Annotated in this window: 108 protein-coding genes, 1 rRNA gene and 1 riboswitch (1 of these 110 running past the window's edge); of the genes, 39 read left to right on the top strand and 70 right to left on the bottom strand. The window is 49.2% G+C overall.

Going from position 1 to position 115,343, the window contains the following annotated elements; genetic code table 11:
* On the top strand, positions 1-195 hold the 3' end of the coding sequence (locus tag E4L36_RS04185) for a PEP-CTERM/exosortase system-associated acyltransferase (RefSeq protein WP_136679360.1). Its footprint begins 549 nt before the window's first position; the window shows 195 of its 744 coding nt (coding positions 550-744); its start codon lies beyond the left edge, outside the window; its stop codon occupies positions 193-195.
* Between the two features lie 23 nt (positions 196-218).
* On the opposite strand, the gene E4L36_RS04180 is transcribed toward E4L36_RS04185, so the two are convergent.
* The 4 genes from E4L36_RS04180 to E4L36_RS04165 all read right to left on the bottom strand — a co-directional run bounded on the left by E4L36_RS04180 (position 219) and on the right by E4L36_RS04165 (position 4,252).
* Positions 219-1,028 carry a DUF1338 domain-containing protein gene (locus tag E4L36_RS04180; protein WP_136679359.1) on the bottom strand — a complete coding sequence of 270 codons (810 nt, stop codon included), beginning with the start codon at positions 1,026-1,028 and terminating at the stop codon, positions 219-221.
* A 98-nt stretch (positions 1,029-1,126) separates the two neighbouring features.
* Positions 1,127-2,323, bottom strand: a complete 1,197-nt coding sequence (locus E4L36_RS04175; RefSeq protein WP_206064506.1) for a lipid-transfer protein — start codon at positions 2,321-2,323, stop codon at positions 1,127-1,129.
* A gap of 9 nt (positions 2,324-2,332) precedes the next feature.
* A complete protein-coding gene (locus E4L36_RS04170; RefSeq protein WP_136679357.1) occupies positions 2,333-3,475 on the bottom strand; it encodes an acyl-CoA dehydrogenase family protein in 1,143 nt (380 codons plus the stop codon).
* A 9-nt stretch (positions 3,476-3,484) separates the two neighbouring features.
* Positions 3,485-4,252: an SDR family NAD(P)-dependent oxidoreductase gene (locus tag E4L36_RS04165; RefSeq protein ID WP_136679356.1), complete on the bottom strand. Its 768-nt coding sequence runs from the start codon at positions 4,250-4,252 to the stop codon at positions 3,485-3,487.
* Between the two features lie 136 nt (positions 4,253-4,388).
* Between E4L36_RS04165 and E4L36_RS04160 the strand changes: the two genes are divergently transcribed.
* Positions 4,389-5,396 (top strand): AraC family transcriptional regulator, encoded by a 1,008-nt coding sequence (locus E4L36_RS04160; RefSeq protein WP_136679355.1) that lies wholly within the window; start codon positions 4,389-4,391, stop codon positions 5,394-5,396.
* 103 nt (positions 5,397-5,499) lie between these two features.
* Entirely contained in the window at positions 5,500-7,071 is a 1,572-nt protein-coding gene (locus E4L36_RS04155; RefSeq protein WP_136679354.1) for a fatty acyl-CoA synthetase, read from the top strand.
* A gap of 33 nt (positions 7,072-7,104) precedes the next feature.
* Here E4L36_RS04155 and E4L36_RS04150 read toward each other — a convergent pair whose 3' ends face one another.
* On the bottom strand, positions 7,105-8,016 hold the full coding sequence (locus tag E4L36_RS04150; RefSeq protein WP_169051469.1) for a LysR family transcriptional regulator: 912 nt from the start codon (positions 8,014-8,016) through the stop codon (positions 7,105-7,107).
* Between the two features lie 100 nt (positions 8,017-8,116).
* Here E4L36_RS04150 and E4L36_RS04145 point away from each other — a divergent pair, with 100 nt between their 5' ends.
* The 3 genes from E4L36_RS04145 to E4L36_RS04135 all read left to right on the top strand — a co-directional run bounded on the left by E4L36_RS04145 (position 8,117) and on the right by E4L36_RS04135 (position 11,213).
* Complete coding sequence (locus E4L36_RS04145) at positions 8,117-9,001, top strand: hypothetical protein (RefSeq protein WP_169051468.1); 885 nt, start codon at positions 8,117-8,119, stop codon at positions 8,999-9,001.
* Positions 9,002-9,699: 698 nt separating this feature from the next.
* On the top strand, positions 9,700-10,380 hold the full coding sequence (locus tag E4L36_RS04140) for a choice-of-anchor E domain-containing protein (RefSeq protein WP_169051467.1): 681 nt from the start codon (positions 9,700-9,702) through the stop codon (positions 10,378-10,380).
* Positions 10,381-10,526: 146 nt separating this feature from the next.
* Entirely contained in the window at positions 10,527-11,213 is a 687-nt protein-coding gene (locus E4L36_RS04135; RefSeq protein ID WP_169051466.1) for a choice-of-anchor E domain-containing protein, read from the top strand.
* Between the two features lie 134 nt (positions 11,214-11,347).
* On the opposite strand, the gene E4L36_RS04130 is transcribed toward E4L36_RS04135, so the two are convergent.
* From E4L36_RS04130 to E4L36_RS04110, 5 genes are all read right to left on the bottom strand, one after another.
* Positions 11,348-11,911 carry a cob(I)yrinic acid a,c-diamide adenosyltransferase gene (locus E4L36_RS04130; RefSeq protein WP_346763623.1) on the bottom strand — a complete coding sequence of 188 codons (564 nt, stop codon included), beginning with the start codon at positions 11,909-11,911 and terminating at the stop codon, positions 11,348-11,350.
* Between the two features lie 12 nt (positions 11,912-11,923).
* A complete protein-coding gene (locus E4L36_RS04125) occupies positions 11,924-13,717 on the bottom strand; it encodes a TonB-dependent receptor (protein WP_136679350.1) in 1,794 nt (597 codons plus the stop codon).
* Between the two features lie 29 nt (positions 13,718-13,746).
* Positions 13,747-13,941, bottom strand: a riboswitch (cobalamin riboswitch).
* Positions 13,942-14,010: 69 nt separating this feature from the next.
* Positions 14,011-14,238: a phosphatase gene (locus tag E4L36_RS04120; RefSeq protein WP_127694271.1), complete on the bottom strand. Its 228-nt coding sequence runs from the start codon at positions 14,236-14,238 to the stop codon at positions 14,011-14,013.
* Between the two features lie 14 nt (positions 14,239-14,252).
* Positions 14,253-15,140: a polyphosphate kinase 2 gene (ppk2, locus tag E4L36_RS04115; RefSeq protein ID WP_136679349.1), complete on the bottom strand. Its 888-nt coding sequence runs from the start codon at positions 15,138-15,140 to the stop codon at positions 14,253-14,255.
* Positions 15,141-15,169: 29 nt separating this feature from the next.
* Positions 15,170-16,102 carry a 2-dehydropantoate 2-reductase gene (locus E4L36_RS04110; RefSeq protein ID WP_169051465.1) on the bottom strand — a complete coding sequence of 311 codons (933 nt, stop codon included), beginning with the start codon at positions 16,100-16,102 and terminating at the stop codon, positions 15,170-15,172.
* Positions 16,103-16,200: 98 nt separating this feature from the next.
* Between E4L36_RS04110 and E4L36_RS04105 the strand changes: the two genes are divergently transcribed.
* Complete coding sequence (locus tag E4L36_RS04105; protein WP_127694273.1) at positions 16,201-16,683, top strand: YajQ family cyclic di-GMP-binding protein; 483 nt, start codon at positions 16,201-16,203, stop codon at positions 16,681-16,683.
* Positions 16,684-16,734: 51 nt separating this feature from the next.
* Here E4L36_RS04105 and E4L36_RS18055 read toward each other — a convergent pair whose 3' ends face one another.
* The 5 genes from E4L36_RS18055 to E4L36_RS04090 all read right to left on the bottom strand — a co-directional run bounded on the left by E4L36_RS18055 (position 16,735) and on the right by E4L36_RS04090 (position 19,182).
* Complete coding sequence (locus E4L36_RS18055) at positions 16,735-16,857, bottom strand: hypothetical protein (RefSeq protein WP_276317515.1); 123 nt, start codon at positions 16,855-16,857, stop codon at positions 16,735-16,737.
* 30 nt (positions 16,858-16,887) lie between these two features.
* A complete protein-coding gene (locus tag E4L36_RS17785; RefSeq protein ID WP_164847085.1) occupies positions 16,888-17,058 on the bottom strand; it encodes a hypothetical protein in 171 nt (56 codons plus the stop codon).
* A 158-nt stretch (positions 17,059-17,216) separates the two neighbouring features.
* Entirely contained in the window at positions 17,217-17,822 is a 606-nt protein-coding gene (locus E4L36_RS04100; protein WP_136679347.1) for a peptidoglycan-binding domain-containing protein, read from the bottom strand.
* A 34-nt stretch (positions 17,823-17,856) separates the two neighbouring features.
* The gene (locus E4L36_RS04095; protein ID WP_136679346.1) at positions 17,857-18,384 is read right to left on the bottom strand and encodes a low molecular weight protein-tyrosine-phosphatase; all 528 of its coding nucleotides are present in this window, start codon (positions 18,382-18,384) and stop codon (positions 17,857-17,859) included.
* Between the two features lie 9 nt (positions 18,385-18,393).
* Positions 18,394-19,182, bottom strand: coding sequence for a serine protease (locus tag E4L36_RS04090; RefSeq protein WP_136679345.1), 789 nt, complete (start codon positions 19,180-19,182; stop codon positions 18,394-18,396).
* A 111-nt stretch (positions 19,183-19,293) separates the two neighbouring features.
* Between E4L36_RS04090 and E4L36_RS04085 the strand changes: the two genes are divergently transcribed.
* On the top strand, positions 19,294-20,871 hold the full coding sequence (locus E4L36_RS04085; protein ID WP_136679344.1) for an acyl-CoA ligase (AMP-forming), exosortase A system-associated: 1,578 nt from the start codon (positions 19,294-19,296) through the stop codon (positions 20,869-20,871).
* Positions 20,868-22,103 carry a pyridoxal-dependent decarboxylase, exosortase A system-associated gene (locus E4L36_RS04080; RefSeq protein WP_240770670.1) on the top strand — a complete coding sequence of 412 codons (1,236 nt, stop codon included), beginning with the start codon at positions 20,868-20,870 and terminating at the stop codon, positions 22,101-22,103. The genes E4L36_RS04085 and E4L36_RS04080 overlap by 4 nt, the downstream gene beginning before the upstream one ends.
* Positions 22,104-22,154: 51 nt before the next feature.
* Here the strand turns inward: E4L36_RS04080 and E4L36_RS04075 are convergent, their stop codons facing one another.
* Complete coding sequence (locus E4L36_RS04075) at positions 22,155-25,127, bottom strand: hydrolase 1, exosortase A system-associated (RefSeq protein WP_136679343.1); 2,973 nt, start codon at positions 25,125-25,127, stop codon at positions 22,155-22,157.
* A gap of 24 nt (positions 25,128-25,151) precedes the next feature.
* Positions 25,152-25,403, bottom strand: coding sequence for a phosphopantetheine-binding protein (locus E4L36_RS04070; protein ID WP_127694279.1), 252 nt, complete (start codon positions 25,401-25,403; stop codon positions 25,152-25,154).
* Positions 25,404-25,607: 204 nt separating this feature from the next.
* On the opposite strand from E4L36_RS04070, the gene E4L36_RS04065 reads away from it, so the two are divergent.
* From E4L36_RS04065 to E4L36_RS04040, 6 genes are all read left to right on the top strand, one after another.
* Positions 25,608-27,491 (top strand): asparagine synthase-related protein, encoded by a 1,884-nt coding sequence (locus E4L36_RS04065; RefSeq protein ID WP_206064505.1) that lies wholly within the window; start codon positions 25,608-25,610, stop codon positions 27,489-27,491.
* A 25-nt stretch (positions 27,492-27,516) separates the two neighbouring features.
* Positions 27,517-28,701: a hypothetical protein gene (locus tag E4L36_RS04060; RefSeq protein WP_136679342.1), complete on the top strand. Its 1,185-nt coding sequence runs from the start codon at positions 27,517-27,519 to the stop codon at positions 28,699-28,701.
* Between the two features lie 28 nt (positions 28,702-28,729).
* Positions 28,730-29,923: an aminotransferase class I/II-fold pyridoxal phosphate-dependent enzyme gene (locus tag E4L36_RS04055; protein WP_136679341.1), complete on the top strand. Its 1,194-nt coding sequence runs from the start codon at positions 28,730-28,732 to the stop codon at positions 29,921-29,923.
* Positions 29,924-29,933: 10 nt separating this feature from the next.
* A complete protein-coding gene (locus E4L36_RS04050) occupies positions 29,934-30,944 on the top strand; it encodes a GNAT family N-acetyltransferase (protein WP_136679340.1) in 1,011 nt (336 codons plus the stop codon).
* 31 nt (positions 30,945-30,975) lie between these two features.
* A complete protein-coding gene (locus E4L36_RS04045) occupies positions 30,976-32,718 on the top strand; it encodes a hypothetical protein (protein ID WP_136679339.1) in 1,743 nt (580 codons plus the stop codon).
* Positions 32,719-32,805: 87 nt separating this feature from the next.
* Complete coding sequence (locus tag E4L36_RS04040) at positions 32,806-33,948, top strand: glycosyltransferase family 4 protein (RefSeq protein ID WP_136679338.1); 1,143 nt, start codon at positions 32,806-32,808, stop codon at positions 33,946-33,948.
* Here E4L36_RS04040 and E4L36_RS04035 read toward each other — a convergent pair.
* Positions 33,938-35,152, bottom strand: a complete 1,215-nt coding sequence (locus tag E4L36_RS04035) for a glycosyltransferase N-terminal domain-containing protein (RefSeq protein WP_206064504.1) — start codon at positions 35,150-35,152, stop codon at positions 33,938-33,940. The two genes, E4L36_RS04040 and E4L36_RS04035, sit on opposite strands and share 11 nt — an antisense overlap.
* Before the next feature lie 455 nt (positions 35,153-35,607).
* Here E4L36_RS04035 and E4L36_RS17780 point away from each other — a divergent pair, with 455 nt between their 5' ends.
* Positions 35,608-36,021, top strand: a complete 414-nt coding sequence (locus tag E4L36_RS17780; protein ID WP_169051463.1) for a tetratricopeptide repeat protein — start codon at positions 35,608-35,610, stop codon at positions 36,019-36,021.
* 2 nt (positions 36,022-36,023) lie between these two features.
* Here the strand turns inward: E4L36_RS17780 and E4L36_RS04025 are convergent, their stop codons facing one another.
* The 18 genes from E4L36_RS04025 to E4L36_RS03940 form a co-directional block, all read right to left on the bottom strand.
* Positions 36,024-36,983 (bottom strand): polysaccharide deacetylase family protein, encoded by a 960-nt coding sequence (locus E4L36_RS04025; protein WP_206064503.1) that lies wholly within the window; start codon positions 36,981-36,983, stop codon positions 36,024-36,026.
* Entirely contained in the window at positions 36,980-38,263 is a 1,284-nt protein-coding gene (locus E4L36_RS04020; RefSeq protein WP_136679335.1) for a putative O-glycosylation ligase, exosortase A system-associated, read from the bottom strand. The genes E4L36_RS04025 and E4L36_RS04020 overlap by 4 nt, the downstream gene beginning before the upstream one ends.
* Positions 38,256-39,428 (bottom strand): glycosyltransferase family 4 protein, encoded by a 1,173-nt coding sequence (locus E4L36_RS04015; protein WP_169051462.1) that lies wholly within the window; start codon positions 39,426-39,428, stop codon positions 38,256-38,258. The genes E4L36_RS04020 and E4L36_RS04015 overlap by 8 nt, the downstream gene beginning before the upstream one ends.
* Positions 39,429-39,433: 5 nt before the next feature.
* Positions 39,434-40,633 carry a TIGR04063 family PEP-CTERM/XrtA system glycosyltransferase gene (locus E4L36_RS04010; protein WP_136679333.1) on the bottom strand — a complete coding sequence of 400 codons (1,200 nt, stop codon included), beginning with the start codon at positions 40,631-40,633 and terminating at the stop codon, positions 39,434-39,436.
* Positions 40,634-40,645: 12 nt separating this feature from the next.
* Positions 40,646-42,550 carry an XrtA/PEP-CTERM system amidotransferase gene (locus E4L36_RS04005; protein ID WP_136679332.1) on the bottom strand — a complete coding sequence of 635 codons (1,905 nt, stop codon included), beginning with the start codon at positions 42,548-42,550 and terminating at the stop codon, positions 40,646-40,648.
* Between the two features lie 27 nt (positions 42,551-42,577).
* Entirely contained in the window at positions 42,578-43,735 is a 1,158-nt protein-coding gene (locus tag E4L36_RS04000; RefSeq protein ID WP_169051461.1) for a TIGR03088 family PEP-CTERM/XrtA system glycosyltransferase, read from the bottom strand.
* On the bottom strand, positions 43,716-45,266 hold the full coding sequence (gene xrtA, locus E4L36_RS03995; RefSeq protein ID WP_136679330.1) for an exosortase A: 1,551 nt from the start codon (positions 45,264-45,266) through the stop codon (positions 43,716-43,718). The genes E4L36_RS04000 and xrtA overlap by 20 nt, the downstream gene beginning before the upstream one ends.
* Positions 45,267-46,481, bottom strand: coding sequence for a TIGR03087 family PEP-CTERM/XrtA system glycosyltransferase (locus E4L36_RS03990; RefSeq protein ID WP_136679329.1), 1,215 nt, complete (start codon positions 46,479-46,481; stop codon positions 45,267-45,269).
* A complete protein-coding gene (locus E4L36_RS03985; RefSeq protein ID WP_136679328.1) occupies positions 46,481-47,509 on the bottom strand; it encodes a FemAB family XrtA/PEP-CTERM system-associated protein in 1,029 nt (342 codons plus the stop codon). Before E4L36_RS03985 ends, E4L36_RS03990 begins: the two co-directional genes overlap by 1 nt.
* A gap of 25 nt (positions 47,510-47,534) precedes the next feature.
* Complete coding sequence (locus E4L36_RS03980) at positions 47,535-48,410, bottom strand: XrtA system polysaccharide deacetylase (protein ID WP_240770669.1); 876 nt, start codon at positions 48,408-48,410, stop codon at positions 47,535-47,537.
* Positions 48,407-49,564 carry a UDP-N-acetylglucosamine 2-epimerase (non-hydrolyzing) gene (gene wecB / locus E4L36_RS03975; RefSeq protein ID WP_136679327.1) on the bottom strand — a complete coding sequence of 386 codons (1,158 nt, stop codon included), beginning with the start codon at positions 49,562-49,564 and terminating at the stop codon, positions 48,407-48,409. Before wecB ends, E4L36_RS03980 begins: the two co-directional genes overlap by 4 nt.
* Positions 49,565-49,577: 13 nt before the next feature.
* Positions 49,578-51,017, bottom strand: a complete 1,440-nt coding sequence (locus tag E4L36_RS03970) for a TIGR03016 family PEP-CTERM system-associated outer membrane protein (protein WP_169051460.1) — start codon at positions 51,015-51,017, stop codon at positions 49,578-49,580.
* Positions 50,989-51,897, bottom strand: a complete 909-nt coding sequence (locus tag E4L36_RS03965; RefSeq protein WP_136679325.1) for an XrtA-associated tyrosine autokinase — start codon at positions 51,895-51,897, stop codon at positions 50,989-50,991. The genes E4L36_RS03970 and E4L36_RS03965 overlap by 29 nt, the downstream gene beginning before the upstream one ends.
* On the bottom strand, positions 51,894-53,474 hold the full coding sequence (locus tag E4L36_RS03960; protein WP_136679324.1) for an XrtA system polysaccharide chain length determinant: 1,581 nt from the start codon (positions 53,472-53,474) through the stop codon (positions 51,894-51,896). The genes E4L36_RS03965 and E4L36_RS03960 overlap by 4 nt, the downstream gene beginning before the upstream one ends.
* Positions 53,475-53,504: 30 nt before the next feature.
* On the bottom strand, positions 53,505-54,188 hold the full coding sequence (locus tag E4L36_RS03955) for an XrtA/PEP-CTERM system exopolysaccharide export protein (RefSeq protein ID WP_206052663.1): 684 nt from the start codon (positions 54,186-54,188) through the stop codon (positions 53,505-53,507).
* 158 nt (positions 54,189-54,346) lie between these two features.
* Positions 54,347-54,949 (bottom strand): GNAT family N-acyltransferase, encoded by a 603-nt coding sequence (locus E4L36_RS03950; protein WP_136679323.1) that lies wholly within the window; start codon positions 54,947-54,949, stop codon positions 54,347-54,349.
* A gap of 424 nt (positions 54,950-55,373) precedes the next feature.
* Positions 55,374-56,132, bottom strand: coding sequence for a ParA family protein (locus E4L36_RS03945; RefSeq protein WP_127694301.1), 759 nt, complete (start codon positions 56,130-56,132; stop codon positions 55,374-55,376).
* Positions 56,133-56,150: 18 nt separating this feature from the next.
* Complete coding sequence (locus E4L36_RS03940; protein WP_136679322.1) at positions 56,151-57,161, bottom strand: DUF2333 family protein; 1,011 nt, start codon at positions 57,159-57,161, stop codon at positions 56,151-56,153.
* A 315-nt stretch (positions 57,162-57,476) separates the two neighbouring features.
* Between E4L36_RS03940 and aroQ the strand changes: the two genes are divergently transcribed.
* The 10 genes from aroQ to E4L36_RS03890 all read left to right on the top strand — a co-directional run bounded on the left by aroQ (position 57,477) and on the right by E4L36_RS03890 (position 67,438).
* Complete coding sequence (aroQ, locus tag E4L36_RS03935; protein ID WP_136679321.1) at positions 57,477-57,920, top strand: type II 3-dehydroquinate dehydratase; 444 nt, start codon at positions 57,477-57,479, stop codon at positions 57,918-57,920.
* Between the two features lie 33 nt (positions 57,921-57,953).
* Positions 57,954-58,409: an acetyl-CoA carboxylase biotin carboxyl carrier protein gene (gene accB, locus E4L36_RS03930; protein WP_127694304.1), complete on the top strand. Its 456-nt coding sequence runs from the start codon at positions 57,954-57,956 to the stop codon at positions 58,407-58,409.
* 35 nt (positions 58,410-58,444) lie between these two features.
* Complete coding sequence (accC, locus tag E4L36_RS03925; protein ID WP_136679320.1) at positions 58,445-59,785, top strand: acetyl-CoA carboxylase biotin carboxylase subunit; 1,341 nt, start codon at positions 58,445-58,447, stop codon at positions 59,783-59,785.
* Between the two features lie 116 nt (positions 59,786-59,901).
* Complete coding sequence (gene prmA / locus E4L36_RS03920) at positions 59,902-60,795, top strand: 50S ribosomal protein L11 methyltransferase (protein ID WP_127694306.1); 894 nt, start codon at positions 59,902-59,904, stop codon at positions 60,793-60,795.
* Positions 60,792-61,508 (top strand): zinc-ribbon and DUF3426 domain-containing protein, encoded by a 717-nt coding sequence (locus E4L36_RS03915; protein ID WP_136679319.1) that lies wholly within the window; start codon positions 60,792-60,794, stop codon positions 61,506-61,508. The genes prmA and E4L36_RS03915 overlap by 4 nt, the downstream gene beginning before the upstream one ends.
* A 137-nt stretch (positions 61,509-61,645) precedes the next feature.
* The gene (dusB, locus tag E4L36_RS03910; protein ID WP_136679318.1) at positions 61,646-62,632 is read left to right on the top strand and encodes a tRNA dihydrouridine synthase DusB; all 987 of its coding nucleotides are present in this window, start codon (positions 61,646-61,648) and stop codon (positions 62,630-62,632) included.
* 30 nt (positions 62,633-62,662) lie between these two features.
* On the top strand, positions 62,663-62,950 hold the full coding sequence (gene fis / locus E4L36_RS03905; protein ID WP_206052671.1) for a DNA-binding transcriptional regulator Fis: 288 nt from the start codon (positions 62,663-62,665) through the stop codon (positions 62,948-62,950).
* A gap of 29 nt (positions 62,951-62,979) precedes the next feature.
* Entirely contained in the window at positions 62,980-64,566 is a 1,587-nt protein-coding gene (gene purH, locus E4L36_RS03900) for a bifunctional phosphoribosylaminoimidazolecarboxamide formyltransferase/IMP cyclohydrolase (RefSeq protein ID WP_127694310.1), read from the top strand.
* Between the two features lie 65 nt (positions 64,567-64,631).
* The gene (gene purD / locus E4L36_RS03895) at positions 64,632-65,921 is read left to right on the top strand and encodes a phosphoribosylamine--glycine ligase (protein ID WP_136679317.1); all 1,290 of its coding nucleotides are present in this window, start codon (positions 64,632-64,634) and stop codon (positions 65,919-65,921) included.
* Between the two features lie 146 nt (positions 65,922-66,067).
* On the top strand, positions 66,068-67,438 hold the full coding sequence (locus tag E4L36_RS03890) for a tetratricopeptide repeat protein (RefSeq protein ID WP_136679316.1): 1,371 nt from the start codon (positions 66,068-66,070) through the stop codon (positions 67,436-67,438).
* Here E4L36_RS03890 and E4L36_RS03885 read toward each other — a convergent pair.
* Both E4L36_RS03885 and E4L36_RS03880 read right to left on the bottom strand, forming a co-directional pair.
* Positions 67,435-68,481, bottom strand: coding sequence for a hypothetical protein (locus tag E4L36_RS03885; protein ID WP_136679315.1), 1,047 nt, complete (start codon positions 68,479-68,481; stop codon positions 67,435-67,437). The genes E4L36_RS03890 and E4L36_RS03885 overlap by 4 nt on opposite strands.
* The gene (locus E4L36_RS03880; RefSeq protein WP_240770668.1) at positions 68,482-69,639 is read right to left on the bottom strand and encodes a L,D-transpeptidase family protein; all 1,158 of its coding nucleotides are present in this window, start codon (positions 69,637-69,639) and stop codon (positions 68,482-68,484) included.
* Between the two features lie 420 nt (positions 69,640-70,059).
* On the opposite strand from E4L36_RS03880, the gene E4L36_RS03875 reads away from it, so the two are divergent.
* The 8 genes from E4L36_RS03875 to E4L36_RS03840 all read left to right on the top strand — a co-directional run bounded on the left by E4L36_RS03875 (position 70,060) and on the right by E4L36_RS03840 (position 79,693).
* Positions 70,060-71,112, top strand: coding sequence for an amino acid dehydrogenase (locus E4L36_RS03875; RefSeq protein ID WP_136679313.1), 1,053 nt, complete (start codon positions 70,060-70,062; stop codon positions 71,110-71,112).
* On the top strand, positions 71,109-72,185 hold the full coding sequence (gene pdhA / locus E4L36_RS03870; RefSeq protein ID WP_136679312.1) for a pyruvate dehydrogenase (acetyl-transferring) E1 component subunit alpha: 1,077 nt from the start codon (positions 71,109-71,111) through the stop codon (positions 72,183-72,185). Before E4L36_RS03875 ends, pdhA begins: the two co-directional genes overlap by 4 nt.
* On the top strand, positions 72,182-73,192 hold the full coding sequence (locus tag E4L36_RS03865) for an alpha-ketoacid dehydrogenase subunit beta (protein ID WP_136679311.1): 1,011 nt from the start codon (positions 72,182-72,184) through the stop codon (positions 73,190-73,192). The genes pdhA and E4L36_RS03865 overlap by 4 nt, the downstream gene beginning before the upstream one ends.
* Position 73,193: 1 nt before the next feature.
* The gene (locus tag E4L36_RS03860; RefSeq protein ID WP_136679310.1) at positions 73,194-74,303 is read left to right on the top strand and encodes a dihydrolipoamide acetyltransferase family protein; all 1,110 of its coding nucleotides are present in this window, start codon (positions 73,194-73,196) and stop codon (positions 74,301-74,303) included.
* 180 nt (positions 74,304-74,483) lie between these two features.
* Entirely contained in the window at positions 74,484-76,406 is a 1,923-nt protein-coding gene (locus tag E4L36_RS03855; protein WP_127694319.1) for a PrkA family serine protein kinase, read from the top strand.
* A 28-nt stretch (positions 76,407-76,434) separates the two neighbouring features.
* Positions 76,435-77,724: a YeaH/YhbH family protein gene (locus E4L36_RS03850; protein ID WP_136679309.1), complete on the top strand. Its 1,290-nt coding sequence runs from the start codon at positions 76,435-76,437 to the stop codon at positions 77,722-77,724.
* The gene (locus tag E4L36_RS03845; protein ID WP_136679308.1) at positions 77,721-79,238 is read left to right on the top strand and encodes a SpoVR family protein; all 1,518 of its coding nucleotides are present in this window, start codon (positions 77,721-77,723) and stop codon (positions 79,236-79,238) included. The genes E4L36_RS03850 and E4L36_RS03845 overlap by 4 nt, the downstream gene beginning before the upstream one ends.
* Before the next feature lie 86 nt (positions 79,239-79,324).
* Positions 79,325-79,693 (top strand): histidine triad nucleotide-binding protein, encoded by a 369-nt coding sequence (locus E4L36_RS03840; RefSeq protein ID WP_136679307.1) that lies wholly within the window; start codon positions 79,325-79,327, stop codon positions 79,691-79,693.
* A gap of 242 nt (positions 79,694-79,935) precedes the next feature.
* On the opposite strand, the gene E4L36_RS03835 is transcribed toward E4L36_RS03840, so the two are convergent.
* Complete coding sequence (locus E4L36_RS03835; protein ID WP_127694323.1) at positions 79,936-80,535, bottom strand: LysE/ArgO family amino acid transporter; 600 nt, start codon at positions 80,533-80,535, stop codon at positions 79,936-79,938.
* Between the two features lie 86 nt (positions 80,536-80,621).
* Here E4L36_RS03835 and E4L36_RS03830 point away from each other — a divergent pair, with 86 nt between their 5' ends.
* The 3 genes from E4L36_RS03830 (at position 80,622) to E4L36_RS03820 (ending at position 83,803) form a co-directional block, all read left to right on the top strand.
* Complete coding sequence (locus E4L36_RS03830) at positions 80,622-81,515, top strand: LysR family transcriptional regulator ArgP (RefSeq protein WP_136679306.1); 894 nt, start codon at positions 80,622-80,624, stop codon at positions 81,513-81,515.
* A 146-nt stretch (positions 81,516-81,661) separates the two neighbouring features.
* The gene (locus tag E4L36_RS03825; RefSeq protein WP_136679305.1) at positions 81,662-82,597 is read left to right on the top strand and encodes a bifunctional enoyl-CoA hydratase/phosphate acetyltransferase; all 936 of its coding nucleotides are present in this window, start codon (positions 81,662-81,664) and stop codon (positions 82,595-82,597) included.
* A gap of 18 nt (positions 82,598-82,615) precedes the next feature.
* Complete coding sequence (locus E4L36_RS03820; protein WP_136679304.1) at positions 82,616-83,803, top strand: acetate/propionate family kinase; 1,188 nt, start codon at positions 82,616-82,618, stop codon at positions 83,801-83,803.
* 44 nt (positions 83,804-83,847) lie between these two features.
* On the opposite strand, the gene E4L36_RS03815 is transcribed toward E4L36_RS03820, so the two are convergent.
* The 17 genes from E4L36_RS03815 to E4L36_RS03730 all read right to left on the bottom strand — a co-directional run bounded on the left by E4L36_RS03815 (position 83,848) and on the right by E4L36_RS03730 (position 101,977).
* Positions 83,848-84,495 carry an SGNH/GDSL hydrolase family protein gene (locus E4L36_RS03815; RefSeq protein ID WP_136679303.1) on the bottom strand — a complete coding sequence of 216 codons (648 nt, stop codon included), beginning with the start codon at positions 84,493-84,495 and terminating at the stop codon, positions 83,848-83,850.
* 132 nt (positions 84,496-84,627) lie between these two features.
* The gene (locus E4L36_RS03810; RefSeq protein WP_136679302.1) at positions 84,628-85,668 is read right to left on the bottom strand and encodes a hypothetical protein; all 1,041 of its coding nucleotides are present in this window, start codon (positions 85,666-85,668) and stop codon (positions 84,628-84,630) included.
* 151 nt (positions 85,669-85,819) lie between these two features.
* The gene (rlmB, locus tag E4L36_RS03805) at positions 85,820-86,551 is read right to left on the bottom strand and encodes a 23S rRNA (guanosine(2251)-2'-O)-methyltransferase RlmB (RefSeq protein ID WP_136679301.1); all 732 of its coding nucleotides are present in this window, start codon (positions 86,549-86,551) and stop codon (positions 85,820-85,822) included.
* Entirely contained in the window at positions 86,551-87,573 is a 1,023-nt protein-coding gene (gene hemH, locus E4L36_RS03800) for a ferrochelatase (protein ID WP_136679300.1), read from the bottom strand. Before hemH ends, rlmB begins: the two co-directional genes overlap by 1 nt.
* 153 nt (positions 87,574-87,726) lie before the next feature.
* Positions 87,727-88,380 (bottom strand): adenylate kinase, encoded by a 654-nt coding sequence (adk, locus tag E4L36_RS03795; RefSeq protein ID WP_127694331.1) that lies wholly within the window; start codon positions 88,378-88,380, stop codon positions 87,727-87,729.
* Positions 88,381-88,682: 302 nt separating this feature from the next.
* Positions 88,683-91,289: a phosphoenolpyruvate carboxylase gene (gene ppc / locus E4L36_RS03790; protein ID WP_136679299.1), complete on the bottom strand. Its 2,607-nt coding sequence runs from the start codon at positions 91,287-91,289 to the stop codon at positions 88,683-88,685.
* Between the two features lie 132 nt (positions 91,290-91,421).
* Positions 91,422-91,799 (bottom strand): hypothetical protein, encoded by a 378-nt coding sequence (locus tag E4L36_RS03785; protein WP_127694333.1) that lies wholly within the window; start codon positions 91,797-91,799, stop codon positions 91,422-91,424.
* Positions 91,800-91,801: 2 nt separating this feature from the next.
* Complete coding sequence (gene mazG, locus E4L36_RS03780; RefSeq protein WP_136679298.1) at positions 91,802-92,614, bottom strand: nucleoside triphosphate pyrophosphohydrolase; 813 nt, start codon at positions 92,612-92,614, stop codon at positions 91,802-91,804.
* Positions 92,611-94,884, bottom strand: coding sequence for a GTP diphosphokinase (relA, locus tag E4L36_RS03775; protein ID WP_136679297.1), 2,274 nt, complete (start codon positions 94,882-94,884; stop codon positions 92,611-92,613). The genes mazG and relA overlap by 4 nt, the downstream gene beginning before the upstream one ends.
* Positions 94,885-95,125: 241 nt before the next feature.
* Positions 95,126-96,025: a cysteine synthase CysM gene (gene cysM / locus E4L36_RS03770; protein WP_136679296.1), complete on the bottom strand. Its 900-nt coding sequence runs from the start codon at positions 96,023-96,025 to the stop codon at positions 95,126-95,128.
* 681 nt (positions 96,026-96,706) lie between these two features.
* A complete protein-coding gene (locus E4L36_RS03760) occupies positions 96,707-97,090 on the bottom strand; it encodes a hypothetical protein (protein WP_136679295.1) in 384 nt (127 codons plus the stop codon).
* 125 nt (positions 97,091-97,215) lie between these two features.
* The gene (locus E4L36_RS03755; protein WP_206064502.1) at positions 97,216-97,905 is read right to left on the bottom strand and encodes a fused MFS/spermidine synthase; all 690 of its coding nucleotides are present in this window, start codon (positions 97,903-97,905) and stop codon (positions 97,216-97,218) included.
* 50 nt (positions 97,906-97,955) lie between these two features.
* Positions 97,956-98,312, bottom strand: a complete 357-nt coding sequence (locus E4L36_RS03750; RefSeq protein ID WP_136679294.1) for a 4a-hydroxytetrahydrobiopterin dehydratase — start codon at positions 98,310-98,312, stop codon at positions 97,956-97,958.
* A gap of 2 nt (positions 98,313-98,314) precedes the next feature.
* On the bottom strand, positions 98,315-98,797 hold the full coding sequence (locus E4L36_RS03745; protein WP_169051459.1) for a redoxin domain-containing protein: 483 nt from the start codon (positions 98,795-98,797) through the stop codon (positions 98,315-98,317).
* A 19-nt stretch (positions 98,798-98,816) separates the two neighbouring features.
* Positions 98,817-100,025: a glycine betaine/L-proline ABC transporter ATP-binding protein gene (locus E4L36_RS03740; RefSeq protein ID WP_136679292.1), complete on the bottom strand. Its 1,209-nt coding sequence runs from the start codon at positions 100,023-100,025 to the stop codon at positions 98,817-98,819.
* Positions 100,018-100,917, bottom strand: coding sequence for a proline/glycine betaine ABC transporter permease (locus E4L36_RS03735; RefSeq protein WP_136679291.1), 900 nt, complete (start codon positions 100,915-100,917; stop codon positions 100,018-100,020). The genes E4L36_RS03740 and E4L36_RS03735 overlap by 8 nt, the downstream gene beginning before the upstream one ends.
* A gap of 64 nt (positions 100,918-100,981) precedes the next feature.
* Positions 100,982-101,977: an ABC transporter substrate-binding protein gene (locus E4L36_RS03730; protein WP_136679290.1), complete on the bottom strand. Its 996-nt coding sequence runs from the start codon at positions 101,975-101,977 to the stop codon at positions 100,982-100,984.
* Between the two features lie 148 nt (positions 101,978-102,125).
* Between E4L36_RS03730 and E4L36_RS03725 the strand changes: the two genes are divergently transcribed.
* Positions 102,126-102,617: a MarR family transcriptional regulator gene (locus tag E4L36_RS03725; protein ID WP_136679289.1), complete on the top strand. Its 492-nt coding sequence runs from the start codon at positions 102,126-102,128 to the stop codon at positions 102,615-102,617.
* On the opposite strand, the gene acpS is transcribed toward E4L36_RS03725, so the two are convergent.
* The 12 genes from acpS to rpoE all read right to left on the bottom strand — a co-directional run bounded on the left by acpS (position 102,614) and on the right by rpoE (position 112,594).
* Positions 102,614-103,000 carry a holo-ACP synthase gene (gene acpS / locus E4L36_RS03720; protein WP_136679288.1) on the bottom strand — a complete coding sequence of 129 codons (387 nt, stop codon included), beginning with the start codon at positions 102,998-103,000 and terminating at the stop codon, positions 102,614-102,616. The two genes, E4L36_RS03725 and acpS, sit on opposite strands and share 4 nt — an antisense overlap.
* Complete coding sequence (gene pdxJ / locus E4L36_RS03715; protein WP_206064521.1) at positions 102,997-103,767, bottom strand: pyridoxine 5'-phosphate synthase; 771 nt, start codon at positions 103,765-103,767, stop codon at positions 102,997-102,999. The genes acpS and pdxJ overlap by 4 nt, the downstream gene beginning before the upstream one ends.
* 14 nt (positions 103,768-103,781) lie before the next feature.
* Positions 103,782-104,483 carry a DNA repair protein RecO gene (gene recO / locus E4L36_RS03710; RefSeq protein WP_136679286.1) on the bottom strand — a complete coding sequence of 234 codons (702 nt, stop codon included), beginning with the start codon at positions 104,481-104,483 and terminating at the stop codon, positions 103,782-103,784.
* On the bottom strand, positions 104,480-105,412 hold the full coding sequence (gene era / locus E4L36_RS03705) for a GTPase Era (protein WP_136679285.1): 933 nt from the start codon (positions 105,410-105,412) through the stop codon (positions 104,480-104,482). The genes recO and era overlap by 4 nt, the downstream gene beginning before the upstream one ends.
* Positions 105,409-106,089: a ribonuclease III gene (rnc, locus tag E4L36_RS03700; protein WP_136679284.1), complete on the bottom strand. Its 681-nt coding sequence runs from the start codon at positions 106,087-106,089 to the stop codon at positions 105,409-105,411. Before rnc ends, era begins: the two co-directional genes overlap by 4 nt.
* Positions 106,086-106,454 (bottom strand): DUF4845 domain-containing protein, encoded by a 369-nt coding sequence (locus E4L36_RS03695; protein ID WP_240656972.1) that lies wholly within the window; start codon positions 106,452-106,454, stop codon positions 106,086-106,088. The genes rnc and E4L36_RS03695 overlap by 4 nt, the downstream gene beginning before the upstream one ends.
* Before the next feature lie 15 nt (positions 106,455-106,469).
* Positions 106,470-107,282, bottom strand: coding sequence for a signal peptidase I (gene lepB / locus E4L36_RS03690; protein ID WP_136679283.1), 813 nt, complete (start codon positions 107,280-107,282; stop codon positions 106,470-106,472).
* Between the two features lie 9 nt (positions 107,283-107,291).
* Entirely contained in the window at positions 107,292-109,091 is a 1,800-nt protein-coding gene (gene lepA / locus E4L36_RS03685; protein WP_136679282.1) for a translation elongation factor 4, read from the bottom strand.
* A 132-nt stretch (positions 109,092-109,223) separates the two neighbouring features.
* Positions 109,224-110,633 (bottom strand): DegQ family serine endoprotease, encoded by a 1,410-nt coding sequence (locus E4L36_RS03680; protein ID WP_136679281.1) that lies wholly within the window; start codon positions 110,631-110,633, stop codon positions 109,224-109,226.
* A gap of 25 nt (positions 110,634-110,658) precedes the next feature.
* On the bottom strand, positions 110,659-111,105 hold the full coding sequence (locus E4L36_RS03675; protein ID WP_136679280.1) for a SoxR reducing system RseC family protein: 447 nt from the start codon (positions 111,103-111,105) through the stop codon (positions 110,659-110,661).
* Between the two features lies 1 nt (position 111,106).
* On the bottom strand, positions 111,107-111,967 hold the full coding sequence (locus E4L36_RS03670) for a MucB/RseB C-terminal domain-containing protein (RefSeq protein ID WP_136679279.1): 861 nt from the start codon (positions 111,965-111,967) through the stop codon (positions 111,107-111,109).
* Between the two features lie 39 nt (positions 111,968-112,006).
* Positions 112,007-112,594: an RNA polymerase sigma factor RpoE gene (gene rpoE / locus E4L36_RS03665; RefSeq protein ID WP_136679278.1), complete on the bottom strand. Its 588-nt coding sequence runs from the start codon at positions 112,592-112,594 to the stop codon at positions 112,007-112,009.
* Between the two features lie 221 nt (positions 112,595-112,815).
* On the opposite strand from rpoE, the gene nadB reads away from it, so the two are divergent.
* Positions 112,816-114,405 carry an L-aspartate oxidase gene (nadB, locus tag E4L36_RS03660; RefSeq protein ID WP_127694356.1) on the top strand — a complete coding sequence of 530 codons (1,590 nt, stop codon included), beginning with the start codon at positions 112,816-112,818 and terminating at the stop codon, positions 114,403-114,405.
* A 407-nt stretch (positions 114,406-114,812) separates the two neighbouring features.
* On the opposite strand, the gene E4L36_RS03655 is transcribed toward nadB, so the two are convergent.
* On the bottom strand, positions 114,813-115,067 hold the full coding sequence (locus tag E4L36_RS03655) for a succinate dehydrogenase assembly factor 2 (protein WP_136679277.1): 255 nt from the start codon (positions 115,065-115,067) through the stop codon (positions 114,813-114,815).
* 164 nt (positions 115,068-115,231) lie between these two features.
* A 5S ribosomal RNA gene (gene rrf / locus E4L36_RS03650) occupies positions 115,232-115,343 on the bottom strand; the annotation flags it as partial.

Genomic DNA, 115,343 nt, shown 5'->3' with positions numbered 1-115,343 from the left:
CCCTTTTTGCCTAAGTTACTCAAACGCTCAGGTATTAACTTCACTCGGGCGGGTGAAGATGTGGATTATCATGGCATTCGTGCGCCGTATTACATCACCGCGCAAGAAGCGATAGATAATATGAAGCCAGAACTGCGCTCCTTATACGACGATATTCACGCCATTCTGGTGGAGGAGTTCCAGCAGGCTCGGTAATGACCCAGCCTGCTGTTTAATGGCTAACGTGCGCTTGTGGACTCAAAAATTTTGTCCGCATTCGCTTCAACAAAGCCTTGATAGACCACCCCTTCAGCGTCCGCATAGCGTTTGGCGAACTCGTAAAAGCAGGTAGGTATCCGTTGCTCATTGCCACCAGCAAACGTAAATACCTCTTGATCAGCCATCGTTGAGCCTTGCTCCAGCAGAGCCTGCGGAGAGCCTTTCACCTCACCACCCACGCTATTTACAGCGTAACCTGCTGCTTTCACACGCGTAAGCACTGCTTCAATACTGTCCACCGACGTTAAGGCATTTACACTCACCGTGAAGTGGTTAACACGCACACCAATCGCTAGTAACCAAGCGCCATACTCTGATTCAGCCATCACCGCTTGGTAGTCTTCCCAACTGGGCATACCCCAATGACGTCCAGACCAAAATACAGACGGTGCCAGAGTCTCTGCTTGAATCTGTGCGGTGTAGCGCTGAATAATCGCCTGTACGTCACCGCTAAGTTCCTCCACTAAAAGCTCCGAGCAGAAGATCTTCGGTTGCTCAGGGTCAGGATGGATAAAACTATGCGCGCGTAAAGACTTCGATACAAAGCGGTAGCTATCTTGGCGCTCATAGCCCAACGACAAGATGATCGGTTCCAGGTTATCCAAACAGATGGGGGTACCCGCAAAGGTACGAAAAGCCACATGATCGTTGACCACAGTGCCATCGCTCTCTTTAAAGAGATCGTGAATCACCTGCGCTTGGGGTGTGATTTGGGTGTAGTCTTTCCAAAGCTGTGCGAAAAACTCGGTAACAGGTAGTGCGGTTGACATGAGTAATTGCTCCCATTTTTTTCGCTCAGTGTGCGTGAGTTAAATTTAGGGAGCAAACAATAATATTTACCTATTTAGGTAAATTTTTCTTAACTCATTTAAAGAGTCATTGATGCACTATCACGCTGATATAGCGTGACCACCGCGGCACCGCCTAACCCTAAGTTATGCTGCAGCGCCACTCGAGCACCGGCGACTTGCCGTGCCCCCGCATCACCACGTAAATGCCACACCAGCTCAGCACACTGAGCTAAACCCGTCGCACCGATAGGATGCCCTTTAGACATAAGCCCCCCTGAAGGGTTAACCACGAAACGGCCACCGTAGGTATGATCACCTGCACGAACGAAGCGCTCCGCCTCCCCAGCTTCGCATAGTCCTAAGCCCTCATAAGTGATCACTTCATTGGGGGTGAAGCAGTCGTGTAACTCAACAACATCCACATCCGCCAGATCAACGCCGGCTTCATTCAACGCTTGGTTGGTGGCTAGCTGTGTCATTTGAGCACCGATCAAGTCGATCGGATTATCCCAGCTATCAGCTGTATCGGTCGTCATACTCTGCCCAGCAATACAGACCGGCTTTCGAATACCATGTCGCTTGGCAAACGCATCACTGCAAATAATCGCCGCGGCAGCGCCACACGTTGGTGGGCACGCCATAAGACGTGTCATATAGCCATCGTAGATGGTTGGCGAGCTAAGCACCTCCTCTACCGTAAGTGGCTTATTAAAAAGAGAGCGAGGATTGTTCAGCGCATGGGCTCTGGTTTTTACAGCAACCTCAGCAAACAAGGAGGCGGGAGCGGAGTAACGCTCCATATAGGCACGTCCTGCTGCGCCAAACATCTGCAGCGCTAAAGGCCCTGCTGGTGTATGCGGAGCGATCTCCTTTAAACGCCCCAGCATCGGATCGAAAGGAGATTCACGGTCCTCCCAATGAGACGCCAACGCTCCGGGCTGCATCTCCTCAAAGCCAAATGCAAGTACACACTCGGCAGCCCCACTTGCCACCGCTTGGCGCGCAAGAAACAGCGCCGTGGAGCCGGAGGAGCAGTTGTTGTTCACATTGATAATCGGAATACCCGTCATGCCAACGGAATAGAGGGCATTTTGTCCACAGGTGCTATCACCATAGATATACGCACCAAAAGCTTGCTGAACCGCGCCGTATGGGACCCCAGCGTCTTGTAACGCAGTCTCAACAGCCTCTTTCACCATCACACGATAAGGTTGATGTTGGCCAGGTTTATAGAAGCGTGTCATACCAACGCCTGCAACATATGCAACAGTCATCACTCTCTCCTAGCGCTGCGATGGATTAATTAAGCTGCGAGCGATCATCTCTTTCATAATTTCAGAGGTGCCGGCATAAATGGTTTGAACACGCGCGTCCACATAGAAACGCGAGATAGGATACTCCAGCGTATAGCCGTAGCCGCCGAATAGCTGTAAGCATTGATCAGCAACCTTACACTGCATCTCGGTTGCCGTGAGCTTCAGAATAGAGGCCTCTTCGGTGGTCATCTGACCATCGTTATAGCGTTGTATGCACTGGCCAAGATACGCTTTGCATAGCTCGAGCTGAGCTTTGAGTTCGGCGAGTTTAAAGCGCGTATTCTGAAAGTCTGCAATCCGCTGGCCAAACGCTTGGCGCTGCTGCACATAATCTAGTGTCAGCGCTAATGCGCCCTGTGCAGAGCCCACGGCCTGTACCGCAACGCCAATGCGCTCACGCGGTAGCTCCTGCATCAAATAGGCAAAACCTTGGTTCTCCTCACCCAGTAAAGCACTAGCGGGTACGCGCAGGTCATCGAAAAAGAGTTCAGCCGTATCACTTGCGTGCTGGCCAATCTTTTTAATACCGGCACCACGAGAAAAACCGGCCAGCGTACTATCGACCAGAAAGAGCGAGACCCCTTTCGCACCGGCATTAAGGTCTGTTTTTGCACACACGATCACCAGATCGGCATGACAGCCGTTGGTAATAAAAATTTTTGCTCCGTTGATGACCCACTCCTCGCCATCGCGCACCGCTCGCGTACGCAGTGCGGCAAGGTCGGAGCCTGTGCTTGGCTCCGTCATTGCAATCGCGGCAACTTTATCGCCACGAATAAGCGCGGGTAGCCACTGCTCCTTTTGAGCACGGCTACCGTACGCCGCAATGTACGGAATCACGATATTGGCATGTATGTTGTAGCTGCTGGCCAGCCCGCCAAAGCCTTGTCGTGCGATCTCATTCACAACCAGTTGCGCGACCTCAAAGCTCGCACCTGCTGCGCCATACTCCTCTGGCATATCAACACCTAAGAGCCCTGCCGCCCCCAATGTTTGCCATAACGCTTTCGGCAAAGCTCCAGTGCGCTCCCAGTCGTCGTAAAAAGGCGCGACCTCAGCCTCTAAAGCACGTTTAACCATGTCCCGATAGATCGTTAGCTCTTCACTCATGCTCACCTCCTAACGCGGTTCCATGCGGATAGCCGCATCAAGACGGATCACTTCGCCATTGAGATAGCGGTTTTCGATAATATGCTGACATAGCGCCGCAAACTCAGCCGGATCACCAAACCGCTGCGGGGATTGCATCATCGTGATCAGCGGCTCACGTACACTCTCGGGTAAAGACTGCATCATGGGTGTATCGAATAGCCCCGGAGCAATCGTCATCACGCGGATGTTGCTCGCGGCTAGATCACGCGCTAACGGTAACGTCATGCCAACAATGCCCGCCTTACTTGCACTGTAGGCCGCTTGGCCGGTTTGCCCATCGAATGCTGCTACGGACGCGGTGTTGATGATGACACCACGATCATCATCTGTACGCTCATTAGTAGCCATCTTCTCAGCAGCAACACACAAAACATTGAACACACCCACCAGATTGATATCGATCGCTTTGCGAAAGGGTGCGAGGGGTGCAGCATGACCATCCCGATCCAACGCTTTCCCCGCTGCCACGATGCCCGCGCAGTTAACACAGATATCCAGCTGGCCAAATTGATCAACACCCGTTTCGATACTGCTGCGCACATTTGCCTCACAGGTGACATCAGTTGGTGCAAAAAAGGCCTGCTGTGGAAAACGTGTCGCTAATGCATCACCGGCAGCCTTATTTAGATCAAGCACAATAACCCGCGCGCCCAGTTTTAACAGATGCTCACAGGTTGCAAGCCCTAACCCCGATGCTCCACCGCTCACAACGGCAACTTTTCCTTCTACTTTCATCTCATATGCCCACTGATCGAAAAGCTTGAGTATTCCGCTGCTCGCGTATTGGGGCTATGATCGTTCCTGACGTTCTATTTAACCAAAACGTCCATATTCGTTTCGTGCCCACAATAAAATTCAACCCGTACGCAATATGAAGAAGAAACCGGTTTCCAATCACTACATCGAAGCGGCGATACGTGGCGCGGTGGCTCAAGGGGTCTCAGTGGAGCAGTTGCTCGCACAAGCGGAGATCCCTCTGCAGGCTTATCGCCAAGCGCAGGAGCGCATCTGTGAAGAGCAACTAGCAGGATTGATAAAGGCCGTTTGGCGTGAAACCGGCGACGAGTTTATGGGGCTTACCGCCTCACCTTGTAAGAATGGCGTGTTCGCACTGATGGCAGAATCGGTGCTCCATACACGAACACTTGGCGGGATGCTGCAACAAAGTGCGCGCTTTTACAGCTGTGTCCATTCCGACCTCGATCTGGCACTCACACAACGCGACGACCTTGCTGATTTCAAGCTCACCCTGAAAACAAAGGACCTCGATACCGATCACTTCTTCCAAGAGTTTTTGCTGCTCATGTGGCAGCGCTTTAGCTGCTGGCTAGTCAACGAGCAGTTAGCGTTCCAGTCCACCTATTTTAATTATCCGCAGCCCTCACATGTCGCAGAGTACCCTCCCATGTTTCCAGGAGCGCTCGTGTTTAACAGCACCGCCTCTGGCTTTACTCTGCCCGCGCGCCTACTGGCAGCTCCTATTGTACGTAAGCCCCATGAGCTTGCCGGTTTCCTGCGTTCATCGCCACTCGAAGTGCTGCGCCGTGTTGGTCAAGACACCTCTATTGCCACGCGTGTTAAGCGCCACCTAGTGCAGTGCGGGGTCGCGCAGCTGCCCACACTAGAAAGCGTGGCGCAGTCACTCAATATGACCTCTCGAACGTTGCGTAGAAAACTCAAGGAGGAGGATGTCAGCTTTCAGCGTTTAAAAGACCAGTTACGCCAAGATACCGCCATCCGCCTGCTGCTAGACGAGTCGCTCAGCATCGCCGATATCAGCCTACTCACCGGCTTTACCGAACAAGCAGCGTTCTGCCGCGCATTCAAAAGCTGGACCGGCGTTCCTCCAAGTAGTTATCACACAGCGCAAACCCGCTGACCGTTTCGGTTAAATGGTATGGACAGTTAGATCATTGCGTGCAGCCCACGACTCCAAGAGACTCAATAGCATCGCAAAAGAATAATAAAAGTGAGGACACGTCATGTCTGTCGAGATGCTACCTGAAGTTAGCTGTTCCACCGCCAATACCATTGGCAGCGGTCTAGACCGCGCCGTACGGCGCTACGCCACCCGCGAAGCGATTGTTTTTAATGAGCGCAGGTGGAGCTACCAAGCACTGAGTGATGCCGTTAACCGTGTTGCAAATGCGTTACTCGATCTTGGTCTGAGCAAGGGTGATCGCGTTGCCGCTTACGGCAAAAACTCCGATGCCTACCTCATCCTCTGGTTAGCCTGTGCACGCTCAGGCCTTGTGCATGTGCCGATTAACTTTGCCCTCGTCAGTGAAGAGCTGAGCTATCTTTTATCCCAGTCAGGCGCACGAGCACTATTTTGCGACGATGCTCTACTCGCCAATGCAGAAGCGATTCTAGACACCACCGATGTGAAGCTTTGCGGCACTTTGCGCAGCAGCGCCACTCAAGCTCTTGATATACTCGCTTACGCACAGAGCGAACAACCCACAACACCTCCTAAGGTCACAGTGCAAGACACTGACCTTGTTCAGATTCTCTATACCTCGGGCACCACTTCTCACCCCAAAGGCGCGATGCATACACATCGCTCCTTTATGACTGAATACATGAGCTGCATCCAGTTGCTGGAATTAAAAACATCCGACCGCTCGCTTGCGGCGCTGCCGCTCTATCATTCGGCACAAATGCACGTATTCACGATGCCCGCTCTGATGATCGGCGCATTAAGCTACATAATGGAAGCACCGGTTGCGCAGCATGTTTTTGAGGCGATCAGCCAAGAGAAGATCAATTCACTATTTGCGCCACCCACAGTATGGATCGGTTTGCTGCGCGACAGCGGCTTCGACGCACATGACCTGAGCACCTTAAAGAACATCTATTATGGTGCCTCGATTATGCCAGAGCCCATTGTGGTGGAGCTCGGCGAGCGCCTAACCGGGTCGCGACTCTTTAACTGCTATGGCCAGAGCGAGATGGCGCCGTTAGCGACCGTTTTGAGTCCAGATGATATTAATGGGCGGCTGGCATCGGTCGGTAAACCGGCTATGTCCGTGGAGACGCGTATCGTCAACCCCGTCACAATGGAGGATTGCCAACCCGGAGAGCGAGGTGAAATTATCCATCGCTCGCCCCATTTAATGGTGGGCTACTGGAACAAACCCGATGAAACAGCAGAAGCGTTTAGCGGCGGCTGGTTCCACTCAGGCGATCTTGGCTACGTCGATGACGACGGCTTTATCTACATTGTTGATCGCATTAAAGACGTGGTGAACACCGGCGGTGTCTTAGTTGCAAGCCGTGATGTGGAGGAAGCACTCTACCTACACCCGGCTGTTGCTGAGGTCGCGGTAATTGGTACGCCCCATGATAAGTGGATCGAGGCGATCACCGCTGTTGTGATTCTCAAAGAGGGAGCTGAGGTGGATGAAGCGGCCCTCATTGCCCACTGCCACAATCACTTAGCGCCCTTCAAGGTGCCTAAAGCGATCGCTTTCCAAGCTCAACTGCCGAAAAACACTGCGGGTAAGCTGCTTAAACGTGCACTACGCGACCAATACGCAGAACAGTTTTCATAAGTCCTTTATCACAATGGCGATACTCAGCTAGAGCTAGCTGGGTATCGCTAAGGTCTCAGTTAACCAGCTTTCAAACATGGCAGCGATCTCAAACTGGCGGCAGTGGGTCGGTATCACCAGCCAGTACCCCGGCACCAGCGACGGATTAATCTCACTCAGTGCCCGATCACCTAACGGCATCACCATCTCACCTGCAGCTACCCCCTGCTGCGCGACATTATCGCTGACAAGCGCAACACCTAGCCCCTGCTTTGTCGCTTCCACCTGACTGGCGATACTATCAACGATCAAGAACTGCCGTTCGCGCAACAGGTCAATGCCCAACGTTCTTGCATAACGCTGCCAAAGCTCAATCGACAGGGGCGTGCAGATAATACGCTGGTGCTGTAGGTCTTCCGGCTTCGATAGCACAGAGCGAGCTTTCAAAGCCGGGGCACAGACAAGGTACTTGTCATCGCGCTGTAAAAGGCGCTTGTGCTCGGCGGGCCATTCGCCAAAGCCCCACTGGATCGCAAGATCAATCGAGCGCCAGTCGCTATCGCTCATCGCAACCTGAGTACCAATAAACAGCTCAACATCGGATAACGTTGACTCAAATGTTTCCAACAGCGGTAATACCCGATGCACCGCAAACCAAGGCGATATATTGATGCGAAAGTGCGTTTTCTGTGTGCACTTTGCCAACGTGACGCCTTGATCCAGCAAAGCTAACCCGCGATCAACATACTCCGCTAACAGCTCGCCCGCTGGGGTTAGCACAACACCTGATGCGTGACGAGAGAACAGCGCTACTCCAAGTTGCTGCTCTAGCGCTTTCATTTGAATACTAATCGCCTGTGGGGTCACACATAGCTTATCTGCAGCGCGTTTAAAGCTTCCAACCTGAGCGACAACCGCAAAGTAAGACAGCGCTTTGAGCGGTAAAGACTGATGGTGTTCACTCAACAATAGCTCCTCCTGATAAATAGGATAAAGACCTATATACATTAACTTAATTAATAGTAGGCTAAGCGTCCTTTTGAGACATAAATTAAAGGAGTAATCTATGCGTCTCTGCGCTTCATTGCTATTGCTGGCAGCCAGCTCAAGTACATTTGCTACTGGCAGTTTGGAAAACCCGCAACCTAACGCCGTTGAATCAGGCATTGGTGTTATCTCTGGCTGGGATTGCTCCGCACAACAGGTAGAAGTATTTATCGATGGCCGCTCAATTGGTAACGCCGGCACCGGCACCTTACGTGGCGACACGACTAATATTTGCGGCCATGCAGAAACTGGATTCTCTTTGCTGCTTAACTACAGCGGCCTGACCGAGGGCGCCCACACGATTGAAGTTTATACGGACGGCCAACTGCTAACACGCCGAGACTTTCGGTCGGTCAAGTCCGGTGGGAGTGAGTATCTAGCTGGAAAAACGAAGGCAGTCACGGTTGAAAACTTCCCTAGCGCTGGAACAACCTCAATGCTGGAGTGGAGCCAATCTAAGCAATCGTTTGTCGTCACAGGAAAGGTGGATCAAAACCTTGCGGGGGCTTACACGCTAGCTCGCATGACCATTCATTTGCAAAACGATCTGGTACTAGACTCTGAGGGCGGTGAGTTCAGTGTGTCTGGTACGATGAACGTCACTCAAAGCCAAGTTGACTACAGTTTAGTCATGGTCGTTAACGGTGAAAGCACGCCTATAGCCGGCTCATATTCGTACCGAGATTATGGTTACTATCTCTACGATAGTAACCATCGAAAAAATATGGCTATCGTGGATAGGGGCTCAAAATTTGTGGCTTCGAGTTTAAACTACACAGCTGACTTGGGCTGGTTCAACACGATCGAGTATTGGGAAAAATCCAACTCCGTAACATCTAGTGGCTCAGTTGTTACAAGGTCCGATTTCAATAAACCAGAAATTTTTCAAGAAAAAACCAACTAGCACCTCACCTCTCAGTTAGGCAGCGACGCCCTCGTTGTTGCCTAACACTGTCCAACAACCAAACGTAGATCGCGCCCTCTCGTTTCTTGCCAACCCTATCTCGTCTTAAAGTAAAGCAGCCCAAATAGAGTCAAAAAGCGGCGTTGGCCCTTTAAAACAGGAAAAAACGCTTTTTGCCTTTGCTGAAATATTCCTAGACAGCGCGTACCCATATACTCACGCACACATTGAAATGTATTCACTTAGAGACGAATGTCAGCATTTTTTACAAACACTAGGTGAACACCCATACACAATGGGGCAGATAATTGACCTGAATCTTAATAAGCGTTCACTTAAGCAGTAAAAGTGCTTGAAACTAAACCGGAAGTGAACCAAACCGAACCGCTTAGTTTGATTTAACCGGATTCCTATTTTTGAACGTCAGCTAATTTTACAAGGCTCACTTTTTGTCCACACAGTGCAGAAAATTCATACTAAGACCGCGCACAAAACATCAGAAAACCTTAATAAATGTCTGCAATAAATCACAAAACCACCAACAAGGTTAAAAATAAGACACCAAAAAGCGACATAATAAATTTTTTTAAACTTTTTTATAACCAAGATAAAAAGTTGGCACACCACATGCTAAATACTTCGTGCTTACAAATTGAAACCCTTTGCACTGGCGCAAACGGAACACGGAGATTATGAAAATGGCATTCGCTAAAAAAGCTTTGGCAGCAGCAGTTCTTACAGTAGCAGCAACATCTGCATCAGCAGCACTTGAGTTGGTTCAAACTCAAACAGGTGGCTACGGTTACGAAGCTACTATTTGGAACCACACGCTAACATTTGACCTATTCAATCCAGCTAACTTCGATGGCCGTGCTCTGCAACGTGTTGAGCTTGAACTGTCTGGTGAATCTGCGACAACATTCAATTTCACACCAACAAACAGCGCTGTTCGAGAAGCAAGCGGTGACTTCGGCGCTAAAATCTACGCAGACGTTTCTGTAACCTCTGGTCTGATTGCTATCAATGTTAACCCAACAGCTAAAGGCGCTACTGATCGCGTAGAACAAAACGTTAAATACGATTTTGGTTTGCTAGAAGGCTCTGACGCTAAAGGTACAGAACACACAGATGCTGCAACTTTGGCTGGATTTACTGGTACTGACACGTTTAACGTGCAACTAGAAGCCCTTGCTAGCATCACATTCAATGCAGTAGGTGGTAACTACGTATCTGAGCAAGAAGCTCGAGCGCTAGGTAACTTCACAGTTAAGTACTACGTTGAAGAGCTGCCACCAGCAGCTTCTGTTCCTGCTCCAGCATCTTTGGCACTATTCGGCCTAGGCTTGCTAGCAATGTCTCGTAAGCGTAAAGCGGCGTAAGACAGATATTCTGCCCTCTTAACGGAGGGCAGTTTTCACAGTGTGGTGCTTCAAGTTGTTACCAAATCAGCAACACCTTGGAAGCAGTACACTAGGGATTCGATAGCAATGCGCAAATATCGATTAGGTTGAACATGGAGATTAAGATGACTTTCGCAAAACAACTGATAACAGCCGCTGCATTCAGTTTAATGGCTGGCACGGCATCCGCTGCACTCATTCAAGCAGGCCCAACACAGATCCAGACCGTTGAGCGTACCGCTACCACTTGGGATCGCACCTTTACTTTTAACCTGTACAATGCTGCTGACTTTGGTGGCCGTGAGTTACAGAAAGTCGAGCTAACACTAGAAGGGCTTTCATTCACGACCTTCGAGCTAACACCAACGACTTTCGTACGCAGTGCGGAAGGCACATTCGGCGCTGAAATTATTTCAAATATCAGTGTCGGTGGCCCTAAACTGGATATCGATGTATCCCCTTCGACAAAAGCTAGTGGAACTCGCCTCCCAGCCGGCCAAACATACTCGTTCGGCCGCCTAGAAGGTCAAGACTTTGACGCAGCAGAGGTTACTGTTGCAAGCGAACTAGCTAACTTTGCGGGTAATGGCACCTTTACTGTAGATTTAGAGGCAACCGCAAATATCATTCTAACAGTGGTCGGTGGCAACTACACGTCAGAGCAATCGTCTTTTGCTTCTGCAACCTACACTGTGAAATACTTCATTGAAGAAGCCGCTAACGATCCTGCACAGGTTCCTGCACCGGGTTCTCTAGCACTGCTAGGTGCTGGCTTACTCGCATTTTCTGCGCGCAAGAAAAAAGCGAAGTAACCAACAGCGAAAGTCCTCCTGCAAAAGCCCGCTTAATTGCGGGTTTTTGTCGTTGTTGATCTGCTGAAAGAGCCAAACACGAGAGATAAAAAAAACCAGCCGAGCAGCTGGTTTTTTATGCAGAGCACAAACGGTTAGCGGCTTTTTTGCCAGAACACTTCGCAAGCACCATCCTCGTTTGCAAGGCTGCGCGCATACACGAACAGGTAGTCAGACAAACGGTTTAGAAAGCGCATCGCCTCGGGATTAATTGCTTCGCTTTCTTGCAAAGCAACAAATAAGCGCTCAGCACGGCGGCAGATCGCTCGCGCCATATGACAATGCGCAGCGGCGATGTTCCCACCAGGAAGAATAAACTCTTTCAACGGCGGTAACTGCTCATTGAGCTGATCTAACTCGCACTCCAACGCCTCAACCATCGCCGCTTGGATAACTACATACTCGCTGTCGGCTACGGCAAGCTCACTACCAATATCAAATAAGCGATTCTGAATCTCACGCACAAACGGGTGTACAACCTTCCGTTCGTAACGCAAGTGCGCATCTAAAACGCCCAATGCGCTGTTAAGCTCATCGACAGCGCCGAGCACTTCTACCCGAAGACTGGCTTTAGAAACCCGGTTGCCATTCGCAAGCGAAGTTTCCCCTTTATCTCCACCGCGAGTGTAAATACGCGTTAGCCTGTTCGACACTATCATCACCTCTGAAAGTTAGTTGGGTCGGTATACGATCGAAACCAGCCCACCAAAGCCTTGCGTGTTGTAACCCGCAACCTGCTCGTAGTCGTTATCGAAGAGGTTGAGCACCTTACCCTCTACCACCCATGCAGGTGCTAGCTGATACCGTAGTGTCGCATTGACGATACCGTAACCTGCGATATCTGCGCCAAAGTCACGTTTATCGCTCTGTGCAATGAACTCAAAGCCATAACCCAGACGTCCTAAATCGTGATAGATACGACTCGTCAGTGAGCGCTGAGCTCGTCGCAGCAAGCGTGCGCCAGTATCGCGATTCTTGGCGCTTTGTAGTGCTACGGACGTTTGCCAGCTCACCGCACCCCAAGTAGCTTCGTGCGTTAACTCAACGCCTTGCGTACGAGCCCGCGCTACGTTGCGGCCCTGATAAACAAACGGCTCAACCTCAACGAATTCAACGAGATTGTCGATATCATTATGGAAGGCAGTTGCTGTCACTGCTTGATCTGAACCAATACGGTATTTAATACCTAGTTCGATGTTACGTGCATCTTCCGCTTTCAGATCTGGGTTACCGCCGTAGCCATAAAGATCTGGCGCACTGGGCGCCCGAAATGCTGTTGCTGCACTGGCAAAAACATTCAGGTGTTCATTAAACGTATACCCGTAACTCGCTTCCCAAGTTGCTTTTGTGCCAAAGTTCTCATGGTCCGTATAACGACCTGCGAAAAGCAGAGAGTGAGCACCGAACGCGATACTATCCTGCAGAAAGATGGCCTTAGTTGTAATTGACTCATCAAAACCACTGCCAAACGAAAGAGACTGAATGTTCTCTTCTTGAAGGGAAACGCCCGCTGTTAAAAGATGCGCATCAAGCTCGAAATCATTTTCCCAATCCAGTTGAAAACGCTCCGTCTCAACAAAGTCTGGAGATTGATTCTGTATTAGCTCATCAAAGAAGTACCCTGCCTGTAAACGCGTCACCCAACGCTCTGACACTTCATTCTCAGCACTCACACTGATCAAGTGCTGTGTAAAATCCTGATCCACCGGCTTCAATGCAACGTCAGGAAAGTTACTGTAATCTTGTGCAGAGTATTCAGTATTACCACGGCGTGACTGCACACTCAGGTTAACGTCAGTCTCGTTAAATGTATGACGTGCACCTAAGTGAAAGGACAAGTTATCGTGTCCGCTATCATGATCGGCGTCACGGTACGTCGGAAAGCCACCCGTTTCAGTTTTAACAGCACCCCATGAAACCTGTGTTCCTTGCTCAAGGGTTGTGTAACCGTTAACCGATACTTCTTGAAGACTATCGGTTCCCATCGTTACTGCACCTGAAAAAGCCGGCCCACTTTGGCGCGTAAAGATATGAATAACACCACCAATCGCCTCTGAGCCATACAACGCAGAGCGAGGCCCTTTGACCACCTCGATCTTCTCGATAATATCAGGGTGGATAACGCTCAAATTTGCTGAGCCCAATGTGCCCGGGTTAATTTTGACCCCATCAACAAGCACCAATGTATGATCGCTTTCAGTACCGCGTGTAAAAATAGAAGTAATCTGGCCAGCACCACCACTGCGCACCACTTCCACACCAGCAACGTGGCTGATCACTTCGGCTAAGTCTCGCGCCTGCATTTTTTCGATCTGTTCTCGTGTAATTACAGATACATTAGCAAGCGTTTGATCTACCCTTTCCGCTTGTCGAGTTGCTGTTACCGCCACTGCATCTAGCGTTGTAATGTCTGCTACCGCAGTCGATGCCACGAACGTAGCACCCAGAAAAGTCAGTGTTTTCATTTGATCACCTTGAAACGCGCCCACCGCGCAGGGGTTAAAGAACATCAGGCCGGTATCCGGGCTCATGACGCGTGCGAGCACAGCTTTTTTACCTTCCCGGCGTCAGCCAGTGGCCACTAAAAAGCATTAACATCAATTACCGTTGCGGGGGCAGCGCTGGATTTGCGAAAGCGCACCAGCTTCCCGTTTACCCCAAAAAGGGCACCTGAAGAGAGTGTGCGGGGAGTGTACAGGGTGTCGCGAGGTTGTTCAATTTGAACCCCTGGCTGATCGCCAGGGGGAGTCATGGCTGCTTATCTGTCGTAATGTTCAGCGAAACTACGAATGTCATGTGCGAGTACTTCCACCTTATCGGCGGCTTTTTCAAGCTCTTCCAATACTGCAGTGCTCATCGCTGATTCAACGATCAGCTCGAGCGCGCCGAAGTTTTCTTCACCGATCTGCGCCACAACGTCAGCTGATAGTTTGCTTTTAAACGAAGCAACAACTTGTTTTGAATGCTGATTTTGGTTCTGAGACATATAACAGCTCCTTATTAACTATTCGGCAACAAAATATGTTCGTCTTGTTCATGAATATCGCTGGCAGTACCGACGATCAGTGGGTCCGGTTCCAGCAGTATGTCGGCATTTTTATTGGGGTATGGCAGCGAATGAAGTACGTGACGCATCGCATTAATACGGGCGCGCTTTTTATCGTCAGACTTGATCACAGTCCAAGGCGCATCTGCCGTATCAGTGTAAAAGAACATCGCCTCCTTCGCTTCGGTGTATGCATCCCATTTGTCGAGAGAAGCAAGATCGATCGGCGATAGTTTCCATTGCTTAAGAGGATCGACTTTACGCGCTTGGAAGCGGCGGAACTGCTCATCACGGCTCACTGAAAACCAGAACTTGAATAGGCGAATACCACTGCGAACCAACATACGTTCAAAGTCCGGCGTTTGACGCATAAACTCAAGGTACTCAGCAGGTGAACAGAAGTTCATGACACGCTCTACGCCCGCCCGGTTGTACCATGAGCGGTCAAACATAACGATTTCACTTTGAGTTGGCAGATGCTGAATGTAGCGCTGATAATACCACTGCCCCTTTTCCACCTCGGTTGGCTTCTCCAATGCCACTACCTTAGCTTCCCGCGGGTTCATATGCTCCATAAAGCGCTTAATTGTGCCACCTTTGCCTGCCGCATCGCGGCCCTCAAACAAGATAACGATTCGCTCACCTGAATCGCGTACCCAGCTTTGCATCTTGAGTAGCTCAATTTGAAGCTCTTTTTTCATCGCTTCGTAATCTTTGCGAGACAGCTTCTCTTTATAGGGATATTCCTCAGGAAGACCGGTTGGCAACCCCATCATCGATGATGCGGTATCGTTCGTGCTAGCTTCATTCACCTCCATGGGTACTGCACTTGCCTGGTTCATGTTTGCCTCCTTTTAACAGTTGTTGTTTTCTATCTTCCTCCTCTTGTGAGCTGCACACCTTGACCTACGTCAGACGCGCTCTCTAAACATTTAATCTGTTGATATAAATACTGATTTACCGGCACTTCTAGGCCTAAGTCATCTGCTTTTCGACATAAGAAGCCAGTCATATATTCGATTTCGGTCTGACGCTTATGATGGATATCTTGATGCATCGATGAGTAGTTCTGAGCCGTTGCTTGAGCCACAGCACAAGCACGTGTAAACAGGCCCTCACGGAAAAGCGGCTGCGCTAAAGCCGCCGCTATTTTCTCAACCTCTTCGCAAACAGCTTCCATTTTTTGGCGTAGCTCCGCACACCGTATCAGGTCCCCGTTTCGGCAATCATGTAACGCGGTCAACGGGTTAATTGCCGCGTTAATCGCAACCTTGCACCACAGCTGTTGAAGAATATTATCAACGATGGCGACATCTGGAATATCTTCAAAGAGGCGCTCACCCGAAGCACCCGATAAACGCCCTATAAACGTTTCACCTACACCCGCCCACACCACGCGCACTGGTGTCTCTTTGAAAGCACCATCTGTGGTAAGTGCAGCGTAGACAGTCTGCTGCTTACACAGTTGCGCAACCTCCTCATGCTGCCCCATTCCGTTTTGTAACAACACAACATGCGCCCCCTCTTCGAGGCATGGCTGAATCTGCTGTATGGCAGCAACAGACTGATAAGACTTCGTTGCCACCAACAGATGGGATATTGCCTCAGTTTGGCTTGGCGCCACATATCGTAGCTGAGTTAGCATTTTTTTCGTCTTCGCACTAATAATGTGCAGCCCGTTTACACGTAACTGTTCACGTGCACTGTTATCCCTGACAATGACCGTCACCTGATGGCCCGCCTGAGACAACTTAAACGCCCATAGAAGCCCGATAGCTCCGCCACCTAAAATATGCCAGTTCATGAAAAACCTTCTGTAATTGTGCGCTTTGCCCATGGCTCACCGCTTAAAAGCCTCTTGACCTTGCGGTAAACTATCGGAAAAACAGGAGATTATCGACTATGCCATCATTCGACATCGTTTCGGAGCTAGATAAGCACGAAGTGACAAATGCGGTTGACCAAGCCAACCGTGAATTACAGACTCGCTATGACTTTAAGGGTGTAAGCGCCTCTTTTACGCAAAACGAAGACAGCGTTTCACTGGAAGCAGAAGTTGATTTTCAGCTGCGCCAAATGATCGAAGTCCTGCGTGCAAAGATGATCGCACGTAATATCGATATCAAGTGCATCGAAGAGAAGGACCCTGAGCTATCAGGCGTAAAAGCTCGACAAGAGCTTATTCTCAAGCAGGGCTTAGATCAGCCTATGTGCAAAAAAATCACCAAGACCATTAAAGAGAGTAAACTAAAAGTCCAGACACAGATTCAGGGCGAGAAGGTTCGCGTCACGGGTAAGAAGCGCGATGATCTCCAGCAGACCATTGCGTTACTCAAAGACGCTGATATTGAACTACCTTTGCAGTTCAACAACTTTAGAGACTAATGGTTGAGCAATAAAAAGGGCGATCTTAAATCGCCCTTTTTTGTATCTAGTTTACTTTGCTTTTTTGAGAAGCTTTTTCAACTTCTTCAGCTTACCTTCGTGCTTAGCAATTTTTGCTTCGCGCGCTTTGATGTTCTTTTTGATCGATTTCGCTGTTAGCTTCTTCTTAGCCATTGTTAACTCCATATAACGTTTCTATTGGATTCAGTCACCGCCCTTTTCAGACTGCTCTTTTAGGAACTGCCTAATAAAACGACGAATCTCACGCGCTGCGCTCGTATCCAGCTCATCACAAAGCTCAACAAATTCATCACGTTCAGCTTTGTTTATACGAATAACCAGTTGGCTATCTTTCGGCTTTTTCTTGGCTCCCATCGGAACCCCTCTAAGTTATCAGAATGATGCGAGCACACTGCATATATTTAGTATATACAAAGTAGTGCACTAGATATTTAAAGTAAAGTCCATATTATTATATTTTTATTAAATATAAAAAAAGCCGCATCAAGCGGCTTTTTTTTACTAAAGAAGGCTTATTGCCCTTGTGACTTTTGCGCTTTGAAAAGTTCAAACAACGTCCCTTGATCTGGAAGACGAGTCGCTACCAAACCTTTTGATTCTTGGAACTTGCCCAATGCGTCTTTTGTTCCATCACCGTAAACACCGTCAACACTGCCGCCCAAGAACCCAAGATCCGCTAACGCTTGCTGAATAATCTTGATCATCTGCGCTTGCAGAATAATAGGCTTCTCTTTTGTGCCTAAATTCTTAAACTCACCACCTGATGACAAACGGTCACTATCCAGTGTTTGGGTAATACTGCTGACTATTTGGTGGAACTGCATATCCGGGCGCTTAGCACAAAAAGACTCAGCGATTTTCAACATAAGAGCCGTACTCTGCCACGGTGCGATATCGAAAGTATCCGCTTGGTGACGATTCATTGCTGTCAGGTAGCCTTCTACCCAACCACCGTAAACGTAATACAAGTTATCCTGTGCTTTTACAGACTCCAAAAACTTCGCACAGCTACCTAAACCCGCTCCTTTAATCGCGTAGGAGCCATTGCTATCAGACGCCTGTACGTTGCTGCCCAATAGGCATGCAGCCATCGCTGTAGCCAGAATTTTTCCTTTCATGCTCTCTACCTCGTATCCTAATAAAATAACTAGTCTAACCTTTCGGTGTTAACTTTTCTTGAACGATGCGATCAACAATAGACGGCGCTGCGCCACCGATTAGATCCATGATTGTTTCAAAGCCAGCCCGCGTACCAAAGTACGGGTCTGGTAGGTCCGCGCGCTCATTGTTCCCAGCAAACGTCAGGAACAGAGACAGCACTGCATGCGCATTAGCAGGCTTTATAGCGATTAGCTTGTTTAAAACCGGCTGATCCGCTGCCAAGATGTAATCATAATCAAAAAAATCTTCTGTACTGATTTTTCTGGATCGAACCTTACGAATATCAATATTCCACGTCTGTGATACGCTCACTGCGCGGACATCAGGCAAGGAGCGCGGCGCCGATACAATAACGCCGGCGGACTCTACTTTAACCCGAGTACCAACCCCCGCCAGTTCAAGCTGCCTTTTAAGAGCACCTTCAGCCATCGGGGAACGACAAATGTTCTCCATGCAGACCACCAGCACTTTACTTTCTGGCTCGCTCTTAAGCACCTTTTCAAATATTCGGCGTAACATGCAAACTCCCTAGGGCGATATCGATGACAGCAATCGGCGCACATAGTTAACAGGTATCGCGTAGGTAATCCCAGTGGGTGAAGAGAGGGCCGACTCTTTCGTGCCTTTAACATACACACTATTGACCACACCAATCACCGTGCCCGACTCTGCCAAATACACGGCACTGCCACTATTGCCGGGGTAAGCAATTGCATCAAGCTGATAAACCTCGAACGGTGCGCGGATACGCTTAATCTGCTGGGCTGTGAGTTTTTTACTGTTGTAGGCAGGCGTTACAATCGGCGTGATGGCGGAAATGATCCCCTGATGAGTCACAGGATACAATCCCAACACCATACCCACAGGAAACCCCGTAAGTGCAATACTCTCGCCGCTACGACGCCACTCCGAGTTACCTAGTTTAACACTCGGCAACGCAGGGCCTTCAAATCTCAAAATTGCAAGGTCGTGCGCCTTATCAACTGCGACGATCTCAGCCAAACGCCCCTTGGCGCTCTTACCTCGGCCACTAAAAACAGCTAAACGCTCACCTTTGGCATCATCAAGCTTCTGCTCACCCACCACGTGATAATTAGTCACAGCAAGATTACCAGAGCCTACAACAAACCCCGTTCCGCCATAAATCGCAGCTGGGCGCCCCGTAGCAAGCCTCTTATTGGGTGTGACCGAACCCACGGCTACCACGCTTTTCTCAATGGCTGCGATAACATCAGGAAGAGGTGCGGCAATACTATTTGAGCACCATAAAAATAAGCCGATAAAACAGGCCAAGATCCGCTTGAAATTCAAAGACATTCAGCCTCCCTTTGGGTTCACTTTATTAAACTACATATACAGGTTTTCTCAAATCGCTATAATAGTTTTTTGACAGATTTTCCCCGTAATTTATGGCCTAAGGACGCGAACATGCCGGAATTAGTAGGCGATCTGATACATTACAAGGCAAGCCAAACCCCTGCAGCACCCGCACTACAATTTAAAGACACCACCTATACCTATGCTGAACTCGCTGAAGAGGTTAGCCGCTTCAGTGCGCAACTGCTCGAAGATGGCCTGCAAAAAGGGGAACGCATCGCGATCTACCTGCCTAAAATACCGCAGGCGGTCGTTGCCATGTTTGGTGCTTCGCGCGCGGGAGCCGTATTCGTTCCTATCAACCCACTTTTAAAACCTAACCAAGTCGCGTACATACTCAAAGACTGCAACGTCAGAGTCCTCATCACAGCGACAGATCGCTTCAAGCTGCTGCGTGAAGAGCTTGAGCATTGTCACGACCTACGCACAGTCACATTGACTGATGACAAACCACTGCCGGATGAAACACACCACCTTGCAGTGCAGCGTTTTGCACAAGAAATATCAACGCAGCAGAGCCTGCCTACCGTTATTGATGCCGATGTAGCCGCGATTATGTACACCTCTGGCAGCACCGGTAACCCAAAGGGCGTTGTACTCTCGCATCGCAATATGATTGCAGGCGCTAATAGCGTAGCGACGTATCTTGTTAACACACCCTCTGATAAGTTGCTTGCGGTACTCCCCTTTAGTTTTGACTATGGTTTGAGCCAACTAACAACCGCGTTCTCTGTTGGTGCGCAAGTTGTATTAATGGAGTATCTGTTACCACGTGATGTGATCAAAGCTGTTGCCCGCTATGGTATTACCGGCTTAGCTGCGGTACCGCCCCTTTGGAACCAGCTTGCTGACCTACCATGGCCAGATGAAGCAGCACAATGCCTGCGCTATATCACCAACAGCGGTGGAGCGATGCCCATTGCCACGACACAAAAGCTGCAAGCCTCATTACCAAACACTGACTTCTACTTAATGTATGGGCTTACTGAAGCGTTTCGCTCGACCTACTTACCGCCGGACCAAGTAAATATCCGTCCCGAATCGATGGGCAAAGCGATTCCCAATGCTGAAGTGATGGTTGTTCGCGAAGATGGCACCGAATGCGCTCCGGGCGAGGTTGGTGAACTCGTTCATCGCGGGTCTCTCGTTTCACTCGGCTATTGGAATGACCCCGCAAAAACGGCAGAGCGCTTTAAGCCAGCGCCAGCAAAAGCCGCAGAGCTCACACTTCCTGAACTTGCCGTTTGGTCGGGAGATCAAGTTAAACGGGATGAGGAGGGCTACCTCTACTTTGTTGGCCGAAAGGACGAGATGATCAAGACATCCGGCTACCGAGTTAGCCCAACGGAGATCGAGGAGGTGCTCTACAGCAGCGGGCTGATCAAAGAAGCTGTTGCGCTTGGCATTCCTCACCCTCAACTGGGGCAAGCAGTCGTCCTTGTGATGACGCATGAGCAGCCCGTAGAAGAGCGAGATATCCTTTCCGCCATGCAAAAAGAGCTGCCCAACTTCATGCTGCCAAAAGCGATCTACTTTGTAGAGGCACTGGCGCGTAACCAGAACGGAAAAATTGACCGTAAAACGCTATATACGACCTACGCTAATATTTTTGAGGAGTCAGAGCAGTGAAAAAGGAAGCCCCAAAGCATGTTGAAATGAAATACTTTTCAACGGCAGATAACCAGCTGCTCATTGGTGGTCAAACAGCGGAGCGGCTGGCTGCGCGTATTGGGCAAACCCCCTTTTACGCATATGACCGCAGTGTCATGACGCAAAAAGTGCAAGAGCTGCGCAATCTTTTCCCTGAGCAGCTTCATTTGCATTACGCCATGAAAGCCAACCCCATGCCCGCTGTTGTGCACCACATGGCAGGCTTGACCGATGGTATCGATGTCGCATCAATGGCCGAAATGCAAGTTGCGCTGGATACGGGTATCGCCCCAGACACGATTAGCTTCGCAGGCCCAGGAAAAACCGATAAAGAACTCACTGCGGCGATCGCAGCAGGCATCATGATCAACATGGAGTCTGAAGGCGAGATGGAGCGCATTGCCGTTCTTGCAAAGACTTTACAACTCACACCTATCGTTTCCATTCGTGTGAATCCAGACTTCGAGCTCAAGTCATCAGGTATGAAAATGGGCGGTGGTCCGAAAGCGTTCGGAGTTGATGCCGAACGCGTACCCGCGATGCTAGCACGCTGCGCAGAGTTAGAGCTGGACTTTAGAGGCTTCCATATATTCAGCGGCTCGCAAAACCTTAAAGCTGAGTCTCTTATTGAAGCTCACACCAAGACGTTTGAGCTGGCTTACCGCCTTGCGCAAACCGCTCCCGCACCTCTGCAGTGGCTCAATATCGGCGGCGGTTTAGGCATCCCCTACTTCCCTGGCGAGCAATACTTGCCTCTTGATGAAGTGGCTGCGAATCTACAGGTGCTCATGCAGGAAGCTGCCACGCGCCTACCGGGCGCTGAGATAGTGATGGAGCTTGGGCGCTTTTTCGTCGGAGAGTCCGGGGTTTATATCTGCCGAATTACCGACATCAAAGAGTCTCGCGGAGAAACATTCGCAGTAACAGACGGCGGCTTACACCACCACTTATCTGCATCGGGTAATTTTGGACAGATCATTCGCAAAAACTACCCGGTATGTGTTGCGAACCGCATGACAAGTGATATGCCAGAGAAAGTTAATATTGTTGGCCCACTCTGTACACCGCTCGACATTATTTCAGATAAGACGACCCTTCCGCCTGTGAACATTGGTGATTACATCGCCGTATTTCAGTCAGGAGCTTATGGGTTTACAGCAAGCCCACGCGACTTTTTAAGCCACCCAGAGCCAAAACAAATCCTGCTTTAACAGCTAAACCCCAGAGATCAGCCTCTGGGGTTTACTTTTCGCTTAATACCACTATTTCATACAACGGCTGAAGAGTGCCGCTAAGTCACCAGTGAGCGATTGGCGCGAGTATTGGCCAACGACTTCAGGGTTCGCAATATACGCCTGCTTACACTCCACTTCATTGAAGAACTTTGCTAGACCTGTATATATTTCGTCTTCATCATCCAACGGATAAATCGCCTGGTAGCCTGCTTCTTTTAGCAAGGTTGCGGTATCGCCTGCTGGATCAGTCAGCGCGCAGATAGGACGTCGCGCTCTAAAGTACTCGTATACCTTTGCAGGAATTTGATGATTACAGTTAGCTGCTTGGAAAATAAGCAAACCATCAGCCTCCATCATTTCAGCCAACGCCAGTCGATAGTCAACCGATGGCGCTAAGGTGATGATGTCATCGATATCGAGTGATTCAATCATCGGCGCAAACAGCTCATCATGCCCCGTCGCACGCAGCACAATCTCAGTATCATCGGCGCTGATAACCTGCGCGCGTTTCAGTCTAGCAACCGCTTTGAAAAAGCACTGCGGGTCACGCTCAGAAGGATATAGAACACCACTGTGTACGTAACGGCGTTTTGATGAAGTACCAGCAGAGCTCGATAGCTGCTCTTCTACTTGTTTAATGATGGCTTCATTATAGCCATTCGGTAGCAACACAAACTGCTCTGCCGGAAGGTGCGGATAGCGCTCTTGGTACATCTTCACAGCGCTAGGTGTTGTGAACACAGCGTATGTACAACGGTTAATAACCCACTGTTCAATACGCAAAAACCAGCGACGTTTCGGTCCAGGAGCTGGGTAAGTTTCTTCAGTCATTGAGTCACGGAAGTCAGCAACCCAAGGTAAACCCGTTAACTTGCTGAGAGCCAAACCTATTAGGTGAGCTGTCGCTATTGGGTAAGTTGACCAAATAACACTTGGCTTATCACGCCAAATACGCCAAAGCCCGGCAACCACTGCAAACGGCAGCCAACTAATCCAACGATCAGGCAGCGCCATGACTTCAAGGTATCGTCCCTTAAACGACAAGTGACGTCGCGTATCAAAACCAAGTGCTCGAGTCACTTTCAAAGACGCTGGGATATCTTTTAATTGATCCGAACTGGTTTGCTCATATGCACAAGGCGCAGCGCTCAGGACAGAGCAGTCCCATCCGTGGTCAGACAAATAGGTTGAGAATGCAAGTGAACGCTGTAAGCCACTGCTCACTTTGACAGGAGGATAGTGATAGGCAACGAGTAAAGCTTTCCCAGCGGCAGGTTTTCTTTGCAAAAAGCCACTCGTCCAATTTTGAACCTGAGCACGCCAAGCTTGACTAGAAAATGTATGATCAGCACTGGCCAATTTTTGCCGCACAAACTGCGGTTTACTTAGCAGCGTTCGAAACGATCCAGATGAATCCACCGACGCTTCAAACTCTTTCGCGGTTAAGTCATTACCACTGCAAACGATCAAGGTGTTCTGTGTCGCCTGATCTAAAGCTTGCTCGAGGCGCACTGCCAATGGCGCCGCATCGGTCTGCACTTGCGACTCCTGATCAGAAGCGCCGCTAACGTCCGACCTTTTAGATACACTGCGAACCTTTTGCATTAGTGACTTGATCGAAGCGCCAACCCTCACATCGCCAGACAGCAGCTTTTGCCAAAAATCCTTCGATGTAAAGCGCTGAAGATAATAGTGTTTCAGGTAAGCTTGCGCTTCACCCGCTTCACTACGAACCCAAGGGTTCAGCATGATTAAGCCATCAACACGGTCATCTTTAGGTGCATAAAACGCAGCGGCCGTTGCGGCATCACATAGGCCCCAAAGTGCTACTTTCTTAAGCGCTGGGCACGCTTCCATGAAGCTATCGATCGCTGCGGCAATATCATCTTCGATGTATTCAAAACCGCGCAGCTCTCCCGCCGCATCCCCCATGCCGCGATAATCAAAACGCATCACAGGAATGCCAGCCGCAGCCAAATCTCGTGCCAGCAGCACAAATTGGCGATGACTCCCAACACGATATTGAGGTCCGCCTACCACAACGACGACACCCTGTTCAGCAGGTACCGAAGGCGTGTGGATAACCCCAACCAAACGCTGACCGGCACAATCAAACGTTAAAGGTCGCTCTTGCTCATTATTCGCCGCATTGACCGGCATAGCATCGAGAAGCGCACTTGCTGGTGTACCAAATTCTACACAGGTGCGTTCAATTAGTGCCTCGGCCGTTACTAACTCTTGTGCCGCCCAAAACGGTTCACCGACCACCACATCAGCCGTGACGCTCGCCTGTGTAGAGGTCCAGTTTTCAATCACTTTCTTTGAAGGTAATAACAAACCCTTTTCAGCGCTGGAAGCAACCTCAAACCAGCCAATACGAGTGCTGTGTGGCAGCTCCATTGTGCTCAGCTTCATCTCATCAAGCTGGCTCAAGAACGCTTTTGGTACACGATAGCCAGCTACCTCAACCTCTTTATCCTCGAGGATCGCGGCACGCAGCTCTTTTACTGTTTCTTTCTGATCACTCAACATATTCGCAGCAACGCGAATACGCAGAAATTGTGTCATCAGCTGTTCACCGGAAAGCGCCGGTTGCCAGAGGACAATGCGTTTTACAAGATCAGGAAAAGACATAGCCAGCGGTGGCGCTAACAGCGCTCCCATTCTGACAGCCAAGATGTCGACCTGCTTGACACCATTCACTTTCAGAGCGGTGATTAGCGCTTTCAGATCATCTTGCCACTGCTGAATTGAGCTATTCGAAAAGTCACCTACGCTGTCTCCTGTCCCCTGTAAATCAGGAATAAGCACGCTGTAGCCCTGCTGGGACAAACGTTCTGCTTGGTCGCGGATGATCTTGCGAGACTTGTTCATCTCTTCAGCAAATGGAGGCAAGCATATAACCCAATGGTCGGTGCATGTTGCCTGCTGGGGCGTGAAAATCGTTGCAAAGATCTGTCCGGAGGGAACATCTAGAAAAAGCGGTGTTTGGGTGACCATCGTCCGTGTACTCAATATAAAAAATTAACTATCGACTTTCTCAGATACGAACTGCTGTAACGCACCAACCGTTTCGAACACTTCCGCGCTGACTTCATCATCGTCGACAGTAATACCGTAGTTCTCTTCCAGTGCAGTAATAACCATGACTACCGCCATCGAGTCGAACTCAGGGACGCTACCCAATAGCATGGTGGATTCATCAAACTCATCCACTCGATCGCCTATTTGAAGAACTTCGCCAACAATTTGCTTAATCTCATCTAATGCAACCACGTTGCTTCCTCTTTACTCTAACTTCAGTACAAATGGGCTCGTATACTAACATTGAGCTTAGGGCCGACCAATGCTCTTATATGCCAATAATTGGCTAATCATCCCGCCATATAACGACAATGAAATGAAACAGCGATAAACTCTTCGTTAATCTCCGCTCCCATACAATTGTGGGTTTTAACCTTGCCATTATTGAGAACGAATATGCTAGGGAATGCCATCTGCACATCCGCTGAACGTAACACCCAAGATACAGCCTCCCCCCTGAAAACTCAGATGTTTGCTGGCCAGTGCGGTGCAAGCACTCCACTTAACGGGAGCGAGATTGCTGCTCAGCTGCGCAGCACCCTGCCCTTTAACCTAGCGGACACGAGCCAAAGCCAACTACTTGCTACAACAGACATTTTGCAAGACGGCCATATTCTGGCAACGGTTATCGGAGCACCGCGTTGGAAGTCGGACGATCTAAAACAGCAATCATCAGTAAAAGGGCATGCCAGCGCGCTGCTAGCAGCCTATCGCGCACACGGGGATAAACTGCACTCAGAGCTGAACGGTCACTATGCTTTTGCGATCATCGATGATGAATCGGGGCGAGTTTTACTCTCCACTGACCGCATCGCTAGCATTCCTGTTTTTTATCACATTGAAGATAAAACGGTGGTTTTTGGTACATCGGCACATGCAGTGTTAACGGCAAGCGACTCTTCCAGCACAGCGATGACACACCAAGGTATTTACGACTATACCTATTTTCATATGGTGCCGAGCCCGGTGTCAGTGTATTCCGGCATCAGAAAGCTCATGATGGCAGAATTAGTGGTTATCGAGCAGGGGAGTGTGAGCCGCACCCATCATTGGCTGCCACAGTTTAAAAACACCAATCGCAACAGCTTTGATGCCTGCACCCAGAAACTGCGCGATGAGCTTCGTGAATCCGTGCGCGATGCAGCGCGTAGCGATAAAAATGTTGCTTGTTTTTTGAGTGGCGGCTTAGACAGCTCAACCGTCGCAGGTATGCTGTCTGAGGTCTCTGATGGCAAAGCTCACGCCTACTCCATTGGCTTCTCTGCCGAAGGTTACGATGAGATGGCCTATGCGCGCATTACTGCACAGCATTTTGGTGTTGAGCTACACGAGTACTACGTCACACCTGAAGATGTTGTTGAAGCATTGCCTAAAGTTGCGACCAGCTACGACGAACCCTTTGGTAATTCTTCGGCGCTTCCCGCCTATTTTTGTGCCAAAGTGGCAAAGGAAAACGGCGTAGAGTTACTGCTCGCAGGTGATGGCGGCGATGAGTTATTTGCTGGAAACGAGCGCTACGCTAAGCAGAAAGTGTTCGAAGCTTACCAACGCGTACCAGAGTTACTGCGCTCCACCATCCTAGAGCCTGTTATCAACCGCATTCCCGGAGCAGTACCCTACAGCGACAAAGCACGCAGTTACGTCGCGCAAGCTAATGTTCCGCTACCTGACCGCCTACAAACATACAATTTCCTCAACCGCCACCAGCCTGAGGAGATATTCACCGACGCATTTATCGCACAAGTATCAACAAGCTACCCATCAGAGCTACAGCGCGAAATTTACGAACGCCCGCAAGATGCGAGCAGCCTCAGCCGTATGCTCTATCTAGATTGGCAGATTACCTTGGCCGACAACGACCTACGTAAAGTCAGCCAAATGTGCTCCTTAGCAGGGGTCGAGGTGGCGTATCCGATGCTAGATGATCGTCTTTTCGAGCTAGCCTGTGAGCTGCCCGATGATTGGAAGCTTAAAGGGCAAACGCTGCGCCATTTCTACAAGGAATCGCTGCGCGGCTGGCTACCTGATGCAACGATCAACAAGAGTAAACAAGGTTTTGGCCTGCCGTTCGGTGTCTGGATGCAAACCCATGCACCACTCAGAGAGATGGCATACGATTCACTATTAAAGATCAAAACACGCGGCTATTTCCGCCCAGAGTTTATCGAACATCTCGTGCAGCTTCACCGTGATGGCCATGCTGCGTACTACGGTGAGCTTATCTGGATTCTTACTGTGCTTGAACTATGGCTCGCGCACAATGACACGCCAGAGATTTAGTGCACAAGGAAGCGAGACGTAAGAGATGTATTGGCTCGGAAAACTCATCACAGGCTACCTCGTACTAGCCGGTATACTGCTACATGTCATTGTTGCGGCAGGTGCTGTTTATCGGCCAGACCTCGTCAAACAAGCCGAGCAGTTTGCCGATAAAGCCATGAACAAGATACGCCAGTCCCATACTGGCGTATCGAATAATCATGATTCACCACAGCCAAAATGGTCCATAAACGTAGAGATCCGTCACAACTTCGAGCCCTGGCAACCTCTTAAAAATATATATCCCAAAGCACGTCAGCCCTTTATCAACTCGCCTGATAATGTTTTTAAGACTCTGAACGACGCTATCTTCCACCTAAAACCAGGAGACAAACTTTATATTCCTCCCGGGATTTATCGCCAAGGGATTGCTATAACCCAACCGAACATCTCGTTAATTGGCCTTGGCCGTGTGATTATCGAAAACACAGCCATTCAAAACAAAGGCGCCATCATTACCCAAGCCGATAACACGCTGATTCGCAATATCGAGTGCCGTGGTATTTTTGTTGCCCACAAAAATGGGGCCTGCGTACGCCATGAAGCAAATAATTTAACGCTTGAACATGTGTACTTTCATTCCAGCCAAGAGGGCGTGCTTTCTGGCAACGTATCTGGCCATGTTAAGATCGTTGATAGCCGCTTTGAAAATCTGGATACGCCAGGGGCTAGGGCGCACGGCATCTATATCGGCAGCGGTACACTAGAGATCGATAACAGCATCTTTTTAGCCTCGCTTAGTCAAGGGCACGAGATCAAATCACGCGCAGCCAGCACCATTATTCGCAATAGTGTTATCGCATCTCTTTCAGCTAATGATAGCCGCCTCATTGACATCCCAAACGGTGGAAAGCTACTTATTGAGAACTCCGTTCTTCAACAAGGCGCGCGTTCAGCTAATCAAGATATGATCGGGTATGGTCTAGAGCTTCGCTCTTACCGAGAAAATCAGGTTGAGTTAATCAATAATACGATATTAATGGAGCGCCCCGGAGCTAATGTGCTTTTCAATGGCCACCATGCCCTGCCCGAGCCTATTATCGAGAATAATAGAATTTTAGCGAAGCGCATTACTAACCTTCCGGGTAAAAATACTCTTTTCAAGAGTCGAGAGGCTATGGGACTACCCCCGTATCCAGCTCTTCCAGCGCGGAATACCGCAATCCGGTAATAAGCCAAGTTATACCTTAGGAACTACCATGAACGCAGAAGCTCGTCACAATGCTCGTTACCCGAATGCCATCGTTCCGATGTCTCCTGTGCTGTCGTCAGCCACGTTAAGCTTGAGAAAAAATAAACGCCAGACATCGATTTTATCCTGTCAGTACTCGCGCGAGGTCACGAGTGGCCGAGCGGCGATCGCACTCGCGCTTGAAAATAGCGGCGTTCAAAAAGGCGATGAGGTACTCATCCCTGCCTTTCACTGTGAATCGATGATTTCACCGGCGCGTTGGCGCGAGGCGACACCCGTCTTTTTCCGTGTCACCTCTAAGGCAGAAATCGACCTTGACGACATTACACGCAAGATCACGCCGCGTACAAAAGCGATCATCGTCACTCACTACTTTGGATTTCTGCAGGACCTTTCTGGCATCCGCGCTCTATGTGATGAAAAAGGCATTGTGCTGATAGAGGATTGTGCGCACGCATTTTTCGGAACAAGAGACGGCAAACCTGTTGGCTCTATTGGCGATTACGCCATTGCAAGCAGCATGAAGTTCTTTCCCTGTTACGATGGCGGAATATTGGCCTCCAATTCAGTGCCTTTAAATACAATTAATTTGACCGGTTTCTCGACGCTATTTCACTTAAAGTCGTTCTTTAACATCATTGAGCGAGCCATCTCATTTGGTCGTTTAGGTTGGTTTGGCCGGGCACTAAAAGCACTAATCAGTTTTAAACAACTGATATGGGGTTATATTAAAAAGAAGCGGCCTCAACACGTCTCTCAAGGCCCCTCCGCTTCCGACGGTGGCTATGGATTTGAGAGTAGCTGGGTACATAGCAGCACATCTAAACCGTCGAGCTTTATCGTTAACAACGCTGATCAAAAACGTATTGTTGAGGCTCGCCGAAAAAACTACCTGCGCTATTTAGAGGCGTTAAAAGGCCTCCAAGGTGCCACTCCGCTGTTTGACAACCTTCCCGAGGGGTATGTCCCTTTGGTATTCCCGCTCTACGTAAAAAACCCTATTCAGCCGTTTGAATCACTCAAGCAGAAGGCAGTTCCTATTTGGCGCTTCGGTGAATATCTAGACCCAGCAGTAGACGAAACACTAGACCCCAATAGCGTCGACTTTTCCAATCATGTATTTCAGTTCCCGTGCCATCAGGAGCTAAAAGAGGAAGAGATTGATTGGATCATCCAGCAAATCAAAGAGACTATTCAGTAACGAGCAGATAATGAGCAAATCAATGTGGACTATACTACCGGCAACGGACTTCCCAAAATATAAATTACAATGGGATGAGCTAAATGAGCGCTCCTTCAACTCTATTTTGCTCAGCAGCTTATTCATTGCTCCTCTGCTAGAAGTATTCACGCAAGGCAACGAGAAGCTAGTCATTCACGGCAGCCCTGAGGCTCCCACAGCGATGGGCATTATGGCACCAACGAGCTTTGGTGTTTGGGAAACGTTTCAGCCCTCGCAGGCGCCATTAGGTTGCTGGTTGCAAGCCGAAGCAACACAAGCCGAAGCGCTAACCAAGTCGTTACTTAAAGCACTACCTGGCGTTGGCTTTGCGCTGGGCTTAACACAACAAGACCCACTGCTGGTATCACAGCCCGCGGATAGTAAGTCTCTGCAAACCCTCGCGTATATTCAAACGGCTCATGTACCTGTCGTTGGTACGTTCGATGAGTATTGGCAAAAGCGCGGTAAAAACCTGCGTCAAAACCTACGCAAGCAGCGTAACCGACTGGAGCGTGAAGGTGTCACAACTCGCCTAGAAAAGCTCACAAGCGCAGAGGCGATGAAAGGTGCAGTTACTGCCTATGGCCAACTGGAAAGCTCAGGCTGGAAATCCGAGCAAAATACTGCTGTTGATATTAACAACGACCAGGGCCAATTCTATTCCAAGATGCTTAGCGGGTTTGCCGAACAAGGTAAAGCGGTAGTCTATCAGTACTTCTACAACGATGACTTGGTCGCAACAGACCTGTGCATTTTCGATGCTCGCATGATTGTGATTTTAAAAACGACCTATGATGAGACAATCAAAATTTCGTCACCTGCAATGTTGATGCGCCAAGATGCATTCGAGGTGCTATTCGCTGAAAAGCCTGTCGAACGCATCGAGTTCTATGGAAAAGTGATGGAGTGGCACACGAAGTGGAGTGAAGATATTCGCACTCTATTCCATGCGACACATTACTCCGCACTTGGTAAGTTTGTAAAAGCCATCAAACCCTAACGTAAAATCCTAATTTGGGCGCCACTGTGCTATGAGTTTTTTTACCCTACGTAAAGCTGATCTTTCTATACGTACCGCCGACGAACTAGCTGACTATTTTCATCATGCTGGTATCAAACGCGTATCAACAGAACAGCTAAAAGGTTATGAGTTAACTATTTTTTCTGATCTGGCAGGCAACGCTCCAGAGCGTTATGTAGGTAACAATGGCGACTTCATCGTGCAATTTGGCAGCCTGATATATCGAAAAATGGTGGGCCACAAAGCGCTTCAAAGCGCGCTAGAATCGTTCGATCAGGAAACATTTGATTGGGCTGACATGCTGGGTAGCTATACGCTCCTGATCTATAAGTCGGGTGATTTTTATGTTGTGAATGATGGCTTGGGTACAGCCAAACTCTATTTCGATGATGCCGAACACGTAATAAGCAACTCCTTTTTGGCTTGCTGCCTTAGTACGCCCATCTCCCATCTCAACACCGCAGCATGCTATGAGTACGTTATCAATGGTGCCTTATTCGGGACCGACACTCTCGTAGAAGGTGTTAACAGCTACCCAGCTAATACCATCATCCGCGCAAGCACTGGCACCATTCACTCCATTGTAAAGCCCTCTCCTATTCAACAAAGTGACGAAGTCGCTGCTCTATCGTTAAATGAAGCCGCAACATTGCATTGCCAGCAGCTTCGCAACGTATTTGAGTCCATAGCTCATGGCTACGCGGACCGTCTGCGCGTGTCGTTTTCCGGAGGCTTTGATTCGCGCCTGATGCTCGCCATGTTACTTGAGCAAGACATAAAGCCAGCGCTCTTCGTCTATGGCTCTGATCATGACGCTGACGTTTTAATCGCTCGCCATGTTGCCAAGGCAGAAGGCTTGGAGCTGGTACATGTAAATAAAGCGGCGACTCCAATACCAAACCTAGATGAATTTGAGGCAATTAGCCGCCGCAATCTAATCGCATTTGATGGCTGGAAGGTTGAATATGGACTCCTAGATCATGGCGAAGATGTAACCGACCGGCTATCACGCCATGACCAGAATGCGGTGCCATTGAACGGTTCGCTTGGCGAAATCTATCGTAACTTTCACTACATTCCAGACGGGCGATCCTCAACAGGCGCTGTGACGTCAACATTTTATTCCCAATATGACACCCGGGCATTTTCAGCCCAGTTTTCTGAGAAGGATTATCGTCAGCGCTTTAGTAACAATATGCTCGCCGCGCTTCATAGTGAGCACGAAAGGCTAGAAAGATATCAAGTTGAAGAACTATACCCTCTCTTTAGGGGGCGATTTTGGACAGGACGAGATACGCAGCTGAATCAGCGTTTCGGAACCATGTTCTTCCCCTACATGGAACCCAAGGCTATCGATAATACGGCCAAAGTCGCTATCAAGCATAAGGATTTAGGTTACTTGCAGGGCAAGATGATTGCCCAAACGAATCCTCGACTCGCCAGCTACCCAAGCGACTACGGATTTCCATTTGATGGACCAAGACCGCTCGCTTACCGTGCAAAAACATGGTTAGGAACACAACGGCCAGCATGGTTGAGAAAGCAATCATTTAAGCTCACCAACCGGAATCCTTTTGACAAAGCCGGCGTATTTAGCGAAGCGTACTTACAGCAAGTAATCGACCCTACTTTCCCCCGCGTTGGCAGCCTATTCGAACTGACATCTGTATATTCCCAAAAGCAATTTGGGCTTATTGCAACGCTGGAGTTTTTGGCGACGGAGCTGGATCTATCCGTTAAGCTAAAGCTCTAGCTGTGCTGATTCGCACTCGCCCAACACGCTGACCGTGTTTGTGTAATACTTGGGTAGACAATGTAAAGCTACGAAAATACGATACTGATGACAGCCAAACGAGTGCCTCATGCCTATCTCATTTCAAACGTCACATTAGGCTACGGCTCGCCAAAATACGTCTACTTTCTGAAAGCGCTAGAGAGCCGTGGCTACCGTACACACACAATTGAGCCATTTGAGAGTATCCGCCCCAGTTACCCAATCGACGGGCTGAAGTCTGAAAGGCGCATTGTAGGCCGCTCGATTTTAGATTCTTGGCTAGGTAGAAAACTACAAAAAAGCTTCAAGCTGAATAAATATATCTTTTTGCCCCTTAGAACACTCCTTTTAGATGTGGCAACGCTCCATGCTGTATACGTATCGTATCGAAAGCAAATTGTGGTAGTTACAACCTACGATAACCCTCTTTTCGCTCTTTTCAGTCGCCAAACGGTTATCGTACAAAATTTCTCAGAGATTTGGCCAAAGCCAGTAAAAGGCCTCGCCCGTCGACGCTTGCAAAGCTATTGGGACAACGTTGAAATCTGTATCTCACCCCAAGTTGACCGCGTCGCGATTGCGAAGTCACGCTACCGAAACGCTGAACATTTTCTCGTACACAATACTCCTCCGCTCGGAAAACCTAGCTTCCAGCCAAGCAAGTACGAGCGCATAGAAGTTCTTTATCAGGGCCGCTTAGGGAGAGAAAACTACCCGCTGGAATTTATCGCACTGATAGAGAATTTAGCACCACATATTCACCTGCATATAGCTGGCATTATAGAGGAGCAATGGATTGAGCCGTTGAAAGCCTTAGAGGAAAAGAGCCACAACGTCACACTGCACGGCTACCTAAGCGCCCCGGCGTTAGCAACACTCCGTCACCGCTGTAATGTTGGCATTATTGCATGGGACAACAACTCTGATAACACCAAGTACGCCGCGCCCAACAAGCTCTATGAGCACCTGCAAAACGGTGATCTTATCGTAATGTTCCCAAACCACGCATTACGCCAATTGAATAAAGAGTTCGTATTTGGCAAGGAAGTGAGCACCGGCTTAGATATGGCGGCCTATCTCAACCAGGTAACTCCTGAGAAGCTAAAAGCACAAGGAGAGCACAATTATGCTCTTCATCAATCAACGCTCAATTTCGAGCACCAGATAGCACCTGTCATATCGTATCTAGCAGAGAAACTTACAGACTGAGGCGCTCTAGTGTGCGCTCCGTTGCGCCCGTCAGGCGAGCTAGCGAGAGTTTCACATCCTCAACTGAATCACCAAAGTGGTGCATCCAGTGTTGGAAAATATCGTCTGAAGAGTGACTCACGAGCAATAGCCCCTGCTCAGATAGAACTTCAAATACCGGATAACTAGGATAAGTAGTGTTCCAATTTGAGAAGACGGCAACCGGCTTACCAAACGCAAGAGGCTCAAGCACGTTGTGATCGACGCCCACGTAACAGATATCCGCCACTGCATAATAAGCTCGCAACTCCCCGATCGTATCCAGCACTAAGACTTGGGAAAGACAATCACCATGCGAAAGCTCAGATTTTTTAGTAGCCCTAAAACTCGCTTTCGCCAGTTGGGCCATTAAGGCTTCAAGCTGTTCAGGCTTTTCCGGGTGCCTTGGAGCAATTATAAACAGTGCACCAGGGTGGCTCGTTAGAAACTGTGACATCGCATCCACCACAATCTCATATTCCCAGATATCAGTCACACAGCCTGCCACAACGACGGGCTTTTCAGTGCTGCCATAGCTCTTCAAAAGACTGCGGCTAACCTGACACGGCAAATAGGGTGCTTCTGCGGACATGTTGTCGAACTTCATATTTCCGACAACCTCCACTTTGACATGAGAAGCCCCTTTATCAAGCAGATACTCTTTTACTTCATCCGTTTGAACGAGGAACTGATCAAACAAGCCAATATAGTCTTGTTCAAACCATCTACTTTGCAGCGCATCTTGGCGGCAACTCGGCTCATATTGATACACCCAACCATTTACAAGATAGATCGGTACATGGCTACCCCTCTTAATCCGGTAAAGCGTTTCGTAAGAAAAACGGCAAGGTGCGTCACTAGGTAAGCACGGCATTTCACAAACAACAAGATACTGAGGAGGCATCTCAACAAGGGGTTGGCGAAAGTCAGCAGTATCATTGATTTCCATGACAGCAGCTTCAGGGTAGCGATCAAGAAAGCTCGAGGCATAAAAGATGCGATCTGTTAAAAATACGAGGTTGTAGGACTCAGAGAGATGCTTAATAAAGCCCTCGCATGCGTTTAACTCTCCGATTGTTGATACGAATAACCAGACATACGGCTGATCTGAGTTTGCTTCGGTCTGGCGCAAAACCGACGGCGTCCAAGTTATCCCTTTGCCATAAACAAAGCGTTTTGCCGTCACTAAAGCTCGGTACGCGAACCATCGCAATTCATGACAAAACCGAACAAAAAGTTGCACACATGCCCCCATACAAGCTCACAACAAATTACATTGAATATCATTAACGGCTAACTTACTCTATTAATCCAGTATAAAACTTAAATCTCGTATTATGCTCCCTTTCTAAAAAATAACTGCAGGTACCGTAATTTATGCGCCTCGCTAGAACACTTCAACTCTTAACTATCTGTGTCGCAGCTTGCTCCTCATACCAATCGGCATATGCCAACACAGGGAAGGGAAAATGGGTCGGTGAAGACTTCCGTGGTATCCCTTGCACGGGGACTGGAGTTGGGTACGGTCCGTATGACTATCGTGAACGCGGCAGGTACTGGCAAGAATTGTCGCTGGTTGAGGGGGCTCACTTCAACGCAAACGTAGAGCGCCTAATTGGTGGGGCAAAACAGAAGCACAATATGACGGGCGATATCGACTACACATTACGCGCTTTCCCTAACCACCATAGAGCTCTCAATACACTCATTAGATATCGTGTAGAGCGAGGAAGTAAGGGAGAAGAAGAGCCATTAAGTAAAACCGAGTGCTACTTCCAACGAGCTATACACTTCGCTCCGGACGATGGAACTAGTTACTTACTCTACGCGATTCTGCTGCACAAGCTAGACAAGTTCGATGCGTCTTTGAAGTTCTATCGACATGCAGAAAAACTACAGCCTAAGAATGTGGAAGTAAAATATAACCTAGGTCTACTTCTCGTTGATATGAACCGCTATGACGAGGCTGTTAAATATGCCCGAGAAGCGTATGCAAAACGCTTCCCTCTACAAGGTTTAAAAAACAAGCTGAAACGAAAGGGTTATAAACTATAACCCTAGTCAGCTTGGCGAGTATTGAGTAACAAGCGGACAAAGAACTTAAACGGTTTATTGTCCCAAGGTGTAAAGCGACGCAGTTGGTACTGGTCGCTTGATGCGGTGGTAACACCCCAGTCCGTAGAAACAGCCCCGTCAAACCCGAGCTCTTCAATAAGTGAGCGGTGCGTTAAGTCGTAATCAACCCCACGCTTACCATTCGGGTACGCAAACCACTGAACAGGCTTACCTAGGATACCTTCAAGCTGCTGCTTACCTTCCAAAATCTCATAACGAGCCTGACCAGAGTCTAATTCCGTCAAAATAGGATGATTAATCGTATGGGCACCAATCTCAATACCCTCACTTTCCACCCATCTCACTTGATCTGACGTCATCATTAAATCAGTGGGCAGACGGTCTGAAACTTGACTCTCGATACAGGCTAGAATATCGACTCTTTTTTCGAGGGGCTGATACTTGATCGACTTGAGCAACTCACCTAGCGCTTGAAGCTTTTGATCTTCCGAACTTAGTTCGAAAACGCCTAAATCAACAGCAGTTAAATCAAGCTGATCACTGACACGAACGGCCTCTATTACAGTGTCATTCCACATTCGGCCGCCATCAAGGAAGCCTGTTGAAACGAAAATAGTGGCAGGGATACCGTGCTTTTTCAGTATAGGGAGCGCCAACGTCGCATTATCGGCATAGCCATCGTCGAAAGTTACGCAAACCGCATTCTTGGGTAATACTCCCGCTTTAAGCTTAGCTAGCGCATCGCTCAAGCTCAGTGGCTCGAAGTAACGCTTCAAAAGACCCATCTGCCAATCGAATGACGCTACAGTCGGCTCACTCGCACGCAAAAAGTCCGGTCGCTCTAGTACTCGATGGTAGATAAGAATGGAGAGCTTCGAGCCCCTATTGTCACGCGAGCAAACAGAGAACGCTTGGCTAATAAACTTACCGAAAGGAATCACGTATATACTCCTCTACGCGCTAGTCCGGGTTGCGAAGTAGGATCTTCGCGAACAACTTTTTCGACAAACTGCCTCAAAAGCAAGGTGATAACGATCAAATGCCAAGGCAGATCAAAATACGAAAGGCTCAAAAAGGCACCGCCGGTGAAGTAGGCAATGAAACTAACCTGTAGCATCCGTGCCAATAAATTCTGGTCAGTTAAGTCAACGTTATTGTGCGTTAAGTTCAGGACCTTACTTAAGGATCGCCACGTGATAAACAGAATGGTTAGATAAAGTAATAAGCCGATCCAGCCATGGTCTGCTAGCACACTAAAGTAGATACTATGTGCCGCTGAAATACTCACTGCGTCAGGGCTAAACATCGCATAAGTGCTTTCACTCCATGAATCGAAGCCTGCGCCTGTAATGCGGCTATTCGCAGCATTAATCGAGTATATCCAAGCTCCAATTCGGCCCATAGCTGACGCATCCTCGTCGTATGTCTGAATCGTTGACATACGCTCATGCCATGACTCAGGCATAAACGTAAAGCCCACCATGCCAAGAATCACAATCAGCGTACCGGTCAGAACTTTACTCTTAGACTTCAACCAGAAAAAGCCGGCAACAGAAATAGTCGCCAATAGCGCTCCCCGAGACTGTGAGCCGATAGCAGAGGCGAGGCTCAGAGGAATCCCCATCAATAGTCCGCGCTTTATCCACTTATGCTTCTCAGTTGCGTAAAGATAGTACATCAGCGGTACCATCATCAGTGTCGCTAACGCGAGTGAGTTATTCTCCTCGATAAACGAGCCAGGAGGTCCCCAAACACGGTGCGCCCCGCCAGAGAGAATCGTAAATATCCCACCTTTAACACTGAAAAATGCCAGCGACAAAACAATTATCCAGATCAGCATTTTCATCTTTTCATAACTATTGATTAGGATAATAGTTAAGAACGTAAGAAACTGAATCTTTAAAACTTTAACGTATTGGATCTTTGCAGCTGCGGAATCTAGAGCAAAAAGGCTCGTCAATCCCATCCAAATCAAGAAAAAGACCCACGTGATAACTAAACCATTAACTGGGATCTTCTGTCGATCTTTAGTCATGACGAGGGCAATGATCAATACTAACGCCACAATTTGAGCAAATGGCATATTGTATGCGAAACCATAGGCTAGGCGGTGCGGGTTCATATAGCTCAGCCACGCCCAGACGATAATACCAAGATACGGCCGCTTAAAAATAAAAGGTAAGCTGCCAAAAACCAGAAACAGAACAACCAAGTCACGCATGTTTGGTTACACCCTTGTACAATTCGACTTGTTTCGTAACCACTTCGTCCCAGCCATAACCCTGTGCATAGTCACTCGCAGCTTCAGGCGAAAAGCCCTTTTGGCAAACTTCTTCAATTGCCTTTGCGATCGCAATTGCTGAACGCTCATCAATAACTAGACCTGCAACGGAGTCAGTGATTGCTTCTTTAGCGCCGCCGACATTGGTTGCCACAACAGGCACGCCGCAAGCTAACGCCTCCAGTATTACATTTGCCCACCCTTCGCGGGATGATGCTAATACCATTAAATCAGAATGAGAGTAGATCTCTACTAGCTCGTGCTGCAGTACGTTACTTACAAAACTGACGCGTTCCTCAAGTTCCAATTCACGTGCGAGCTGACGCAATGCTGCTTCTTCGGGGCCTGAACCAACTACCGTTAATTTAACGCTATCTGGTAGCTGCGCTAACGCCTCAATCACCAAGTGATGACCTTTCAGCTCTACGAGATTTCCAACGCTCAACAACGCCAACGAATCTGATGAGTTCGCGTTAGTGTGAGAGGAGCTACGTTTAAAGAAGCCCGTATCGACGCCATTTCTGAGCGTATGTGTCCGCTCTGGCGGTATGCCGAGACTGAGTATCTTTTTTCTTAAAGTTTCAGAAACCGCGACCACAGCATTGGCCCGTCGACCTGCCCACTGAATTAGCTTACGCGGCCCCCAATAACAAGGTAGTACATTCACGTCACTGCCTCGAGCAGAGATCACCAAAGGAAGCCTTACAAATAGCGATACCAACGCAGCCGCAACACCATCTGGATAAAAATAGTGCGCATCGATAAGGTCAAACTTATTACCCTGACGCGCTAACTTCAGCGTTGTAAGCAAGAGAGTGACTGCCAAAAAGAACGGTGTTATGTACATGCCGATCTTAGGCAGTACGAGATAACGTGGATGGTGTACGGTAACTCCCTCGCGTTCTTCAACGCGAGGGACTTTTGCATAGGTCCCATACTGACCAAACCGTTCAGAGGCGATAGGGAACCAAGGTACCGGGGCTATGACAGTAGCGGATATGTCACCGCTTTTGCGAAGCTCTTTAAGGCGGGTTTCGATGAAAATCCCGTGCCTTGGCTGCTCTGAGTTCGGATACAATGTTGTTAAAACGAGCAGGTTGATCATGTAGCTCACACAAGCTTCGGGTAAACGTTGCGATAATTACCAACGCTAACTTCCCAGTTTCTCACCTCTTCTACATAGCGGCGTCCTGCGTCACGGTAACCATCCCAAGCGTCTTCCTGGGAGAAGAAATCTACGACAACACGTGCTAGATCATCGCTCTCTCCGGCCTTAAACAGCCTTCCCGTCTCACCATCGTTAATTAACTCGAGGTGTCCGCCAACATCCGAAGCAACTACCAACTTACCTTGCGCCATAGCCTCGAGTGGCTTTAAAGGTGTCACAAGATCCGTAAGACGCATGGCAAGGCGTGGATAAACAAATATATCGACCAAACTGTAGTAGGCCTGTACTTCGGTATGAGGCACTCGCCCCGTCATAACCACATACTCGTGAAGATTAAGTGCCGCGACTTTTTCTTTAATAAGCGCCTCTTGTGGGCCACCGCCGACCAAGAGAAGACGCAGATCCGGCATCTGCTTTACGATACTTGGCAAAGCATCAAGCAACAACAGCAGGCCTTCGTACGCATAGAATGAGCCGATAAAACCAATGACTTTCTTATCGGATAAGCCTAGCTTATCAGCGAGCGCATAATCAGCAGCTTCAATCAACGGGAAGTGCTCGATATCAACAGCATTCGGTATAACAGTGATCTTTTGCTCAGGAATGCCACGCGCCACAATATCCTTGCGCAGCCCCTCACAAATCGTCGTTACTGCATCCGCATTTTTAAAGACATGGGTTTCCATAGCACGCGTCAATTTATAACGCAGATCACCCTCTTTACAGGTACCATGGTCAACCGCCGCATCCTCCCAAAAGCCTCGGCATTCGTAAACCACTGGAATACCGTACTTACGCTTCATTTTCAGCGCAGCCATACCCGTCAAAGCTGGAGAGTGCGCATGCAGCACATCCGGTTTCACTTCTTGAATCACTTCATCAAGGCGCTCAGCGAGCTCAGAGACAACAGCCCACTGGTTTAAGACGGGCAAATCCGAGTACCAGCGACGACCAGATTGCGTGCGGAAAAAGCGTAGATCCTCGACCATCTCTTGTGGCTCAGATTCGGCTGTATGCTTACCTGATGTTACGTGTTCAGTTTGCCAACCGAACTCGCGTTGCTTACGCAAAATAGAGCGTGTTCTAAACGTATAGCCGCTATGCAACGGAATAGAGTGATCGAGTATGTGTAGAATTTTCATGAGTATTTCCGCTTATGCCGCTTTAGCTTGCATTTCTCGTTCGAGAAAAGCGCTAAACATGAGTAATGTCCAAATAATAACACTGTAGTCGCGCAAACCACTTTGATGGTGCTTTACGACTTCTTCAACATACTCGAGATTAAACAGCCCGCTATCTCGGATGATAGGCCCCATCAGCGCTTCCTGAACACGCTCTTTTAATGGCCCACGGAACCACTTAGCGAGTGGTACTCCGAAGCCCATCTTAGGGCGGTATAGAACATCGTGCGGCAAACTAGGCTCTAAAGACTTCTTGAGAATATACTTCCCTTCTTGGCCTTTAAGCTTTTGCTCCGCCGGCAAACCAGACACCCACTCAACGAACTTATGATCAAGCAAAGGTACGCGCACCTCTAATGCGTGAGCCATACTCGCCCGATCAACTTTCGTTAAAATATCGCCAACCAGATATGTTTTCATATCCAAGTATTGAATAAGCGAAAGAGGATCTTGTGTTGGCGATTTCTTCACATAGTAATCGAAGGTTTCAATCGACTTGTAACCTTTTAAGGCTGTTTTAAGCTCTGCACTAAACAGTCGATCACGCTGCTCATCCGTCAACAAGGATACTGTCTGCAAATAGGCTTCTACTGATGAGCGAGCCAGCGCTTGGAACGTTGTTTTCGCTCGGAAGACGCGCGGCGCCCAATCAGCCTTTGGATAGAGTTTGCCTAACGTCCCAAAAAGCGGTTTACGGATACTCAGAGGTAACGTAGAACGAAGTTTTTCCTCGTTCATGTGCCATTTGTACCGTCGATAACCCGCAAAGTGCTCATCCCCACCGTCGCCAGACAACGCCACTGTCACACGCTTTTTCGCTAACTGACAGACTCGGTAAGTTGGTATAGCTGAGCTATCTGCATATGGCTCATCATAAAGATCAGCAAGCGTATCTAGTAAAGCAAAGTCATCGCTACCAACGAGTTCTTCAAAGTGGTTAGTTTTGTATTGCTCAGCTACTTTCTTTGCGTATGCCGTTTCATCAAACTGCTTTACATCAAAGCCAATCGCGCAAGTATTGACTGGGTCGCTTTGCTCTTTCGCCATCATCGCTACGACAGCACTAGAGTCGACACCACCCGATAAAAACGCTCCAAGCGGCACTTCCGCCACCATGCGGACGCGCACGGCCTCGCGCATACGCTCAACGAGCTCTTTTTCCGTCAACTCAGGTGATGACAGTTCAACAGGTTTGAAAGGGATATCCCAGTACTCTTTTTGCACAACATCGGTGCTACCTTTCTTGAGCAGAATGGTATGGCCCGGTCTTAACTTTTGTACGCCCTGATAGATAGTTTTTGGCTCTGGGATATAACCAAACGTAAAGTAATCTTCGATGGCAGTAACATCGATATCACGAGGTAGGTTATCCAGCGTCTTTAATGCTTTAAGTTCAGAGCTAAAAGCAAAGCTACCATCAGGCAACACAGCATAAAATAACGGCTTGATACCGAGTCGGTCACGTGCAACAAATAGTGACTGCTGATTGCGATCCCAGATCGCAAAGGCAAACATGCCTCGAAACCTATCAACACAACGCTCGCCCCACTCCTCCCAAGCATGAACAATAACTTCCGTATCACAGTGCGTACGAAAGATATGGCCTTTTTCTGTCAGCTCTTCAGACAGCTCCGGAAAATTGTAGATCTCGCCGTTATATGTAACGACAACCGTATGATCTTCATTAAAAAGCGGCTGCTGACCGCTGGATAAGTCGATGATAGATAAGCGACGATGACCAAAGGCAACGCCCGGCTCAATGTGTAACCCACCTTCATCAGGGCCACGGTGAAACTGAGTTTCGTTCATTTGCGAAACGAGATCACGGCTGTATTCACGGTGCCCTGAAAGATCATAAACGCCAACAATGCCACACATTTTTAACTGATTCCCTTAAAAGTCTTGCTAGCGCCTAGCACTCAGCTCTTCGTAGATAGATAAATAGCGATCAACCGTTCGATTCCAGCAGAACTCGCTTGTCACTCGCGCTAGGCTCTCTGCAGCCAAGCGCTCTCGTTGTTGATCATCTTTTGCTAAGGTTACAATAGCGTTTGCCAACCGCTCGCTATCGTCAACGGGCACGAGAATACCATTAGTTTCATTAACTAATTCTGGATTTCCACCGACATTTGTTGCAATGATGGGTAAGCGACAAGACATAGCCTCAAGGATGGTATTGGAGATACCTTCTCCCAGAGATGGTAAAACAAAAATATCGAAGTTTTTTAGTAACTCAGGGATATCATTGCGGTTACCTGCCAACCAAACAGAGTCCTGAAGTTGGGCATCCGCTACCTTAGCTTCCAAACTTTTAAATTCAGGCCCATCACCGACGATAATAAGCCGGAGGCGCTCGGCGAGTAGCGGCTCATTTTTCCTGATGAGCTCAAACGCTTCGAGTAAACTGATCTGGTTTTTAACCGCAGCGGCGCGCCCGACTGTACCGATGATAATAAGGTCATCACCACCAAACTCTTCAGGGAGTCCACAGACCTCAGTTACTGAAGAGCTCGATGAGAAGCGAGCATGATCAACGCCATTATAGATCTGCACGACTTTCTTTGGCGAAACGGCAACAGTATCCAATAACCACTGCTCTAAATCTTGGCTTACCGCGATATAACGATGCACAAAAAAGCGCATGACCTTTCTTAAGGCATTGTATTTGCGGTTGCTACCATCTAAATCATAAATATCACGCCCATGTTCACCATGAACTCTTTTAGCTCCCGGTACTAAGAACGCGATTGCCTGCATCTCTAACGCGGATAAATTACGCGTGTGGACAACATCCGGTTTTAACGTCCAAAGTAGCTTGAGTAAACGGTAGTAAAGGCCAAAGTCTTGCCCTTCTCGCTTATTAAGCTCAAATACTTTTACATCATCCGACTCGATTCGCTGAGAAAACTCCGTAGCATGCGTCAAGCATATAATGACATGCCGGACGCGATCTCGTGGAGTACGGTTGATTATGTTGATCAAGCCATTCTCTAGTCCGCCAGTGCCTAACTCGTGGATGATATGAACAACTAAAGGAATGTAGTCATCGGATACTCGCGGCACGATCAAGCTCCTGCTCTATAGTTGTTACAGCCTTGGCGGAGAACTCTTCAAGTAAGCGCACCTCATCACTTGCGAAGTTACGGTCCTCAACCGAAATCGAGGTTACAATCCACGCCGCATCCAGTCTTTGAAACGTCACTTTCGCTATCATTTCAAGCAACTTAGCCTTTAACCGGCTGGCAGTATACGTATCACCTACCCGATACCAAGACAAAACAATTAACGTTTCGGTTGCACCTGAAATCTCAGTACGAGTCACGTCAGTTGGTGTGCCATTGAGGCCAATGGAAGCCTTCGACTGAGATAACGTTCGCCAAGCATCATTTTCAGTAGACAATAACGTGTTGTTCCAACTGATTAGCTCCTCACCCTGTCGCTGGCTCGCAAAGTGTTGAACTACCACACCAATAGTTTTTCCCTCATAACGGTAGCCCTGCTTCGTGATACCACCACCCACCATATTCGGCTGCCACGCCCATGGATACGCTATCTGACTTACGCCCGTATCAACGAGCACTGGGAGCTCCGCCAATTGCTTCCCTGTCGCGCGATTATCAGAAAAGTACGCTAGAGCTGGGCCAGAAAGTGTAACCATCATCAAGGCAGCAAAAACGCCACCGAGCCTGTGAGTTGCAGGAGAATAAGTGTTTCTGACAGATTCAGAACCCTCTGTTCTCTCCGAAACATCATCGCTGAACCGGTTACCTACGGTCACAAGCACGAAGATTACAAGACCAAAAAAGACCCATCCGTATACGAGGTGATCCACACCGGTCGCAACCGTCATATCACTTAAGTGCCCTAACATCACAATGATATAGGCTCTAAACCCATTTGCGATGATCGGCACTAAGATCGAAGCAAGTATGAAAAGCACCTTCTTATATGGCTTTCGGTAAGTAAGGTGCGCGTATAAGAAACCGAGTGTTGTAGAGGCAATGAGATACCTGACACCGCTACAGGCTTCAACAACCGACCAGTTGCCCGTAGGTAACGAAAAGTAGAGACCTTCACGGAAAACAGGAATTCCGGATAGACGCACCATAGCAACCGTAAAGTCTGCGGTAAACTCCATCATCCCCGGCACCAATTCTTCACCCATCGGCACCATAAATAGTAGAAAACCAAGTGGAAACAGGAGTAGTTTTGCAGCCTCATTCCCGATCAGGGCCCAAATACCTCCGATCAGCACAATGACCACACCTAGCTGCTGTAGCAAGAGAGTGTCGACTAAGCTGCCTGCTAACCAAATCAGAGTGCCTATGCCTGCTAAAACCACACCGAGTAACGAGTGGCGTGGAGCTATATCAGCAAGCGCTTCGCGTTTACCCCAGACAAGCCATAGCGAAATTGGCAAGATTAAAAATGCATGTGTAAAGGTGTCAGAGCGTGACCAGACGCTAACCATTGAAGCTATCGTGTCGAAGAAAGTGACCGCCAAGACGACCAAGAAACAACTCAGCCAAACGGTATGCTGCTGCCAAGGGTTCGCGAACGAGTAACTCTTTGTCGGGGTAGAGGAGACGGTCATTTAAGATACCACTGCAGCACTATCAAGCAGAGTTTTAACGGTAGGCAAGCTCGACTCCCAACTAAAGTCCGCGATGACTCTGCTTCTCGCGGCTTTACCCATGTCAGTGTCTTTTGTTTCAACGATACGCGCTACTGCATCAATCACTTCTTGAGCCGTATTAGCTAGCACAACTTCTTGCTCTGGTATTGCAGAGATTCCCTCTAGCCCCATATCCGAAACAACAACGGGGGTCTCCATTGCCATGGCTTCGAGTACTTTATTCTGAATTCCACGGGCTATACGCATCGGAGCAACAGAAACCGCAGCTTGCGCAATATATGGACGTATGTCGTCAACGCGCCCAGTGACTTTGACTCCGGGAAGCGCCTCTAATTGTTTAACCGACGATGCGGGGTTGCTACCCACGATATAAAAGGTCAACGCCTCAAATTGAGCCTTGAGTGTTGGCAGCACCTCTTCAACAAACCAAGTCACCGCATCAATATTAGGCCAATAATCCATAGCTCCCGTAAAGACAACGGCAACTTCACCTTTACCATAAACGCTTGGGTAGTCATCTCTGGGGCGGAAAAACTCAGAGTCGACACCATTATTGTAGAAGCCTACTTTATCGGCATAAGCTGGCAACATTTCCCGAAAGAGCTGCGCCTCAGTTGAAGATACAAATAAGCTTGCGTCAAAGCTCTTAGCGATCCACTCTTCGTAGTTGAACAGGTACTTAGCTTCGCGCCGATACACCCAACTCATAGGCCAGGATTTCTTTTCAGCATACTGCGCCCACTTATCTGAATCAATATCAACCAAATCCAGTACTGTTTTCTCAAAAGAAACAGCATCGCCATCTAAAAACTGAGCCATGGGCGAAGAGAACGCTACAGCTTTAGTTACGCCCTTGCGCTGGTTAATATCGACAACCCAGCGAGACAGCTCTTGGTTAGCGTAGTAGGGAACGGATAAAGCTTGCCCGGTTAGTAACCCTCTGAGGCTACGCACCTTCGCCACCGTGGGGTTAATACCGATGAAAAGACACTCTTCACACATCGTCTCCAACTCTTCGGTGTACGCCCAATCCTGCTCATCGTCGATAAAGCACCCCAAATAAACGCGGTAATGCTTCACGAGGTACTTGAGCAGATTAAACGCCCGAATCTTATCGCCTTTATTAGGAGGAAAAGGAATACGATGGCATAACAACAAGAGTGATGGTTTCATTAACCGAGACTCCGAGAAAGCAGAGGTCCGAGGCGGTTAGCTACCGGTAATGGAAGTTTTTTCCACATATCGATAAACAGCTTATATTTAGGGTTGTTCGGATTTACTTCTGGAATAGAGTCCGACTCTACAAGGAAAAACTCATAGTTGAGCAGCTCTGGCTCAAACCCCCACCCTTTTTTAAATAGGTAAGGCCCGGTATCTTTTTTACTGCGACCAAAATCAAATACTCGGTAGCCTTCATCAACAGAGCGACGCATGAGTTCCCAATACATAAAATCATGTGCTTTTAGATGTTTAGCACTATCAAAACTACCGGCGTAGTATGGCAAAACTTGGTCTTTGAAATAGAAGCTCATCAAACCAGCAACATCTTTACCTTCATGCGTAATCATCAGTACGCGGCAATCTTTACCAAACTCCTCTCGCAAGCAGCGAAATAACTTTTGGGAAAAAACGGGCGTGCCTAAGTTTCTTACACTTTCTGCATACGTTGCAAAGAAGCGCTCCCAACCAGAATCCTCTTCACTCTGCAGGTTCGCTTTAATACCACCTCGAATCATTGCGCGACGCTTTCGAGGAATCGCCAACATGTTTTCTTCATTGTCCTCAGAAAGCGATTTTCGAAACGTGTAATAAAGCTCTTTTGTTGGCCAGCCACTACTGGTCTGCTCAATATTACGCATCTCAAGCGCCGAGACTTTAAGCTCTTTAGCAAGCTCACATGCTCGCATGCGCAGCTCAGCTTCCGCTTGTTCATTCAGAGCGACAATGCCTCCATAAACACAGAACGGTGTTGACGTAAGCGCACTACCAAACAGCCGACTTTTAATGTGCACCAACGGTAACACACCGACAATAGCGCCATCTTCCTCAGCATAAAGGAAGTATGTACGATGTTTAAAAGCACGTTCAATAACGCGCTTCCAACCTGCTCGATGAAAGAAAGTGGCGGAATCCGCTTGCGCAACAAACGCGTCCCATTGCTCAAACTTTGATTCAGATAATTCCAGTATCTGAAGACTCATGTCACTCTCCAAAAATATAGTTAAATCATGCAGGACAAACAGCTTTGCGCGCTGCTGCTATCTCTTGTGCAAACACTTCATCCATACGCCCCCAAGCGAAGTCGCCTAAGAGTTGATCTAAACGAGGCTCCATACGTGCCAAGTTGATGTAGTGCCTAAACTTGGTTTTTATCGGAATATCCCCGACACGAGGCTGCTCAGGGTCAACTTCCCATGGATGAAAATAAAAGTTACATGCTTGCTGCTCTTTCACATTCACTTGCTGCAAAGCCCATCGCGTCAAAGCATAAGGAAAGAAACGGAACCAACCGCCCCCGCCGAAATTAATGTTTTTTCCCATCACAGGATAAGTGGTCACAGGGATCTCGGCTAACTTTCCATCCGCTACCGAAAATGCAAAGCGTGATGCGCTCTGCATACCGTAGTGGTCATGCTGGATTGGCACGACACTTGAGCTGTACACATGACCGCTTTCAACTAACGTTTCAAACGCCCATAGGTTATCTTCACAAATAGAGTAGCTCGGAGCACGATACCCGGAAATTTCTACACCACCCACATCTTCGAGAACGGCTTTCGTTCTGGATACATCTTGAAAAAATGCCTCCGGTGTAAAACCCGTCACTCTCTGATGATCCCAGCCATGACTAGCTAACTCATGCCCCTCTTCTACAATGCGGCGCACCATATTAGGGTACTTTTCAGCAAGCCAGCCCAATGTAAAGAATGTTGCCTTGACGCTATGTGAATCAAACAGCGCTAATATGCGATCCATATTGCGCTCAACTCGGCATTCTTTACCTCCCCAATCGTCGCGATCAATGTGAGACTCAAAAGCAGAGACCTGGAAGTAATCTTCCACATCGACTGTCATAGCGTTAATAATGGGCTGATGACTCACTCAGAAGACTCCTGAGTAAACTGTTGTCGACACCAGCCTTCGGTAATTTCAACAATACGCTCGGCCGCCTTACCATCCCAATACTCAGGACGAGAAGAGCCTTTGGCAGTACCAAGCATAACTGTGTTGAAAGCAGCCCGAATAGCATCTGGGTCTGTACCAACAATCGTGTTAGTACCCTCATCGACAGTAATTGGGCGCTCAGTATTTTCTCGCAGCGTCAAACAAGGTGTACCTAAAGCCGTTGTTTCTTCTTGAATACCCCCAGAGTCTGTCAATACAACAGAGGCCCGATCCATCAAGCCGAGCATTTCCAAATAACCCATTGGTGGAAGCATGTGGATATTGGCATCAGACAGTAGTTTATCGAAACCACCTTGCTCTATTTTTGCCTTAGTACGTGGATGTACTGGGAAGACAAGCGGCAACTCGTTGCTAATCGAAACCAATGTATTAAGCAACCTTTCTAACACGATGGGATCGTCAACATTCGAGGGGCGATGCAGCGTTAGAAGTCCAAACGTTTGCGCCAAAGAAGATGCGTGATCGGTCTCTAGATGTTGTTTAAACGTCTGTGCAGGCTCAATGGCTCTTGGCAAGTTATATAGCAGCGTATCAATCATTACATTGCCAACAAAGTGAACTTTCTCTGCAGCAATACCTTCCGCCGTCAAGTTCCCCTCAGCCGAGCGCTCAGTCGTAAACAGAAGGTCTGATAGTTGATCGGTCAAGATTCTGTTGATCTCTTCTGGCATAGCGCGATCGCCGCTTCTTAACCCAGATTCAACATGAATAACGTTGATACCTTTCTTTACGGCAACTAACGCACATGCAATCGTCGAATTAACATCACCGACTACAAGCACCAAATGTGGATTCACGCGATCCATGACTGGCTCAAACGCTGTCATAATATTCGCCGTTTGCACCGCATGTGAGCCCGAACCAACACCAAGATCAACATCTGGCTCAGGTATTCCAAGCTGTTCGAAAAAAGACTCTTTCATCGCCTTGTCATAGTGTTGCCCCGTATGAACCAGCGTCGCTTCAAAGCGGTCGTTTGCTTCCAAAGCTCGCATGATCGGAGCAATCTTCATGAAATTCGGGCGCGCGCCCACAATACAGATAACTCTATATTTTTCGAAATTAAGCATAAAAATCTCTTATTTAAAGGCGAGTAGTAAAACGCAACTGAATTCGATTTTCCTGATACGAGTCACCAACATTGGCATCTCGATCTATGAACTGGTAAAGAAAGCCCACGCTTGTGTCATCATCTAAACGACGGTCCCAACCCAAACGAAGTTCATACTCATCAGCTTCCTCAGCGCCCCTGGAGGACCGAGTACCGATAAGACCTACATTAAGAGTAGATACCCGTGAGATCTGTCGCGAAAATGAAAGCCCAAGCTCACTCACTTCCTCATCATCACGCCCATCTTCATAATCTAGATTGGAATACGAGATATCTAACCCAAACTTAGATCGGCGACCACTGACAGACCAGCCCAATTTCAGCTTCTCGTTAATAAAAGCGCCCTCAGTCACACTATTGGCGCTAAGTTGCTGGACTAATTGCGTAAAAGGATCGACCGGATCACCTGCGGCGTCTCTATCGCTGAATGTAGACTGCCCTTCAATAAGGGAGTTAGAGTCAGATAGGTCTCGGCTATAACTTAAAGTCAACACACTACGTTTTAACTTGTGCGACAGCTCAAGAGTCGGGGTTGAGCCGAAAAATCTATCAACGTACCCAACGTTTAGGCGCGTTCTCGACGATGGAGTCCATACCGCCCCAACTTTCCATATACGGCCATCATTTGTATCGCGAACAGTTTCAAAATCGTTGTTTTCGCGACCAATTGTACCAGTCAAAGCAAAGTGCTCCGTAAACTGGTACCCGAGGCCGGCCTGAATAGTAGAGAAGCTCGATGCGCTATTATCAGTGTCTGTATCTCGGTAATCTGCACTCAGAGACACCGTAGCTTTACTACCTGCGAGCTCGCGGGCCACCTCAAACTCTGCCCCGGAAGTATCTGCTCCGCTCACGCTGTCATCCGAGCTTTCTTGACCCTGAAAAAATGTCGCCAGCTTAAAGCGATTGCCATTTTGATACGTTTTCTGAAGATACGGCTCTATGCGGTATGTATAAGTCTCGGTACGGTTACTATTCCTATTGAGAGGATCATCACCATTAGTAGGCCCTAACGCATCAATCGAGCGCTGCGAAACCTGGAGATTCGTATCCAGATAGGCAAAATTCTCGATCAGCTCTGTATCAAAACTCGAACTAATTCTCGGCGAGAAGCGATCAACATCTTCACCGCCAGCCGTTAGTTCAGCACTACCAATAAAACTAAATCTAGCGCGACCACCATCTCTCTTGATCAAAAGGTTCGGCGAAACTTTCGTAACAAATTCAGACGAACCACTCTCGTCATCACTGCTGCCATTATCCGAGTAAATACTCGACACAGAGAACCCTGCTTCCGTTTTCCAGTCTCTCGCTTGCGCTTGCGTTACACTGAATGCAACGCAAGCCGACAACCCACAGGCCACCAAACGGCAATGGTCTTTTCTACGTACGCCCGCCATAACCATATCCATATCCGTATCCATACCTCGCTGAAGCTTTGATATTTGAACGGTTCAGCACCATACCTACGACCGTATCATTGCCGATATACTGAAGCGCGTCAGTCACGGCCTCGTGAGAAGTTTTTCCCGCAGCGACAACAAATACAATTTGACCCATAAAGTTTGCGAGCACGCGCGCTTCAGTGGTCAACAATAGTGGTGGCGAATCAAACACGATAATCCGATCAGGGTAGCGCTGCGAAAGCTCTAACATAAAGCTCTTCATATCATCACTTGCCAGCAACTCAGTAGCGCGCTGATGCAACTTGCCAGACGGCAAAATTCGCAAATTAGGAATGTTTGTTTTCAGGACGACATCTCTAAAGCCTAGCGTTTTATCTTCAAGCAAGTCGATCAGACCAACACTATCCTTTGGAACCCCTAACAACGCGCCCGCGGAAGCTTTCGAAACATCAGCATCAACGAAGAGCACAGACTTCCCTTGCTCCATCGCGATACTCAGCGCTAGATTAACCGCAGAAAATGTCTTCCCCTCTCCCGGCAACGCACTTGCTACCATGATTAGGTTAGCATGCTGCACTTCTGTAGCACCTTTACCATCAATATTCAGCAACAAAGGTCGCTTAATACCACGATACTCTTCAGCTATTTGGCTGTTAGGCATCGAGGGAGAAAGCATACCCAACGCAGCCAAGCGAGATACCGGAATATTAATAAAGCCATGTTCAGACTCTGCTCCCTCTGGGACAACAGAAGTAGCTGGCTGCTGCGCGCTACTAACTGACTCAGCAGCTAACACCTCGTCCTGAGAGGCCGACAGATTTGAGGAATTAGCGTCCGCATCTTGATTCTTATCCAGATTGCGAATCGCTTTCTCTATAATACTCATGCGCCTCCCCTTATAGCCTGAAGCAGCGAGCTAACGCCTGACGTTTGAGCATCAAGCACTGAAACACCAACAAATACTAAAATCAAACACGAGAACACAGAGAAAAAGAGCACGTTATTTAGCAAGCTTCGACGCTTATCTGACGATGTTTTAATTTCAGCAACCGCGCCCAACACAGGAAGGCCTGTCACCTGTGTCAGCGACTCTCTGGTAATAAATACAGGCTTAAACAATGAAACAACAAACGCTAAACCAGCCCCTGCGCCAAGCGATAAAATAAAGACAACAGCATTTAGCAGTAGCTTATTCGGCTCATTTGGTTCAAGTGGCACAAACGGAGGATCTATCACGCGAAACTTTACATCATTCGCTTGCTGCTCAACATTGTCCGAAATCCGAGCTGATTCACGGCGTTTCAGCAGCGTATTATGCTGAGCCGATATCACATCGTAATCACGGTTCAATTGCTGCAGCTCGCTTTCGATAAGCGGAATATTATCCACTTTCTCTTCAAGACTTTTAACGCGACGAGCATACTCATCCACTCGCGTTTTAAGCTCAGCTTCAGTCGCTTCAGTTTGCGCCAACATAGTTCGCATCTGCTGATAAACTGGACTATTCAAAAGCCCCGAGAACTGCTCGGGCAAATTACTTTCAGCTCGTGCTATTGCACTTCCCTTCTTCGCCTCTAATGACGCAATAACTTCCTTGACTTGCAGTACATTAGGATGGCGATCAGTATACTTCAGCGCTAGTGTATCCAACTGCTGTTCGAGTGCAGAGATACGCTCATCGATCGCTAGGACTTCAGGCGAGTCATCAGCTTGCCCTGCCAAGAAGACTGGCTCTTCTCCATCGATTTGACGAACGAGCTCTGCTTTACGGTTGCGTGTTTCACGCAACTGCAAGGAAGCAGCCTCAAGCTGACCACGTTCAATTTCCAAGCGCTTATAATAACCACCCGTCTCACCAGGCAACACACCTACGTTACGCTGTTTAAAGTCAGCCAGGCGCGCTTCGGCTTCAATAAGACGCTGCTCATAATCTGCTATTTGCTTATCAAGGAATTCTTGCGCGCCACTACTATCCTTACGCTTATCACCAAGGGCACTTTCAACAAATACAGTAATTAACGACTGAACGACTTTTTTGGCGGTATTGCGGTCTTCATGCTTGAAGGATATCGAGTAAAGTGAAGCGTTTCTGCGCTCTCCGGCCAACGATATTGAGCTGCGCAAGTTCTCGAGCAACTCCTCCTTCTCGCCGTCATTCTTTACATAAAGATCCAGATCAGCCATACGCATCAGCTTTTCCAGATTCGGCCGACTTAGCAGGGTTCGGCTCATAAGAGCAATACGCTGATCCACATCAGGCTGGATTGCCAAACCACGCAACAAAGGCCTAAGAACCGAGTTGGTATCCACATGTATACGGGCAGTAGCAATATATTTTTCTGGTGTCAGTGATACAGCTAACCAACCACCCATGGCAATTAACCAAACCAGAACTAAGCCGACCCAACGAAAGCGCCACGCGCCCCATAATGCACTGTGTAACTGAGCAACAATCTCACGCATTGATTTTTATACGCCCTTGTAAAAAGAAGATTAAAACCAGGCTTCAGGAATTACTACGATGTCGCCAGGCTTCATCGCCATGTTCGCAGCGATATCACCTTCATTAAGGAGCGAATCCAAACGCAAGCTATAAGTCTGCTGTTCACCGTCTACCATACGAATGAGCTTAGCCGCATCTCCGTCTGCAAACTCATTAAGACCACCCACCAAAATCATGACATCAAGCAAAGTCATGTGCTTAGAGTAAGGTACACCTGTGGGGCTAACGCCATCACCAACAACCCTAATCTGCTGATCAGGAATGGTGACAAACTCGTCAATAATGACAGTTACAATAGGGTTCTTGATATATTGGGAGTAGACCTCTTCGATCTCGCGCGCAAGCTCTGTGGAGGTCCTTCCGCTTGCCTGCAGATCTTCTGCTAAGCGCGTTGTAATCTTGCCATCCGGGCGAACCGGGACGGTTACGGAAAGATCGTCATTACCCCATACAAAGATCTGCACGTCATCGCCAGGTCCAATAACATAGTTGTAGTCGTATTCAGCAAAGCGCTCCTCTTCAGCAACCATCGGATGATCTGAGTTGATGCTACAGCCGGATAACACAGCCGCACACACTGCCAAAGGTAGAGACTTTCTCAAAAACTTCGATACAAAAAGGTGCACTTCCTCGCCCTCCAAAATCAGGTTCCAATACTCTACAAAGTAGGACACTTTGGCCCATTACGCACACACCGTTGTCAATCTAACATACAAAAATGTCAGATCGAATAACTACTTATCGAGCCAATACGGGGAACACTATCGATATAGAATTAGGGGAGGCATGATACCCCCCTGAAAATGACGACAAGATGAACGCAGCCAATTGGCTACGCTGTTTGACCAAACTGAATGGCAGGCGGGGTAATTTCGATCATTTGTTTATCAAGCCTAGCCACTGACAGCAAGTGCTTAAACTGATCAAATCCATTTTCAACGGGCACCTCAACATCTTCTAGGATGTAATAGTCAAAACCCAACTTTTTATGAAGCTTCATAAACAAGCGCGTACGAATACCTTCCGAGATGTATAGAGAGTACAAAAAGCCTTTATTTTTGGCAGACTCAGTTAAAGCGTTGCAAAACTGCAACAAATCAACCTTATTACGATACTTAGGATCAATGGCCAAACGCGACCATTGGCAATATTGCGATAACGGCTCTTGCTCGATGGAAAGGTATCTACGCATATCAACATCACCCGCTTCAAACGGCAGTCGGTGTCCGGGTAACTTCGATGGATCAAGCATTCTAACACCACCAATACAACGATCCCCGTCACGAATGACCAGCACATCGCTCAACCCATCATAGCAGTCTTCCCCCCCATCAAAGCCCGCAACACCGAGCTCTAAACGGAAGCACTGTTCACGTATCCTATAGTACTGTTGCAACATTCTCGGCTCACGAGACAGCTCAAAACTAACACTCATGTAGCTACTCTCTTTTCTGACTGTGTGATTGCGGCATAAAACAGCAGCGGGATTGCTATGAAAAAAACACGCCAATTAAAAAAGTTTCTTTTAACATCATAACTTTACGACCCACAGCACCCCTCAAAGGGCCGCAAAGTGTCACCACTTTGCGACAAAACAAGACCGCGAATTATTATTTTTAGCTAAATCATATAGTTACAGAAAGACACTATAATGACAGGTTTGCATTTGCTGCACACAAACTTAACGGCTCGAAACAAGTTAACAAATAAATAAGAAATGTGTAGTGTTTTTTTAGGAAAATGTGAAACTTTTGAACTTGAATCAAACACAAGTTTGATTAAGCGCAAATTAAAAGAGCAAAGAAGGGAAGCGCGCACCTAACAAAACGATGCGCGTCGAACTCTCAGAAAACAGGTGATTAATGAAGACTGTCAAAAAGAGAAATAAACTCTAGCGTAAGCTTGTGGCTCGGGGCTTGAAAGATCAATGGTAAGCAAGCAGCGTGAGACTCCTTCATTTTCACAGATGCGGACAGTTTTTGCTCTAGAATCGGCAACCCTTCTGCTTTCAGCTCCGCAACAACTTGCTGCGGCAGAGATGCTCTAGCTTGATATTGATTCACAACGATCCCCTCTATTGTTAACGCCTCGTTGTGATCTAGGCACACCTCACGAACGTTTTCCATCAAGGCATACAAACCCGCCCGCGCAAAATCGTCACAATCAAACGGCACCAAGCACCGTTCAGCAGCCACTAAAGCCGACAAAGAAAAGAAGTTAAACGCAGGAGGCGTATCAATATAAATGGCATCAAACTCACTTAGTTGGTTTAAAGCATCTCGAAGTTTATATATTTTATGCTTACTCTCGAGCTTGCTTTGCAGATCGCCTAAAGAAGAATTCGAAGGGATAACAAACAAGTTGTCGTGATCAGTGGCGTGTATAAACTCTTGTGGGGCTTGAGGCTTAAGTTGAAAGGTTAGCACTTGCTCGAAAAAGTCCTTAATATCTTTCCCCTCTCGAACCTCTTTGCCGAGAAGATAGTCAGTCGCATTCCCTTGAGGATCTAGATCAACCACGACTGTTTTCTTCCCTTGCGCAGCGCTAATAGCAGCCAAGTTAACAGCAATGCTCGATTTCCCAACACCACCTTTCTGATTGTATACAACTCGTTTCACAGCTATCCCTCCTGATGGTTAGCCCTGAGAAAGTAATTCACGAAGATCGATAATCGCCGCATTCGCTCGGGATATATAAGATGCCATCACCAGCGAGTGATTGGCCAAGAAACCAAACTCAGTACCATTCAAAATAACAGGGCTCCAAATAGTGCCTTGAGTCGCCTCTAATTCGCGAATGATCTGCAACAGACTCACACGTGCATTTTTCTTATCCAAAGCTGGCCCAAAATCGCGCTCAACTGCTTTTAACAGATGAATCAATGCCCACGCAGTGCCGCGAGCTTCGTAAAAAACATCATCGATCTCAAACCACGATGTTTTGACTTCAAGCTCGCTGGCAGAGGGGTTCGTAACACCTGCCGGTTCCGTATCAAGATTGACGCGCTTTTGACCAACGCTAGCACTAAGGCGCTGAGATAAACTACCTAAACGAGTGCTTACATCCCCCAACCAACCATTGAGGTTGTCCGCACGAGCATAAAACTGGGCAGATTGCTCAGCAGGATTCTCTAAACGGGCCAAATACTCCCTAAACCCTTTTAACGCTTTCTTATACTCACTTTCTGTTGCAGGAAACAACCAACTATTATTATTGAAGTTCAGCATGGGCTCTGCTTGAGCCAGAGACGAGTCTTCGGTTGATTGGGATTGAGAGCGGCTAAAATCCTTACGCATAGCACGTGCCATATCTCGCGCTTGCACAAGAACGCCGAACTCCCAGTTAGGCATATTGTCCAACCAAACACCTGGAGGCAGTTTATCGTTGCTGATGTAGCCACCCTGCTTCTCCAATAAAGTCGCCGTCACATCGATCAGAGCTGTCGTCGTTGCCACACCCGCCACGTCTGACTTAGCAGGCAATGCGGGCTGGTCTGGCTCAATACTCCAGAAAACACCAAGCGCTCCAGCAATTGCCACATAAAGCAATACCAGCAAGGCTACACCTTTAAGAAGAGCGCTTCCCGAAAACACGCCTAACACACCATCCCACAACGAAAACCAAACCCTTTGCAGTCGATCTAACATATCTATCCCCATCTAATTTACACTCAGTATGCCAAATTGTGCACCGCAATAAAATCTTAGCAGCAGAGCTTATTTAACTTGTTGCAGACAAACACGAATCCATCCACCTTTTACGCTAACAACAAAGTGGCTATTGTACATGTTTTGAACAGCAAAATTACGTGAACGCCAGATAACTAAGAGTTACGAACGTCGTCAAACTCGCATACATCCTGCTGATAATTACATAAAAACTGGACTCTTAAAATTCTTTAATGCAAACTTACCGCAGGTCATCCGTTATCTGGAATTATTAACCGTTTTAAGGCAGCTTTCATGTCCACGTTTTTGTTAATTAATGGTCCCAACCTTAATTTGTTAGGCACGCGTGAACCTGAAATCTATGGTGCTGACACGCTCGCTGATGTCGAGCAATCGCTCAGTGCTGAAGCCACTACAAGTGGTCACGACCTGCTATGCTATCAAAGCAACAGTGAAGGCGACCTCGTAAATCGCATCCATCAAGCCCGCGACGAAAACGTAGCCGCCATCATCATCAACCCCGCAGCTTATACTCATACGAGCGTCGCGATTCGCGATGCACTCTTAGGAGTACAGATCCCTTTCATCGAAGTTCATCTATCGAACGTACACGCAAGGGAACCTTTCAGGCATCACTCCTATCTATCAGACATCGCTAAGGGCGTTATCTGTGGCTTGGGAGTTGCAGGGTACAGTTATGCATTGTCATCTGCCATCCAGATAACCACCGATCAATAAACACTTAATTTACTTGAACGCAGAGATTACAGAATGGACATCCGCAAGGTTAAAAAGCTGATTGAACTTCTTGAAGAGTCAAACATCAACGAAATCGAAATCAAAGAAGGCGAGGAGTCTGTACGCATCAGTCGTGCGTCCAGCGTTCAACCACAGATGGCTATGCCAATCGCTCAACCAGCGGCAGTTGCTGCAGCACCAGCGCCGGTAGCGGCGGCTGCGCCTGTTGCTGAACCAGCGGAAGCAAAGCATAACGGTCACGTTGTACTTTCACCGATGGTGGGTACGTTCTACCGCGCTCCATCACCAAGCTCACCTGCTTTCATCGAAGTAGGCAAAACAGTAAAAGCTGGTGATGTTATTTGTATCGTCGAAGCGATGAAAATGATGAACCAGATCGAAGCAGACAAATCAGGCGTTATCGAAGCCATTCTAGTGGAAGACGGACAGCCTGTTGAGTTCGACCAACCACTGGTTACTATCGTCTAACTTCACAGAATCTACAGCTAGAGGAATGAACCCCAATGCTGGATAAAGTCGTTATCGCCAACCGTGGCGAAATCGCGCTACGCATACTGCGTGCCTGTAAAGAGCTCGGCATCAAGACGGTGGCTATACACTCAAAGGCCGACCGTGATTTGATGCACGTACGCTTGGCAGACCAAGCTGTTTGTATTGGTCCTGCGCAATCAGCGCAAAGCTACTTAAACATCCCTGCGATCATCAGTGCTGCGGAAGTAACAGACGCCACCGCTATCCACCCAGGCTATGGTTTTTTGGCTGAAAATGCCGATTTCGCAGAGCAGGTTGAACGCTCCGGATTTACTTTTATAGGTCCTCGTGCAGATACAATTCGACTAATGGGCGACAAAGTATCTGCTATCGATGCGATGAAGAAAGCGGGCGTCCCAACGGTACCAGGCTCCGATGGCCCACTACCGGATGACAACAGCAAGCTTCACGCGATTGCCAAACGCATTGGCTACCCTGTGATCATCAAAGCCGCTGCAGGCGGCGGTGGTCGAGGTATGCGCGTCGTTAACTCAGAAGCTTCCCTGATTAGCTCAATCCACGTGACTCAATCAGAAGCTGCAGCTGCGTTCGGTGATGCAACGGTTTACATGGAGAAATTCCTAGAAAACCCACGTCACGTTGAAGTCCAAGTCCTGGCAGATGGCCAAGGTAATGCGATTCACCTGTATGACCGTGATTGCTCCTTGCAGCGCCGCCACCAAAAAGTCGTTGAAGAAGCGCCAGCGCCACACCTTGATCCAGCAGCACGTGCAGAGGTATTGCAAGCCTGCGTGGATGCATGCATCGAGATCGGCTACCGCGGTGCTGGCACATTTGAGTTCCTATACGAAGATGGTCGTTTCTACTTCATCGAAATGAACACACGTGTTCAGGTAGAACACCCGGTCACTGAAATGGTAACCGGTGTTGATATCGTAAAAGAGCAACTACGCATCGCTGCAGGACATCCACTGTCCATCAAGCAAGAAGATGTGAAGCTGCGCGGTCACTCATTCGAATGTCGCATCAACGCGGAAGATCCAAAGTCTTTCCTACCGAGCCCAGGTAAGGTTATCCACTTCCATGCTCCAGGTGGTAATGGTGTTCGCGTTGACTCACACCTTTATGATGGCTATACGGTGCCGCCTCACTACGACTCGCTGATCGCTAAGTTGATCACGTTCGCAGATGACCGTGAAACCGCATTGATACGTATGAAGAACGCACTGGACGAGATGCTAGTTGAAGGCATCCGCACCAATATCGAGCTGCATCAAGATATTGTTGATGACGGCGCGTTCCAGCAAGGTGGGGTGAACATCCACTACCTTGAGAAGAAGCTAGGGCTATAAGTTAGCTCCCTGCAAACAAAGCCCGCCCAGTGCGGGCTTTTTTACACAAGTCACTCTTACTATCGTGTCTTTTCGCTATAGTATTAGAAAGATCGAACCCTATTACGGAAACTTCCATGCCTTGGCTCCAAGTAAAGCTAGATATCGCTCCTGATCAATCAGAATCATATGAAGAGATTCTTATGGCAGCAGGCAGCGCAGCTGTGACCTATGAAGACGGCGCAGATCAACCTATTTTTGAGCCTGATTTAGGTACAACACCCTTGTGGAATAAAACCCGCATCACCGGGCTATTTTCAGCAGACCACAACATCAAGGCACTGCAAAGTTACATCACCGAAGCACACCAACTTGTTTTTCAGCAAGATGACGCGCCTCAAATCCACGCAGAGATCCTCGAAGATAAAGATTGGGAACGTGAGTGGATGAGCAACTACCATCCGATGCAGTTTGGCGAACGCCTATGGATATGCCCAAGCTGGCGTGAAGCACCCGATCCGGACGCAGTTAACCTATTGCTAGACCCCGGCCTTGCGTTCGGCACCGGAACTCACCCAACAACAGCACTGTGCCTAGAGTGGCTCGACCAACAAAATCTGGTTGATAAAGATGTCACTGATTACGGCTGCGGTTCGGGTATTTTAGGGATTGCTGCTCTTTTGCTGGGTGCGAAGCATACGGTTGCCGTCGATATTGACCCGCAAGCCCTCACCGCGACCAATGATAACCTAGCGCGTAACAATCTTGCGCCAGCCAAGCTGGATACCTATCTGCCAGAGCACACACCCGCTCACCAAAGTGATGTATTAGTTGCCAATATTCTCGCCGGGCCTCTTGTGGAGCTCGCACCGACAATTGCCCAACACGTAAAATCAGGCGGCTTGCTGGCACTGTCAGGTCTATTAAAAGCACAAGCTGACGAGATCGTGACCACCTACAGCGAATGGTTTGATCTTGATCCTATCGCCTACAAAGAAGATTGGATTCGCGTTACCGGTACCAAAAAATGACCACAAAGCTCACAGCGCGCTGTCCAGCCTGTAATACAACATTTCATATTACACCGCAGCAATTGCAAGTTGCTGAAGGACGCGTGCGTTGTGGGCAATGCTCAACCCTCTTTGATGCAAAGCCGAGTAGCACTGAGCCACTATTGCCACCGACGGGGTCCATGCCGCCTCTGACCTCAGCGGAAAAGGCACTTAGCATGACTGACGATACGCTATTCACCCTCGACAGCACGCTACCAACCATTCGGCCTAAGCAACGTCACCTGTTATCGTCATTATTAATCATTCTGCTCAGTTTGTTGCTGGTTTGTCAGGTTCTCTGGTTTAACCAGCAACACTGGCGCACCTCGCCATTTCTCTTACCTCTGTACGAGCAGTTTAACTTGTCACCCTGGCAAAACATTAAACAGATTCGGAACGAGCAACTTGTGGTGCAGCCACACCCCGAATTCCAAGATGCCATCCGTGTCTCGTTGCGTCTTAAAAATACTGCCCCAATTCCACAACCATTCCCGCGCCTAAAGCTCACATTTTCTGACTTGAAAGGTCGTGTGGTCGCATCGCAAATTTTCACCCCAAAGACCTATTTAGACCGAGAGCGGTTCGACCCAAAATCGATGCCTTCCGACACTCCCCTGCAGTTCCAACTCGACCTTCTCGCACCGAGTCGACGCGCTGTCAGTTACCAGCTTGAGCTCTTTCCTGCAAGCTAAAAAACGCTCAAAATTTCACCAAAAATCCTTGGACGATCTACCGCTAAACGGTATGATTACGCCCTTTCCTTTGAACACCCATCCAGCCATTATTTCGATAGCGGCTGGTATCTATTTATCTGAATTTAAGGTCTGTCATGTTCCAAATTGGCCCTTACAGGATTGACAGTCAGGTCGTACTTGCTCCCATGGCAGGCGTTACCGACCAACCCTTTCGAAAGCTATGTCGAAAGCTTGGTGCAGGTCTTGTTGTCTCGGAGATGGTCACGTCTGACACGCGCCTTTGGAACAGCCGAAAGTCTCAATATCGCCTCAACCACGCAGGCGAAGAGGAACCACGCTCAATACAAATTGCAGGCGGTGATCCACAGGTGATCGCTGAAGCTGCACGTATGAACGTTGAACGCGGTGCTCAGATAATCGATATCAATATGGGTTGCCCGGCGAAAAAAGTGTGTAACAAAGCGGCCGGCTCAGCTCTGCTTCAAGATGAACCTCTTGTGCTTGAGATTCTTAAAGCTGCGGTGGCAGCCGTTGATGTACCTGTTACGCTCAAAATTCGCACCGGATGGTCACCAGAGAACCGCAATGCTGAGACGATTGCACGTATGGCGGAGGATGTTGGCATTCAAGCGCTAGCGATTCATGGCCGTACCCGTGCATGTGGGTACCGTGGTGACGCTGAGTACGACACCATCGCCCGCGTTCGCAACAGCATTGAGATTCCCCTGTTCGCCAACGGCGATATCACCAGCGCCCGCAAAGCCAAGGAGGTGCTTGACTGCACCGGCGCTGATGCAGTGATGATTGGCCGTGCAGCTCAAGGTAACCCTTGGATATTCAGAGAGATTAACCACTTCCTTCAACATGGAACAGAACTGCCCAAGCCAACGTCTGAGGTGGTCAAAACCACACTCTTGAACCACTTGGCAGCTTTGCACGAGTTCTATGGCGAATACATGGGAGTGCGTATCGCGCGTAAGCACGTCGGATGGTACTTGCATCATCAGCCAAATGGCGTATCGTTCCGCGCTCGCTTCAATAAACTAGAATCAGCAGTCGAGCAGGTAGCCGCTATTGAGCACTATTTTTCCGCTGCTCACTCATCATCAACGGCCGCCTGATTCATTAATAGGTATATAAGAACTGTGGATATTAAAGAAAATACAAACACCTCTTTCACTCCTAACAACGGCACACTGGACACACCACAGCAACAAACGTTGCGTGACAGCGTTCAATCGTCATTAGGCCACTACTTTAAGCAATTGGATGGCCAACCAACGACTGACGTCTATCAGATGGTATTAGCCGAAGTGGAAGCGCCTCTGTTTGAAACAGTGATGGCATATACCAAGGACAATCAAACCAAGGCATCAGAGCTTCTGGGTTTAAATCGCGGTACATTGCGCAAGAAGCTTAAGCAGTACGGACTTCTGTAAATCAACCTTCCAACGATAGTGACAACACCATGGCCGAGCAGAACTACACTCCCATCCGACGCGCCCTAATCAGCGTCTCTGACAAAACCGGTATTGTTGAATTTGCCCGCGAGCTAAACGCTCAAGGCGTCGAAATTCTCTCTACAGGTGGTACCTATAAGCTACTGTGCGACAACCAAATTCCAGCGGTTGAAGTATCAGACTACACAGGTTTTCCAGAGATGATGGATGGCCGAGTCAAGACCCTGCACCCGAAAGTACATGGCGGTATTTTGGGTCGCCGTGGTCAGGATGATGACGTGATGAACGCTCACGGCATCAACCCTATCGACATGGTTGTGGTTAACCTGTACCCCTTCGAGTCGACCATTGCTCGCCCTGATTGCGACCTCCCGATGGCGATCGAAAACATCGATATTGGCGGACCGACCATGGTGCGTTCAGCAGCGAAAAACCACAAAGATGTCGCTATCGTCGTCAATGCTTCGAGCTACGATGTAGTATTGGCTGAGCTACAAGCAAACCAAGGTTTGTCTATGAAGACGCGCTTTGACCTCGCCGTGCAAGCGTTTGAACATACCGCTAAATACGACGGCATGATCGCAAACTACCTGGGCGCGATTGTCGAAGACGAAACTCATGAAGTAGCCGCAGACTTCCCACGCACTTTCAATACTCAGTTCGTGAAAGCGCAAGACATGCGTTACGGAGAAAACCCACATCAGCGCGCTGCGTTCTATGTGGAGTCCAACCCAGCCGAAGCGAGCATTGCAACAGCACGACAACTGCAAGGTAAGGCGCTGTCTTACAACAACGTTGCAGATACCGACGCTGCGCTGGAGTGCGTTAAACCATTCCGTGAGCCTGCGTGCGTTATCGTCAAGCATGCCAACCCGTGCGGTGTAGCCATCGGTAGCGATATCCTAGAGGCGTACAACCTTGCTTTCCAAACCGACCCAACATCAGCGTTTGGTGGCATCATCGCGTTTAACCGTGAACTCGATGCACAAACCGCTGCGGCGATTGTTGAGCGCCAATTTGTTGAAGTCATTATCGCGCCATCGGTCTCTCAAGAAGCATCTGATATCGTGGCCGCTAAGCCTAACGTCCGTTTGCTAGCATGTGGCGAATGGGATGCGGTACGTGCAGCAGGTTTTGACTATAAGCGCGTTAATGGTGGACTGTTGGTGCAAGACCGCGACTTAGGCATGGTCGATGCATCTGAGCTTAAAGTGGTGACGCAGCAAGCGCCTTCTGAGCAACAAATCCGTGACCTGCTGTTCTGTTGGGAAGTGGCAAAATTCGTTAAGTCCAATGCTATTGTGTACGCTAAAAACGGCCAAACGATTGGTATCGGTGCAGGCCAAATGAGCCGCGTTTACAGCGCAAAAATAGCGGGCATTAAAGCCGCTGACGAAGGTTTGGAAGTACGTGGTTCAGTCATGGCTTCTGATGCATTTTTCCCATTCCGTGACGGCATCGATGCCGCAGCAGCAGCGGGCATCAGCGCGATCATTCAACCGGGTGGTTCAATGCGTGATCAGGAAGTGATTGACGCAGCAAATGAGCATGGCATGGCGATGGTATTCACTGGCATGCGCCACTTCCGCCACTAATCAAAGCTCGCATTCCATATAACGGCCGCTGCACTGCAGCGGCACGAATATAGGCAGATTTTACAATGAAAGTACTCGTAATTGGTTCTGGTGGTCGTGAACATGCACTGGCATGGTCTGCTGCAAAAGATACGCGCGTCAGCGATGTATTTGTTGCTCCAGGTAACGCAGCAACTGCGCTTGAAGATAAAATGCAAAACGTCGCTATCGATGTAATGGATATCGATGGGCTACTCGACTTTGCGGCCTCAAACGCTATCGACTTAACGATTGTTGGTCCTGAAGCACCGCTAGTTGCCGGCGTCGTCGATAAATTCCGCGCAGCAGGCCTGGCGATCTTTGGTCCAACCGCTGGCGCAGCTCAACTCGAGGGCTCTAAGGCATTCACCAAAGACTTCCTCGCACGCCAACAGATCCCAACTGCTGAGTATCAAAACTTTACCGAGATCGAACCTGCATTGGCGTACGTTCGCGAAAAAGGCGCGCCGATTGTTGTTAAGGCAGACGGCTTAGCGGCGGGTAAAGGCGTAATCGTTGCCATGACACTGGAAGAAGCAGAAGCGGCGATCAAAGACATGTTAGCTGGAAACGCCTTCGGTGATGCGGGCAGCCGCGTTGTCATCGAAGAGTTTTTAGATGGCGAAGAAGCTTCTTACATCGTTATGGTTGATGGTGACAACGTATTGCCCATGGCAACAAGCCAAGACCATAAGCGTGTGGGCAATGGTGATACAGGCCTCAATACCGGCGGTATGGGCGCGTACTCCCCTGCTCCTGTCGTCACAGCTGAAATTGACCAACGCGTTATGGATGAAGTGATCATGCCAACCGTTAACGGCATGAAGGCTGAAGGTAACGAATACACCGGTTTCCTTTACGCAGGCCTTATGATCATGGCAGATGGCACGCCAAAAGTGATCGAGTACAACTGCCGTTTTGGTGATCCAGAAACACAGCCCATTATGCTGCGTTTAAAATCTAGCTTGGTGGCGTTGTGCGAAGCCGCGCTCGCTAAGAAGCTTGATAGCACAACAGCCGAATGGGATATACGCCGCTCAGTAGGCGTTGTTATGGCAGCCGGTGGTTATCCTGGCAGTTACGATAAAGGCGCGGTGATCAGCTTCCCTGAGCAAGAGCCAGAGGGCACCAAAATTTTCCATGCCGGTACCCAGCAAAACGATGCGGGAGAGGTGGTTACTGCTGGCGGGCGTGTTTTGTGTGTGACAGCACTTGGCGACACCGTTACCGAAGCTCAACAACGCGCTTATGCGCTAGTCGAGCAAACGGGCTGGCAAGATGCCTATTACCGTACGGATATCGCTTACCGTGCCATCGCACGCGAAAGCGAATCCTAATCAACAAAAGCCACCGCAAGGTGGCTTTTCTGTATCTAACTACGCAATTACCGCTATAATCGGCAAGCAATATTGTTGCAGGACGCGGCAAGCTTGCTACGATGTAAAACGTTGTAACTCGTTAATTTATAAAAAGATAGCGCTTCATGGATATTAAACCCACTCGGATTGCCCTACTGATCAGCCTAGCCTTGGCTGGCACCTACAGCCACAGTGCAGAGCAGACCTACTGCAACGATAACAGCGGTGCCTGTGATAAAGCTTTGGAACAAGGCGTTAGTGCTAAATCGCTCGCTTCAACGGACGAAGCATGGATGAACGGTAAGCTTAGAGAGATCAAAGCTTGGCTACATCAAGAGAAAGGCACAGGCACAGCGACTGAGCAACTACCCAGCACAACCGACCTCAAGTCGGCGATTCCTGCTAGTTCGCAAATTTCAGTACGGGACCCTCAAGCAGAAGATCCTGAGTTGATGCGTATCGAAGCCCTATCACAGGCGGGTAATCATCGTGGTGCGATGTCGGCAATTAACAGCTTTTTAGCAAACAATCCCGACAGCTTAGAGGGTCAGCTGACCAAAAGCCTTGTGCTCAATAAGATGGGCCAGCACAAAGAAGCTGAAGCACTACTAAAAACCAGTATCCGCAACAACCCGAACTCTCCAGAGCTTTACAACAACCTTGCTGTGCTTTACGCCGAGCAAGGCAATCACGGTAAAGCGATTGAAACACTGCTGAAAGCGTTCAGTACTCACCCGACTTATGCACAAGTGCATCAAAATCTGCGCGAACTGTACGCCACCGTTGCTTCACAAGCATACAACCGAGCGCTTGATATCAAAGATGAGACTGAAACACCCAACCTTGTCATGCTGCGCCGTGCTGCCGACAGTACACCGAAGCCGCTAAACTATGAACCAGCAGCTGTGGCCATGCAGCCCGCCCAAGTCGCTACTGCACCTAAAACGACAGTAGCAACAGCGCCGGTTGTAAAGCCTGCGCCTGTGGCTAAACCTGAAGTCATCAAACAGCCAGCAGCGCCTGTTAAACCCGTCAAAACGGTTGAACCTGCGGTTGTCGAAGTCACTAAACCGGTCATTAAAACACCTGTAAATACAGTGACTACTGCGCCGACCAAAACGCAAGCGCCAAAGCCAGACACCGCATTAGAAGTACAACGCATTCGTGAAGCGATTGCCGCGGTACGCAGCTGGGCATCGGCATGGGAGCAACAAAATGTCGATGGTTACCTAGATGCATACGCTAATGGCTATCGACCCGGCAATGGTTTATCTCACCAAGCCTGGCGAGCCCAGCGTAAGCAGCGCCTCAACAAACCGAGCTTTATCAAAATTGAGTTATCTGCTGTAACTGCTCGAATCGAAGGCGATTCAACAGCAGTCGTGACCTTTAATCAGGCCTACCGCTCTAACACTTATCGCGACAACACACGCAAGCAAATCACGCTAAAGCAGAGCCCAACTGGCTGGAAAATCATCAAAGAAGCCTCACTCTAAGAGGCTTCATCACCTACAGGTCTGACATCAAGATTTAGCTCGTCCATGATAAAGAAGCGCTCTCCTACTGGCAGGATAAGGAGCGCTTTGTGGGTATTGTCTTGATAATTGGGCGAGCGATAGAGCTGCCAAAACTCCACGCGATATCCACCTTCCGTTTTGCTAAACGTCAACGGCCCTAATTCAATCCGGATCCACTCTGGGGAAAGCAGACGCTCAGTACGCCAATTCCGCCACTGGGTAGCCGACATGTGTTGATATGCACTGTAAGCGGGTAGATAGAAACTAAAGTACGCCTCAATATCCCGCTGCTGCCACGCCCGCGACCAATCCATCACCAAGCTCGTCAATGCCGCTGTCGGTATGTTAGCGATAGGCGCCTCTTCCCGAACCACTGGCTGATGGCTAATAGACGTCGATTTGACTATCGCGTTTTCAGGCAGCTTGGGTTCGTCCGGTACAGCAAGGTACCCATAAAGACTAGCTGCCGTTAGCAGCGGTATAACTCCTGCTGCTAGCCTGTAGGCCAATGGACGTGGGCGGGGTTTTGTCGAAACGGGCCGCTCTAACTGCACAACTCGCTGGCGAAGCTCGGTAAACTGAGGATCAGCAAGCTGTGCTAACTCCCCTTCCAAAATAACTTTCAGGGCAAATTGGCAATCGGCATTGAGTGGAGATAAAGACAACAGCTCAGCAAGCTCGGCTGTGTTGCAGTCGGCTAAACGGAGTATCAGCCATGCACCACCACCCGCTTCGGCCCAGCGATTTAGATAAAACGCTCGATACTCTGGCGCAACGTTGGGCAAGCCTAATTGCTCAAACACCGCACTTACCAACCCCTGTTGAGCATCAGGGCGCATGATCGTGAGCGCGTGGCCCTCTAACGCTGATTCTAAACCTGCCATTCGGGCGCTAGGCACCAGAGCCACGCCATATTCGGGTAAGACCCGCTGCAGAAAAGCCGCATCATTGACGGCTAAAGCGTTGGTTTTAAGATTGGGTTGTTCCGCATGAAAGAACAGGCTGGTGTGTCGGCTACTCACTTACGGAATACCTTGGGACGGCTCCCCTTCGTAAGCGATCTTCCAGCGTCCTCCCTCTTTAACCCAATACTGGCGTTTGATGGAATCGCTGTGGTAGTTATCCGACTTATAATGCTGCTCGAAAGAGGCAACCATCAGGTTAGGATCATTCGGGTAACGGAATAAGCTCACTTTGTTCAGTTTGACATCAATGTAGCTTTTCGCACCGTTAACACGCTGCTTGTGTTTGGAAAACGCGGAGAAGCCTTTGCTGCCATCGCTAAACGAGGTGGAGTAATGCGCAATATACTGATCATGCAAACGGCTCTCCCAGTCGCTACGCCATGCTTCGAGAACCGCTGTCATCTCTTTCTGCTGTTGCTGCCATTGTGCCACGGGTATCCAGTTAAAGTGTTCACCTATCAGCACCGGCGTGTTCTTAATATCGACCAGTTTATCGAGTTCCAGAAAGTCAGGGTTGGTCAATGATACACAGCCCTCACTTGCCAACGGCGGACGGCTATAGGTGTTCACCGGTGAGCCATGCACCCAAATACCACTGCCCGTGCGGCCATGGCGCTTATCCCACACATTCGGGTAGTTGATCGGCAGCGCTCCGGAGCCGTAACGCTGTGGAAGGTCCTTATCAAGCAAACGCTTCGTGACAAAGTAAACACCAAGCGGCGTTTTTAGGTCGCCACGCTTCTCTTTAACAACACCTCCGCGGCCATAAGAGGCGTAGTAATCTTTCACTACACGCGGCGTACCGTTGTGATTTTCGATCACAAAGAGGCGCGACAAGCCGGTATCTACCGCCAGCAGGTATCGCTGGTCTTCGCTCATCTTAATCAGGCTAGATGGAATCAAACCGGCTTGCGGTTTCTTGCTCTCCATCTGCAAACGCGCACGCGCCTCGGCAATTAAGCCCTCAATCTCTTTTTGGCGTTTCGCTAAATTGCTACCCACTTGCCCTAGAGGATTTACTTGTGCGGCTAACAGGTCAGCATAAACCAACTGCGCTAAACGAAAATCAGGGCGAATCTCGGTAAGCTCGCGAAACTGCTCCAAGGCGGAATCAAAATCACGCGTTGAAAGCGACTGCAAGCCCTGAATCAAAAGCTCTTCATTTCCCTCAGAAACACCATAATCCGGCGCTGCTGACGTATTTAACGATGCCACTAAAAGACACCCTGATAAGAGAATCGCTACTTTTTTCATCAACACCCTGTTATACCGACTTTACCGTTTATATCGCGTGGATTGACAACATTTAACCACCATTTATCCGTTAATCACAGCAATAACCTGTGATCCGCTCAACAGCGTAGCCAACGGACATACCTTAGAAAAATAGTCAGAAATGCTTCAATGCACAAAATTACCACAATCTGAACGCCTGTTTGAACAGCCATGCGCTGAAAAACCCCATACATTGACTATTTTGCAGCGCAAAAATTCGGCGTCGATTCAAATAATTAGCTCTCTTTCGCTCGGAACTTTCTGATTTCTTGTGCTATCCAGAGTAATACAGGGCGGCCAAAAGCCGCTTTTGCATATCAGCTCGTTTTCCACCGCACGAAACCAACGGAGGACCCCGTTATGTTTACCCAGATGGAAACAGCAGGCATTGCAGAGAACCATCTCTACCACGATCACGCGACCGGCTTGCGCGCGATTATTGCCATACACTCGACGCGCCTAGGACCAGCGATTGGTGGTTGCCGTTTTATTCCATACGATCATGAAAGCGATGCCATCGCCGATGCCATGCGCCTTGCAAAAGGTATGAGCTACAAAGCCGCACTGGCAGGGTTACCCCATGGGGGCGGTAAGTCAGTCATCATAAAGCCCGAAGGGGCAATGGATCGAACAGCGCTGATGCAAGCGTTTGGGCGCTTTATCGATACGCTGCAGGGGCGCTACATCACCGCCATGGACAGCGGCACACTCACATCCGATATGGACGCTATTGCCACCAGCACACCCTGGGTGACCTGCACAACAACCTTTGGAGACCCTGGCCCCTTTACCGCACGTGGCGTAGTACGTGGCATGATGGCCGCAGTCGAGCATAGGCTTGGCACCCAAACACTCGCTGGAATGCATGTTGCGATTCAGGGGCTTGGCAATGTGGGCATGGCAGTGGCGCAGCTGCTCCATCAACACGGCGCACGTCTCACCGTAACCGATATCAATCCAGCACTGGTTGCCAGCGCCGCCAGCCGCTTTGGAGCCGCAACGGTGATGCCCGATGCAATTTACAGCGTTGCGGCGGATATCTTCTGCCCTTGTGGCTTAGGTGGAGTGCTCAACCCCACAACGATTGATGCACTGAACGTTTCAGTGGTGGCAGGCTCTGCGAATAACCAACTGACCAGTACCGCTGCGGGTGAACAGTTGCATGATAAGGGTATCTTGTACGCGCCAGATTATGTGATCAACGCTGGTGGATTGATCTACGTCGCACTCAAACACACCCACACTCCACAAGAGGCGATCAGCGCCCAAACTGATGCGATTCAAGAGACACTCAGCGCGCTGTTTACCGATGCCGAAACCGCAGGCCAAGCGCCCTTTCTTATCGCCGACGCAAAAGCTGAACAAGTGATCGCAAAAGGGTTAGCCACTGAACCGACGAGGGCTTTCGCATGAAGACACAATATGAAGGCAAGATCACACTCACTGAGTATCTAGCACCGTCAGGCGAACTACTGCACCCATTGCCCGATACCGCACCTGATCGCGAGACACTACTGCGCTACTACGAAAAGATGGTACTCGCGCGCCAGTTCGACAACAAAGCGATAGCCCTGCAACGCACGGGGCAACTCGGTACCTACGCCTCCCTTGCAGGTAGTGAAGCGATTGATGTTGTGACAGCGCTGCAGATGACCCAAAGCGATGTACTGGTGCCCTACTACCGAAACCACATCATGCAGCACCTCAGAGGGATGGATCTTGCTGATGTACTGCTTTACTGGGGTGGCGATGAACGCGGCAACAGTGCAGAAGCTCAGCATCAAGACCTCCCTAACTGCGTCCCCATTGCGACGCAGTGTTTACACGCCTGTGGCGTTGCGACAGCGATTAAATATCGCGAAGAGGCACGTGCTGTAGTAACGGTCTTAGGCGATGGCGCCACATCAAAGGGGGATTTTTTAGAGGCGCTCAATGTAGCAGGTATTTGGCAACTTCCTGTTGTATTTATCATTAACAACAACCAATGGGCGATCTCCGTACCACGCGCGTTACAAACCATCGCCCCCACCTTGGCGCAAAAGGCACTCGGGGCCGGTATTCGTGGCGAACAGGTGGATGGTAATGATGTCTTCGCCATGCACGAGCGAGTCTCTCAAGCGCTTGAGCGAGCACGCTCCGGCAAAGGGCCAACGGTCATCGAAGCGGTTAGTTATCGTTTATCAGATCACACCACCGCCGATGATGCGACGCGCTACCGCTCCCCTGATGCACTCAAGACCGGTTGGGAACGAGAACCCATCAAACGGCTACAAACATACCTGCACCAGCAAGGCGCCTGGGATGCAGAGCAGGAGCAAGCGCTACAAAACACTGTCGCCGATGCGATCCAGCAAGCGGTGGATCGCTACCTAGCAACGCCGGCACAGCCGGTTGCGTCGATGTTCGAACACCTCTACGCAGACATGCCACGTTCACTCCGCCAGCAGCGAGATATCGCCGTTGCGCGGGAGGAGGAAACCTCATGAATACATTAGCAACCACGGCCCAACTCACTGAACCGCTTAGCATGGTTGATGCGGTCAATTTAGCCCTACACCGTGCCATGCGCGAGGATGCTGATGTCGTTCTACTCGGAGAAGATATCGGCCCAAATGGTGGCGTATTTCGTGCCACTGCAGACCTGCGCACCGCGTTTGGTGAGAAGCGGGTCATCGATACACCGCTGGCGGAAAACATGATCGCGGGTCTAACCGTCGGCATGGCAACACAGGGCCTCAAACCAGTGGCCGAAATTCAGTTTATGGGATTTATCTTTCCTGCCATGGAACACATCATCTGCCACGCTGCGCGCATGCGAAACCGCACACGTGGCCGTTTAAGTTGCCCGTTGGTGATTCGCGCTCCGTTCGGTGGTGGTATTCATGCGCCCGAGCACCATTCAGAGAGCACCGAAGCACTGTTTGCTCACACGCCGGGTTTGCGTGTTGTTATCCCCTCATCACCACAACGTGCTTATGGTTTGCTGCTCGCGGCGATTCGCTGCCCCGACCCTGTTATCTTCTTGGAGCCGAAGCGGATCTATCGCAGCCACAATCAGCAGATCAAAGATGATGGTGAGGCGCTACCGTTAGATACCTGTTTCACACTGCGTGAAGGTCAGGATGTCACGCTCATCAGTTGGGGCGCAATGATCAAAGAGACGCTCGCCGCAGCGGATCAGCTGCTTAGCGAAGGGGTCGAATGTGAAGTGATCGATATTGCCACGGTGAGCCCGCTCGACCGCGACACACTGCTCGCCTCTGTCAGTAAAACAGGCCGCTGTGTCATCGTGCAGGAAGCGCCGCAAAACTGCTCGGTTGGTTCAGAGATTGCCAGCATGATGGCCACCGAGGCGCTATTCGACCTTAGAGCGCCGGTGGCGCGGGTATCGGGCTACGACACCGTGATGCCCTATTTCCGACTTGAGCAGCACTACATGCCGCAAACCGATCAGATTGTGACGGCCGTCAAACAGACAATGGAGTTCAGCTGATATGAAATACTTCAAACTACCCGATTTAGGCGAAGGGCTTCCCGAAGCGGAGATTGTCGAGTGGCACGTAAAAGCGGGCGATAGCGTCTCTGTTGATCAGCTCTTAGTATCCGTGGAAACCGCAAAAGCGGTGGTGGATGTGCCCTCTCCTGTAGATGGAGTGATCGCTCACCTTTTTGGTGCCGAAGGGGACTCAATCCATACCGGTGAGCCTCTGGTGGAGTTTGTCAGCGACGCTGACGACGATACCGGTACGGTGGTCGGCACGCTGTCGCAGGCTGAGCAAACCGGTGAAGATCACTTTATTATCGGTGCATCCCCAAGTACCCGCGCGCATCAACAGCAGCGCACAACGCCAGCTGTGCGAGCCTTAGCCCAGCGGCTTGCGATTGACTTAGACACCCTGCAAGGTTCAGGCCCCGGCGGTGTGGTAACCATGTCTGATCTTGAGCAGGCGTCGCGCCTTAATAGCCAGTTTGGTGCCCCCAAAAAACTCAAAGGGGTGCGCAAGCAGATGGCTATCAATATGGCGGCATCTCATGAGCAAGTGGTGCCCGTATCCCTGTTCGATGACGCTGATATCTCTGAATGGCCAGACAATACAGATATCACGATGCGCTTGATCCAAGCGCTTGCTCACGCCTGTAAAGAGGTGCCGCTGCTTAACAGTTGGTTTGACGGCCAGCAACTCGCGCTACGCCAGCACGACAGTATCGATTTAGGGGTTGCCGTCGATACCGAAAAAGGGCTTTTCGTACCGGTACTGCGTGATATCGGCAAACGCAGCGAAGAGGATCTCAGAGAGGGTTTAAACCGGCTCCGCGCTGACGTTGAGGCCCGCACGATCCCACCCAAAGAGCTGCAGGGGGCGACGATTACGCTCTCTAACTTCGGAACATTAGCTGGCCGCTATGCGACCCCGATCATTGTTCCACCGCAAGTGGCCATCATTGGTGCCGGAGTCATCCGAAAAGCACCGGTGGTGCGTAACGAGAATATCACTGCAGGTCGAATCTTGCCGGTCTCACTCACGTTTGATCATCGCGTGGCCACAGGCGGCGAAGCAGCACGTTTCTTGAAAGCTTTTATCCACCACTTAGAGGGTGTTTAGCCAAGCACTGAACCACCCTCTTTGCTAGGTATCTAATAAGTTAAGTTAATAAAAACTGGACATTTTTTATTCAATTGATAGGAAGACAGGGAAAAACCTGAACTACACTGAACATACTCGGCGAAAGAGATAATACGTGTCACACCATTAAAAGTTCGCCGCAGCAAGAGGGTAAATGCCATGAGTATTTTTGAGCACTACAAGTCGCGCTACTCCTCAACCGCACAAGAAGAGATGTCTCTTGATGAGTACCTCGAAATCTGTAAAAACGATCCTATGGCTTACGCGAGTTCCGCCGAGCGTATGCTCAAAGCGATCGGAGAACCTGAACTTGTCGACACCTCCCGCGATCCTCGCCTGAGCCGAATTTTTGCCAACAAAGTGATCAAACGTTATCCCGCGTTTGATGAATTTTACGGTACAGAAGAAGCGATCGAAAATGTCGTATCCTACTTTCGCCACGCCGCCCAAGGTCTTGAAGAGCGCAAGCAGATTCTTTACCTACTCGGCCCAGTGGGGGGTGGTAAATCATCACTAGCTGAGCGCTTGAAACACCTGATGGAAAAGATCCCCTTTTATGCCATCAAAGGCTCGCCTGTCTTTGAGTCTCCGCTTGGGTTATTTGATCCAGAAGAGGATGGTGACATCCTTGAGCAGGAGTACAAGATTCCAAAACGTTACCTCAAGGGCATTATGTCCCCTTGGGCCGTTAAGCGCTTGAACGAGTATGGTGGGGATATCTCTAAATTCCGGGTCGTTAAACTGTACCCGTCTATTTTAAATCAGACCGGCATCGCGAAAACGGAGCCGGGCGATGAGAACAACCAAGATATCTCGAGCCTTGTGGGTAAAGTGGATATCCGCAAGTTGGAAGAGTATCCACAACACGACCCTGATGCCTATAGCTTCTCGGGCGCGCTCTGCCGTGCTAACCAAGGCTTGATGGAGTTCGTCGAGATGTTTAAAGCGCCGATCAAGGTGCTTCACCCACTCTTGACCGCTACGCAAGAGGGCAACTACAACAGCACTGAAGGCATGGGTGCTATCCCTTACGACGGCATTATCTTGGCCCACTCGAATGAGTCTGAGTGGCAGTCATTTAAGAACAACAAAACCAACGAAGCCTTCATCGACCGGGTTTACATCGTCAAGGTACCTTACTGTGCACGCGTTTCCGAAGAGATCAAAATCTACGAGAAACTGCTGGAAAACAGCTCCCTGCGCGAGGCACCATGTGCCCCTGATACGCTCAATATGCTGGCGCAGTTCTCAATTTTGTCGCGCTTGAAGGACCCAGAGAACTCAAATCTCTACTCAAAAATGCGCGTTTACAACGGCGAGAACTTAAAAGACACCGACCCCAAAGCCAAATCAATGCAAGAGTACAAGGATATGGCAGGCGTCGATGAGGGTATGACCGGGCTATCGACCCGTTTCGCCTTCAAGATTCTTTCTAAGGTCTTCAACTTCGACCCCTCTGAGGTGGCCGCGAACCCTGTGCATTTGATGTATGTACTGGAGCGAGAGATCGAACAGCAGCAGTTCCCGCAAGAGGTGCAGGATAAATACGTTGCGTTTATCAAAGAGTACATCGCGCCTAAGTACATTGAGCTGCTCGGTAAAGAGATTCAAACCGCTTATCTTGAGTCATATTCTGAGTATGGCCAAAACGTGTTTGACCGCTACGTCACCTATGCAGATTTCTGGATTCAAGACCAAGAGTATCGCGATCCAGAAACCGGCGATATTTTGGATCGTCAGGCGATCAACGATGAGCTTGAGAAGATCGAAAAACCGGCAGGCATTAGCAACCCGAAAGACTTCCGTCATGAGATCGTCAACTTCGTCCTACGCGCCCGCGCTAACAACGATGGCAAAAACCCGTCGTGGATGAGTTACGAGAAGATGCGTACCGTTATCGAGAAGAAGATGTTCTCGAACACCGAAGATCTGCTACCGGTTATCTCCTTCAACGCTAAAGCATCGTCTGAAGAGCAGAACAAACACGGCGAATTTGTGAAGCGCATGATCGAAAGAGGATATACCGAGAAGCAAGTTCGCTTGCTGTCTGAATGGTATATCCGTGTGCGCAAGTCGCAGTAGCAGCCGCTGACTGATAAGGAGACCGAGCATGAGTTACATCATTGATCGGCGTCTCAATGGCAAGAAGAAAAGCACTGTGAATCGACAGCGCTTTCTTCGCCGTTACAAAAAGCAGATTAAGCGCGCCGTAGAAGACGCTATAAAAAATCGCTCCATTCAAGATATGGATCGCGGCAGTGAAATTACGATCCCTCGTAAAGACACTTCAGAGCCGTTCTTCCACCATGGTGCAGGCGGACAGCAAACGCGCATCTACCCTGGAAACAAGGAGTTCACAACGGGCGACGAGTTTGATCGCCCGCAAGGAGGTGGCGGTGGTGGCGGCTCGGGCCAAGGCCAAGCCAGTAATCAAGGCGGAGGCGAAGATGACTTCACCTTCACCATTGATCAAGAGGAGTTTCTGGACTTTATGTTTGAAGATCTTGAGCTGCCCTACTTGGTTAAGAAGCAACTCAAGGATTCAAAGCAGTTTGAATTACGCCGTGCCGGTTTTACCCAAACCGGCTCACCCGACAAGCTCAATGTGGTGCGTTCGTTACGTGCGGCTCATGCCCGACGTATTGCGCTGGGTGGGAGTCATAAAGCAGAGGTGCGAGAACTTCGCAAACAGCTTTGGGCGCTGGAGTCCGAAGCTCCCTCTGATGAGAGCAAACTGCAAATAGAAGCGCTTAAAGAGCAGATTAAAACGCTGACACAGAACCAAAAAAAGATACCGTTTATTGACGACTTTGACCTGCGCTTTAACAACACAGTAAGGGTCCCAACCCCATCTAGCAAAGCCGTTATGTTCTGCTTAATGGATGTATCTGGGTCGATGACGCAGACCATCAAAGAGATCGCAAAGCGCTTTTTTATTCTCCTCTACATGTTTTTAAACCGAAACTACAAACATATTGAAGTGGTGTTTATTCGCCATCACACCCACGCTAAAGAGGTGGACGAGCAAGAGTTTTTCTACTCTCGGGAGACTGGCGGCACCATCGTTTCCAGTGCGCTAGAGCTGGCGGCTGAAGTACTTGAGGAACGCTATCCTAACAATGACTGGAATGTATATGTGGCACAGGCGTCTGATGGAGATAACTGGGAAGGCGACTCGCAACGTTGCTCTGAGCTGCTGATCAAACGCATCCTACCGCTGGTTCAGTACTACGCATACGTGGAAATCACCAACGGTCCGCACCAAAACCTATGGGATGAGTACGAGGCTATCCACGAGCGTTTTCGTGATCAGTTTGCTATGCAACATATTGAAGACGTATCGGACATCTACCCGGTATTCCGCAAGCTCTTTGAGCGTAAAACGGAGGGGGCAGCATGAAGAAAAATAAACCGATTTCAACGGGGGCCGAGTGGACGTTTGAGCTCGTCGAGCGCTACGACCGTGAGATTGGCCGCGTTGCTGCAGAGTTTGGTTTAGATACCTACCCAAACCAAATCGAGATCATTACATCAGAGCAGATGATGGACGCATACGCCTCGGTCGGTATGCCCCTGAACTACCATCACTGGTCTTATGGTAAGCAATTTGTCGAAACCGAGCAGCGCTATCGACGCGGCCAAATGGGTCTGGCGTATGAGATCGTTATTAATTCAGACCCCTGTATCTCCTATCTAATGGAGGAGAACACCATGACGATGCAAGCGTTAGTGATCGCGCATGCATGTTATGGACATAACTCGTTTTTCAAAGGCAACTACCTATTCCGCACCTGGACGGATGCATCAGCCATTATCGACTATTTAGTATTCGCCAAAAGCTACATCGCTAAATGCGAAGAGCGACATGGTGTTGAAGAGGTCGAGGCTATTCTCGACTCCTGCCATGCGTTGATGAACTACGGTGTGAACCGCTATCAGCGGCCCAAACCACTGACCGCTGAAGAGGAAAAGGAACGCTTACGCGCGCGCGAAGAGTACAACCAGCGTCATATCAACATGCTGTGGAACACAATTCCGCGTAAAGAGAACGCCGACCAAGTCGAGGAGCAACCCCGCTTCCCAGCAGAACCGGAAGAAAATATTCTCTACTTTATCGAGAAGAATGCCCCGCTCTTAGAACCTTGGCAGCGTGAGATCGTACGTATCGTGCGCAAAGTCTCACAGTACTTTTATCCACAGAAGCAAACTCAAGTCATGAATGAAGGCTGGGCTTGTTTTTGGCACTACACGCTACTGCACCAGCTTTTTGATGAAGGCCTCGTCACTGATGGCTTTATGATGGAGTTTCTGCACTCTCACACGAGCGTAGTGTACCAACCAAGCTTCGACAGCCCCTACTTCTCGGGTATTAACCCGTACACGTTGGGCTATCACATGATGCAAGATATCAAGCGTATCTGCGAGTCACCGACCGCTGAAGACCGAGACTGGTTTCCCGAGTGGGCCGGCTCACCTTGGCAAGAGGTGTTAGATAACGCGATGCGGAACTATAAAGACGAAAGCTTTATCCAACAGTTTTTGTCACCACGTCTTATCAGAGAGCTAAAGCTCTTTTCAATTTTTGATGATTCGGACAAACCCACCCTCAAGGTTAATGCGATTCACGACGAAGGGGGTTACAAAAAGATTCGTGAAGACCTTGCAGCGCAGTACAACCTCGGTAACCGTGAGCCGAATATCCAAGTCTATAACGTCGATGTGCGCGGTAACCGCTCACTCACTCTGCGCCACTTTATGCACAATAATCGCCCACTTGGCGACGAAACTGACGAGGTCATGAAGCATATACACAGGCTTTGGGGATTCGATGTACATCTTGAATCTGTCACCCCAGATAATAGTGTGATCGAAACGTTCCACTGCCCTGCTCGCAGCTCGCTCATCCTAGAGTGAGCTGTCGTTTTTTCAGTCTGTCTAGTTGAGTGAGCGGATTAGCTATCGCTATACTGCCGAAAACAACACTAAAACGAGACAAGACCATGGATTGCCTTTTTTGTAAAATTATCGATAAGCAGATTCCCGCCGAGATCGTTTATGAGGACGATCTCGTACTCGCTTTTAAGGACATCTCTCCACAAGCACCGTTCCACGCACTCGTTATCCCTAAAAAGCACATCGCAACGCTGAATGACATCACCGAAGAAGATCGGGCTGTCGTTGGTCATATGGTGATGGTGGCGGGCAAAATTGCCAATGAGCAAGGGTTTGCCGAAGCCGGATACCGAACGGTATTTAACTGCAACCAAGATGGCGGCCAAACGGTCTATCATATCCATCTGCATGTATTAGGCGGCAAAGCGATGGGCTGGCCACCTTATCAAGAGACGCTAAAGCAGCCGATCAACTAACTAAAAGGACGCAAGGCAGATAGCGCAAAAATTGTTCAGTAGGTCTTCATACTAAAATCGCTAATATACGCCTGCCCTTGCAAAATGTTTGCTCCTCAAGCTGCAAGAGCGTGCAGTGGCAGTTTGGTAGAGGCGCTGTGGTCATACCGCAATCAGCACAAATCGCCTTGTTAGACAAACTGACATGAAGTCCTTAACTTTTCCTTTGCATCCTTATATTGCCCACCTTGTGTGGGCATTTTTTATCCTGTGATTAACAGAGCAGCTATTGTCCACATGACAAGCGCCACAAACAGCTCAACCCAGCGCCAATTCTTAGCCTGCCCAAGCCAACGTGATGCAAACTGCGCTGTCAGCGTTAACAAAATGAACCAGCTGACCGATGCAGCCATCGCTCCAAACCAGAAACCCATCCGCGCAGCACCTTCAAACTGGTTGCCAATCGAGCCAATCAGTACAACGGTATCTAGATAGACGTGGGGGTTTAGCAAGCTCACCGCCAACGTTGTTAATAGCGCCGTACGTAGATCTTGTGTCGCTTGCCCAGCAACCAGCGCGCTAGGGTTTAAAAAGGCCTTAAATGCCCCCCAACCATACCAAGCTAGAAACAGCGCGCCGCCGAAGCGAAGCAGGTCAACTAACGCTGGCCACGCCTGAATCAAAGCGCCAGCACCTAAGATGCCTGCACTAATCAGAACCATATCAATGACAATACATACCGTGGCCACTGGCCAGTGATTCTGGCGTTTTACACCCTGCGCCAAAACAAACGCATTTTGCGCACCAATCGCCATGATGAGCGCTCCCGCCGTTAGATAACCTTGAAGTAAGTAGCTTGTCATGATCTCTCCTCATCTGTTGGCAGCATGATGTGGGAACGCTAAAATTAAATCTATTTAATAATTTTTATATTTAATTAATTTTTCTAATGATCGATAACAAACAACTTCAAGCCTTGGTTGCTGTACATAAAACGGGAAGCTTTGAGAAGGCTGCCGAGCTGCTCAGTGTAACGCAGTCGGCGGTATCCCAACGCATCAAGCAGCTAGAAGAGCGCATGGGCCGAGCTCTGCTGGTTCGTACCTCGCCCGTCACTCCGACACAGGCAGGCTTTAGACTGATCACACACCACCAACGAATCAGCCTGCTAGAGCATGAACTGCTGGCAGAATTAGAGCCTGATACGGCACCTGATACACCCAAACCCATCGCGATCGGTATCAATGCCGACTCGATCGCCACGTGGTTTCTTGATGCAATACAGCCGTTTATCCGTACCAATAACATTGTTCTGGAAGTCAAAGTGGACGATCAAGATAACACCCACGAACTGTTGCGTAACGGTGAAGTTGTTGCCTGCGTTACTTCCAATGCAACACCAGTACAAGGTTGCCATGCCATCCCGCTCGGTTTAATGCGCTACCGTATGCTCGCCTCTCCCGCGCTCAAGCACGTGTTCGAACAACATCAGGATTGGCAACAGCTCCCCATCGTAGAGTTCAACCGCAAGGACCAGCTACAGAAGCAATACCTGAAGCAGTTTTATAACACGCAACCCAATGAGCAGCTGACCCACCGTATCCCCTCCTCAGAGGGCTTCGTTGAGTATATCCGCCGTGGCTTTGCAGCCGGAATGATTCCGGATGAGCAATCCAGCGCGCTCTTAGCCACAGGAGAGCTGGTCGATCTGGCACCGGGCAACTATCTCGATATTCCACTGTATTGGCACGTGTGGAGCCTCAAGTCGACATTGATGAAATCCCTTACTGACATAATTGTGATACATACAGAGGCTATACTACCTCCACAGAAGATCAGCTAGCTGTCAGCTCCAAGGCATATCGCAGGCAAGCTTCGGGGTTCGTGACATGGATCAGTTCAATAACTGCGTGGCTCTCTATAATCCCACTATCGACTTTAGTCCAACACTTATAGACCCGTTTGCAACAACCAGAAGGTAGTAGCACCATGATTTTGAAGGATAAGCCTCCCGTTCATAACCAGCTCGAGTTTTTCATCGAACAAGCCGAAAAAGCCCGCCCCATTCGCACAGCCGTTGTTCACCCTGTGGATCACAATGGCTTGATGGGCGCGATTGAAGCTGCCGAACACGGCCTTATCGATCCTATTCTGGTCGGGCCGGAAGCCAAGATTCGCGCTGCGGCTGAGCGTGATGGCCTAAATATTGAGCCTTACACCCTGATCGACGTAGAACATAGCCATGCAGCGGCCGAAAAAGCGTGTGAGCTTGCAAGGCTGTCGGAAGCTGAAGCGATCATGAAAGGTGATTTGGGTAGCTCAGAACTTATTAGCGCTGTGATCCATAAAACCAAGGGCATTCGCTCTGACCGCCGCTTGAGTCATGTTTTCGTCTTTGATGTACCCAACTACCACAAGCCTCTTGTGATTACGGATGCAGCGATCAACGTCGTACCTGATTTAATGACCAAGCGCGATATCGTACAAAACGCGATCGACTTCTGCCGCGCGCTCGGCATTGCCGCTCCGAAAGTTGCGCTACTCGCTGCGGTAGAGAAGGTAAAAGCCTATATGCCTAGTACGATCGACGCAGCCTGTCTGTGTAAAATGGCCGACCGCGGCCAGATTAAAAATGGCATTCTTGATGGCCCGCTCGCCTTCGATAACGCGATCTCTCTACAAGCGGCTATCGATAAACATATCGAATCAGAAGTGTCTGGGGATGCAGATATCTTGCTCGCACCGGACCTTGAAGCCGCAAACATGATCGCTAAGCAGTTGATCTACCTCGCCGATGCAAAATCTGCCGGCATTGCGGTCGGTGCACGTGTGCCAATTATTTTGACCAGTCGTGCTGAAACACCGCTTGGCCGCTTAGCGTCCTGTGCGCTGGCATCACATATGGTTCACCACCCCGTCTCTTAAGGATAGGTAGACAGAGTTATGCAAACGGTACTGACCATCAATGGCGGCTCATCGAGCTTAAAGTGCGCGCTGTTCAAAACGGAGCATCACCAAGAGTCGCCCATCTACCAATTCAAACTGGGCAACATCCTTGATACGCCGCGAATCAGCGTTGCCGATGGCGAAGGTAATAAACTCACTCCACCAAAAGCCGACTTTGCCAATATCCCGCAAGATAAGCGCCATGCTGCAGCGCTAAAAGTCGTCTTAGACTGGCTCTGCGAGCAAGCTCCACACCTTAAACTGACAGCCTTTGGTCACCGTGTAGTCCACGGGGGCGAGCGCTTTAGTGAGCCCGCACGGGTCGACACAGCGCTGCTTGATGCGTTGGAGAAGTTTGTCCCGCTCGCGCCGTTACATCAGCCATTTAACCTACTGCTGATTAGAGCCTGCCAAGAGCTCGCACCTGAACTCCCGCAGATTGCCTGTTTCGATACCATGTTTCATGTGGGTCAACCCAGCGTTGAGCGCCACTATGCATTACCACGCCACTTAACCGAGGCTGGTGTTCAGCGCTATGGTTTTCACGGGCTATCCTATGAATTTATCCGCAAGTCACTGACCACCCTTTCATCGCAAGCATTAACCGCAAAAACGGTGATCTGCCATCTCGGCGCAGGTGCTAGCATGTGTGCTATGAGTGCTGGTAAAAGCGTTGCTTCCAGCATGGGATTCACAGCCGTCGACGGACTGCCCATGGGCAGCCGCTGCGGCAATATTGATCCTGGGGTGATTTTACATCTGCAACAACACCTTGGTATGTCACTCAAAGAGGTGGAGCGCCTGATATACAAAGAGAGTGGCTGGCTGGGCGTTTCTGGTATCTCATCGGATATGCTCTCGCTGCATCAAGCCGATAGCCCTGCTGCTGAGGAAGCGATTGAGATGTTTACCTACCGTGCTGCGCTTGAAGTAGGCCGTTTAGCAGCAGCCATGGGTGGTATCGAGCAGCTTGTCTTTACTGGAGGGGTTGGCGAGAATGATGCAGATGTTCGCCGCCGCATTATGGCGCGTTGCGAATGGCTAGGCTTGAGTTGGAGCGCAGCAGCCAATCAAAGCAATAGCACTGTCATTAGCGAGCCCACTAGCACGATCATGGTCCGTGTTATTCCTACCAACGAAGAAGCGATGATTGCCCATCACGTTGTTGATGTGATTGGCGACTAAAAACTACGCGCAGGCGAGTATCTGCCTGCGCGTCGCATTTGGAGTTACAGCGGCTCAGTGATCAGCGCCTCAACGCATTCAACCAGTGCATTACCGACCGTCGTGTGCTGATCTTCGTCAAGATGGATACCATCGACACGGCTTGATGCCGTTACCTGCCCCATATCAAAAAAAGCTAAACCACGATCTTCAGCCACCTGCCGCAAAGCATCGCTTAAACCGGTGCTTTTCTCTTTTGCCCCTAGAAATTTATCTTTAACAGGCCCTTTTGGCTCACTCATTGGTGGCGGAGCCGCCAGCAGAATGGGAGGCACTGGCATACCCGGCTCAATGGGCGCGGACTTAATAATATCTAAGAGTTTCACAATGCCTTGAGCAGATGACCAAGCGTTATTGCTGTGCATCATCTGGAAGTCATTGGTACCCAAAACCACGATGACCAACGACAGCGGCGCATTAATCTCCATGACTTGCGCAAGCCCCTCTGATCCATCGCGTCCCTCTTTATAAGGATCACTGAAGACAGTGCGGCGACCATTCAAGCAGTTTTCAATCACTCGCACATCGTGACCTTTTTGAATAAGACGGCCCTCTAGTACCCCCGGCCAACGCTGTGCGAAGGAAAAGCGCTGGCGCGTACCAGGGACAATCCCCCAAGAAAGAGAATCGCCGTAAACTAAAATTTGCTGCACATAAACCTCCTGACCCTGATACGGATAGATTCAATCAGCTGCTCTTAGTTAAGATCTCATCGCAAAGTGTGTTTGGCGCGACTTACGCAAATGGCCATACTCGCCAATGTGCGTTCTATCACGCCTCAACTACTAGCATGTACCGTTATCACACGAGAGCACCATAATATCTCTAGCGGCCATACCCACACTGAAGTGAGCTCCCTTTCCAAATTGATCAGGGTCGTTGAAACCCTCCAACAATAGGTGAACCGACGTTATTTGATAATGGGCAGGGTTTGTGCTCAAAGTCACCGCATTCGGACTGTTATCAGCGTTTAATAAACGTATGGCACTCAAAAGGTTATCGCGAGTTATATGAGTACGAAAGAACGTCCAATCCCGGAACGGGCGATTCGTACGTCCTGCTGACCAGATGGACTTTGTAGACACCCCACTACTTTCAATCGAAGTACTTACAAAGGGACGGCCATCGTTATAAACCACGTCTACGATACTACCCTCTCGGTTATCATAGATGTTGATAACATAAGCAAGAAGTTTTGGGTTATTTACATCAGAGATATCTTGCCCGTACACAACAAACGAGAGCTGAGCGACAGCCTGCTTCCAAAAGGCAGCATGCGGCATCTTAATATTTGCTTGTACAGTAAGATCTCCGCCATCGCCATATGCCCAAGGGCGTGGTGCAGACCCGTCTTTCTTTTTCCACAAGTATGACCAAACTGCATGCGGGCCTCCGCGCACTCCAGCAACGTAAGGAAACGACCAGGAGTTCATCATAACGCCGAAGCTGGTGTCCTCCATTTGGTAGGCATTAGGCCCCTGAGCCAGCGAACCATCCATACCTGCTCTGGTTGTTTTTTGGGCACTGCCAATAGGGCGAAAACCCGTAACCAACGGGACATCCCAAGTAGGTACAATATCTTTCTGGTTTAAACCTGCATGCCGAACAATAAGATGAGGCTTATTATAAATAGGCTCCCATGTTTGAATATAAAGATGCTCATCCACACCGGTGATCACCTCTGGATACATAAACCACCGTTTGATGTCAGCGTTCACATGGACTGCGCTACATAACAGAACCGCAATCATCAAAACATGCATTGGACCTCCCGAGCCTGCAGGAGTATGTCGACGGAAAAATGATGTGATAAAACCTTTAAGCATAAGCCTCGCCTTCCAATTGGCAAACTAACCCGGCACTTCCACTACAGGAAGCACCTAAGATTAGTTTTCTAATAAAATTCCATGTGTAATGGTTCTAAGAGAGTAAAACTATATCCAGAAAACTTAGAATGATAAAGCTATGTGAAGCTTTCTAGCTGCGCTGCCGTACTGCCTCGAACAAGCAAATGCCAGTGGCTACGGATACGTTAAGACTGCTCACCTCACCTGCCATGGGTATCTTGACGAGAAAATCACACGCTTCGCGCGTCAATCGGCGCATACCTTTACCCTCAGCCCCCATCACCAAAGCCATTGGACCTGTGAGGTTAGCTTGATACAACGTTTCACTGGCTTCGCCTGCTGTACCGGTAATCCAAATACCCCGCTTCTGAAACTCGCCTAAGGTACGCGCTAGGTTTGTAACTTGCACATAGGGCACCACTTCAGCAGCACCACACGCGACTTTGGAAACCGTTGCATTTAAAGGTGCAGATTTGTCCTTGGCAGCGACCACCGCATGGACTCCAGCAGCATCGGCTGTTCGCAAACATGCACCTAAATTATGGGGATCAGTCACACCATCTAAAACCAGTAAGAAGGCTGGCTCTTCAAGTGAGTCAAGCATGCGATCTAAAAAGCGCTCATCTTTGGCTTTCATCGGAGTACAAATAGCAACAACACCTTGATGCACCCCACCACCAGCAAGCTCATCCAGCTCTTGGCGTGTCACTCGCTGAAGCGTCAGCTTGCCAGCTTTTTCTAACAGCGCACTCAAACGCTCATCTTCTCGTCCTTTGAGCAATACTATTTTTTGTATGCGCGCAGCATCATACTTCAGCACGGTGCTGACCGCATGAAAACCAAAAACGACTTCGTTTGCCATTAACTCTTCTCGCTATGTACTTGACCGACCCAATCGCCAGCGTGTTCGTGCACCAATGTGCGTAATAAGTGAATAAAAGCTGGAGAGCTATTTAAAGCGGGAATGTATCGGTAGGTTTGGCCGCCCGCGCCTTCAAACTCTTCGCGGTTCTCCTCCGCAATCTCTTCCAACGTTTCTAAACAGTCTGCAGTAAAGGCAGGACAGATAACATCAACCGATTGCGTGCCGCTTTTAGCCAGCTTTTGTAATGTTTTGTCCGTGTAAGGTTGTAGCCACTCTTTAGGCCCAAAGCGCGACTGGAAAGTCGAGATCCAAGCATCGTCACCCAGGCCGAGTTTTTCAGTCACTAGAGCAGAGGTTGCATGGCAGTGCTCTGGGTACGGATCACCTTTATCGGCGTACTCTTTGGGAATTCCATGATAGGAGATCACTAACTTATCGGTTACACCATGTAGCTCTCGGTGTTCAGCAATACTTTGCGCCAACGCTTCAATATACAAAGGATGATCGTAAAAGGCGTTAACCAAACGAATATCCAACACGTAACGCTGCGCTAGCTGAAACTGTGCTACTTGGTCATAGATAGGAGCGGTTGTCGTCGCGGAGTATTGCGGGTACATCGGCACCACCAACACTCGCCGATAGCCATGCTCTTTAAGCTCTTCAAGCCGATCTTTAAGGCCCGGAGTACCGTAGGTCATCGCCGAGAAAACGGTAATGCCGTTGCCACCCTCTTGATCCAGCGCCAACTGAAGGTCACGTACCTGATCATCCAGTATTTTGCGCATAGGAGAATCATCTTCCCAAATGCTCTGATATAGCTTCGCTACTTTACGCGGCCGCAAGTTGAGGATGATACCGTTCAGTACTGCCAGCCAGAAGAGACGTTTTACGCACTTTCCTTCGACAACCCGTTGGTCGGAAAGAAACTCCTTAAGATACCGCTTTACCGAAACAGCATCCGGTTTATCCGGTGTTCCTAGATTAACGAGCACCACTGCCGTCTTCTTCTGTTCTGCCATTGTGTTATTCACTTTTCCTTTAAACCCCTATTATCCCGAAGACGAGCCTAAAAACCCAGCCAACAGGCGTCCGATTCTAATACGCGCGCGACATAAAAACCGATTTCGGGCATAAAAAAAGCCGCTAATGCGGCTTTTTTCTTAGGGTGGTTTTTACGCCAGACCTTCAAACACCTTGTTGCGGATATCGTCTACAGTGCCAACACCAGCTACGTAAACATATTTTGGCGCTGTTGTTGCGTCTTCTGTTTTCCAGCCTTTGTAGTAATCGATCAATGGTGCAGTTTGATCGTGGTAGACTTTCAAACGACCGCGCACGATATCTTCTTTGTCATCATCGCGCTGTACTAACTCTTCACCGGTTACGTCGTCTTTACCCTCTTCTTTTGGTGGGTTAAAAACAACGTGATATGTACGCCCAGATGCAGGGTGCACACGGCGGCCGCTCATACGCTTGATGATCTCTTCATCAGCAACATCGATTTCAACAACTGCATCAATCGCAACGCCCGCTTCTTTCAATGCATCTGCTTGTGGAATTGTACGAGGGAACCCATCGAACAGAAAACCATTCGCGCAATCAGCTTCAGCGATACGCTCTTTTACCAAGCCGATGATAATCTCATCAGAGACAAGTTCGCCGGCATCCATAACCGCTTTCGCCTTAACACCCAATGGAGTACCCGCTTTCACCGCCGCACGCAGCATATCGCCTGTAGAGATCTGAGGGATGCTGTACTTTTCAGTAATGTACTGCGCTTGAGTGCCCTTACCCGCGCCTGGAGCGCCAAGAAGAATAATACGCATTAAGGATGACTCCTGAATTATCTTTTATAAGTGGTTAAAATTGGGTTGTGTCCGTCGATACGCAGGGATGAAGCGTTGCTCGTGCAGCCTCGTGTGCGAAAACACCATTATGCCTTGAACCATACTGGGGAGGCCTGATGTCGACAATTCGACGTTAGAACTAACACACTGATGAGAAAAATGGCGCTAAAGTGCACCATTGTTGTCAGCAATATGCTCGCCGCATCAAATACGGCCGACCGAGGTTAAGCTAAACAGGAGTGAAGCTCAACCCCGATCGAGAAGCGAATAAGACTTTACTGCTAACCGGTATTGCGCATCCCGGCGGAAATGCCCGCCATCGTGACCATCAACGCCTGCTCTAAGCGCTGATCTGGTTGGTTGCGATCACGGTGGAGCAGTTCCGCTTGCAGGAAGTGTAAAGGGTCGATATATGGGTTACGCACTTCAATCGACTGGCGAATATTTGGGTGAGCGTTAAGTAGTTGTTGCTGATCTTTGATCTTCAACACCATCTCAATCGCCGAATCACGCCTTGCACGTAAACTGGACCCTAGCACTTTAAGCTCTTCAGATACCAAGCGCGACTCGTAATACGCCGAGATACTGGTATCTGTCTTAGCCAGCACCATTTCTAGCATATCCACATAGGATGCAAAGAACGGCCATTGGCTGTACATCTCTTGTAGTAGCGCCAACTTGTTCTGCGCCGCAGCGCCTTGGAGGGCTGTATCTGAACCAAGCCAAGCAGGCAGCATAAGGCGAATCTGAGTCCACGCGAATATCCAAGGTATCGCCCGCAAACTTTCAACACCACCACTGGCTTTTCGTTTAGCCGGGCGTGAGCCCAATGGTAGCTTCGTCAACTCTTGCTCGGGCGTCACTGCGCGGAAATAAGGCACGAATTGGGGGTCCTCACGCACAATCCCACGATACGACTGAAGTCCCGCAGCGGCTAATGTGTCCATGGCGTCACGCCAATGATCAAGCGGTGCTGGTGCTGGCGCTAGTGATGCTTTCAATACAGCACCGGCGTATAGCTCTAAGCTGCGTACTGCAAGGTCAGGGATACCAAACTTAAAGCGAATCATTTCACCTTGTTCAGTCACTCGAATGCTGCGATCAACCGAGCCTGGAGGCTGAGCCAGAATAGCCGTGTGGCTAGGACCGCCACCACGCCCGACGGTACCGCCGCGGCCATGAAACAGCGTCAAACGCGTTTGATGTTGCTGGCAAAGCGCAGTCAGTGCCTCTTGAGCCCGATACTGCCCCCAAACCGCTGCTAGCTGCCCCGCATCTTTGGAAGAGTCAGAATATCCGATCATGACCTCCTGATGCCCTTGGGTATATTGCTTGTACCACGGGAGCGATAACAATGAGTCGATGCACGACCGCGCGTTATCCAAATCAGCAAGGGTCTCAAATAGGGGCACCACACGCATGTTGTGGGTGATACCCATCTCTTTAAGCAGCAAAATAACACTCAAGACATCTGAAGGCTGCCCTGCCATGGAGATAACATATGACCCCAATGAAGCAGGGTCTGCTTGTGCGACAACGCGGCAAGTATCAAGCACCTCCTGCACCTCATCCGAAGGTGTCCAGTGATGTGGGATTAGTGGTCGCTGCGATTGCAGTTCTTTGATCAGAAACGCTTGGCGCCCCTCTTCTGTCCACGCACTGTAGGAGCCCAGTCCATAAAACTGTGATAGCTCCTCAAACACCTGCGCATGGCGGTCAGAACTCTGGCGAATATCCAACTTAGTCAGCGTCACACCAAAACATGCGACACGCCGGATGGTATCCTCCAATGGGCCTTCGGCGATAATATCCATCCCGCAATCGAGTAGCGACTGATGACACAACAGCAACGGCTCAAGCAGTTGCTCACTCAAAGAGATCGGGCACTGCGTATCATGCGGTTGCTGATTTAAATCCGCCTCTAGCCAACGCTGAGTCACCTTTAGTTGATCACGCAGCTCCCCTAAAATCGCTCGATATGGCTCCGCTTCATCACCCACGCGTTCACGTAGGGCAGCACTGCATTGATGCATCGAGAGCTCTGCCCGTAAAGCATCAATATCCCGCAGATACAGGTCCGCAGCCATCCAGCGGGATAGGTTCAACACCTCTCGCGTGATGGTGGAGGTTACGTTTGGATTCCCATCACGATCCCCTCCCATCCACGATGAGAACCTCACAGGAGCGCAATGCAATGGCAGCGGCTGCTTGAGTAACGCCCGTGTTTGGCTATCAAGATGCTTAAGGAATTTCGGCACCGCCTCCCACAGAGAGTTTTCAATAACGGTAAAACCCCACTTAGCCTCATCCAGTGGCGTCGGACGGATCTTACGAATCTCGTTGGTATGCCACACTTGGCTGATCAGTTCCTGCAAACGATGATATTGGGACTCATCTCGGTCCAGTACGCGTAGGCAATCAGTGATCGCGTCGTACTTTTGAATGAGCGTACGCCGGTTAACTTCTGTGGGGTGGGCTGTTAAGACAAGGTCCACATCCATCTGGACCAGAGTATTAATTATCTGCTCGCTAGGGATCCCTTGTGCCGACAACTGCTTTACGAGCTGCGCATAGGATTCGTCACTATCCAAGTTACAAAACTCAGTATGCTGACGTGCTTTATGATGCTCTTCTGCGATATTGGCGAGATTAAGAAACTGCGTAAAGGCTCTGGCTACGGGTAGCACCTCGTCCTCGCTCAGGCTACTCAATGCAGCTAACAACTCAGAATGATCAGAGTCTGTATCAGAGCGTCCTGATTTAGATAGCTGGCGGATGGACTCAATACGGTCTAAAAAATCTTGGCCACGGTGCTTGGCGATGGTTTGGCCCAAGCACTCGCCTAACATCCGTACGTTGTCGCGAAGTTCCTCGTGCAGATCACTCATTACTTAGCTCCTTTAAGGATTTGCAGACCTTACAGAGCATAAGTAGTTTTTGTGCTGCGCACAAATCAAGATTATATGAAGAGAAAGGTGGGGATAATGCGGCTAGGCCCACCCAGCCGCATAAAGAGCGTCTTAGCGTGCCATCGCTTTAGTCAAGCGCTCATGCGCATCACGCGCCAATGCTTCGTTCTCGAAACCAACCGGTTGAATTTTCCCCATAGACGGCGGCAAGTTGATCTCAACACGGAAGTTGCTCTCAACCTGCGTGCCCAAGTCGTACTTCACTTCCGCAGAAGCAATGCTTGTCAGTGGAAAAACGATATAATCGTTTGGCCCCACAACAGCAAACTGCTTTTTAGTGTTATCGATCACCAAGCGCGGGTTACCACGCAGGTCTTCCGACACTACAAAGCCAGATGCTTTTAGCTCTTTTAACTGCTGCTGGCTCTTTTGCCAGTTCCAATAACCCAGCCCTGCAAAGAGCGCAATTAAGCATAGTATCAGTGTCACTTTCATAACCCTTGCTGTTTAGCCTCGTCCCAAAATTTATCTAACTCTTCAAGACTATAGCTATCCCAGCCTTTACCTGAACTTGCTACCTGTTGCTCTATGTAATGAAAACGGCGCTCAAATTTCTGATTGGTTGAGCGCAGTGCTGTTTCTGATTTAACACCCGCATGGCGTGCAAGGTTTACTTGCGCAAACAGCAGGTCTCCCATCTCATCCAAAATGGCTTCAGGTTTACCTGCGTGGATCGCCTCGCGTAACTCAGCGATCTCCTCTTCAATCTTATCCAGCACTTGCAAGGCTTGCGGCCAGTCGAACCCGACTTGAGCAGCACGTTTCTGAAGTTTTTCAGCACGGGTTAGCGCTGGCAGCCCGAGCGGCACATCATCTAATACCCCTAAACTGGCTTTTTCTTGTCGCTCTTCTCGTTTGATCGCTTCCCAGTTTGCATTGATCTGCTCATCGCTCAAGATCACGGTACCCGGAGGGGTGCGCAGCTCACCATCGGGGAAGACATGCGGGTGACGCCGAACAAGCTTCCTCACCAGTCGGTCAACAACGGAGCTAAAGTCAAACGATTGCTGCTCTTTACCGAGCTGTGCATAGAAGATCACCTGAAACAAAAGGTCGCCCAGTTCATCTTCAAGATGTGGCCAATCGCGGCGCTCTATCGCATCCGCGACTTCGTAAGCCTCTTCAAGGGTGTGCGGCACAATCGATGCAAAATCTTGCTTGAGGTCCCACGGGCACCCATGTTTGGGATCGCGCAAACGCTGCATAAGATAGAGCAGATCCTCGACTGAATACGGCTGACTCATGATTTAAATCCACTGCGTTGACGATGCACGTCTAGGACATTCGGAATCTGGTTAACTTTATCCATAATACGGCCTAACAGCTCAAGCCGAGAGACTTCAATCGTCAGCGACAGGTGCGCCATGCTACTTGTCTTATCTGTTACCGTATTGGCCGATATGATGTTCAGGTTCTCATTTGCCATCACCATCATCACATCACGCAGCAGGCCTGAACGATCATACGCTTCGATGCTAATATCCACAGGGTATGTGGTTTCGCTCTCGCCACCCCAGTCTACCGCTACAATACGCTGAGGCTCATTGTCACGCAGCGTTGCCAAGTTAGAGCAATCCTCACGGTGAATCGATACGCCGCGCCCTTGCGTGATAAAACCAGCGATTGGATCACCAGGAACTGGCTTACAACAGCTCGCCATCGTGGTGAGGACGTTTCCGACCCCAAGGATACGAATATCACTATCCTCAGTACTTGCCGTTCTGCGGCTAGATGAGGAAGCCAGTGCCAAATCAAGCTGCTCATCTTGCTCAGGCGCATCCACTTGGCGCTGAGCTGCGTTGAGGAACTGTGATAAACGAATATCACCCGCACCCAAAGCAGCAAAGGCATCATTGATATTTTGGTAGTTAAGCTCTTTAGCAACCCGTGCAAGATCAAGCTCACGAATATCGATTGCTAGACGCAAGAACTCCTTCTCGACAATATGTCGGCCGGCATCTTCATTCTTATCTCGATCCTGGAATTTAAACCAGTGGGCAATCTTCGCGCGCGCTCGTGATGTCGTCACATAGCTCAAGTTGGCATTGAGCCAATCTCGGCGCGGCATCGCCTCTTTCGAGGTTAAGATCTCCACCTGATCACCGGTTTTCAAAGGCCGGTTCAACTGTACAATCCGGCCATTAACCTTCGCACCACGGCAGCGATGCCCAATTTCAGTGTGCACTCGATAAGCAAAGTCCACCGGAGTCGCACCCAATGGCATATCAACCACATGTCCATCTGGGGTAAAGACATATAGCCGGTCTTGGACAACGTCACCGCGTAGCATTTCACCAAATGCTTCTGACTCGCCCAAGTCCTCATGCCACTCAAGCACCTGACGCAACCAAGCAATTTTATCCTCATAGGCGTCGCTCTTTGAGCGCGTGTCCGTACCCTTATAGAGATGGTGGGCACATACGCCAAGCTCCGCCTCTTCGTGCATATCGAATGTGCGGACCTGCACTTCAAGTACTTTCCCTTCTGGGCCAAAAACAGCGGTATGCAGTGAACGGTAGCCGTTTGGCTTAGGAGATGCGATGTAGTCATCGAACTCGTAAGGAATGTTTCTCCAGTGTCCGTGAATGATGCCTAATGCCGTGTAGCAATCACGAATTTCAGGCACCAATATACGGACAGCACGCACATCGTACACTTGCGCGAAGTCGATGTTTTTCCGCTGCATTTTGCGCCAAATGCTATAGATGTGCTTAGCGCGGCCACTAACATCAGCTTCGATACTTTGTGCTTTTAGCTCACGCTGCAATACCTCAACGACCTGATCGATATATTGCTGGCGGTCGATACGCTTCTCGTCGAGCAAGCTGGCAATGTGCTTGTAATCGTTAGGTTTCAGGTAACGGAAAGAGAGGTCTTCAAGCTCCCATTTGATATGACCAATACCGAGACGATGAGCAAGCGGGGCATAAATATCGAACACTTCGCGTGCGACTAGGTAGCGCTTACGCCGCGATGCCTCTTTCACGCCACGAATAGCGCAGGTACGCTCAGCGATCTTAATCAGGGCAACGCGCACATCATCGATCATCGCCACCAGCATTTTCCGCACAGTGTCTATCTGCGGCGCTCCCGTATTCAGTACGTCGTGCTCGGAGCGAGGGTTAGCACGGCTACCAATAGCCGCCATCTGTAAAACACCCTCTATTAGGGAGCAGATTGTGTGCCCAAACTGGTTACGGACCGTATCAACTTTAAGCTTATCTTCGCGAACGCTACGATAAAGTATTGCAGCAACGATCGACTCTTGATCTTGCTGAAGTTCGGCCATGATCTGGGCCATCTCAAGGCCTGTCAAATAACTGCCGATGCTATTCTGTGACCAGGCATCTTCACTCGAATCGACTGAGTCATATACCTGCTTGGCTATTTCGCAGGCGTGACGAACCTGCTCAATATCTTCGATCTCAACTTGCTGCTGCAGACGCAACAACCATAAATCCAGATCAACTGTGCCATCTTCGTGGACAGGATGATCTTCTCTTACCTTAACCATGGCTAACCGCCACTCCTCTGTATCCGACTGTGCTGCTCTGCTTGCCAATCACTATTATTATTTTTCTCGAGCGCTACCGGCACCGCACCCTCCTGGCGCTGGATAAACTGTTCTACCGGTGCCACTTATTCTAGTCGTTCTGACTGCCAAGCGCGAGCAAGTTCCCTTGAGCTAAAGGAAACTCGCAGCGAAACTGGCTTAATTGATGTAAGATGTGAGAAGTAGACGATATCTGTAATCGCTATGGGTTAAAGACGCCGGTAGAGAGATAACGATCACCGCGATCACATATGATGCAGACAATCACCGCGTTCTCAACCTCTTCACTTAACCGTAAAGCTCCTGCCACTGAGCCACCCGAAGAAACCCCACAAAAGATCCCTTCCTGCGTTGCTAATGTTCGCATTGTCGTTTCCGCGTCGTGTTGGTTAATATCCAATACGCGGTCGACGCGAGATGCTTCATAGATTTTAGGTAGATATTCTTCAGGCCAACGACGAATACCCGGAATTTGAGAACCATCTTCAGGCTGTAGCCCAACGATCGAGATGTCCGGGTTTTGCTCTTTCAGGAAGCGTGATGTACCCATAATTGTCCCGGTTGTTCCCATGGAACTGACAAAATGCGTAATTTTTCCATCTGTTTGCTCCCAAATCTCTGGCCCAGTACCCACATAGTGCGCCTCAGGGTTATCAAGATTGGAAAACTGATCAAGCACAACACCTTCCCCGTTTGCGGCCATCTCTAACGCTAGGTCTCGAGCATACTCCATCCCCTGCTCTTGCGTCACAGTAACGAGTTCTGCGCCGTACGCAGTCATCGCAACCTTACGTTCCATGCTCATGTTATCCGGCATGATGAGAACCATGCGATAGCCTTTGATAGCTGCCGCCATCGCCAGCGCAATACCAGTGTTGCCAGATGTGGCTTCAATTAAGGTGTCACCGGGTGTGATAGCGCCACGCAGCTCAGCACGCTCAATCATACTGAGTGCTGGCCGATCCTTGACGGAGCCTGCGGGGTTGTTCCCCTCTAGCTTACAGAGAATCGTGTTGCCGCGCGTGTTCTCGCTGATGCGTTGCAGGCGAACTAGCGGCGTTTTTCCAACATAATCAGCGATGGTTGGAAAGTGCGTTTGCATAAAATGGCTCCGTCATAGTGACAAAACTAAATAGAATAAAAAAACCGGTATTTATTCCAACGAATAGGGCTTGGATCATAAGTAGTCACGCCGGTAGAGTCAATGTAAAAGCGTGCATAGCGAGTACTCACTTCAAGCGTTAATATTTGATCAGCGGTCACCGCTCTATGTGCTTTTCAGCGCAGCACATGGCTATGTTGATATTCTCAGCGATGATCATCACGCACGTGTCACCGCAGATCAACAATGTGCTACCGGCATCAATAATGGGTTGCTGTGTCATCACTACGTGAAAAATAAAATAATAGGTCTCAGTGGTTTGTATTTTCATCACCACCGAGGGAGCCAAACTCTAAAGCTGAGAGACAAGCTCTAGATTTGGAGCAGAAGTAACCGCTTACATTGTGGATTTAACACCGAGAGACCATGGCTAAACCTCGCGCAAAAGCGCCGACCAAAACAGTCGTCGTGCGCTGCTCAGCATGTAGCACTGCACTATTTAAATATCACAAAGGCGGGAAAGGCAGTTTAGTTAAGTGCTTTAAAACACGTATAGCGAAGGACTACACGCTAACACCCTGTGTATGCCCCGAGTGCGGTTCTGAATTCGCTAGAGAGCAGATGATTCGGGGCGTACCAGCTTACAAAATCATTAGTGGCAAAGCGCGCATATAAAGCAGCTCAGCGGAAGACCCCCTTAGCCTGCCACTGTTCGTCACTAAATAGGTGATACTCTCCCCCTTCATCGCGATAAAGTTGATAGCACCGTTCGGTATGGGGGGGCTTCACGTCATACCAAAGGCAAAGCGCATCATCACGAAAGTTCCACGTCCCTTGGATATCACCCTTGCCCCAGTTTACCAATAGTGCGCCACCTTGATAAAAGTGACTCACGCCGCTAATCCGCTTCGTCCGCCACGTAAATGTTGGCTCTTTGGTCAGCACATCACTTAGTTCGGCCGCACTGACTGGCGCCATTAGATCTTGGTGATTCGGCGCAACTTGGCAACCTACCAATATTAAAAGGCTTAGATAAACCCCAAAACGTCCTTTGTTAGCTAACATGGTCTGTCCATTCCCTGTTACAAAAGCTTGAGTTGACACAATAGCAATAATCGCTAATTTAGAGCATCCCAAAAGCTAGCTAGGCGCAAGTTCTACAAACGTAGTGCTTTGCCGACAAAGGTGTATTAGTGGCAATGGAGCTGTAACTTACGCAGATAACCTTGAAGGGAAAAACCCAGCTGTGGTGTTAAAGCTTTAGCGGCCACCTGCAACCCTTTTTGGGTTTCAATCGTTTTAGATAGGCCAGCGAACACGACCCAGTTTCCGCTTTGCGTGATACAGCTGCGTACGTCTGGGCAACGATTCTGAAGATAGGATAATAGCGCTTCACTTTGATGCTCTCGCCAACAGTTCAGCACCAACCAACCTTGAGGCTTCAATTTATTGAGGCACCCTTCAATATAAGCGTGCGAAAGCTGGTCTTCGTTGACGCCAGACTCCTCGTAGATATCAGAGAAGATCACATCATAGCGTTGCGATAAGTCTGCCTCGACAAACGCCACCGCATCTTGCGTGTGTACAACCAGCCGCTTACCTCTTGGAAGTTGGAAATAGCGATAAGCCGCTTCCACTACAGCGGGACGAATCTCCACAGCCTCTTGCTTAGCAGCAGGTAATGCATGGTGCAAGCAGGTATTAAGAGCCCCGGCCCCCAAGCCTAAACTGAGTACCCGCTTAGGCTTAGACCACAACAGCACAAGTAGCATAATACGGGTGTACTCATGCTGCGGAACCATCGGCTCGCTTTTCAGAACACAGCTTTGCTCATCCACCGCGCCAAATGAGAGATAACGCTTTTGGCCGTCATCATGCACCCGGACCGCCCCAAAGTGATCATAACTTCGGTGAATCTCTTTGCCAGGAATCACGATTCGGTATCAGTACTTTGAGCAAAGATTCGATCAGTTTTGGCAGCGCAGATAAAGTCATTCTGATGTAAGCCGGTGATCTTATGCGTCCACCAGCAAACCTCAACTTTTCCCCACTCCAGTATCAACTTGGGATGGTGGTCTTCAGCTTCAGCAAGCGCGGCCACTTTATCGACAAAAGACCAAGCTGTCGCAAAGTCAGCAAAAGTGTAGACACGGCTGATCTTTGCTTCGGTGCTTTCATCAATGAGCGTCCATTGCGGGACCTGCTCTAGATAATGTAACAACGCATCACCCTCGACACGGGGTGCATCGGCGCGGCATGCTTCACATGTTTTATGTTCTAAGCTCATCTTTAGCCCCCTGCTCTGAGTTTCAAACCAATCTCACTACTATAGCCCATGCTTTTGCTTGCTATGAGCCCTTGTTCGTCAATCACATAATAGGTTGGAAACGCGCTGATGTTAAAGCGGCGCATAACATCATCATGTCCTAACAGAACGGGGGCAGTCACATCGAGATCTTCGATAAATTCGGCCACCTCATCAACACTCTGGTAGCTCAGGGCAACCGCTTTCACCTGATAGCCGCCATCAAGAGTATTGAGGTTACCCATGCTGACGCGACAGATCGAGCACCAAGGCGCAAAGAAATAGACTAATGTGCGCTCGCCGGTTTGATAGAGAGGCTCTGGAACATTTGTCGTTAAGTTGGGGAGCTGGAAATTGGGAGAAGCGCTTTCACTGGCTAATAAGTTTCGCTCTTGCCAAAACATAATACCAACCACAACCAAAGCGAGGAGGAGAAACTCTCCTCCCCAACGTATTATGCGTTTCAAGCGACCTTCTCCGTCTGTGTTAACCTCTGTTGTCGTTGCTCTCAGCCACTGTTTGGCTTTCAGCATCGCCCAGCACTTCGGCCAAACTACGACGAGAAAGTTCCCCTTTCAGTTCACCCTCTTCGTCAACAACCGGCAACGAGTACTGTGATTCGAGCGTTTCAGGGATAACAGACTCCAAAATAGCATCCGGAGCAACATGCGGAATAGCTTCGACAACCTCTTCGAATGGCGTTTCGCTATTTGCATCCTCCAGCGCTTGCTGGGTAACGACACCTTGATAGCCGTCGTCAGAAACATAGTAAGCATAATCGCCTCTAATACGCTTCATCTGCTCCAGTGCTTCTCCGATTGTATCAGCGGTAATTCGCCTCGCTGGCGGCTTCATCACCGTTTCAACCGTCAGTGCTCGGGCACGGTTAACATCTTTAACAAAGGCTTCGACATAGCCAGTCGCAGGGTTGAGTAGAATTTCGTCCGGTGTGCCTTGCTGCACCATCTCTCCGTCTTTCAAAATAGCGATACGATCACCAATCCGCAGCGCCTCATCCAAGTCATGCGTGATAAAGATAATCGTTTTGTGCAACTGCTCCTGAAGCTGAATCAATTGATCCTGCATCTCACTGCGGATCAGCGGATCAAGCGCGGAGAACGCCTCATCCATCAGGAGAATTTCAGCATCGGTGCAGAGTGCTCGCGCCAAGCCCACCCGCTGCTGCTGTCCGCCTGACAACTGCGCTGGGTACTGCTCTTCGTATCCAGCCAGACCAACCGTTTCAAGCCACTCACGCGCTTTTCCGTTGCGCTCGGCTTTATCAACACCTTGAATCGACAAACCATAGGCTACGTTATCAAGTACCGTGCGATGCGGCATAAGACCAAACCGCTGGAAAACCATCGACATTTTATGGCGCCTAAATTGCTCAAGCTCTTTAGCCGAGAGCTTCATCACATCCGTATTTTCAACTCGGATAACACCTTCTGTTGGCTCGATCAAACGATTAAAGTGGCGGATCATCGTCGACTTACCAGAGCCGGATAACCCCATGATGACGAAGATCTCGCCCTTATTGATGGTCAGGTTGATATTCTTCAAACCAAGGGTGTGGCCGGTTTCAGCCAGAATATCGTCCTTTGATTGACCTTTGTGCACCAACGGCATCACAGACGCAGGGTCTTTGCCAAATACTTTATAAAGGTTTTCAATTTGAATCAGAGGCTCAGCCATTCTGTACACCTTCCATATGACGCTGTGTACGCTTCGCATACGACTGTGAAACACGGTCAAACATAATCGCCAACGCGACAATCGCTAAACCATTGAGCAACCCGACAGTAAAATATTGGTTAGTGATGGATTTCAGTACCGGTTGGCCCAACCCCTTCACCCCAATCATTGACGCAATAACCACCATCGAAAGGGCCATCATAATCGTTTGGTTGATACCGGCCATTATCGTTGGTAGCGCCAACGGTAACTGTACTCCTAACAAACGTTGACGTGCATTAGCACCATACGCGGTAGCAGCCTCGAGGACTTCTCTATCGACCAATCGAATCCCTAGGTTAGTCAAACGAATCACTGGCGGTATCGCGTAAATTACAACGGCGATCACGCCGGGAATCTTGCCGATACCCAATAGCATCACCACAGGTATCAGATAAACAAAGGCCGGCATCGTCTGCATGACATCCAGCATGGGGGTGATAATATTCTGCGCCCGATCTGAGCGGGCCATCAAAATTCCAATAGGTATGCCCAACCCAATGGCCACCAGCGTACACACGGTGATGATACTCATCGTTCGCATGGTGTCATTCCACATACCGAAATAGCCGATCAACAAGAACGAAACCAAGACACCCGCGCACAGTTTCCAAGAGCGGCTCGCGGCGAAAACAAGGCCGACGATGATTGCAATCATCAACCACCAAGGCGTCGATAGCAGCAGTTTTTCAAACCAAACCAAGAAGGTCAGTAACGGATCAAAGAAAGACTCAATAACATCGCCATACTCGCGGGAGAAGTCACGATAGGCAGAGTCTAGAGATTTACGGATCGCCAATAAGTCAGAACGATCCATTTGAGGGAATTTTGTTAACCATGACGAGTCCGCCATAGGTGAGTACCTCTTTTAGAGCAGAAAGACGCGCAGGCCCCGCGAATGGGGACCTGCCAAGAGATTATAGATTTTCGAGCGCACTATTTACTTTGTTAGCCACATCTTGTGAAACCCATTTTTCCCAGGTATCACGGTAGTTCGTCAAGAAGTGCTCCATCGCGATGTCGCCATCGGCTTGGTTCTCTTCCATCCATGCAAGTAGCGTATTCATCTGCTCATTGGTGAAAGCACGCTTAGCGAGGTAGCTATACGCGGCAGGGCTTTTCGCTGCGAACGTTTCCGTCACTACGGTCTGTACAACTGATGGTGGATACATCGTGGTTTTAGGGTTTTGGCATGTCTCTTGAGTCGTACAGTTCACATACTCCTCTTCGTCGATACCTGAACCAAAGTCAACTTTCACCATTTTGTACTTACCTAGCACAGCCGTAGGTGCCCAGTAATAACCAAACCACGGCTCTTGGCGTTCATATGCTTTTGCAATTGAGCCAGCAAGGCCCGCACCAGAACCTGGATCAATCAGCTCAAAACCAGCATCGCCTAACTTGAGTGCGTTAAAGAGGTTGCCGCTTGATATCTGGCAGTTCCAGCCTGCAGGGCAACCGAAAAACGCCGATGTACTTGGATCTTCAGGGTTTTCAAATAGCTTGGCATGTTTCACCACACCGTCGATCTTTGCCATCTCTGGGTATTTTTCCACCATATATTGCGGAACCCAGAAACCTTCCTCACCGCCATCAGAAAGCGAGTGACCAGCATAACGCAAACGCTTGTCAGCAACGGCTTTATCAAGGATCTCTTTCACCGCATTACTCCACATCTCCGGAGCAATATCAGGCTCATTCTTTTCGATCATTGAGGTACTTGTTGGCATGGTATCGCCCGGTACAAGCTCAGCGCGGCAACCGAAGCCTTCCTCGAGGATAAAACGGTCAATATTGGCGATAAGACTTGCAGAACTCCAGTTCATATCGGCAATAGTGACTTTTCCACAGTCATTCGCTTGCGCGAAGCTTGATACCAATACCAGTGACGCTACAGCGAAACTACGCTTCATATAATTTACCTTCCTAGATTAATAGTTATTATCCCTTATACCTTACATCTCTAATCATTAGAACTCAAACTAATTTACCCTATTCAACGTGAGTATCATTTCGTAGAATATGAATCGTTCTACGTGATAATTAAACCAAGAGACCACTATGCAGCCTGCTCCTTACTGGCAAGATGTGCTCATTGCACTAAGGCGAATAATTCGTGCGACTGACCTACAATCCAAGCGTATCTCAAAGTCTTGTGGTCTAACGATTCCACAAGTGATGGTGCTACGAGCCATTGAGAATTTAGGAGATGTTACGGTACGTAAAATTTCTAGTGATGTTTCGTTAAGCCAAGCAACCGTTACCACCATCTTGAACCGTTTGGAGGATCGCCAGCTGGTTGAGCGGGTACGTAGCACACAAGACCGGCGTATCGTTAATGCCCGCCTGACAGAGGCTGGGCGTGAAATTCTCAACACCGCCCCCCCGTTATTGCACGAGCGCTTTATCGAACGCTTTGAGAGTTTGGATGATTGGGAGAAAACCCAGCTATTGTCATCAATGCAGCGCGTTGCCACGATGATGGATGCAGAGGAGTTGGATGCCGCGCCACTTTTGGATATCGCAAACCCAACTAAGGAACAAAGTAGCTAAGTATTAGTGCTGCGTTCAGCAACAGCAAACGCAACCACCCAGTCTTGCTCGTCTGTATAAGAGAGATGAATGTTTGAGATATGCGCGCGCTCCGCATAAGCCTGAGCACCATCGAACAGCTGTACGCATGGCCGCCCCAATGCATCATGCGATATTTCAATATGCTGCCAACCCACCCCATTACCAATCCCAGAACCGAGCGCTTTAACAATGGCTTCTTTGGCTGCAAACCGCTTTGCGAAAAAACGCACCGCATCGGCTTTGTGCAAAAACTGCTCGTACTCTGCTGGGCGCAAAATACGCTGCGATATTTTAGGCGTCCGTTCGAGTGCTGCAGCCGCGCGCGCGATCTGCAGCATATCCGTGCCAACGCCAACAATCATTGGCGAATGGCGTCCCGCTGGGCTTGCACACGAGTTTGAGTCTCTATAATCAGCTGACGCATCTCACTCACGGCCTCTTTAAGGCCCACAAATAGCGCCCGTGCGATAATCCCATGGCCGATATTCAGCTCGTTCACTTCAGGGATCTCAGCAATCGGCTCAACATTATGGTAGTGCAAGCCATGTCCCGCATTCACGACCAGTCCTTTTTCAAACGCATAACGAGCTGCATCTTGAATGCGCTCTAACTCAGCTTGCTGCTCATCGCTGGTTTCGGCTTCAGCATATGCGCCGGTATGCAGCTCAATCACTGGCGCGCCACAAGCGATAGTTGCATCGATTTGCGCACGGTCAGGGTCGATGAACAAAGAGACTTCAATACCTGCGTTTGCCAGCTGTGCCGTTGCCGCTTTTACCTTCTCCAACCGGCCCACAACATCAAGTCCACCTTCGGTCGTGAGTTCCTCGCGCTTTTCCGGTACCAAACAGCAGTGCGCCGGTTTCACATCACACGCAATACCCACCATCTCGTCAGTAACGGCCATCTCAAAGTTCATGCGTGTTTGCAAAGTCTGACTCAGTAGATAGATATCTCGATCCTGAATATGGCGGCGATCTTCACGCAGATGAACAGTAATACCATCAGCACCTGCTTCTTCCGCCATCGCTGCAGCCTGTACGGTGTCGGGATAACGTGTGCCACGCGCCTGACGAATGGTAGCGATATGATCAATATTGACGCCTAACAGTAATCGTTTCGGATCTATCACAGTACTTTCCTTTATGATCTTTTAAATAGAAGCCGGCTCTGCAAGGGGCGCTCGCCCAGTTGCTGGTCAAGTGCCAAGCGCATTAGCCGCTTAGCCGCTTGAAGCTGTGCTGCTGTATCATAGCAATCTTGCTCAATGGCCAGTAGGTCATCACCGTGAAAACAGCGTCCCCATAACGGTTTTGCTGGATTCACAACAACCCTGAATTGGTTCTCAGACGGCTCGAATAGATAGAGTTGAGATGATGTAACTGTACGTAAATCAAAGCCATACCCGATCTCTTTAAGCAGTTGATGCTCAAAAGTCCTCAGCGCACCTTCAATGTCTTCGGCGCCGCGCAGCGCATTCATCACGTACTGATAGTAAACATAGAGCTTAGGGTGTGGATCTAGAGGGGGCAATAAACGCTGGACCAGTTCATTAACATAAAGCCCGCACATTAACACAGGCCCTGACAGCAACCCGCAAACCCCCACTGGCTCTGCAGAACCCAGCGTTTTAAGCTCTTGCTTGCCACGCCAGTCCACTTGCAACGGCACAAAGGGCTGTAATACGCCCTTCAAGCGAGAACTCGGGCGGCGCATCCCTTTTGCAACAGCAGCCACACGACCATGCTCAAGCGTTAACAGCTCAACAATAGCACTGGTTTCAAGATAAGGACGGGTATGCAGAACAAATGCAGCTTGAGCCTGAACTCGGCTGCTGGTCGTCATTCGTGATTGTACCCAAGACTACGCAAAGCACGCTCATCATCCGCCCAACCGCGACGCACTTTTACCCAAAGATTCAACATCACTTTACAATCAAAGAGCTGTTCGATGTCTTTACGCGCATCACGGCCAATGGTCTTCATACGGTCACCCTTGTTACCGATAACGATCTTCTTCTGACCATCTCTCTCGACAAGGATAAGTGCGCTAATGGTCAACAGCCGACCATCGTGAGTAAATTCTTCAATCTCCACCGTAGCACCATAAGGTACTTCGTCTCCCACGTTACGCATCAGTTTTTCACGGACAATCTCTGCCACCATAAAGCGAGAGCTTTTGTCGGTTAGCTGATCCTCTGGAAAATGGTGAAAGCCGGTAGGAATATGCTTTTCAACCAAGCCCTGCAACTGCTCAATGTTTGTCCCTAACTTCGCAGAGATCGGAACAATATCCGTAAAGGCCATTTTCGAGGAGAGCACTTCAAGCTGCGGAAGTAGCGTCGACTTATCATCTAGCTGATCTACCTTGTTGACCACCAAAATCACTGGGCATGCGGCATGCTTAACTTTTTCAAGGACGATCTGATCCTCTTCTGTCCAAGCCGTGCGGTCGACTAGAAACAGCACCAAATCAACACCGCGCAGCGCCTCAGAGGCCGCCTTGTTCATGTAGCGGTTCAAGGCCTTATCTTTCTCTTTGTGCAAACCCGGCGTATCAACAAAGATAATCTGTGTATCGCCCTCAGTATGGATACCCATAATCTGATGACGGGTCGTTTGCGGCTTCCGTGAAGTAATGCTGAGCTTCTGTCCTAAGATGCGATTCATCAGCGTGGATTTACCCATGTTAGGGCGGCCAACGATCGCAACAAAGCCACATTTTTGGTCGCCTTCTTCTTTCGGCAGTAACCAACTTTGCATATCTTCGCTCATTTCGAGACCTCCATCAGCGCTAAAGCCGCCTTTGCAGCTTCCTGCTCTGCTTGACGACGGCTACTACCCACCCCTTTGGTGGGCTCAGCCAACGGCTCAATATGACATAGAATGTAAAAAGTTTGCGCATGCGCCTCACCTTCGACGTGGGTAAGCTCATATTGTGGCAACGCATGGCGGCGCGACTGCAAATACTCTTGTAAACGCGTTTTCGAGTCTTTAAGTGCTTCGTCAATATCAAGATTTTCTAGACGCTCAGCGAACCAACTCAGAATGAAGCCTCTTACCGTCTCCAAATCACTGTCTTGATAGATGGCACCAATCACAGCCTCTACGGCATCAGCCAGAATCGAGTCACGTCGAAAACCGCCGCTTTTGAGCTCACCTGGACCTAATTTTAGGTAATCTCCTAACTTCAGCTCCCGAGCGATTTCAGCCAGCGTTTCCCCCTTAACCATACGCGCACGCAGGCGGCTTAACTGCCCCTCTCGTGCTTCAGGGAAGCGTTCGTATAGGTCATCTGCGATCACCATATTCACAATGGAATCACCGAGGAACTCTAAGCGTTCGTTATTGCGTTTACCGCAGCTTCGGTGGGTTAACGCTAACTCACAATGAGAAATATCTTTAAATGCGTATCCAATACGCTTGGCTAAGTCAGGAGCAGGTTTTATCAAGGTAATACAGCTTCGTAGGATTCTGAAAAGCTAACGACTGCATCAACGTTATGAAACATTGGCAGACGCACTTCATAGTTAACATTAATGGTGATGTCACCACGCTTTTTGGTGATTTCCAATGACTCACGCGGCAACATATCGATCTGATTAATCAGGAAACGTTTTGCGATGGTAGAGCGGATCTCACGTGGCGACTGACTGATTTGATCGGGCTCTTGAATGATACCCTGCAAGATAGAGTCAATCGTGCGATGATCAAGATAAGGTTGATGCAGTTTAAACGCAATCGCGAACAGCGTTCCTGCCATCAAGAGTACAATTAACATGCTTAATAGCGACGCACCAACTTCTCTGTTCTTCACAACGCTCTACTCCATTTATTGAATCTTTTTCGCCACCGTCAGATCAGGAATACTCAGTAGTTCCGGCCAATGCATCCATATAGCGAACGCTTTACCGACCAGTAACTCATCAGGTACGTAGCCCCAATAGCGGCTATCGTTACTGTTATCGCGGTTATCACCCACAACAAAGTACTTTCCTTCTGGGACTGTCCACTGACCTACACGGTTAGGGGCCTGTACATCATTATAGATTTCATGTTGTACTTCGCCCAAACTTTCATTGAATAGCAACTGCTGCGGATTACGTGGCGGCAGCTTCGCCAGCAGCTCTTTAGACTGCGCTTCGCCATTCACATAGAGTGTTTTGTTCTGGTAACGAATCACATCGCCCGGTAGACCAACAACGCGCTTAATAAAGTTGATCGATGGATTTTGCGGGAACTTGAATACAACAACATCCCCGCGCTCTGGTTCATTCATCTCAACAAATTTGCTGTTCAGCACCGGCACCCGCAAGCCATAATGAAACTTATTAACCAAGATAAAATCGCCGATCTTCAGCGTTGGTAGCATCGAGCCAGAAGGGATCTGAAACGGCTCGATCAAGAAAGAGCGCACCACTAGCACCACTGCCAAAACAGGGAACATAGAACGGGAAAAGTCAGCCCACCATGGCATTTGCGCTACAGCTTCTTTTGCATCGGTCGGCAGTTCACCGCCAGCGGCGGCCTCTGCTGCACTGACACGTGCGTTACGCGCTTTTTCGAATAGTACTTTATCGACTAACCACGCAATACCGGTAATAAATGTGCCGGCAACAAGCACCAATGCAAAATCGAAGTTCATCGTTCTTCCTTAACTATCTACTTTGAGTACGGCAAGGAACGCATCTTGTGGGATCTCAACGCTACCCACTTGCTTCATACGCTTCTTACCCTCTTTTTGCTTCTGCAGCAGTTTCTTCTTACGGCTAACATCACCGCCGTAACATTTTGCTGTCACGTTTTTACGCAGTGCTTTCACCGTTGTTCGCGCAATAACTTTACCGCCTAGCGCCGCCTGAATGGCAACATCGAACATCTGACGCGGAATAAGCTCTTTCATCTTTTCACACAACAAGCGGCCACGATATTGCGCATTATCACGGTGCAAAATCACCGCCAGAGCATCAACGCGATCACTGTTGATCAAAATATCCATGCGTACTAGCGATGCCGGGTCGAAACGGATGAAGTTATACTCCAATGACGCATAGCCTCGGCTAACCGACTTCAAACGATCAAAGAAGTCGAGCACAACTTCAGCCATAGGTAGCTCATAGGTGACTTGAACCTGCTGCCCAACAAACTGCATATTTTTCTGGATGCCACGCTTCTCAACACACAAGCCAATGACTTGGCCAAGATAGTCGTTAGGGACCAGAATATTGGCCTGAACAATTGGCTCGCGCATCTCTTTAATGCGTGCTGGATCAGGCAGTTTTGATGGACTATCGATATAAACGACGTCACCGTTGTTTAACTCAATCTCGTAAATAACGGTTGGTGCTGTTGTAATCAGATCCAGATCATACTCACGCTCTAAACGTTCTTGAATGATCTCCATATGTAACATGCCAAGGAAACCACAGCGGAAGCCAAAGCCAAGCGCATCAGAGGTTTCTGGCTCGAAGAACAGTGAAGCATCATTCAACGTCAGCTTATCTAGCGCTTCACGGAAGTCTTCATAGTCATCTGAGCTGGTTGGGAAAAGTCCCGCATATACTTGCGGCTGAACCTTCTGGAAACCAGGTAAGCTCTCGACCTCTGGCGTTTTGGCGTGCGTAAGCGTATCGCCGACAGGTGCTCCGTGGATATCTTTGATACCGGCCACAACGAAGCCCACTTCACCCGCTTGCAAAATACCGGTTTCGGTACGCTTAGGTGTGAAAATACCCGCTGAGTCAACTAAATGAGTCTGCCCCGTCGACTTCACCAAAATCTTATCTTTTTTGCGTAGCGTGCCCTCTTTCACCCGCACCAGCGAGACGACACCTAGGTAGTTATCGAACCAAGAATCGATGATCAAAGCTTGCAACGGTGCATCGACATCCCCCTCAGGCGCCGGGATCGTGTTAACTAAGGACTCCAATACGTCTTCGATACCTAAGCCGCTCTTAGCAGAACACGCGACAGCCTCCGTTGCATCAATACCGATCACCTCTTCGATCTCCACTCTAACTCGATCCGGTTCAGCTTGCGGTAGATCCATTTTGTTCAAGACCGGCAGCACCTCAAGGCCTTGCTCAATGGCGGTATAACAGTTTGCTACGGACTGAGCTTCAACACCCTGTGCTGCATCGACAACCAGCAAGGCACCCTCACAAGCAGAGAGTGAACGCGACACTTCATAGGAGAAGTCAACGTGCCCCGGTGTATCGATAAAGTTCAGCTGATACGTTTCACCATCTTTGGCTTTGTAGTTGAGCGTCACGCTCTGCGCTTTAATAGTGATGCCGCGCTCTCGTTCCAGTTCCATTGAGTCCAGTACTTGCGCAGCCATTTCGCGATCAGATAGGCCTCCGCAAGTTTGAATAAAGCGATCGGCCAACGTCGACTTACCATGGTCAATGTGGGCAATGATGGAAAAGTTACGAATATGCTTAAGGTTACTCACAGCGATTAAAATCTCGACGTTGGAACTGGGAAAATGCAACACGCAAGGACGCGCAATTCTAGCCTATTTGGGGGGTAACGGCTATCTAACCATAAAGAAAAACACCCCTGAGCGGGGTGTTAGTAAATTCGTTTAGTTCTTGCTACTCAATCGCAGCGGGATAAACAGCGGACTACCTCTGCGCACGATCCGCATCGGAACAGATCGGTTCGCCGGCAAGTCTCTCACCAAACTGGCAAACTGATGTGCCGACTCGACACGCTCGCCGTTAAGCATCGTGATCACATCACCTGACACTAACCCCGCTGCAGAACCTGCACCCGACATAACGCGCTGAATCACAACGCCATCACGGACATTCCATTTGTCCTTCTGCTCATCGGTCAAATCCGCCACAACGATATTCAAACGATTACCCGACGGCGCAACAGACCCGCTGGACTCCGCCCTTGCCTGCTCATTCGTACCAGGAAGTAGCCCCAACTCGACTTTCAAGCGACGAGTTTCTCCAGAGCGAACCAACTCTACATTCACTTTCGAGCCTGGGGATAAGCGCCCTACCTGATGCGGCAGATCAGAAGACAATACAATCGGTTTGCCATTGAAGCGTTGGATAATATCGCCTTCTCTAAAACCTGCTGCTTCTGCGGGGCTATTCGGTAGCACCTTCGCTACGAGCGCACCCGCAGGCTTATCCAGCCCGAATGACTCAGCCAAGTCCTTATTCACTTCTTGAATAACGACACCCAGCCAACCGCGGCTCACATACCCATCAGACTTTAGCTGCTCGGCAACACCCATAGCCACGTCAATAGGGATCGCAAAGGATAACCCCATAAAGCCGCCTGAGCGCGTATAGATTTGCGAGTTTATACCCACAACCTCACCATCCAAATTAAACAACGGGCCGCCGGAGTTACCAGGGTTGATAGCCACATCTGTCTGGATAAAAGGTACATAATTTTCGTTCGCTAACGCACGCCCAGTCGCACTCACGATGCCGGAAGTCACCGTGTGATCAAAACCAAACGGTGAACCAATCGCCAGTACCCACTCGCCTTGCTCTAATTCGCTAGAGTCACCAATATCAACTGCCGGTAAATTGTTGGCATCAATTTTAAGCAGCGCAACATCAGAGCGCTCATCAGACCCAACCACTTCAGCTTCTAATTCGCGGCGATCGTTTAGACGGACAATCACCTGCTCAGCCCCTTTAATGACATGGTGATTCGTCAAGATATAGCCATCAGAACTGATGACGAAGCCAGACCCCAACGACTGTGGCGTTTTGCGCTGCCCACCACCGTCACCAAACTGCTCGGGAATACGGAAAAAGTGGCGGAAGATTTCTGGAATTTCTTCGCCATCGGGCGTGCGAAACTCAAGCCCTCCGCGGCTGGGCGCGCTTTGCACGGTACTGATATTAACAACGGATGGCGCAGTATCTTTCACCAACCCAGTAAAATCTGGCAAATCAGCCTGAACGCTTGGGGCTAACATTAACGTGACGGAGACACATAAAGTGGAAATTAAACGTTTCATCGCTCTCAATCCCTACAACTTGTAGCTACTTTGCTTGATAAACTCTAAGAAGTACCGGCTGGTACTGATGAGCTGAGGTACTTTCGCGTTGGTTCAACACGCGGTTAATGACAAAACCAACTAAAAGACCAGCCATAGACAAACCTATTAAGCCAGCCTCGTCTAACCCCACGGTAAAACCTGTGAGGGCAAATGCCATCATAAGAACGAGGGGCATCAAATAAACCAAGGCGGAAGCTAAAACGAACCGGCCCTCTTCGATACCAACAACGACTTTATCGCCAATCCGAACAGCTTTTTGGTCTGGGTTGATCACTGGCACATCTACCCACTTAGAACTCGCCCACTCGGCGATCGACTTTTGCCCACAAGAAGCACTCGCATGGCACTGAGCACAGGCAGAAGTCCGAGCAGACCTCACTACAACCTGCTCTCCTTCAATGCCTACGACTTCAGCTGTCTCTTCGATCATCTTAGTGGACAGACTTAACAGATGATGCAATTCGATCAGCGATCATGAGTGGAACATCGCCGACAACAGTCACGAAACAGTCAGATTTGCGTTTACCCACAGCCACATAGCTTTGCGCTTGTGTCACACCCTCTGGTGCAGCTTGGCGTCCTAGTGGCTCAACGCTAACGGAGATCGTATTTTTACCGTTGCTATACAGCATCACTTCAGAGTAAGGCAGTACTTCGTGCTTCACACGAGTAAAACCTTCCGGCATCCACAAGGTTTCCCACTCTGGCTGATCCGCTTTCTCGAGCAAATGCTGATGTTGGTCGATGTAACGACTCAAGCCTTGGGACAAGCGCAGAACTTCGGGCTCAGACCCAACGCTGATATTCTTTTGGTTTAAACCCGAATAGGTCGCGCCATACTGTGTACGCACCACATCACTAGAGCCTTGAACGCTTGGAATCGTGTAGGCCTGCTGAAATTGCGAGCTGGCAGAGCCATCATTCGCATTGTAAGCTTGCCCGCCTAAGATAACGACGGCGGTAACCGATGCAGCCATAGCCATACTCGCAAACGGCTTCCACCATGTTTTAGCTGTTGATTCATTCGCCTCACTAATCAGCTCGTCTACCTGTTCCTCATGATATGCTGGCTCAGCATCAATAGCGGCAGAGATATTCGCAACAAAGCTGGCGCGATCAGCAATTGGCGCTACATCTGCTCCCTGAAGAGCCTGCTGAGCTAAATGGTAGCGTTGCCATTTGTCGGCCAGCTGTTGCTCGTTTGCACAACGCTCAACAACGCGGCGTGCTTCAAAAGGCGTAGCTTCTCCATCCATCGTCGCAGATAGCGACTCAAAAGACTCCTCGTGCATTACCTTACCCTCAGTTACACATCAGTTTTACGGACAGCATCAGTTGATTAACGGTGCTATCTCTTTATCAATTGCTTCCCTAGCACGGAAAATTCGCGATCTAACTGTACCAACAGGACAATCCATCACCGTCGCGATATCTTCATAGCTCATTCCTTCGAACTCACGCAATGTCAAAGCAGCTCGCAAATCTTCTGGAAGCTGATCCAACGCGCGCTTAACCGTATTATTTAACTCGTCACGAAATAGACTATTCTCAGGGTTCTCGAGTTCCCTTAATTCGTTATTATCGCCATCAAAATATTCCGCATCACTGGCATCTACATCCACATCAGGAGGCCTACGGCTGCGGGAGACTAGGTGATTTTTCGCGGTGTTAATCGCGATTCGATAAAGCCATGTATAAAAAGCACTGTCTCCGCGAAACCTAGGAAGCGCACGATACGCTTTGATAAAAGCCTCTTGAGCAATATCCATAGCTTCATGTTGGTCATATACATACCGGCTTACCAACCCGATGATCTTATGTTGATATTTGCCCACTAACAGATCGAAAGCACGCTTGTCTCCGGCCTGTACTCGCTTAACCAACTGCTGGTCTATCTCTGCTTGATTCTCGTTGGACACCACCAATCCTTAAAAATACCAAAACCTTTTTATATGACATTGAGCAGCGTTTATGAAGCGTTCGCGCCAGACGAGCCTCCAATTTCGCTTTTGCCCGTCTATTTATGTGGTTTTTCAGATGGCGAATTTCAACTTTAGTTCCTTAATTTAAAGAGAAATTTCTGCCCCAGCGGGTTGTTAATGGGCATAATATGGTCAGGGTAAATAGTAATGGAGTGAATATGACGCACGAATATGACGTTTTGATCATTGGCAGTGGCGCAGCAGGATTAACAACTGCGCTCAAGCTAGCGGACAAAGCACGCGTTGCAGTGTTGAGTAAAGGCTACTTAACGAGCGGGTCAACTTGGCTGGCTCAAGGAGGGGTAGCTGCCGTTCTGACACCGGAAGACACCTTCAATAACCACGTGAATGATACGCTGGTTGCAGGCGGACGCTTGAGCAACCCCGACGCGGTGGCCTTTACCGTAGAGCATGGGCCCGACGCGATCAATTGGCTTATTGAGCAAGGCGTTCCGTTTACGAAAGAACAAGAGCTCTACCACTTGACCAAAGAGGGAGGCCACTCCCACCGCAGAATTATTCACGCAGCCGATGCCACCGGAAAAGCAATTCAAGAAACGCTTGTGGATAAGGCACAACATCACCCAAACATCACCTTATTTGAGCACTACACCGCGATCGACCTAATCACTCGGCGTAAGCTAAAACTTGCAAATAACCGATGCGTCGGCGCCTATGTATTAAACACCCTGACCGGGCACGTTGAGACCTTTCAAGCACCGAACGTTGTGTTAGCAACAGGAGGCGCATCAAAGGCATATCTTTACACTAGCAACTCAGATGGAGCCAGTGGCGATGGGATCGCGATGGCTTGGCGTGCGGGCTGCCGTGTTGCAAATATGGAGTTTAATCAGTTTCATCCGACCTGCCTTTACCACCCAGATGCAGGCTCGTTTCTAATCACGGAAGCGGTACGTGGCGAGGGAGGAAAACTACTTCTGCCCAACGGCGAGCGATTTATGCAGAACTTCGATGATCGCGCAGAGTTAGCCCCTCGTGATATCGTCGCTCGAGCTATTGATCATGAAATGAAACGCTTAGGATGCGACTGCGTTTACCTAGATATCTCGCATAAGCCAAAGTCCTTTCTAGTCGAACACTTCCCAACTATCTATGAAAAGTGTCTTGCGCTAGGGATCGATATCACCAAAGAACCAATACCGGTTGTGCCCGCAGCCCACTATACATGTGGAGGGGTTGTAAGTAATAGCGCAGGACAAACGGATCTTAAAGGCCTTTATGCAATAGGAGAAACTGCGTTTACCGGCCTGCATGGCGCAAACCGCCTCGCTTCGAACTCTCTGCTCGAATGCGTTGTTTATGCCACTGCCGCAGCGGATGCTATTCATCAAGAGCTAGGTGCCCTAGAGGCCTCTTTGACGATCCCAACTTGGGATGAGTCGCAAGTAACCGACTCGGATGAAGATGTTATCATCTCACACAATTGGGATGAGCTAAGACGCTTCATGTGGGACTATGTCGGCATCGTCAGAAGCAAGAAGCGCCTTCAACGAGCCCAGCATCGCGTTGATCTGCTGCAATCAGAGATTACCGAGTACTATTCAAACTATAAGGTTAGCAAAGACCTTCTCGAGCTAAGAAACCTTGCACTAGTATCCGAGCTAATTATTCGGTCTGCCGCACTGCGCAAAGAGAGCAGAGGCTTACATTACACGATTGATCACCCTAACCTTGCGGCTGAGGCAAGAGATACAATTCTGGTACCGATCAACTTTGATTGGACATAGCAGGTTTCGAGCCTAGAGATAAAGAGCCGATTCGTGCGGCTATTCGAATACGTCGATAAAGGTGGCTGGATGTTGAGTCGAAATAGATAGGTAGCTCACATCGCCTTCCTTCCGCAGTTTTCAAGTAAAACGTGACACTCCATGGACGAAGCGCTACTGCGTAGATCTGTTTGATATCTTGAGAGCCCCCTTCAACACTGTGAAGAGCTAGCTTGTGACGATCTAAGTGCCAAATAAAGCGCACATAACGTTGTCGTTCTACACAAGCGTAACTAAAAGCCCAGAGAAGTAGTGCGAGCCGCAATTTAATTGACGAATCAAAAGAGCTAAACAATACAAGCAAGGATACCACTATAAGTATCCCTGCTTGCGCATTGGCAAGAAAGCTGGAGGGCTTTAAATTCGCATCAATGGGGTTGAACACGATCAAGTATAATACGAACGATACGTTTATGGTCTGGATTCTCAGGCACTTCCCTCTCCATAAGCCATACGAAAAGGTCTTGATCTTCGCACGCCAACAGGTCAACAAAACGCTTTTGGTCATCGATATTTAAGTCTCGAAAAGCTTCGTTTACAAAAGGTACAAAAAGCACATCAAGCTCCAGCATTCCGCGGCGGCTTTGCCAAGCAAGTTTTCTAATATCTTCTTCTGTATACATTTTTGTGTCCTTAAATGATGTGCGACTATTAAACAATAATTTGATTAGCTCTGAAAGTACGAGTGAACTCAACTTACGGTTCAGATAGCAGCTATCATCTTTTATTTTTCACTGCACACAGTAAAAAGCCCTGACCGTAACCGATCAGGGCTTCCTAATTAAAAGCTTGGCGATGTCCTACTCTCACATGGGGAAACCCCACACTACCATCGGCGCTAAATCGTTTCACTTCTGAGTTCGGGATGGGATCAGGTGGGTCCAACTCGCTATGGTCGC

It is taken from the genome of Neptunomonas sp. XY-337, from assembly GCF_004959845.1.
In the GTDB taxonomy this organism is placed as follows: Bacteria; Pseudomonadota; Gammaproteobacteria; order Pseudomonadales; family Balneatricaceae; genus Neptunomonas; species Neptunomonas marina.
This window is presented reverse-complemented; position numbering and strand designations above follow the sequence as displayed.

Coding starts and splice junctions, on each gene's coding strand:
- E4L36_RS04180 (WP_136679359.1), bottom strand. CDS start 1,028: ATGTCAACCGCACTACCTGTTACCGAGTTTTTCGCACAGCTTTGGAAA.
- E4L36_RS04175 (WP_206064506.1), bottom strand. CDS start 2,323: ATGACTGTTGCATATGTTGCAGGCGTTGGTATGACACGCTTCTATAAA.
- E4L36_RS04170 (WP_136679357.1), bottom strand. CDS start 3,475: ATGAGTGAAGAGCTAACGATCTATCGGGACATGGTTAAACGTGCTTTA.
- E4L36_RS04165 (WP_136679356.1), bottom strand. CDS start 4,252: ATGAAAGTAGAAGGAAAAGTTGCCGTTGTGAGCGGTGGAGCATCGGGG.
- E4L36_RS04160 (WP_136679355.1), top strand. CDS start 4,389: ATGAAGAAGAAACCGGTTTCCAATCACTACATCGAAGCGGCGATACGT.
- E4L36_RS04155 (WP_136679354.1), top strand. CDS start 5,500: ATGTCTGTCGAGATGCTACCTGAAGTTAGCTGTTCCACCGCCAATACC.
- E4L36_RS04145 (WP_169051468.1), top strand. CDS start 8,117: ATGCGTCTCTGCGCTTCATTGCTATTGCTGGCAGCCAGCTCAAGTACA.
- E4L36_RS04140 (WP_169051467.1), top strand. CDS start 9,700: ATGGCATTCGCTAAAAAAGCTTTGGCAGCAGCAGTTCTTACAGTAGCA.
- E4L36_RS04135 (WP_169051466.1), top strand. CDS start 10,527: ATGACTTTCGCAAAACAACTGATAACAGCCGCTGCATTCAGTTTAATG.
- E4L36_RS04130 (WP_346763623.1), bottom strand. CDS start 11,911: ATGATAGTGTCGAACAGGCTAACGCGTATTTACACTCGCGGTGGAGAT.
- E4L36_RS04125 (WP_136679350.1), bottom strand. CDS start 13,717: ATGAAAACACTGACTTTTCTGGGTGCTACGTTCGTGGCATCGACTGCG.
- E4L36_RS04120 (WP_127694271.1), bottom strand. CDS start 14,238: ATGTCTCAGAACCAAAATCAGCATTCAAAACAAGTTGTTGCTTCGTTT.
- ppk2 (WP_136679349.1), bottom strand. CDS start 15,140: ATGAACCAGGCAAGTGCAGTACCCATGGAGGTGAATGAAGCTAGCACG.
- E4L36_RS04110 (WP_169051465.1), bottom strand. CDS start 16,102: ATGAACTGGCATATTTTAGGTGGCGGAGCTATCGGGCTTCTATGGGCG.
- E4L36_RS04105 (WP_127694273.1), top strand. CDS start 16,201: ATGCCATCATTCGACATCGTTTCGGAGCTAGATAAGCACGAAGTGACA.
- E4L36_RS18055 (WP_276317515.1), bottom strand. CDS start 16,857: ATGGCTAAGAAGAAGCTAACAGCGAAATCGATCAAAAAGAACATCAAA.
- E4L36_RS17785 (WP_164847085.1), bottom strand. CDS start 17,058: ATGGGAGCCAAGAAAAAGCCGAAAGATAGCCAACTGGTTATTCGTATA.
- E4L36_RS04100 (WP_136679347.1), bottom strand. CDS start 17,822: ATGAAAGGAAAAATTCTGGCTACAGCGATGGCTGCATGCCTATTGGGC.
- E4L36_RS04095 (WP_136679346.1), bottom strand. CDS start 18,384: ATGTTACGCCGAATATTTGAAAAGGTGCTTAAGAGCGAGCCAGAAAGT.
- E4L36_RS04090 (WP_136679345.1), bottom strand. CDS start 19,182: ATGTCTTTGAATTTCAAGCGGATCTTGGCCTGTTTTATCGGCTTATTT.
- E4L36_RS04085 (WP_136679344.1), top strand. CDS start 19,294: ATGCCGGAATTAGTAGGCGATCTGATACATTACAAGGCAAGCCAAACC.
- E4L36_RS04075 (WP_136679343.1), bottom strand. CDS start 25,127: ATGGTCACCCAAACACCGCTTTTTCTAGATGTTCCCTCCGGACAGATC.
- E4L36_RS04065 (WP_206064505.1), top strand. CDS start 25,608: ATGCTAGGGAATGCCATCTGCACATCCGCTGAACGTAACACCCAAGAT.
- E4L36_RS04060 (WP_136679342.1), top strand. CDS start 27,517: ATGTATTGGCTCGGAAAACTCATCACAGGCTACCTCGTACTAGCCGGT.
- E4L36_RS04055 (WP_136679341.1), top strand. CDS start 28,730: ATGAACGCAGAAGCTCGTCACAATGCTCGTTACCCGAATGCCATCGTT.
- E4L36_RS04050 (WP_136679340.1), top strand. CDS start 29,934: ATGAGCAAATCAATGTGGACTATACTACCGGCAACGGACTTCCCAAAA.
- E4L36_RS04045 (WP_136679339.1), top strand. CDS start 30,976: ATGAGTTTTTTTACCCTACGTAAAGCTGATCTTTCTATACGTACCGCC.
- E4L36_RS04040 (WP_136679338.1), top strand. CDS start 32,806: ATGACAGCCAAACGAGTGCCTCATGCCTATCTCATTTCAAACGTCACA.
- E4L36_RS17780 (WP_169051463.1), top strand. CDS start 35,608: ATGACGGGCGATATCGACTACACATTACGCGCTTTCCCTAACCACCAT.
- E4L36_RS04020 (WP_136679335.1), bottom strand. CDS start 38,263: ATGCGTGACTTGGTTGTTCTGTTTCTGGTTTTTGGCAGCTTACCTTTT.
- E4L36_RS04015 (WP_169051462.1), bottom strand. CDS start 39,428: ATGATCAACCTGCTCGTTTTAACAACATTGTATCCGAACTCAGAGCAG.
- E4L36_RS04010 (WP_136679333.1), bottom strand. CDS start 40,633: ATGAAAATTCTACACATACTCGATCACTCTATTCCGTTGCATAGCGGC.
- E4L36_RS04005 (WP_136679332.1), bottom strand. CDS start 42,550: ATGTGTGGCATTGTTGGCGTTTATGATCTTTCAGGGCACCGTGAATAC.
- xrtA (WP_136679330.1), bottom strand. CDS start 45,266: ATGACCGTCTCCTCTACCCCGACAAAGAGTTACTCGTTCGCGAACCCT.
- E4L36_RS03990 (WP_136679329.1), bottom strand. CDS start 46,481: ATGAAACCATCACTCTTGTTGTTATGCCATCGTATTCCTTTTCCTCCT.
- E4L36_RS03985 (WP_136679328.1), bottom strand. CDS start 47,509: ATGAGTCTTCAGATACTGGAATTATCTGAATCAAAGTTTGAGCAATGG.
- wecB (WP_136679327.1), bottom strand. CDS start 49,564: ATGCTTAATTTCGAAAAATATAGAGTTATCTGTATTGTGGGCGCGCGC.
- E4L36_RS03970 (WP_169051460.1), bottom strand. CDS start 51,017: ATGGATATGGTTATGGCGGGCGTACGTAGAAAAGACCATTGCCGTTTG.
- E4L36_RS03965 (WP_136679325.1), bottom strand. CDS start 51,897: ATGAGTATTATAGAGAAAGCGATTCGCAATCTGGATAAGAATCAAGAT.
- E4L36_RS03960 (WP_136679324.1), bottom strand. CDS start 53,474: ATGCGTGAGATTGTTGCTCAGTTACACAGTGCATTATGGGGCGCGTGG.
- E4L36_RS03950 (WP_136679323.1), bottom strand. CDS start 54,949: ATGAGTGTTAGTTTTGAGCTGTCTCGTGAGCCGAGAATGTTGCAACAG.
- E4L36_RS03940 (WP_136679322.1), bottom strand. CDS start 57,161: ATGTTAGATCGACTGCAAAGGGTTTGGTTTTCGTTGTGGGATGGTGTG.
- aroQ (WP_136679321.1), top strand. CDS start 57,477: ATGTCCACGTTTTTGTTAATTAATGGTCCCAACCTTAATTTGTTAGGC.
- accB (WP_127694304.1), top strand. CDS start 57,954: ATGGACATCCGCAAGGTTAAAAAGCTGATTGAACTTCTTGAAGAGTCA.
- accC (WP_136679320.1), top strand. CDS start 58,445: ATGCTGGATAAAGTCGTTATCGCCAACCGTGGCGAAATCGCGCTACGC.
- prmA (WP_127694306.1), top strand. CDS start 59,902: ATGCCTTGGCTCCAAGTAAAGCTAGATATCGCTCCTGATCAATCAGAA.
- E4L36_RS03915 (WP_136679319.1), top strand. CDS start 60,792: ATGACCACAAAGCTCACAGCGCGCTGTCCAGCCTGTAATACAACATTT.
- dusB (WP_136679318.1), top strand. CDS start 61,646: ATGTTCCAAATTGGCCCTTACAGGATTGACAGTCAGGTCGTACTTGCT.
- purH (WP_127694310.1), top strand. CDS start 62,980: ATGGCCGAGCAGAACTACACTCCCATCCGACGCGCCCTAATCAGCGTC.
- purD (WP_136679317.1), top strand. CDS start 64,632: ATGAAAGTACTCGTAATTGGTTCTGGTGGTCGTGAACATGCACTGGCA.
- E4L36_RS03890 (WP_136679316.1), top strand. CDS start 66,068: ATGGATATTAAACCCACTCGGATTGCCCTACTGATCAGCCTAGCCTTG.
- E4L36_RS03875 (WP_136679313.1), top strand. CDS start 70,060: ATGTTTACCCAGATGGAAACAGCAGGCATTGCAGAGAACCATCTCTAC.
- pdhA (WP_136679312.1), top strand. CDS start 71,109: ATGAAGACACAATATGAAGGCAAGATCACACTCACTGAGTATCTAGCA.
- E4L36_RS03865 (WP_136679311.1), top strand. CDS start 72,182: ATGAATACATTAGCAACCACGGCCCAACTCACTGAACCGCTTAGCATG.
- E4L36_RS03860 (WP_136679310.1), top strand. CDS start 73,194: ATGAAATACTTCAAACTACCCGATTTAGGCGAAGGGCTTCCCGAAGCG.
- E4L36_RS03855 (WP_127694319.1), top strand. CDS start 74,484: ATGAGTATTTTTGAGCACTACAAGTCGCGCTACTCCTCAACCGCACAA.
- E4L36_RS03850 (WP_136679309.1), top strand. CDS start 76,435: ATGAGTTACATCATTGATCGGCGTCTCAATGGCAAGAAGAAAAGCACT.
- E4L36_RS03845 (WP_136679308.1), top strand. CDS start 77,721: ATGAAGAAAAATAAACCGATTTCAACGGGGGCCGAGTGGACGTTTGAG.
- E4L36_RS03840 (WP_136679307.1), top strand. CDS start 79,325: ATGGATTGCCTTTTTTGTAAAATTATCGATAAGCAGATTCCCGCCGAG.
- E4L36_RS03835 (WP_127694323.1), bottom strand. CDS start 80,535: ATGACAAGCTACTTACTTCAAGGTTATCTAACGGCGGGAGCGCTCATC.
- E4L36_RS03830 (WP_136679306.1), top strand. CDS start 80,622: ATGATCGATAACAAACAACTTCAAGCCTTGGTTGCTGTACATAAAACG.
- E4L36_RS03825 (WP_136679305.1), top strand. CDS start 81,662: ATGATTTTGAAGGATAAGCCTCCCGTTCATAACCAGCTCGAGTTTTTC.
- E4L36_RS03820 (WP_136679304.1), top strand. CDS start 82,616: ATGCAAACGGTACTGACCATCAATGGCGGCTCATCGAGCTTAAAGTGC.
- E4L36_RS03810 (WP_136679302.1), bottom strand. CDS start 85,668: ATGCTTAAAGGTTTTATCACATCATTTTTCCGTCGACATACTCCTGCA.
- rlmB (WP_136679301.1), bottom strand. CDS start 86,551: ATGGCAAACGAAGTCGTTTTTGGTTTTCATGCGGTCAGCACCGTGCTG.
- hemH (WP_136679300.1), bottom strand. CDS start 87,573: ATGGCAGAACAGAAGAAGACGGCAGTGGTGCTCGTTAATCTAGGAACA.
- adk (WP_127694331.1), bottom strand. CDS start 88,380: ATGCGTATTATTCTTCTTGGCGCTCCAGGCGCGGGTAAGGGCACTCAA.
- ppc (WP_136679299.1), bottom strand. CDS start 91,289: ATGAGTGATCTGCACGAGGAACTTCGCGACAACGTACGGATGTTAGGC.
- mazG (WP_136679298.1), bottom strand. CDS start 92,614: ATGAGTCAGCCGTATTCAGTCGAGGATCTGCTCTATCTTATGCAGCGT.
- relA (WP_136679297.1), bottom strand. CDS start 94,884: ATGGTTAAGGTAAGAGAAGATCATCCTGTCCACGAAGATGGCACAGTT.
- cysM (WP_136679296.1), bottom strand. CDS start 96,025: ATGCAAACGCACTTTCCAACCATCGCTGATTATGTTGGAAAAACGCCG.
- E4L36_RS03760 (WP_136679295.1), bottom strand. CDS start 97,090: ATGTTAGCTAACAAAGGACGTTTTGGGGTTTATCTAAGCCTTTTAATA.
- E4L36_RS03750 (WP_136679294.1), bottom strand. CDS start 98,312: ATGAGCTTAGAACATAAAACATGTGAAGCATGCCGCGCCGATGCACCC.
- E4L36_RS03740 (WP_136679292.1), bottom strand. CDS start 100,025: ATGGCTGAGCCTCTGATTCAAATTGAAAACCTTTATAAAGTATTTGGC.
- E4L36_RS03735 (WP_136679291.1), bottom strand. CDS start 100,917: ATGGCGGACTCGTCATGGTTAACAAAATTCCCTCAAATGGATCGTTCT.
- E4L36_RS03730 (WP_136679290.1), bottom strand. CDS start 101,977: ATGAAGCGTAGTTTCGCTGTAGCGTCACTGGTATTGGTATCAAGCTTC.
- E4L36_RS03725 (WP_136679289.1), top strand. CDS start 102,126: ATGCAGCCTGCTCCTTACTGGCAAGATGTGCTCATTGCACTAAGGCGA.
- acpS (WP_136679288.1), bottom strand. CDS start 103,000: ATGATTGTTGGCGTTGGCACGGATATGCTGCAGATCGCGCGCGCGGCT.
- recO (WP_136679286.1), bottom strand. CDS start 104,483: ATGACGACCAGCAGCCGAGTTCAGGCTCAAGCTGCATTTGTTCTGCAT.
- era (WP_136679285.1), bottom strand. CDS start 105,412: ATGAGCGAAGATATGCAAAGTTGGTTACTGCCGAAAGAAGAAGGCGAC.
- lepB (WP_136679283.1), bottom strand. CDS start 107,282: ATGAACTTCGATTTTGCATTGGTGCTTGTTGCCGGCACATTTATTACC.
- E4L36_RS03680 (WP_136679281.1), bottom strand. CDS start 110,633: ATGAAACGTTTAATTTCCACTTTATGTGTCTCCGTCACGTTAATGTTA.
- E4L36_RS03675 (WP_136679280.1), bottom strand. CDS start 111,105: ATGATCGAAGAGACAGCTGAAGTCGTAGGCATTGAAGGAGAGCAGGTT.
- E4L36_RS03670 (WP_136679279.1), bottom strand. CDS start 111,967: ATGCACGAGGAGTCTTTTGAGTCGCTATCTGCGACGATGGATGGAGAA.
- nadB (WP_127694356.1), top strand. CDS start 112,816: ATGACGCACGAATATGACGTTTTGATCATTGGCAGTGGCGCAGCAGGA.
- E4L36_RS03655 (WP_136679277.1), bottom strand. CDS start 115,067: ATGTATACAGAAGAAGATATTAGAAAACTTGCTTGGCAAAGCCGCCGC.